The organism is Variovorax sp. DXTD-1 (assembly GCF_003984625.1).
Taxonomy (GTDB): domain Bacteria; phylum Pseudomonadota; class Gammaproteobacteria; order Burkholderiales; family Burkholderiaceae_C; genus Variovorax.
In genome coordinates this window covers 1-113,977 of sequence record NZ_RWKH01000018.1, presented here as the reverse complement: position 1 = coordinate 113,977, position 113,977 = coordinate 1, and the positions used below count along the sequence as shown (strand labels likewise).

Below are 113,977 nucleotides of genomic sequence, written 5' to 3'. Positions count from 1 at the left end.
TGGCGCGCCACCACAAGGCCATGGAAAACAGCCGCGACGGGGACTGACCGGCTAACGCTTGCTTACGCAGTCGGCGCAGAGGCCGTACAGCGACATGGCGTGGTCCTGCAGGATCCAGCCCTTGTCCTTGGCAATCATCTGCTGGCGGCGCTCGATCTCGGCGTCGTAGAACTCCTCCACCTTGCCGCATGACGTGCAGATCAGGTGGTCGTGGTGCGTGCCCTCGTTGAGCTCGTACACCGCCTTGCCGCTCTCGAAGTGGCTGCGCTCGAGGATGCCGGCCTGTTCGAACTGCGTCAGCACGCGGTAGACGGTGGCCAGGCCGATGTCGGAGTGCTCGTTCAAAAGCACGCGAAACACGTCTTCGGCCGTCATGTGGCGCTGGCTGCCGGTCTGGAAGATCTCCAGGATCTTCAGGCGTGGCAATGTGGCCTTGAGGCCGGTATTCTTGAGTTCGTCGATATTGGCCATGATGGTTCCTGCGCCCGGTCTGCGAACAGGCCCCCAAGGGGCCAGCCGCTACAATGGCCGATCATATCGCTACCCCCCTTTTCTCCCATGCCTGCCATTCTCCAACGCCGTCCCTGGCTGCTGGCCGCGGCCGTCGCAGCGACGTTCTGCCTCAGCGCCTGCAGCGGTTTCAGCGATCGCACGCGGGGTGCGCTTGCGGCCATCACGCCCTACAAGGTCGAAGTGGTCCAGGGCAATTTCGTGTCCAAGGAACAGGTCGAGGCGCTCAAGCCCGGCATGTCGCGCCAGCAAGTGCGTGAAATCCTCGGCACTTCCCTCCTGACCGACGTGTTTCACAAGGACCGCTGGGACTACGTCTTCACCATCAAGCGGCAGGGCGTCGATCCGCAGGAACGCCGCCTGACCGTCTTCTTCAAGGGTGAGTTGCTCGATCGCTTCGAAGGCGACCAGATGCCCAGCGAAGAAGAATTCGTCGCCACGCTCGACACCCGCAAGAAGAGCGGCAAGGTTCCGCCGCTCGAGGCGTCGGAAGAAGAGCTGAAGAAATTCGCCCCCAAGGAAGACAGCAGCAAGAAGGCCGAGGCCACCGCTGCTGCCCCCAACCTGCCGCCGCTGCCGGCGGCGTATCCCCCGCTCGAAGCGGCGCGCTGAGCACGCGTCAACCAGCGAGGGCGGGCGCACCCGCCGAGTCAGGCGGGCGCGTGCCGGTCTCCATGCCCTATTTCGAAGGCTGAACCTGCGTGTCTGAATCCATTTCTTCTCCCATTTCCGAGTCTTCCACGCCCGCCCTGCGGCGCGTTGCGATTGCCGGAGCTTCGGGCCGCATGGGCCGCATGCTGGTCGAGGCGGTGCGCGAGGCGCAGGATTGCCGGCTTGCCGGCGCGCTCGACATGGCGGGCAGCGACGCCATCGGCGCCGACGCGGCGGCTTTCCTCGGTTTCACAAGCGGCGTGCCGATCGTCTCCGACCTGCGCACCGGCCTGCAGGACGCGCAGGTGCTCATCGACTTCACGCGCCCTGAAGGCACGCTCGCCCACCTCGCCATCTGCCGTGAACTCGGCGTGCAGGCCGTCATCGGCACCACCGGCTTCAGCGACGCGCAAAAGGCCGAAATCGCCGAGATCTCGAAAGACATCGCGATCATGGTTTCGCCCAACATGAGCGTGGGCGTCAACGTCACCTTCAAGCTGCTCGAAATGGCGGCCAAGGCCATGTCGACCGGCTACGACATCGAGATCATCGAGGCCCATCACCGCCACAAGGTCGATGCGCCCTCGGGCACCGCGCTCAAGATGGGCGAAGTCATTGCCGATGCTCTGGGCCGCGACCTGAAGGAATGCGCCGTCTACGCGCGCGAAGGCATTACCGGCGAGCGCGACCCCTCCACCATCGGCTTCTCCGCCATCCGCGGCGGCGACATCGTGGGTGACCACACCGTACTGTTCGCCGGCACCGGCGAGCGCATCGAAATCACCCACAAGTCCGCCAGCCGCGTGACCTACGCACAGGGCGCGCTGCGCGCCGTGCGCTTCCTGGCGGGCCAGAAGGCGGGCCTGTTCGACATGTTCGACGTACTCGGTCTGCGCTGAAAAACACGATGAGCGTGCTCGAACTGCTGACCCAGGGCGACGGCGTCAGCCGCTCGGTGGCCGCGCTGCTGCTCGCGATGTCGATCTCGAGCTGGGTCGTCATTCTCTGGAAGGCCTGGCTGCTGCGCGGCGGCACGCGCGACGTGTTGCGCAGCATTGCGGCGTTCTGGCAATCGACCACGCTGGCCGATGCGGAGCAGCGGCTCAAGGCCTTCGACCGCGCCACGCTGGTGCTGCCGGCGGTGAGCGCCATCAAGAACGCAGCCGCCGATGTGAACAGCGCAACCCTCGGCGCCACCGGCGACCGCAATCAGCGCCTCACGCGGGCCCTGCGCGAGGCGCTGCATGGTGCGCTGCGGCGCCTGCAGTCCGGCCAGATCCTGCTGGCCACGGTGGGTGCCACCGCCCCGTTCGTCGGGCTGCTCGGCACGGTGTGGGGCATCTACGGCGCGCTCTCGGGCATTGCCGGCCAGTCGGGCGGCTTCACCATCGACAAGGTGGCAGGCCCCGTGGGCGAGGCGCTGGTGATGACGGCTTTCGGCTTGGCCGTTGCCATTCCGGCCGTGCTGGCCTACAACGTGTTCGGCCGCGTCATCGGCCGTGTCGAGGCCGAGCTCGAAGGCTTTGCGCACGACCTGCTCGGCAGCTTCGGCAGCGCGCCGGCGCCGGCCGCACCGCCGCCCGCGAGGCCGATGCCGGTTTCGGCCTGATCGAACGGGGCTCGGTACATCATGGCCTTCGGTCGCACCTCGCTCGGCAGCAGTGCCGCTGGCGGCGGTCGCGCGACAGGCGCCGGCGGACAGCGCCCGCTGTCCGACATCAATGTCACGCCGCTGGTCGACGTGATGCTGGTGCTGCTGGTGATCTTCATCATTACCGCGCCTTTGATGGCGAGCTCGATCAAGCTCGACCTGCCGCAGACCGATGCCGGCCAGCCCAACGACACTCCCAAGTTCGTGAGCGTCTCGGTCGATGCATCGGGCAAGGTCTTCTTCAACGACCAGGCGGTCACCGATGAAGAGCTGGCCGCCCGTCTGCAGAAGGCCGCCGCCGACAGCAAGGACACCGAGGTGCAGCTGCGTGCCGACCAGACCGTGCCCTACGGCAAGGTCGTGGCGCTCATGGGCATTGCGAACAAGGCGGGCCTGAGCCGTATCGGCTTCGTGACGGACGCGCCCGCAGCGAACGCGGCACCGCCGAGTTCGCGTTGACGCAAGAAGTCCGGCTGATTCAGTCGGGCGCCGGTGCTGCGCGCTTCTTGAGGCCCGGCAGCGTCCAGCCCAGCGTCATGCCAGCGGCGGCCAGCAGAATCGCGGCCGCGCCAAGAAGCTGCCCCGGATGCAGCCGCTGGCCGAAGGCGACGTAGTCCACGCCGATCGCCACCACCGGATAGAAGAACGACAGCGCGCCGGCCATGTGCGTCGGCAGCTTCTGGATCGCGCCGTAGAGCAGCGTGAACACCAGCCCCGTGTAGACAACCCCCATGGCCAGGTGCGTGCCCCACACGCCGGCGTCCTTCGGGAGTTCCGCCAGGCTGGCGAACGGCGCCAAGAGCACGATGCCCACGCAGACCTGGACCAGCGCGATCAGGCGCGGCGGCGTGCCGTTGAGCTGCTTCGCAACAATGGCCGCAATGGCATAGAAAAATGCGGCGCCCAGCGCCATGACGATGCCGAGGAAGTACGAGGCACCGCCCGCGCCGCCGCCCGGCTTGGCCTCGGCAATCAGCAATACGCCCGCGAACGCAATGCCGAGCCACGCGAGCTTGGCCGCCGTGAGCCGCTCCGAAAAGAACAAGGCGCCAAGGCCCACCAGCATGAACGGCTGGGTGTTGTAGACCGCCGTGGCAATGGAGATCGACGCGTGCGAGAACGAAGCGAAGATCAACAGCCAGTTGAGCACCAGTGCCGCGCCGCCCAACGCCGCCAGCGCCACCACGCGCAGCGTCAGCAAGCGCTTGCGGAGCAACCCGAGCGCTGCACACACCGCGAGCAGCGTGGCGGCACCGAAGGCGCAGCGCCAGAACAGCAAGTCGACCAGCGGCTGGCCGGAACGCACGACGAACCACCCGATGGTTCCGGAGATCACCATGGCCGCGCTCATTTCGAGCGCGCCCTGCAGTTGTCTTTGCATGACCGAAGTTTGTGTGAATCAAGCCTCAGGTTGCCACCGAACGCACGCAAGGCCTATGATTTTCCGAAGGGAAAAATTCATTCGAGGCTAAGAAAGCAAGGTGAAGTTGCCGTGCCTCCAAAGGATCTGAAATGCTGGACGACGTCGAACAAAAGATTCTGGAGGTGATGCAGCAGGACGCGCGCATCTCCCTGAAAGACCTGGCGGCCCGCGTCGGCATGTCTTCGCCGAGCGTGTCCGAGCGCCTCCGGCGGCTCGAAGAGCGCCGCGTGATCCGCGGCTACACGGTCGACATCGACCCCAAGGCGCTGGGCTATCAGCTGCAGGCCATCGTTCGCATCCGCCCGTTGCCCGGCCATCTGCACGCCGTCCAGGCACTGATCGAAGGCACGCCCGAATTCAGCGAGTGCGACAAGGTCACCGGCGAAGACTGCTACATCGCGCGCCTGTTCGTGCGTTCCATCGAACAGCTCGACCAGGTGCTGGATCGCATCGTCGACAAGGCCGAGACGCACACGGCCATCGTCAAGACGCAGCCGATACGCCGGCGCATGCCGCCCCTGCGTATTGGCTAGCCTGGCCTAGGCCCGGCCAAGCCGGGTCAGCCCAGCACCACCGGCTTGGTACGCCATATTTCATGCGCGTACTGCGCAATGGTGCGGTCCGACGAGAACGCGCCCATGCCCGCCACGTTCAGGATGGCCATGCGCGTCCATGCATCCGAGTCGCGGTAGAGCGCATCGACTTCGGCCTGCTTCGCGACGTAGCTCGCGTAGTCGGCCAGCAGCAGATAGTGGTCGCCCCAGTTCACCAGCGCATCGAAGATGCCCTGGTAGCGCGCCGTCTCTCCGTGCGAGAAGGCGCCGTCGCGAATCGCATCGAGTACGCGCTTGAGCTCGGGGTTGGCTTCGTAGATGTCGCGCGGCTGATAGCCATGCGCGCGGATGTCGGCCACTTCGGGCGTGGTGTTGCCGAAGATGAAGATGTTCTCCGCACCCACGTTGTCGCGCATCTCCACGTTGGCGCCGTCGAGCGTGCCGATGGTGAGCGCGCCGTTGAGCGCGAACTTCATGTTGCCGGTGCCCGAGGCCTCGGTGCCTGCCGTCGAAATTTGCTCCGACAGATCGGCCGCGGGCATGATCACCTCGGCCAGGCTCACGCTGTAGTTGGGCAGGAACACCACCTTCAGCAGCTTGCCGACGCGGGCGTCGTTGTTGATGGTGCTCGCCACGTCGTTGATCAGCCGGATCACGAGCTTGGCCATCTGGTACGCCGATGCCGCCTTGCCCGCGAACACCACCACGCGCGGCACGATGTCGACGGTTCCGCCCGCGGCCTGCGCATCGAGGATGCGGTGGTAGCGCGTGATCACATGCAGCACATTGAGCAGCTGCCGCTTGTATTCGTGGATGCGCTTCACCTGCACGTCGAACATCGCGTCGGTGTCGAGCACCAGGCCCATGTGCTGCTCGACCCAGTTGGCCAGGCGCAGCTTGTTCTCGCGCTTGGCATGCCGGAATGCGCGCGCAAAGGCGGGCTGCCCCGCCATCGGCCGCAGCGCCTCCAGCTGCGAGAGGTCGCGCCGCCAGCCCTTGCCCAGGCGCTGGTCGAGCAGGCTCGCGAGCGGCGGGTTGGCCTGCGCGAGCCAGCGCCGCGGCGTCACGCCGTTGGTCTTGTTGTTGAAGCGCTCCGGAAAGATCTTCGCGAAGTCCGCAAAGATCGACTGCTTCATGAGCTCCGAATGCAGGCCCGACACGCCGTTGATCGAATGGCTCGCGAGCACCGCCACATAGGCCATGCGCACACGGCGCTCGCCGGCCTCGTCGACCAGCGAGAGCCGCCGCAGCAACTCCACGTCGTTGCCGGCCTTCTGCGTCACGGCCGCAAGGAACTTCGCGTTCATGTCGTAGATGATCTGCAGGTGCCGCGGCAGGATGCGGCCCAGCATCTCGACCGGCCATGTCTCGAGCGCCTCGTGCATGAGCGTGTGGTTTGTGTAGCTGAACACCTTCTGCGTGTGGGCCCAGGCCACGTCCCACGCCAGGCCGTGCTCGTCGAGCAACAGGCGCATGAGCTCGGGCACCGCGAGCACCGGGTGCGTGTCGTTTAGGTGAATGCTCACCTTGTCGGCCAGCTGGTCGAAGGTCTTGTGGTTGCGCAGGTACCGCCGCAGCAGGTCCTGCACGCTGGCGCTGCAGAAAAAATACTCCTGGTGCAGCCGCAGCTCACGGCCCGAGGGCGTGGAGTCGTCGGGGTAGAGCACGCGCGAGACGTTCTCGGAGTGGTTCTTGCTTTCCACCGCCGCCATGTAGTTGCCTCGGTTGAAGGCCGAGAGATCGATCTCCTCGGTGGCACGCGCCGACCACAGCCGCAGCGTGTTGGTGGCCTGCGTGCCGTAGCCCGGAATGATGGTGTCGTAGGCCACGGCCAGCACGTCGTGCGTGTCGACCCAGTCGGCCGCGCCATAGGGCGCATTCGCGCCTTCGCGCCTTTGCACGCGGCCTCCGAAGCGCACGCGGTAGTTCACCTCGGGCCGCTGAAATTCCCACGGGTTGCCGCGCGTGAGCCAGTAGTCGGGCGTTTCCACCTGCTGGCCGTCGACGATGCGCTGGCGGAACATGCCGTATTCATAGCGGATGCCGTAGCCCATGCCGGGCACGCCGAGCGTGGCCATCGAATCGAGAAAACAGGCCGCGAGCCGGCCGAGGCCGCCATTGCCCAGCGCCGCGTCGGGCTCGCGCTCGGACAACGCCGCCATGTCGACGCCGAAGTCGGCCAGCGCATCGCGCACCGTGTCGTACAGGTCGACCGCCAGCAGCGCGTTGGTGAAGGTGCGCCCGATCAGGAACTCCATCGAAAGGTAGTACACGCGCTTCAGGTCTTGCGCATAGTTGGCGCGGGTGGTCGCCATCCAGCGTTCGACCAGCTGGTCGCGCACGGCCAGCGCGGTGGCGTTCAGCCAGTCGTCCTGGCTGGCGGCCACGGGGTCTTTGCCGACGGCGTAGATCAGCTTGTTGGCGACTGCGCGCTTGAAGGCGGCCACGTCGCGGTCGGGATGGTCGTAAGCGAAGTCTTTGATGGTCATGGGCTTCGATCAATGGTTGTGGGTTGTGCGCCGTGGCGCAATCAGGCGGCCGCGGGCTCGAGCGCCTGCCGGTACACCTCGATGTATTGGGCGGCCGCCGTGGCCCAGTCTGCCGGGCGCCGCATGGCATTGCCGCGCACCCGCCGCCAGTCGGGCGCGCGTTGGTAAAGAGCGAAGGCGCGCCGCAGCGCGCGGTTGTAGTCGGCGTCGTCGAAGCGGTCGAACACGAAACCGGTGGCGTCGCCGCTGGCCAGGTCTTCGAGCGTGCAGTCGACCACTGTATCGGCCAGGCCGCCGACGCGCCGCACCAGCGGCAGGCTACCGTATTTCAGGCCGTACATCTGCGTGAGCCCGCAGGGCTCGAACAGCGAAGGCACCAGCGTCACGTCGCCGCCGCCGAAGAGCTGATGCGCCAGCGATTCGTTGTAGCCGATGGTGACGCTGACCGACTGCGGCGCCGCCGCCGCGCGCTGGCGAAAGGCTTCTTCGAGCCAGGGTTCGCCGCTGCCCAGCAGCGCGAGCTGGCCGCCTTCGGCCAGCAGGGCGTCGAGCCCGCCGAGCACCAGGTGCAGGCCTTTCTGTTCGGTGAGCCGGCTCACCAGAATGAAGAGCGGCACATCGGCGCGCACGGCCAGCCCCAGCTGATGCTGCAGCACCGCCTTGCAGCGCGCCTTGCCCGCCATGTGGCGGCCTTCGGGCGTGTGGTAGCCCTGCACCAGCGCCGTGTCGATGGCCGGGTTCCAGACCTTGTCGTCCACCGCGTTGAGGATGCCCCTGAGCACGTTGCCGCGCAGGCGCAGCAGGCCGTCGAGCCCGAAGCCCTGCTCGGGCGTCTGGATCTCGCGCGCGTAGGTCGGGCTCACGGTGGTCAGGCGGTCCGCAAAGTAGAGACCGCCTTTCATGAACGACACCTGCCCGTGGTATTCGAGCCCGTTCATGTGGAATGCCGGCCCGGGCAAGCCCAGGTCGGCAAAGTTCCATGGCGCCGAGATGCCCTGGTAGGCCAGGTTGTGCACCGTGAACACGCTGCCCACGCGGGGCGCACCGGTTTGCCGCGCAAAGTGCAGGTAGGCCGGCGCCAGGCCCGCATGCCAGTCGTGCGCATGCACGACCTCCGGCTGCCACGTGGGGTCGATCCCCTGTGCCAGCTGCGCCGCCGCCCAGCCCAGCAACGCGAAGCGCCGGTGGTTGTCGCCGTAGGGCTGGCGCGTGGCGTCTTCGTACGGGTTGCCGGGCCGGTCGTACAGCGCGGGCGCATCGATCACGTAGGCGGGAATCGGCGGGTTGCCGTCGATGGCAATGCGGCCCGCGCGCAGGGCGAAGCGTTCGCCCCACGGCGCGGCAAGCTCCCCCACCAGAGCCAGGTCGCGCACGCCGGCCACAATGGCCGGGAACCCGGGCAGCAGCACCCGCGCGTCTTGCCCCGCGGCCATGAGTGCGATCGGCAATGCGCCCGCCACGTCGGCAAGGCCGCCGGTCTTGAGCAGGGGAAAGAGTTCGGCACTGACCTGGAGTATTCGCATCGTGGGGCGGCGCGGCCTCAGGCAGCCAGTCGCTTGAGCATTTCGCGCGTCACCAGCACCACGCCGGTCTCGGTGCGCTCGAAGCGGGCGGCATCGGCGGCGGCATCCTCGCCGATCACCATGTCGTCGGGAATCACGCAGCCGCGGTCGATCACAACCTTGCTGAGCCGGGCGCCGCGGCCCACCTCGACATCGGGCAGCAGCACGGCTTCGTTGATTTCGCAGAACGAATGGATGCGCACGCCCGAGAACAGCACCGAGCTGCTCACCTTCGAGCCCGAGACGATGCAGCCGCCCGAGACGATGGTGTTGACGGTCATGCCGTGCTTGCCGTCCCGGTCGAGCACGAACTTGGCCGGCGGCAGTTGCCGCTGGTAGGTCCAGATGGGCCAGTCTGTGTCATAGATGTCGAGCTCGGGGGTGATCGAGGCCAGATCGAGGTTGGCTGCCCAGAATGCATCAATCGTGCCCACGTCGCGCCAGTAGGCCTTGGCGTCGGGCCCGCGCGAGGCGCGCGTGACGCACGACATGCCGAACGGATGCGCCAGCGCGCGGCCCTGCGCCACGGCGCGCGGGATGATGTCCTTGCCGAAGTCGTGGCTCGAGTCGGGGTTGGCGGCATCTTCCTCGAGCAGCTGGTAGAGGTACTCGGAGTCGAACACGTAGATGCCCATGCTGGCCAGCGCCACGTCCGGATGGCCCGGCATGGCGGGCGGATCGGCCGGCTTTTCAAGGAAGGCGGTGATCCGGCGCTCGCCGTCGATGGCCATCACGCCAAAGGCCGTGGCCTCCATGCGCGGCACCTCGATGCATCCGACCGTGCAGCCCAGACCGCGCTCGGCATGGTCCTTGACCATGATCGAGTAGTCCATCTTGTAGATGTGGTCGCCGGCCAGCACCACCACATAGTCGTGCTTGGTCGAGCGGGTCTGGATGATGTCCAGGTTCTGGAACACGGCATCGGCCGTGCCTCGGTACCAGTGCTCGTCGCCCGTGCGCTGCTGCGCGGGCAGCACGTCGACCATTTCGTTGAGCTCCGCGCGCAGGAAGCTCCAGCCGCGCTGCAGGTGGCGCATGAGCGAGTGCGACTTGTACTGCGTGACCACCGCCATGCGCCGGATGCCGGAGTTGAGGCAATTCGACAGCGCGAAGTCGATGATGCGGAACTTGCCGCCGAAGTAGACCGCCGGCTTGGCCCGTCGGTCGGTCAGCTGCTTCAGGCGCGAACCGCGCCCGCCGGCCAGCACCAGCGCAATGGTGCGGCGAACCAGTTGGTGCGCCTGCAGGGGCGCTTGCGGCGTGCTGTTGTTGTCCATTTCGGTCTCCGTTCGTTGTCGGGTTCGTCTCGTCGTCGTCAGGGTTTCCGCAATCAGCCTAGCACCGTGCCGCACGGCTTGCTCCTACGTTCTTGCAATCCACAGGCTCGAATGAGGCACTTCCACCGTGCCCGAACAGTTCCGGTCGGGGTTGCTGCCGGCGTCCGCCTCCGGGCCGGTCGCGAGCCGGCAGCACCACGCACCGGAAGGCAGTGCGAATGAAACGGCTTGCGCCCCCGCATTCACCAGTACCAGCCAGGCCGTCCCATCCGCTGCCGCGGCTTCGAAAAGGATTGCAAGCGCCGTGCCGTGGTTCCAGTCGGCTTCCTGCATGGGCGATCCGTCGGGCCGCAGCCACCGGATGCCCGGTGTTCCCGGTGCCGGTTTGGCCGGCCACCACCGCGTGCTGCGCAGCGCGGGCGCTTCGCAGCGCAGCGCGATAAGCCGCGCAACGAAGGCGCTCAGGCGGGCGGCATCGCTCGCGGGTTCGTGCGTGCCGATCCACGCGAGCCAGGTGGTTTCGTTGTCCTGGCAATAGGCATTGTTGTTGCCTTGCTGGCTGTGGCCGAGCTCGTCGCCGGCCAGCAGCATGGGCGTGCCTTGCGAGAGCAGCAGCGTGGCGAGCAGCGCGCGCTGCAGCCGACTGCGTCCGGCCAGCACCGCGGGGTCGTCGCTCGGCCCTTCGACCCCGAAGTTGTTGCCGAGGTTGTGGGCATGGCCGTCGCGGTTGTTCTCGCCGTTGGCCAGGTTGTGCCGTTCTTCGTAGCTCAGCAGGTCGCGCAATGTGAAGCCGTCATGCGCCGTGATGAAGTTGACGCTGGCGGTCGGCGCACGGCCGTGGTGGGCAAACTGCGCGCTCGACGCGGTGAAGCGATGCGCAAAATCGCCCAGGCCTGCCGCGCCCCCGCGCCCCTGCCGCAGCCAGAAGCCGCGCTGCGTATCGCGATAGCGGTCGTTCCACTCGAGCCAGCCCGGCGGAAATTCGCCCAGCCGGTAGCCGCCCGCGCCGATGTCCCAGGGCTCGGCGATCAGCAAGGTGCGCGAGAGCACCGGGTCTTGCGCAACGGCTGCAAAGAAGGGCGCGCGCGGGTCGAAGCTGCCATCGGCACCACGCCCCAGCACCGGTGCCAGGTCGAAGCGGAAGCCGTCCACGCCGAGTTCGCAAACCCAATGGCGCAGGCTGTCCATTACCAGCTGCAGCACGCGGGGCTCGGCCAGGTTCAGGCAATTGCCGCAGCCGGTCCAGTTGGCATACAGCGCGCGATCGTCCGAACGCAGGTGGTAGTACAGCGCGTTGTCGATGCCGCGCAGCGAGAGCGTGGGGCCGAACTCGTCGGTCTCGGCGCTGTGGTTGTAGACCACGTCGATCACCAGCTCCATGCCGCGCGCATGCACCGCATCGGCCATGGCGCGGAACTCGCTGGCCGGCGTGGTGCCCGGGCGGCCGCTCCAGTAGCGAGCCTCGGGCGCAAACCAGCCGATGGTGTTGTAGCCCCAGTAGTTGCTCAGGCCCATGGCGAGCAGCCGCTGCTCGTCGGCGCGGTGCTGCACCGGCATCAGGCTCAGCGTGGTCACGCCCAGGGATTGCAGATGGTCGAGCACCGCGGGCTCAGCCAGGCCGGCGTAGGTGCCGCGCAGTGCGGCGGGCACGGCGGGGTGCAGCCGGGTCTGTCCACGCACATGCAATTCGTAGAGCACGCGCTCGCCCGCCGGAATGCGGGCATGGCCTGGGGCTGTCGCCGTGCTGCCGGCCGCCGCCACGCGCGCCTTGAGCGCCACGGCCGCGTTGTCGCGCATGTTGCGCTGGTCCGGGCTTGCGGGGTCGTGTCCCAGGAACAGGTCGCTGCCGTCGTATGCGCCGGCGATCTCGCGCGCATAAGGATCGAGCAGCACCTTGGCAGGGTTGAATCGTTGCCCCTCATGCGGCGCCCAGCGGCCGTGCACCCGATAGCCGTAGACCAGCCCGGCGCGACCGCTCGGCAGCAGTCCGTGCCAGACGCCATCGGTGAAGGCGGGCAGCCGGATGCGTTGCTGCTCGTTGCGGCCCGTCGCGTCGAAAAGGCAAAGCTCGACAGCCTCGGCATTCGGCGCCACGAGCGCGAAGTTCACGCCGTTCGGCGAAAGCGTTGCGCCAAGGGGAAAAGGGAAGCCCGTATTCAGCATCGTTTCAAGCCAATACCCACATCACCGTGGCCAAAGGCGGCACGCTGATTTCGATCGCGTGGTCCTTGCCGTGCCAGCGGGTCGATGAACTCTCGACCACGCCATTGCCCACGCCGCTGCCGCCGTACACCGCGGCATCGGTGTTGATGGCCTCGCGGTACGCGCCCGCCGCGGGCACCCCCAGCCGATAGCCGTGCCGGGGCAACGGCGTGAAATTGCACACCGCCACCACGAACGAGCCGTCGCGCGCCCGGCGCACGAAGGCGAACACCGACTGGTCCGAATCGTCGTGCACGATCCACTCGAAGCCGGGTCTCTCGGTGTCCAGCTCGTACAGGGCGGGAAAGTGCCGGTACGCGTTGTTCAGGTCGCGCACCAGACGGCGCACCCCCTGGTGCATCGGGTGCTCCAGCAGGTGCCAGTCCAGGCTGCGGTCGGCGTTCCATTCGGCCACCTGGGCGAATTCGCTCCCCATGAAGAGCAGCTTCTTTCCCGGGTAGGCCCACAGGTAGCCGTAGAGGTTGCGCAGCCCCGCGAACTTCTGCCACTCGTCGCCGGGCATGCGCCCGAACATCGAGCCCTTGCCGTGCACCACCTCGTCGTGCGACAGCGGCAGCACGAAGTTCTCGCTGTGCGCGTACATCAGCCCGAAGGTGATCTGCTGGTGATGGTGCTTGCGGTGGACGGGGTCGGTGCCCGCATAGGCGAGCGTGTCGTTCATCCAGCCCATGTTCCATTTGTAGTGAAAGCCCAGGCCGCCGTCCTCGGGCGGCCGCGTCACGCCCGGAAAACTCGTCGACTCCTCGGCCAGCGTGATGGCGCCCGGCCGCTCCACGCCCACCACGTGGTTCATGCGCCGAAGGAAGCCGATGGCCTCGAGGTTCTCGCGTCCGCCGTAGGCGTTGGGCACCCACTCGCCGGCCTTGCGGCTGTAGTCGCGGTAGAGCATGGACGCCACCGCATCGACGCGCAGGCCGTCCACGCCGTAGCGTTCGAGCCAGTACAGCGCATTGCCGACCAGGTAGTTACGCACCTCCGTGCGCGCGTAGTTGAAGATGAGCGTCTTCCAGTCGTTGTGGAAGCCTTCGCGCGGGTCGGCATATTCATAGAGCGCCGTGCCGTCGAAGCGGCCGAGGCCGTGCGCATCGGTGGGAAAGTGCGCGGGCACCCAGTCGAGGATGACGCCCAGCCCCGCCGCATGCGCCGCTTCGACGAAATGCCGAAAGTCGCCCGGCGTGCCGAAGCGCGAGGTGGGCGCATACAGCCCGATGGGCTGGTAGCCCCACGAGCCGTCGAACGGATGCTCGCTCACCGGCAGCAGCTCGATGTGCGTGAAGCCCATGTCGCGCGCATACGGCACCAGCGTGTCGGCCAGCTCGCGGTAGTCCAGCCATTCGTGCCCGTTCTTGCGCCGCCACGAGCCCAGGTGCACTTCGTAGATGCTGATTGGCGCGTGGCGGCTGTTGGCCGCTGCTCGTTCGGGCGGCATGGCCACCGGCGCGGGCAGCGGTGCAACCACGCAGGCGGTCTCAGGCCGCAGGCGCGAAGAAAAGGCGAACGGGTCGGCCTTGCGCAGCACCTCGCCTTCGGACGAAAGAATCTCGAACTCGTAGCTGTCGCCCGTGGCCACGTGCGGCGCAAAGATTTCCCACACGCCGCACTCGCGGCGCAGCCGCATCATGTGGCGCCGGCCGTCCCAGTTGTTGAAGTCGCCCACCACCGACACGCGCCGCGCGTTGGGCGCCCACACCGCAAAGGCCACGCCCTTGACGCCATTCATCTCGCGCAGGTGCGCGCCCAGCCGCTCCCAGGGCCGCAGGTGCGTGCCCTCGGCCAGCAGCCACACATCGGTTTCGCCGAGCACGAAAGGAAAGCGGTAGGGGTCTTCGAGCCGCGAGGTGTGCGTGCCCCAGTCGACCTGGAACGAATAGCCCAGCAGCGCCTCCGCCGCCGGCACCAGGCCCGAAAAAATGTCGGAGCCTTCCTGCCGGGCGAGCATGGCCAGCGGCCAGCCCGTGCGCGTGTGCATCACCGCCACGCTGTGCGCGCCGGGCAGGAGCGCTCGCACCTGCAGGCCGTCGCGCGTCTCGTGTGGCCCGAGCACCGCGAACGGATCGCCGTGCTCCGCGCGCATCAGCGCGCGCGCTTCGCGTTCGGGCAGCAGCATCGGTGGCATGTTCTTCACATTTGCTCTTTACTGGCGGGGCGGCCGAAAAAGACGCCGTAGGGGGGCAGCGTCAGCATGCAGCTGTCGCCGCTTGCCTGCACGCGGGCCCCGGCCTGCGGCGAATGCGGATGCCCCGGCAATGGCGCGAGCGCCTCGCGCAGCACGACCGAGACGGACTCGTCTCCCAGGTTGAAGAGCGCCTGCAGCGATTGGCTGCCCTCGCGCCGCTCGAACCACAGCACAGGCTCGGGCGCATCGAAGAAAGCGATGCTGCCCGTGCGCAGCAGCGGCTGCGTGCGGCGCCAGTGCAGCAGCGCGCGGCTGAAGGCGAGCATCGAGTCGGGATCGGTCGATTGGCGATCGACCGCCAGCGGCAGGTGGCGCCCATGGACCGGCAGCCACGGCCCGCCGGTGGTGAACCCGGCATGAAGTTCGTCGGCCTTCCATGGCATGGGCGTGCGGCAGCCGTCGCGGCCCTTGAACTCGGGCCAGAACGCACGGCCGTACGGGTCTTGCAGCAGTTCGAACGGCACCTCGGCCTCGGGCAGGCCGAGTTCCTCGCCCTGGTAGATGCTGGCGCTGCCGCGCAGGGTGAGCAGCAGCGTGAGCCAGAGCCGGTCGCGCCGGGTGTCTTCAGGCTTGCCGTTGCTCCAGCGCGTGGCGACGCGGGGCACGTCGTGGTTGGAGACGGCCCAGCAGCCCCAGCCACCCGTGGGTGCGAGCGCCTGGTCGAGCGTTTCGACCTGGTGGCGCAGGTGCTGCACACTGTGCTCGGCGGTCAGCAGGCTGAAGCTGTAGGCCAGGTGCAGGCGCCGGCCGAGTTCGGTGTACTGCGCCATCACGGGCGGCGCGTTCTCGTCGCCCACTTCGCCGAGCGCGACGGCGCCGTAGTCATCGAGCAGCTTGCGCAGGTTTTCGAGAAAGAGCAGGTTCTCCATCTGGCTCTTGTCGTAGAGGTGCTGCTGCATCGCATAGGGGTTGTCGGCCCGCACGGTGCTCACCTCGTCCAGCGCGGCCGTGCTGGCCGGGGGGTTGTCGCGCAGCTGTGCGTCATGAAACTGGTGGTTGCAGGCATCGAAGCGGAAGCCGTCCACGCCGCGCTCGCACCAGAAGCGCACTTCGCCGAGCAAGGCCTCCTGCACTTCGGCGCAATGAAAGTTCAGGTCGGGCTGCTCCTTCAGGAAGCTGTGCAGGTAGTACTGCCGGCGGCGCGAGTCCCACTGCCATGCCGAGCCGCCGAACACCGAGAGCCAGTTGGTCGGCGGCGTGCCGTCGGGCCGTGGGTCGGCCCACACGTACCAGTCGGCCTTGGGGTTGTCTCGGCTTGAGCGGCTTTCGGCAAACCAGGCGTGCTGGTCGGAGGTATGCGAAAGCACCTGATCGATGATGATCTTCAGGCCCAGCGAATGCGCGCGGGCCAGCATCTCGTCGAAATCGGCCAGGGTGCCGAAGATCGGGTCGACGTCGCGGTAGTCGGACACGTCGTAGCCGAAGTCCTTCATCGGCGAGCGGAAGAAGGGCGACACCCAGATCGCATCGACCCCCAAGCCGGCCACGTGCTCGAGCCTGGAGGTGATGCCAGGCAGGTCGCCAATGCCATCGCCGTTGCTGTCCATGAAGCTGCGCGGATAGATCTGGTAGATCACCGCGCCGCGCCACCATTCGCTGTTGCTGCTTTGATTGCTGCGCATGCTGCCCCTGTGGTCTGAAAATCATTGTGGCATGCGAGTTCCGGGCCCGGTCCGTGCATGGGTCTCTCCGGTCGCGCCTGAAAAGCTTTCTACACTGGGCAGGGGTTTCATGTGAACCCCGCTCCCGTTCCCGCTCGCAAGATGACAACCGACTCCGTTCCCCTCGTACCTTCTTCTTCGCCGGAAGGCCTGGCCGCGCTCGAGCGGCGGCTCGCCAAGGACCTTGAATGCCTGGGCTGGCCCGCACGCTCATGGATGCCCGTTCGCGAGCACGCGGGCGAGCCGGTGCTCGACGTGGCGATCATCGGCGGCGGGCAGGCCGGCCTGGCGGCCGCCGCGGCCCTTGCGCAGCAGGGCATCCGGGCCGTGGTGTTCGATCGAGCGCCCGCAGGCAACGAAGGCCCGTGGGCCACCACCGCGCGCATGGAAACCCTGCGCTCGCCCAAGGAACTGACCGGCCCCGCGCTCGGCTTGCCCGCGCTGACCTTCCGTGCGTGGTTCGAGGCGCAGTTCGGCGCCGAAGCCTGGGCTGCGATGGACAAGATCCCGCGCCTGCAGTGGATGGACTACCTGGTCTGGTATCGCCGCGCGATGAACGTCGATGTGCGCAACGAGACCGCGATCACCGCGATCAAGCCGCTGCCCGATGCGCCGCTGGTGCGGCTGGAATTGCGCACGCCCGCCGGAGCGCAACGCGTGCTGGCGCGCCGCGTGGTGCTTGCCACCGGCCGCGATGGGCTCGGCGGCCCGGCCGTTCCCGCTTTCGTCAACGCACTGCCGCGCTCGCAATGGGCACATTCGTCCGATGCCATGGACTACGGCAAGCTGGCCGGCTTGCGCGTGGGCGTGATCGGTGCGGGCTCCTCCGCCATGGACAGCGCGGCCACTGCGCTGGAATGCGGCGCGCACAGCGTGGAGCTGCTGATCCGACGGCCCGACCTGCCGCGCGTCAACAAGGGCAAGGGCGCCGGCGTGCCGGGCCTGACGCAGGGGCACTACGACCTGCCCGATGAGCTCAAGTGGCGCATCCGCCACTACATCAACGTGGCGAACGTGCCGCCGCCGCACGGCAGCACGCTGCGCGTGTCGCGGTTTCCGAACGCGTTCTTCAACTTCGGCTGCCCGGTTCTTTCGATCGAGCCGCAGGGCGCGTCGATGCGGGTGGCAACGCCGAAGGGCGATTTCGTGTTCGACTTTCTCATTGTCTCGACCGGCTTCAAGGTCGACTGGGGCAGCCGGCCGGAGTTCGACGCCATCGCGCCGCATGTGCGCACATGGGGTGACCGCTTCGTGCCCACGCCCGGCAACGAAGACCAGGAACTGGCCGATTCGCCCGATCTCGGCCCGGTGTTCGAATTTCAGGAGCGCGCGTCGGGTGGATGCCCGGGGCTCGACCGCATCCATTGCTTTTGCTACCCGGCGGCCTTGTCGCACGGCACGGTGTCGGGCGATATTCCCGCAATCAGCGACGGCGCCAGGCGGCTTGCGAGCGGCATGGCCAGCCTGTTCTACCGCGAAGATTTCGACTACCACTTTGCCAACATCGAGGCCTACAGCGAGCCCGAGCTGTTCGGCGACGAGTGGGTGCCCGCGCCGCCACCGGCCGAACGCGGCTGAACCTGCAGACCCATTCAACCGGATTGATTGAACTGAAACGCATGACAACAACCTCCTACGACGCATCCATACCGCTCGACGTGGTCGACGCCTCGGTGCCGCTGGCACCAACCCAGCCCACCCGCATGCTGCGGCTGCAGCGCGACAAGGTCGTGGCGGCCACGCAGGGCAGCTACGACGCCATGTTCTCGTCCACGGTGGAGGGCCTTTCGGTGGCCGAGCGCCTGCTGGTGGCGCTGCACGCCTGCGGTGTCTCGAAAGCCGCGACGCTTGCCGCGCACTACCGCGAGCGCTTGCTGGCCGAAGGCGTGGACCGGGAACTGGTTGCCGCCGTGGGAAGCGGCGCACCGGTGGCGGATGCACGCCTGCGCACGGTGCTGGCGTTCACCGCCAGTTTGATCGAGCGGCCCATCGAGGGCGACAAGGCCTCGGTCGACGCGCTGGCCCAGGCAGGCCTTTCGACCCCTGCGATCGTCGCGCTGGGCCAGCTGATTGCCTTCTTGTCCTACCAGATACGCATGGTCGCGGGCCTGCAGGCCTTGGCGGCTGCGGAGGTGTCGCAATGACCACGCCGATTCGCATCAAAGGCTTTACCAACGAGGTGCTGAGCTGGAAGCCCTGGCTCGATCCGGTCGACGTTGCCGCCGCCACGCCGGCCCAGCTGGCCGCGCTCGACGAGATGAGCCCGCAGGCGCGCACCTCGCCTTACTTCCTCGTGCTGGCGCATCAGCCCGAGATGCTGCTGCAGCGCTCCATCGCCTTCAACGCGATCATGTTTGCGCCGGGCGGCATGCCGCGGGCCGAGCGCGAGCTGGGTGCCACGGTGGAATCGCGCGTCAACGGCTGCGTGTATTGCGCCTCGGTGCATGCGCAGCGCTTCGAGCAGCTTGCCAAGCGCAACGACGTGATTTCGCAGGTGTTCGAAGAGCCGGCCTCGGCGGGCACCACGGCGCGCGAAAAGGCCATCGTCGAATTTTCGATACGCCTGGGCGCCGAGCCCGACAAGGTATCGGCCGAGGACGTGCGAGCGCTGAAGGAGGTGGGCCTGACCGAACTCGAGATCCTCGACCTGATCCACGCGGTGGCGCTTTTTGCCTGGGCCAACCGGCTGATGCTCAACCTGGGCGAGCCGGTCTTTCCCGAGGCAACGGCAACTTCATAGGCGGGCGAGCAGCCCGGCCACGGTTTCGCCGGCCAGGTTGAGCGGCGCCAGCAGGTCGTTCTCTTGCCTGAAGTCGGTGCCGCTGACCAGCGAGGCGGCGTCCACGATGGTGCGCGTCGCGGGCGTGGGCACGCCGGCGATCCGCCCCAGCGCCTCTACGAAAGCCAGGCCGTAGGGCATGTCTTCGGTCACGTAGCGCGTGTCGGTGCGCACCGGCCCCGGCGGACCGCCACGTTTGGCGTGCAGTTCGGCAGCAATGTCTTCGAGCCGTGCTGATGCCGTGCCGAAGGAGCGCGCGAAGTGTTCCTCGATGGGCCCGAGTTCGATGCCGAAGGCCTTGGCCACGGCCCGCCGTTCCAGGTCCAGCGCCTCGATCGCGCGGGCCACGCCGGGCGTCATGCAGTGGTACTGCGGCCAGTTTTCCGCGCGCTCGATGCGGGTCCAGTTGAAGACGGCGAGCGGCCCATGGGATTGCGGATTGACGTTTGCGAGCGCGCTGGCGAGCGTGTTTTCCTGCGGGAAGAAGCCGTCGCCGAACAGCGCGGAGCACAGGGCGAGGGCCTCCGCGAGGTCCGCGCCCGGCAGGGCGGACACTCCGACCGCCTTGCGCCGCGTCATCACCTTGACCTGCGTGCCCGACTCCCGGCGCGCGGTCAGCACCGTGGTGCCGAAGCTCGCGACGGTGATCCGCTTGCCTGCGCGCCGCGCTCTTTCATGGAGATAGAGCGCAGACAGCGAGGCCATCGAGCTGACGATCACCGTCTGCCCGTCGCGCAGAAAGGGCAGCAATGCATCCATCACGCGCCGGTGGCCGTTGACCGGCAGTGCGAGCAGCAGCACCTCCGACGCAAGGCAAAGCCGCTCCGCATCGTCGGCGACTTCGACCGTGACGGCGCACGGCTGCACACCACTGGCTTCCAACGGCTGCGTGCGCAAGGCCTCGGCGCCCTGGCCGCCCGGCGACCAGAGCATGACACCGTGGCCCGCCTGTCGCAGCCATGCGGCGCTGGCGAGCGCAATCGCTCCGGTGCCCGCGATGCCGACGCGCAAGCGCTTGCCAGCTGTCTCAGTCAACCTTGATTCCGCCCTGCTTGATCACCTTCGCCCAGCGCTGGCTGTCTTCCGAAATGACCTTGGCCAGCGCCGCGCCGCCGCCGCAGGTATTCACCGCGCCCAATTGCGCGAAACGCTGTTTCGTTTCCGGCAGATTGCATACCTCGACCAGCGCCGCGGAGAGCTTCTCCACGCTGGCGGCCGGCATGCGCGCGGGCGCCATCACGCCGACCCAGACCGGCACGTCCATGCCGGCGAGGCTCGTCGCTTCGGCCACCGTCGGCGGCGTGCCGAGGCTGGGCAGGGCCGCGCGCGAGAAGGTGCCGAGCACGCGGGCCTTGCCGCTCGCAACCATCGGCTCGATGGAGGCGGCGCTGGTGACGATCAGCGCCACCTGTCCGCCCAGCAGGTCGGTCAGCGCCGGCGCCGCGCCGCGATACGGCACATGCAGCAGGTTTACGCCGCCCGCCTGCGCCAGCAGCGCGCCCGTGAGATGCGACACCGTGCCGTTGCCGGTGGAGGCATAGGTCACCTGGCCCGGCTTGGCCTTGGCGTCGCGCAGCACGTCGGCCACGGTCTTGTAGGGGCTTTCGGTGCGCACGGCCAAGGTCATCGGCGTATCGCCGACCAGGGCCACGGGCGCGAGGTCGTGCACCGGGTCGTAGGGCAGCTTGGCCTGCAGGTGGGGCGCGACGGTGATGGCGCCGCCGGTCGCCAGCAGCACCGTGGCGCCGTCCGTCGCCTTGGCCACCGCATCGGCGGCCAGGATGCCGCCCGCGCCCGCCTTGTTGTCGACGATGACGCTGCCGCCGAGCTTCTCGGTGAGCTTGGCGCCCAGGTAGCGGGCGATCACGTCCTGCGCCCCGCCGGGGGCGAAGGGCACCACGATGCGCAGCGGCTTGTCGTTGTTCTGCTGCGCATGGAGCGGCAGCACGGCAAGGCTGGCGGCGGCCGCGAGGCCCAGAGCGAGGTGTTTCAGCAGCAGTTTCATGGCGTTCCAGGCGGTGCGAAAAACATGCCCGGGGCCGGGCACCAGGGGCGGGCCAGGGCGGGCATGACCCGCGCAACATGCAGGTTGCGTGCCTCAAGTCTAGAGTCTGGCGGGCAGGGGGCCGCCCGGGCGCGATAATCCGCCTTCCCCGGCCGCTCCGAGCCGGGCTCCTGCCGAACCGTCATGAACCCCAGCTACAAACCCAGCGACGTCGAGTCCGCTGCCCAGGCGCAATGGAGCGCCGCCGATGCCTACCGCGTCACCGAGGACGCGAGCCGCAAAAAGTATTACGCCTGCTCGATGCTGCCGTACCCCAGCGGCAAGCTGCACATGGGCCATGTGCGCAACTACACCATCAACGACATGCTCACGCGCTACCTGCGCATGAGCGGCTACAACGTGCTCATGCCCATGGGCTGGGACGCCTTCGGCCTGCCGGCCGAAAACGCGGCGCTGAAGAACGGCGTGCCGCCGGCCAAGTGGACCTACGAGAACATCGACTACATGCGCGGCCAGCTCCAGGCCATGGGCCTGGCCATCGACTGGAGCCGCGAGATCGCCACCTGCGACCCGAGCTACTACAAGTGGAACCAGTGGCTGTTCCTGAAGATGCTCGAAAAGGGCATTGCCTACCGCAAGACCCAGGTCGTCAACTGGGACCCGGTCGACCAGACCGTGCTGGCCAACGAGCAGGTGATCGACGGCAAGGGCTGGCGCACCGGCGCCACGGTCGAACGCCGCGAAATCCCGGGCTACTACCTGAAGATCAGCGACTACGCCGAAGAGCTGCTCGAGCACACGCAGCACAAGCTGCCGGGCTGGCCCGAACGGGTCAAGCTGATGCAGGAGAACTGGATCGGCAAGAGCGAGGGCGTGCGCTTCGCCTTCACGCACGACATCAAGGACGCGGGCGGCCAGCTGATCCAGGACGGCCACATGTACGTGTTCACCACGCGCGCCGACACCATCATGGGCGTGACCTTCTGCGCCGTGGCGCCCGAGCATCCGCTGGCCGCGCACGCCGCCACGCTCGATCCCAAGGTCGCGGCCTTCATCGAGGAATGCAAGGCCGGCGGCACCACCGAGGCCGAGCTCGCCACGCAGGAAAAGAAGGGCGTGCCCACGGGCCTCACGGTGACGCACCCGATCACCGATGAGCAGGTGCCGGTGTGGGTGGGCAACTACGTGCTCATCAACTACGGCGACGGCGCCGTGATGGGCGTGCCCGCGCACGACGAGCGCGACTTCGCCTTTGCCAACAAGTACGGCATCGAGATCATCCAGGTGGTGCTGGTCGACGACGAGCCGCACTTCGACTATCACAAGTGGCAGGACTGGTACGGCGACAAACAGCGTGGCGTGACCATCAACTCCGACAACTTCAGCGGCATGACCCACAAGGAGGCCGTGGCCGCCGTGGCGCACGCGCTCGCCCAGAAGGGCCTGGGCGAAATGCAGACCACCTGGCGCCTGCGCGACTGGGGCGTGAGCCGCCAGCGCTACTGGGGCACGCCGATCCCGATCATCCATTGCGAAGAACACGGCGCGGTGCCGGTCCCCGAGAAGGACCTGCCCGTGGTGCTGCCGACCGACTGCGTGCCCGACGGCTCGGGCAACCCGCTGGCCAAGCACGAAGGCTTTCACGCCGGCGTGGTCTGCCCCGTGTGCGGCAAGGCCGCGCGGCGCGAGACCGACACGATGGACACCTTCGTCGACAGCTCGTGGTACTTCATGCGCTACTGCGACCCGAAGAACGACCAGGCGATGGTGGCCGGGGGCGCGGACTACTGGATGCCGATGGACCAGTACATCGGCGGCATCGAGCATGCGATTCTTCACCTGCTGTATGCGCGCTTCTGGACCAAGGTGATGCGCGACCTGGGCCTGGTGAAGGTCGACGAGCCCTTCAGCAAGCTGCTCACGCAGGGCATGGTGCTGAATCACATCTACTACCACCGCGACGAAAAAGGCGGCAAGAACTACCACCCCCCGCTGGAGGTGACGCCCGTGCTCGACGCGCAGGGCCGCATCGTCGGCGGCACCACCGCCGACGGCACCAAGGTCGAGTACGGCGGTGTCGGCAAGATGGGCAAGAGCGAGCGCAACGGCGTCGACCCGCAGGACCTGATCGAGAAGTACGGCGCCGACACCGCGCGCCTGTACACCATGTTCACCGCGCCGCCCGAAGCCACGCTCGAGTGGAACGACGCGGCCGTCGAAGGCAGCTACCGGTTCCTGCGCCGGGTGTGGAACTTCGGCGTAGCGCAGGCTGACGTGCAACCGGCAGCCATCGGCGGCCAGTCTTTCGGCAAGAACGCCCAGGCGCTGCGCCGCGAGGTGCACACGGTGCTGCGCCAGGTCGACTACGACTACCAGCGCATGCAATACAACACGGTGGTGTCAGGTGCGATGAAGCTGCTCAACGCGCTCGAAGGCTTCAAGCCCGATGGCAGCCCTGCCGATGCGGCCGCGCTGCGCGAAGGCTTCGGCATACTGCTGCGCTGCCTCTACCCTGCCACGCCGCACATCGCGTTCCAGCTCTGGCAGCAGCTCGGCTACGACAAGGAACTGGGCAATCTGCTCGACGCACCCTGGCCGGTGGTGGACGTGAGTGCGCTCGAGCAGGACGAGATCGAGCTCATGCTCCAGGTCAACGGCAAGCTGCGCGGCGCGCTGCGCGTGCCGGCCGGCGCTTCCAAGGCCGAGATCGAGCAGCTCGCGCTCTCGTGCGACGACTTCGTCAAGTTCGCGGAAGGCGCACCGGCCAAGCGCGTCATCGTGGTGCCCGGCCGCCTGGTCAACGTGGTCATTTGAGTAACACACAAGCATGAACAATCGAATTGCCTCGCTGCCGCGCCGCGGCTTTCTACTGGGCCTGTCCGCCGCGGGCGCGAGCCTTGCGCTGGCCGGCTGCGGGTTCGAGCTGCGCAAGGCGCCCGTGTTCGCGTTCAAGACGCTGGCCGTGTCGGGCAATTCGGAGCTCATCAACCGGCTGCGCCGCGAAATGCGCGCCGCCGGCACCGTCACGCTGGTGCCGCCCACCGAGGCGCAGACCGCCGATGCGATCCTCGAGATTCTTGGCGAGAACCGCGACCGCATCGTGATCTCGACCAACTCGGCCGGCGCGCTTCGCGAGCTGCAACTGCAGCTGCGCGTGCGCTTCTCGCTGCGCACGCCCGGCGGCAAGACATTGCTGCCGCCGACCGAGGTGTCGCAGACGCGCGACCTGAGCTTCAACGAAACCAATGCGCTCGCGAAGGACGGCGAGGCCGAGCTGCTGTACCGCGACATGCAGGCCGACATCGCGCAGCAGCTGATGCGCCGACTGGCGGCCGTCAAGGAACTCTAGGCGCAAGCCTGCGCCTGCCGCGATCCATGCAACTTGCCAGCGCCCAACTCGGGCCCCATCTGCAAAAGGGACTGAAGTCCCTCTACACGATCCACGGCGACGAGCCGTTGCTCGCGCAAGAGGCCGCGGATGCCATTCGCGCGGCGGCGCGCACCCAGGGCTACACCGAGCGCAGCTCGTACACCGTGGCCGGCGCGCACTTCGACTGGAGCGCGGTGCTTGCGGCGGGCGGATCGCTCTCGCTGTTCGCGGACAAGCAGATCGTCGAGATCCGCATTCCATCGGGCAAGCCCGGCAAGGACGGCAGCACGGCGCTGCAGCAGCTGGCCGAAGCCGCGCAGGGCAACGACAGCACGCTGACGCTGGTGATGCTGCCGCGGCTGGACAAGGCCACGCGCACGGGCGCCTGGTTTTCGGCGCTCGAGAACAACGGCGTCAGCATCCAGGTCGACCCCATCGAGCGCGCCGCGCTGCCGCAGTGGATCGCACAGCGCCTGGGCGTGCAGGGCCAGCGCGTGATGCCGGGCGACGAAGGCCAGCGCACGCTGCAGTTCTTTGCCGACCGCGTCGAGGGCAACCTGCTCGCGGCGCATCAGGAAATCCAGAAGCTCGCCCTGCTGCATCCGGCGGGCGAACTGAGTTGGGAGCAGGTCGAGGCCGCGGTCAACAACGTGGCGCGCTACGACGTGTTCAAGCTGTCGGAAGCCGTGCTGGCCGGAAATCCGCAGCGCGTGGCACGCATGCTCGACGGACTGCAGGCCGAAGGCGAGGCCGAGGTGCTGGTGCACTACACCATTGCCGAGGACATCCGCGCGCTCAAGCGCGTGAAAGACGCCATGGCCTCGGGCCGGCCGCTACCCATGGCGCTGCGCGAAAACCGCATCTGGGGCCCGCGCGAGCGCGCCTTCGAACGCGTGCTGCCGAGGCTCGACGACCGCATGCTGGCCCGGCTGCTGCGCGCCGCGCATGTGGTGGACGGCATCTGCAAGGGGCTCAAGCAGCCCGATTGGCCGGCCAGCGGCTGGCAGGCGCTGCAGCGCCTGGCCCTGATGCTGTGCCGCGCCTGCAGCAGCGGCCCCGCTCCCGCTCGCTGAGGGCGAGGGGACAACACCAAGGGGTGCAAAGCCCGGGGTTGATCCAAATGCAGGAAAATGCCGACATGAACGCGTTCAACGTCAGCGAGCACATGCAGGCCCTCGGCCTGCAAGCCAAATCCGCCGCATTCCTCATGGCCCGTGCGGATGCAGCTACCAAAAACAGAGCATTGAAGGCCCTGGCCAAGCGCCTGCGCGAAGCCGGCCCCGGCCTTTCCGAAGCCAACCAGAAGGACCTGGAGCGCGCCACGGCCGCGGGCCTGCCGGCGCCGATGGTCGATCGCCTCAAGCTCACGCCCAAGGTCATCGAGACCGTGGCCGAAGGCTGCGAGCAGCTCGCGGGCATGGCCGACGTGATCGGCGAGATCATCGGCATGAAACAGCAGCCCAGCGGCATCCGCGTGGGCCAGATGCGCGTGCCGATCGGCGTGTTCGGCATGATCTACGAGAGCCGCCCCAACGTGACCATCGAGGCCGCGAGCCTCGCGATCAAGAGCGGCAACGCGGCCATCCTGCGCGGCGGCTCGGAAGCCATCGAGTCGAACAAGGCGCTGGCGCTGCTGGTGTCCGAGGCGCTGGCCGAGGCCGGCCTGCCGGTCGAAGCGGTGCAGCTGGTGCAGACCACCGACCGCGAGGCCGTGGGCCAGCTCATCGCCATGCCCGAGTTCGTGGATGTGATCATTCCGCGCGGCGGCAAGGGCCTGATCGAGCGCATCAGCCGCGACGCCAAGGTGCCGGTCATCAAGCACCTGGACGGCAATTGCCACGTCTATGTGGACGACACGGCCGAGTTCGAAATGGCGCTGCGCATCGTCGACAACGCCAAGACCCAGAAATACAGCCCCTGCAACGCGGCCGAGGGCCTTTTGGTATCGGCGGCGGTGGCCGAAGATTTTCTGCCCCGCATCGGTGCCATCTTCGCGGCCAAGGGCGTGGAAATGCGCTGCGACCCGGTCGCGGCCCGCATCCTGCGCGCGGACGATGCCGTCAACTCAAGCGGAAAAATCGTCGATGCGGTCGAGTCCGACTGGTCCGAGGAATACCTTGCCGCGGTGATCAGCATCAAGGTGGTCGAGGGCGTGGACGAAGCCATTGCGCACATCAACCGCTACTCGAGCCACCACACCGACGCCATCGTCACGCGCGACCATGTGCATGCACAGCGCTTTTTGCGAGAGGTCGATTCGGCGAGCGTCATGGTCAATGCGAGTACACGCTTCGCGGACGGTTTCGAGTTTGGCCTGGGGGCCGAAATCGGCATCAGCACCGACAAGTTCCATGCACGCGGGCCGGTCGGCATCGAAGGGCTGACCTCGCTCAAGTATGTGGTGCTTGGGCAGGGCGAAGTCCGGAGTTGATGCACCGAAGGCGGGCGGATTGAACCAAGACTGCCGTACGTAGTCTTGTCATTGGGGCGGCCACCCCCAAATCCTACAATTCCGCTCTACCTTCAAGTACAAAACCAACAAGGCCGCCGCATGGTTCCGCATCTCGTCACCGCCCTGACCGGCCCGATCAACGAACTGGAGCAGCGGGTGCTCGACTCGACGCCCGCCATCGAGCGCTGGTTCCGGCTCGAATGGATGGAGCACACGCCGCCGTTCTACAGCGCCGTCGACATCCGCAACGCCGGCTTCAAGCTTGCGCCGGTCGACACCAATCTTTTCCCGGGCGGCTGGAACAATCTCACCAAGGAGATGCTGCCGCTGGCGGTGCAGGCCGCGCAGGCCGCCATCGAGAAGATCTGTCCGGAGGCGCGCAACCTGCTCGTCATTCCCGAGAACCACTCGAAGAACACCTTCTACCTGGCCAACATTGCGCAACTGGTGCGCATCTTCCACATGGCGGGCCTCAACGTGCGCGTGGGGTCGATTGATCCGGCGATCAAGTCGCCCAAGAAGATCGAACTGCCCAACGGCGAAACCGTGTGCCTGGAGCCTGTGGTGCGCAGCAAGCGGCGCCTGGGGCTCAAGAATTTCGACCCCTGCACCATCTTGCTCAACAACGAGCTTTCGGCCGGCACGCCGGGCATCCTGGAAGACCTGCACGAGCAGTACCTGCTGCCGCCGCTGCACGCCGGCTGGTCGGTGCGGCGCAAGAGCAACCACCTGCACAGCTACGAAGAGCTTTCCAAGCGCTTCGGCAAGCTGCTGGGCATCGACCCGTGGCTCATCAACCCCATCTATGCGCGCGCCGAAGGCGTCGACTTTGCCGAAGGCCGCGGCATCGACGTGCTGACCAGCCATGTGGACGCTGTGCTGACCAAGGTGCGCCGCAAGTACAAGGAATATGGCATCAACGAGAAGCCCTTCGTGATCGTCAAGGGCCATACCGGCAGCGACGGCCCGGGCGTGATCACGGTGCACGACGCCAAAGAGGTCGAAGGCCTGGTCGGAAAGCCCCGCGCCGCAGCAAGCACCAAGGCCGCCGCGGCCAGGGCGCTGCGCGGGCCTGGCGAGGTGATCGTGCAGGAAGGCGTGCTGACCAACGAGCGGGTGCACAACGGCGTGGCCGAACCGGTGGTCTACATGATGGACCGCTATGTGGTGGGCGGCTTCTACCGCGTGCACGCCGAGCGCGCCCCGGACGAGAACCTCAAGTCGCCGGGCGCGAGCTTCGTGCCGCTGGCGTTCTCCGAAAGCGCGCATCTGCCGCAGCCCGGCGCCAAGCCCGGCGCAAGCGCGCCGAACCGCTTCTACATGTATGGCGTGGTGGGCCGCCTGGCCATGGTGGCGGCCAGCTACGAGATGGAAGCCACCGATCCGGACGCCGAAATCTACGAATGATTTTGCCGAGCGGGTTGCGGCGGGTGCGGTCGGCGGCAAAATAGCGGCCCCACAGCAAAGGAAAGAAAAGGGCGGAGGGTGCGCGCAGCGGCTGGAAATTCCATCGCGGCAGCACTCCGGTGCGCGTAACGCCTGGTTACGCGCTTGCAATTCGCTCTTTTTCCCATCGACTTCGTGTCACCTCCCAAATCCTCTTCCGCCGCCGCCTTGATCATCGGCACCATCGGTGTCGTCTATGGCGACATCGGCACCAGCGTGCTGTATGCAGTCAAGGAAGTGTTCGGCCACGGCCACCTTCCTTTCACTGTCGAGAACGTCTACGGCATCCTGTCGATGTTCTTCTGGACGCTCACCGTCATCGTGTCGATCAAGTACGTGGTGCTGGTGCTGCGGGCCGACAACGAAGGCGAGGGCGGCCTGGTTGCCATGCTGGCGCTGGCCTCGCGCGCGGTGGCCGACAAGCCCAGGCTGCGCAACGTGCTGCTGCTGGTGGGCATCTTCGGCACCTCGCTCTTCTATGGCGACGGCGTCATCACGCCCGCCATCTCGGTGCTTTCCGCGGTGGAGGGCCTCGAAGTGGTGTCGCCCCACTTCAAGCACTATGTGCTGCCGATCACGCTGGTGGTGCTGTTCTGCCTCTTCGTGGTGCAAAAGCGCGGCACCGCGGGCATCGGCAAGTTCTTCGGCCCGATCACGCTGGCGTGGTTCCTGGCCATTGCGGTGCTCGGCGTGTCGCAGATCATTCACCACCCCGAAATTCTCAAGTCGCTGAACCCCTGGTTCGCGCTGAAGTTCATGTGGGACAACCCGGGCACCAGTTTCATTCTGCTGGGCGCCACCGTGCTGTGCGTGACCGGCGCCGAGGCGCTCTATGCCGACCTGGGCCACTTCGGCAAGCGGCCGATCCGCGTGGCGTGGTTCACGGTCGTGATGCCGGCGCTCACGCTCAACTACTTCGGGCAGGGCGCATTGCTGCTCGAGAACCCCGAAGCGGTGAAGAACCCTTTCTTCATGATGGCGCCTGAATGGGCGCTCATTCCGCTGGTGCTGCTGGCCACGGCGGCCACCGTCATCGCGTCGCAGGCGCTCATTACCGGCGCCTTCAGCGTCACGCGCCAGGTCATCCAGCTGGGCTACCTGCCGCGCCTGAACATCGAGCACACGAGCGTGCGCACGGCGGGGCAGATCTACATTCCGCTGGTCAACTGGGGCCTGTTCGTGGCCATCGTGCTGGCGGTTGTCATGTTCCGCTCGTCGAGCAGCCTGGCCGCCGCCTACGGCATTGCGGTCACCACCGACATGCTCATCACCACGGTGCTGACCTTCTTCGTGATCCGCTATGCATGGAAGCTGCCGCTGGCGCTGTGCATCGCGTCCACGGCGGTCTTCTTCGTGGTCGACTTCCTGTTCTTCGCGTCCAACCTGCTCAAGCTGTTCGAAGGCGGCTGGTTCCCGCTGGTGATCGGCGGCTTCGTGTTCACCTTGATGATCACCTGGAAGGAAGGCCGCCGCCTCATGGGCGAGGTGCAGCGCGCCGATGCGATCGAACTCAAGGCCTTTCTCGACTCGGTGTTCGAAAGCCCGCCCGCGCGCGTGGAAGGCACGGCGGTGTTTCTTACCGCCGAGCCCGGCGTCGTGCCCAATGCGCTGCTGCACAACCTGAAGCACAACAAGGTGCTGCACGAGCAGAACATGTTCGTCACCGTGCGCAACCACGAGGTGCCCTGGATACCGATGGACAAGCGCATCGAGATCGAGGCGCTCGGCCACCATTGCTGGCAGATCATCGTGCACTACGGCTTCAAGAACGACGTCGACCTGCCGCGCGCTCTGGACCATGCGCGCCTGCGCGGCTGCCAGCTCGAGCCCATGGCCACGAGCTACTTCCTCTCGCGCGACGTCGTCATTCCCACGCTCGGCAGCGGCATGGCGCCGTGGCGCGAGAAGCTGTTCGCGCAGATGCACCACAACGCGAGCGGCGCGGCCGCATTTCTGGGGCTGCCGAACAACGCGGTGGTGGAGCTCGGGTCGAAGATCGAGATTTGACGAACGGGGTGCGCGGCGCCGGGCTCGAGCGGCCTCGTCCCGGCACAATTGCCCGATGCGTTTCTTCAAGGATCTGAGCCTTTCCGCCTTCACCGCGGGCTTCGTCGCCGTGCTCGTGGGTTTCACGAGCTCGGTGGCCATCGTGTTCCAGGCCGCGCAGGCTTTCGGTGCCACGCCCGAGATCGCGGCCTCGTGGATGTGGGCGCTGGGCATCGGCATGGGCCTGCCCTCGGTCGTGCTGTCGCTGTGGTGGCGCAAGCCGGTGATGATTGCCTGGAGCACGCCGGGCGCGGCCGTGCTTGCCGTGGCTGCGGGCAGCTACGGCATGGGCGAGGCGGTCGGCGCCTTCATTGCCTGCGCCGCGCTGATCGTGCTGGCGGGCGCCACGGGTTGGTTCGAGCGGGTCATGAACAAGATTCCGATGGCGATTGCCTCGGCGCTGCTTGCCGGCGTGCTCGCGCGCTTCGGGCTCGATGCGTTCATTGCCGCCAAGACCGCGCTGCCGCTGGTGCTGCTGATGCTCGGCACCTACCTGGTCGCCAAGCGCCTGCTGCCGCGCTATGCGGTGCCGCTCACGCTGCTGGCCGCCATTGCCTTCGTGGCCGCGCGCGGCGAGCTGAGCTGGTCGACGGTGCACTTCTCGCTCACATGGCCGGTGTTCACCATGCCGGTGTTCAGCTGGCAGGCCATCGTCAGCCTGGCTCTGCCGCTTTTCATCGTCACCATGGCTTCGCAGAACCTGCCGGGCGTGGCAACGATACGTGCGGCGGGCTACGGCGATCTGCCGGTGAGCAAGCTCATCACCATCACCGGCGTTGCAACACTCGTGCTGGCGCCCTTCGGCGCGTTTGCATTGAACCTGGGCGCCATCAGCGCCGCCATCTGCATGGGCCGCGAGGCGCATGAAGACCCGGCGCGGCGCTACACGGCGGCCGCGAGCTGCGGCGCCATCTACGTGGTGATCGCGTTCTTTGGCGCGGCGGTCACCGGGCTGCTCACGGCGTTTCCGAAAGAGCTGGTCGCCGCCATTGCCGGCCTGGCACTGCTGGGCACCATCGGCAGCGGGCTGGCTGGCGCGGTGCGCGACGAGCCGCACCGCGAGGCCGCGATCATCACCTTCTTGGTCACGCTCTCGGGCGTGGCCATCCTTGGCATCGGCTCGGCGTTCTGGGGCGTGGTGGCCGGTGCGCTGGCGCTGGCGGTGCAGCAGGCCGGGCGCACGAAGACAAAGGCCTCCGCCGGCAAGGACATCGAAGCTTCCGGCAACATCGCGCCAGACAGCAGCAACATGGCGGCCACACCCGGCGCCGGAAAGACTCCCTGATGAAAAACATCCTCTTCGTCGCCGACCCGCTCGACCATTTCAAGATCTACAAGGACACCACCTTCTCGATGATGCGCGAGGCCCAGCGCCGCGGCTATCGCATCGCGGCCTGCCTGCCGCAGGACATCCAGTGGAAGTCGGGCGGACAGGTCACCGCCACGGTGCAGCAGATCACGCTCACCGGAGACGCAAGGGACTGGTACCGCGTCGATATCAGCGAGGCCAAGGCGCTGAAGGACTTCGATGCCGTGCTGATGCGCAAGGACCCGCCCTTCGACGCCGAATACATCTACGCCACGCACCTGCTCGAGCAGGCCGAGCGCGAAGGCGCGCGCGTGGTGAACAAGCCGAGCGCGTTGCGCGACCATCCCGAGAAGCTCGCGATCATGGAGTTTCCGCAGTTCGTCACGCCCACGCTGGTCACGCGCAGCGCGCAGGCCGTGCGCGACTTTCATGCCGAGCATGGCGACATCATCCTGAAGCCGCTCGACGGCATGGGCGGCATGGGCATCTTCCGCGTGAAGCAGGACGCGCTGAACCTCGGCTCCATCGTCGAGACGCTCAACAAGGCCGGCGCCGAAACCATCATGGTGCAGCGCTTCGTGCCCGAGGTCGTCCAGGGCGACAAGCGCATCCTGATCATCGCGGGCGAGCCGGCGCCTTTCGTGCTGGCGCGCATTCCGCAAGGCACCGAGGTGCGCGGCAACCTGGCAGCCGGCGGCAAGGGCGTGGCGCAGCCGCTCACGGCGCGCAACCGCGAAATCGCCGAGGCCATTGGCCGCGTGCTCGCGCCGCGCGGGCTGCTCTTGATCGGGCTCGACGTGATCGGCGACTCGGTCACCGAGATCAACGTGACGAGCCCGACCTGCTTTCAGGAGATCACCGAGCAGACCGGGTTCGACGTGCCGAAGATGTTCATCGATGCGCTCGAGGCGCATCTGGCCGCGGCACGCTGAGTTTCTCCGGTCGTTCTTTCAGCGCGGCGCCGGGGTGCCGAGGTGGTGCGGCTGTGCCGCCACTTCGCGCTGCCGCCGAGTCTGCAGCAGCCGTGCGCGCCGCTTGCGCCACCAGATCACGATGCCCGTGACGGACAGGCCCGCCACCACCAGCCCCATGAGCGACATCAGGATGCGTCCCGGCAGTCCCAGGATGCGCCCGCCGTGCAGCGGCGATTGCAGCTGCGCGAATACGTCGGCCGCGGTGCCGTGCCATGGCCGGTTGCTGGTGATGACGCGGCCGCTGCGGCCGTCCAGGTAGAGGTTCGACAGGTCCATGCCGTTGCTGCTGTCGTGCGTGGCGTGGTCGAAGAAAGAAACGTTGTAGAAGCCCGCGCGCTGGTTGTAGAACACACCGCCCAGCGGCGTGGTCCAGCCGCGCCGGCGTGCCTCGGCTTCGGCGTCGGCAACGATCTGGCGGAAGCCGATGGCGGGTTCGATGCGCGTGCCCAGCGGCGCGAGCGGCACCAGCGACGACGGCCCGGGCGTGGTCTTCGACACCAGCGACAGCATCGGGTGGAAGATCTCCTTGTAGAGATTCAGCGAGAACGAGGTGAAGGCGACGACGATGATCAGCGACCACAACCACAGGCCGCCCGCACGGTGCAGGTCGAAGTTGAGCTTGTAGCCGCCGGCCGCCCAGCGCACGGCCCAGGCCGGCTTCCAGCGCCGCCACCATTCGCGCGCGGCGCGGTGCTCGGGATGCGCGGTCCGCCGCTGGCGCCGCGGTGTCGTGAGGTACAGCGCAAAGAAGCTGTCGAGCAGCCACACCAGGGCCACGCCGCCCATGATCCAGTAGCCCAGCCGGTCGGTGCCCCACACGGCCGGCACGTGCAGCATGTAGTGCAGCTTGCGCAGGAAGGGCATCAGCGTCTCGGGCTTGAGCGAGATCGCGGCCGAGTCGCGGCGGCCGCGGATCTCGGCCGTGACCGGATCGACGTACACGCGGTTGTAGCCGAGCTGGTAGGGCTTGCCGGTGGCGGGGTCGGTGCGCGGCTGCACGAAGTAGCCGGCCGCATGGCCTTCCTCGAAGCCGAGCGGCATGTACGCGACCCGCGCGCGCGGGTCGTGCGCCTCCACGGCGGCCGCGAGCTCGAAGGGATCGCGGAACGGCCCCCGCGATTCGGTGTCGTAGAGCTCGCTGTTGAGCCAGCCGTCGATCTCGTGGTCCCACGAAATCACGGCGCCGGTCAGGCCCGAGACAATGAGGAACAGTGCAACCGCGAGGCCCGCCCAACGGTGCACTGTCGTCGCGAAGGCGCGCATCTCAGAAGTCGATGGTGCCGCTCACCGCGAAGGTGCGCGGTGCGCCCAGGACCAGGTAGTTGGAGCCTTGCGTGCCGCCCACCGACGCCCAGTAAGACTTGTTGAACAAGTTGTCGATGCGTGCGCGCAGCGTGAGCGCGCGGCCGTTGCCCAGGTCGACCAGGTAGCGCGCGCCGATGTCGAAGCGCGTCCAGCCCGGAATCTGCTGCGTGTTGGCGGCATTGGCGTACTGCTTGGAGGTGTACAGCAGGCGCGCATTCAGCGACAGGTTGCGCACGCCCGGCACGTCCCACTCCGCGCCCAGGTTGGCCTGCTGCTTGGCCACGCCGATGGCCGTGCGGCCATCGGTGGCGCCGCCTTGCGTGTCCTTCTGCTTGGCGTCGATCAGCGTCAGGCCGCCCAGCAGGCGCAGGCCCTTGGCAGGCTGGCCGAACACCGAGAACTCGAGGCCCTGGTTGCGCTGCTTGCCGTAGAGGCCGTAGGTCTGGCCCTCGTACTGGTAGGTCGGCTGGTCGGTGGTGAAGAAGGCAGCGCTCGCACCGATGGTGCCTCCGTCGTACTTGACGCCGACTTCCTTCTGCTTGGCCTGGTACGGCGCAAACACCTCGCCGGCGTTGGTGACCGGACGGCTGTTGACCGTGCCGGGCGCCACGTTGCCCTTGACGAGGCCTTCGATGTAGTTCGCGTAGACCGAGGTGGTCGGCGTGACCTTGAACACGATGCCGGCCACCGGCGTGGTCTTGCTCTTGTCGTAGGCGCTCGTTTCCTTGATCGTGTCGTAGGCGAAGCTGGTTTGCTTGATGGTCTGCCGACGCACGCCGAGCGTGACCAGCAGGCGGTCGTCCATGAAGGCCATGGTGTCGGCCACCGCAACGCTCGAGGTCTCGATCTTGTCGGTCAGGCGCGGGTCTTCCAGCGTGTTGCCGGTGAAGCCGTTGGCCACCGGGAACGGCGACGCGTACGGCGCGTAGATGTTGTTGCGGATTCGGTCGCGCGAGATCGTGTAGGCGTTGTCGCGGTCGTTGCTGTATGTGGCGGCCGAAGCCACCACGGTGTGCTTCACCGGTCCGGTCACGAAATTGCCGCGCACGCCGATCTCGGCGGTGCCGATGCGGTCCTTGCGCGTGTTGCTGAAACGCGTGCCGCTGGTGTTGCCGAACGCGTCGGCGAGCGTCGGGTTCGCCAGCACGTTGTCTTCGGCGCTGCGGCGCACGCCGCCCGCGGCCCAGGCGGTGATGTTGTCGGTGATGTCGACTTCACCGCGGAAGGTGGCGAACTTGTCCTTTTCCTTCGAGTAGGTCCAGGGCTGCGCAAAGTTGGTGCTGGCGTCGGGCGCACGCAGAATCGGCAGCGCCGACGATGGCGTGAGGCTCGGGCGGCCGTCCTTCAGGTCGTAGTCCTGGTAGCCGAAGTCGGCTGAAAGGCGCACGTTGCGGTTGCGCCAGTCCAGGCCGACGGCAAAGGCGCTGAGCTGCTGGCTCTCTTTGTGGACGCCGGTTCCGCCTTCCCGGCGCACGGCATTCACGCGAATGCCCAGGCTGTCGTCGGGGCCGAAGCGGCGCGCCAGGTCGAGGTTCACGTAGCCCTGGCCGCCGGTCAGCACGCCAAAGCCGACGCGGGTGATCGGCTCGTTGGACGCGCGCTTGGGCAGCAGGTTGATCGCACCGCCAATGCCGCTGCCGCCGGGCGCCGCGCCGTTCAGGAAGGTGTTGGCGCCGCGGAACACTTCCACGCGCTCGAAGAATTCAGAGGCGATGTACTGGCGCGGCAGCATGCCGTACAGGCCGTTGTAAGCCACGTCGTCCGAGTACACGGGGAAGCCGCGCACCACGTAGAGCTCCTGGAAGTTGCCGAAGCCGCGCGCCTGGCGCACCGACGGGTCGTTGAGCAGCACGTCGGCAACGCTCTTGGCCTGCTGGTCCTGAATGAGCTCGTTGGTGTAGTTGGTGCTCGAGAACGGCGTGCTCATCATGTCCTGGGTGCCCAGGATGCCGACGCGCCCGCCGCGCGCCACCTGGCCGCCGGCGTAAGGCCTGGTCAGGCCTTCGGCCGAGGCGTCGGCGCTGGCTTCGACGGTAACAGTGCCGAGGGTGCCGGCGGCTTCAGCCGGCGCGGCAGTCTGGGCCGTAGCGGCCAAGGCGTGAAGTGCGAGCAGCGTGGCGGCAACGGTCGGGCGCAGGCTGGCGCGCAGGAAGGGAGATGAAGAGGACATTGAAAGGTTCGAATGGGATGCAAATGAGAACCATTATTGTTGCCCCGCCGAACCGGTTTGCCGATACTTTCTCTCAATGTTGCGAAAAAGTGTCAGTAGAAACGCCTCAGTGCCCCAAGCGCTGCCCGTCCACGAACACGTGCAGCTCGCCCGGCACGAAGGGCGTCCAGCTTTCGTTGCTGGTGAGCGGCGCGGTCACCACCACCGCCACGCGGTCGTTGGGCGTGGTGTGCCGCGCAAAGTCGATCTCGAGGTCTTCGTCCGCGAGCTGCGCTGTCACGAACGGGTGGCGGCGTTCCACATACCAGAGGTTGGTGGAGGCATGGGCCCAGAGTGCCTGGCCGTTCGAGAGCATGAAATTGAAGGTGCCGTGGCGCGCAAGCTGCGGCGCCAGTTCGCGCAGCGTGAGCGTGAGCTCCTCGATGCTCGGCACGCCCGCATGCGACTTGGCCAGCTCCTGCATGAGCCAGCAGAAGGCGTGCTCGCTGTCGGTGTTGCCCACCGGGTGAAAGTTGCCGTGCAGGCGCGGGCGAAAGTCCTTCAGGTCGCCGTTGTGGGCAAACACCCAGTAGCGGCCCCACAGTTCGCGCACGAAAGGGTGGCAGTTCTGCAGGTTGATAGCGCCCTGCGTGGCCTTGCGGATGTGCGCAATGACGTTGCGGCTTTGAATGGGGTAGCGCCGGATCAGCTCGGCCACCGGCGATTCGCTCGCGGGCATGTGATCGACGAAGTGCCGCAGCCCCCGGTCCTCGAAGAAGGCGATGCCCCAGCCGTCGGCGTGGTGGTCGGTGCGGCCGCCGCGCTGGGCAAAGCCCGTAAAGCTGAAGGTCACGTCCGTGGGCGTGTTGCAGTTCATTCCGAGCAGTTGGCACATGGCGCTATTAAAGCGCGGGCGCAGCCGCCGCGGGCGAACCCGCCCAGCGCTCAGCGAACGAAGCGGCCTTCGGGCGTGGCGCGCACCATTTCGATGAAGCGCGAGCAGGTCGTCGCACCGGTCGAAAAGTCGATGTCCATGCCGGCCAGGCGCAGCTTGAGCGCGCGCAGCGTGGCATGCAGGCGGGCGCGCATCAGGTCGCGGCCGGTGCGCTTGATTGCCTTGATCATCACCAGCCCGTTCAGGTAGCCCTCGAAGCTGCCGTAGCCCACCGGCACCTGGGCGCGCTCGGCCAGGCGGCGGTAGTCGCGCGTGACGGCTTCCACCTCGCCCCAGGGGTAGGGCGTGCCGTAGCCGCCCACGCTCGGTGCACCGCTTTGCTGCAGCAGCTTGGCCGGGGTGGACGTGGTGCCCGGTCCCACGCAGCCGAAGAAGGCGAACACGCGGTGGTCGTTCAGCAGCTTGCCGTAGTTTTCGAGTGCCTTCTCGGGCTTCAGCTCGTCGTCGAGCGCCGCCAGCTCGATCTTGCGTCCGCCCACGCCGCCTTGTTCATTGGCGGCATCGAAGGCCAGCGCGGCGCCGTTGAGCACGACCTTGATCTGCGAACCGAGCGGGCCGCTCAGCACGGCCGAGCTGCCGAGCAGGATCTCGGTGTCGGTCACGCCCGATTCGACGGTACTTAACAATTGGAAGCGAGGATGAATGTCTACTGAGTGATTACCCTTCCTGTTGCGCCGGTTGACGCAACTGCCAAGCGGCACAAATGGCGATGGCGCACAGCGCCGCCAGCATCAGAAACACCTCGTCGAAGGCCGCCAGCCGCGCCGCGCTGCTCGTCGGGTTGGCCAGCGAATCGCCATGCACCGCCAGACGCCACTCGAGCACGATGGCGCACAGGCTCACGCCGGCCGCGCCGCCCAGCATGCGCAGGAAGTTGATGGCGCTGGCACCTTGCGGAATCAGCGGCTTGGCCAGGGGCCGCATCGAACCCAGGTTGAGCGAAGGCAGGATGAAGCCGAGCCCGATTCGCCCGATGATGGCAAACGCCACCAGGAGCCACAGGGCGCTGTCGAGTCTCAGCACCACCATCAGCGCGAAAGAGGCCGCCAGCAGCGCCAGCCCGATGCTCACCAGCAGCCACGTCGGCTGCCGGTCGGCCAGCCGGCCCACGCCGGCAATGGCCACCGCCAGCACGATGCCCGCGGGCAGCAGGATGGTGCCGACGTGCGATGCGGACAGCTGCAGCCCCACCTGCATGTACACCGGCAGCAGGTAGGTCGAGCCGAACAGCGCCGTGCCGTAGATGAACGCGACCACGCTGCCCATGGCGAACTGGCGGTACTGGAAGAGGCCCAGGTTCATCAGCGGCGTGCCGCCCGAGGCCGCGAACCGGCGCTGCCACCAGATGAAGCCAGCAAAGGCCGCCAGCGCGCCGGCCAGCAGCAGGGCGGCTTCGACGGGCGAGTCGCCGCGCAACTCGACCAGCCCGTTCAGCAGGCAGAGCGTGCCCGCCGTGCCCAGCGCCAGGCCCCGCCAGTCGAGCCCGCTGCCGCGCGTGGCCGCCACGCCGCCCGGCGCCGTGGTGGGCACGAACTTGTACGCCAGCCAGAGCGAGGCCAGGCAGAACGGCACCACCATGAAGAAGATCGAGCGCCAGCCGAACAGGTCGACCAGCACCCCGCCGATGCTCGGCCCGATGGCCGGTGCCAGCACCACGCCCATGCCGAAGATGCCGCTGGCGCGCCCCTGCTCGTGCGGCTCGAAGGCGCGCAGGATGATGATGGCCGGAATGGGCTGCACCACGCCGGCCGCAAGCCCTTCGGCCACGCGCGCCAGCAGCACCAGCGTGAAGTTGTTGGCCAGCCCGCCCGCCACGCCGCCCGCGAGCAGCAGCACCATGGTGCCGACGTAGGTGCGCCTGTAGCCATAGCGCGACAGCAGCCACGGCGTGGTCAGCATCGAGACGGTCATGGCCACCATGAAGCCCGAACTCACCCATTGCGCCCGCTCCTGGCCGAGCGAGAAGTGGTGGCTCATGCCCGGGATCGCCACGTTGACGATGGTCGACGACATGATCGACGCCATCACGCCGACCATGACCGAGACCAGCAGGTACCAGCGGTAGCGCGGGCCGTAGCGTTCGCGCATGGTGCCGAGGGTCGGCGGGGCCGGCGGTGCGGCTTCGGGCGGGGGAGTGGGCATCGTGGGGCGGCGGCCCGGATTGGGTGCGGGTCCGTCGTCCTACAAGCATATCGGTCTTTGCGCGAATGGACGCCGATGCAACGGCCGCACAATGCACGTGCTGTCCCGCACTGCTTTCGAGAAAACAAAAACGACATGGCTCCCCAATCCGATCAACCTGTCGAGCAATCTGGCGACCAAACCGGCGGTCCAACCGGCGATCAAGCCGCTGTTCAAAGCGGCGACCAGGCCGCAGCCGACCCGCAGGCCGCGCACGCGCCGCCCAACCTCGCGGCCGAACTGGCCGCGCCCACCGTCAGCCGCGCCTATCGCTGCCAGTGCGGCCGGCCGGTGTTCCTGCGCAACAGCCAGTGCCTGGCCTGCGGCACGCCGCTCGGATACGTGATCGACCGGCTCGGCGTGGTGCCGCTCGCGCCCGTCGCCGCCGAAGAAGGAAGCCAGGACGAAGCGGAGGGCGAGCGCCCCGCGCCCGACACCTTCACCGTGTTCGGCAATCCGGACGGCAAGAGATACCGCCGCTGCGCCAACCTCATGACCGCCGCCAGCTGCAACTGGATGGTGCCTGCCCCGCGCGAAGGCGACGACCCTTCGTTCAACACCGACGGCCTGGCGCCCGGCTACTGCCTGGCGTGCAGCGTCAACCGCACCATTCCAGACCTTTCGGTGGAAAGCAACGGCGAGCTATGGCGCAAGCTGGAGCATGCGAAGCGCCGGCTCATTTCGCAGCTGCTGGCGCTCGGGCTGCCGGTGGTGAGCCGCCACTCTGATCCGGCGCACGGCCTGGCCTTCGACTTCCTGAGCAACATGCCCGGCAGCCCGCATGTGATGACCGGCCACGAGCACGGCGTGATCACCCTCAACGCGGAAGAAGCGGAAGATGCCGTGCGCGAACGCATCCGCGCCGAGATGCGCGAGCCGTACCGAACGCTGCTCGGGCACTTTCGCCACGAGATCGGCCACTACTACTGGGACCTGCTGGTGCAGCCCACGCCGTGGCTCGACGAGTTTCGCGCGCTCTTCGGCGACGAGCGCGCCGACTACACCGCGGCACTCCAGCGGCACTACGAGCAGGGGCCGCCGCCCGACTGGTCCATTCACTTCGTGAGCAGCTACGCGAGCATGCATCCGTGGGAAGACTGGGCCGAAACCTGGGCCCACTACCTGCACATGGCCGACACCACCGACACGGCGATGAGCTTCGGCGTGGATGCCACCAACGTCGAACTTGCGAGCGACCTGTTCACGCCCGAAGACCTGTGGCGGCCGGAGCATCCCGGCGCCGCCAAGTTCCTGGATTTTCTGAACGGCTGGGTGCTGCTCACCAATGTGCTGAACGAACTGTCGCGCAGCATGGGCCAGCCTGATTACTACCCCTTCGTGCTGCCGCGCGCGGCCGTGGGCAAGCTGCAGTTCATCCACTGCGTGGTGACCGAGCAGCGCGACCGCGCGTCGTCCACGGCGGCTGCGCCGACTGTGCAGTTGCCGCCGGAGTCGCAGCCTCTTGCGTCCGCGCCGGATGTCGGGCCGAGCGATAGGCCCGCGCAGTCGCAAACGCAAAGCCAGCAGCAGAACGCAGGGCAGTTCCAGTAACAGCCGGCAAGGCCTAGGACTCGGCAGGCGCACCCGCAGCGCAACGCGCGCAGATGCAGGCCTTGCCGCGCATTTCCGGCGGCACCGCCGCCAGCGGCGCGTTGCGAAAATCCGCCGCCATGCACCAGCAGGGCGATTGCGGCTCGCCGGTTTCGCGCGCGACCTCCATCGCACAGCGGTTCTGCTCTCCGCACAGCGGGCAGCGCGTGGCGTCGATCGTGTCCAGTACGGCAGCCATGGCCGTCAAGCGAGCTCGAAGGCCGGCAGCTTCTTCGCCACCGCCACATTCCGGAGCGTTGCGTACACCGGCAGGCCGTTGCGGTAGGCGGGGTAGTCCTCGCCCTCGATCAACGGGAGCAGGTAGAGCCTGCACTTGTCGGTAATGCCGTAGCCATCGTCCGAAATGAAGTCGCGCGGCATCGGCTTTTCGACATTCGCCACCGCGTCGAGCGGTGCACTGCCGATGCGGTAGGTGTAGGGCGCATCGGAGGTGCGCTCGATGGTCGGCATCACCGCGTTGTGGCCTTCCAGCGCCAGCTCGACCGCGCGCTGCCCCAGTTCGTAGGCCTGTCGCACGTCGGTGGCCGAGGCAATGTGCCGTGCCGCGCGCTGCAGGTAGTCGGCCACTGCCCAGTGGAACTTGTGGCCCAGCGCGTCCTTGACCATTTGCGCCACCACCGGCGCGGCGCCGCCGAGCTGCGCGTGGCCGAAAGCATCGCGCGTGCCCTGCTCGGCCAGGAAGGTGCAGTCGGGGTAGTGGCAGCCTTCGGACACCACCACCGAGCAGTAGCCGTGCTGCTTCACCAGCTCGTCCACGCGCGCGAGAAAGCGCGCCTTGTCGAATTCGATTTCGGGGAACAGCACCACCACCGGAATGCCGTGGTCCGCGGCCAGCCCGCCCGCCGCCGCGATCCAGCCCGCATGGCGCCCCATCACCTCGAGCACGAACACCTTGGTGGAGGTGGCCGCCATCGAGCGCACGTCGAACGAGGCTTCGAGCGTCGACACCGCCACGTACTTGGCCACCGAGCCGAAGCCCGGGCAGCAGTCGGTCAGCGGCAGGTCGTTGTCGATGGTCTTCGGCACATGGATGGCCTGCAGCGGGTAGCCGAGCGACTGCGACAGCTGGCTCACCTTGAAGCAGGTGTCGGCCGAATCGCCGCCGCCGTTGTAGAAGAAATAGCCGATGCCGTGCGCCTTGAACACCTCGATGAGCCGCTCGTACTCGCGCCGGTTCTTCTCGAGCGACTTGAGCTTGTAGCGGCACGAACCGAAAGCGCCCGAAGGCGTGGTGCGCAGCGCCGCAATCGACTCGGCCGGTTCGGCGCCGGTGTCGATGAGTTCTTCGGTCAGCGCGCCGATGATGCCGTTGCGCCCGGCGTAGAGCTTGCCGATGCGGTCCGGGTGTTTTCGTGCCGTCTCGATCACGCCGCAGGCCGACGCATTGATGACCGAGGTGACGCCGCCCGACTGGGCGTAGAAGGCGTTGAGGATGGGCATGCGCCATTCTCCCGCAGGCTCAAGCCAGGCGCCAGTGGCCCGGTTTCAGCGCCCGCCAAGCCCCATCGATCGCGTGATCACTTCCTTCATGATCTCGTTGGTGCCGCCGTAGATGCGCTGAACCCGCGCATCGGCGTACGCCCGGGTGATCGGGTACTCCCACATGAAGCCGTAGCCGCCGTGCAGCTGCACGCACTCGTCCATCACCTTGCACTGCAGGTCGGTGGTCCAGTACTTGGCCATGCTGGCGGTGGCGGTATCGAGCTTTTCGGCCATCAGCAGCTCGATGCATTTGTCGACGAACACCTGCGCCACCTGCACCTCGGTCTGCAGCTCGGCAAGGGTGTAGCGCGTGTTCTGGTAGTTGCCTACAGGCTGGCCGAACACCTTGCGCTCCTTCACATAAGCCACCGTCTGGTCAATGGCGGCCTGCGACGCGGCCACCGCTCCGATGGCAATCTGCAGCCGCTCCCACGGCAGTTGCTCCATCAGGCAGACGAAGCCGCGGTTCAGCTGCGCGGCATCGCCGAGCAGTGCATCGGCCGGCAGCCGCACGTCGTTGAAGAACAGCTCGGACGTGTCCTGCGCCTTGAGCCCCAGCTTCTTGAGCCGCTTGCCTTTTTCGAAACCCGGCATGCCGCGCTCGACCAGGAACAGGCTGGTGCCCTTCGCGCCCGCGGCCGGGTCGGTCTTGGCCACCACGATCACCAGGTCGGCATGCCAGCCGTTGGTGATGAAGGTCTTGCTGCCGTTGAGCAGGTAGCTGCCGTCAGGTTGCCGGATGGCGCTGGTCTTGACTGCCTGCAGGTCGCTGCCCGCGCCGGGCTCGCTCATGGCAATGGCGCCGACCATGTCGCCGCTCGCGAGCTTGGGCAGGTAGTGCTGCTTCTGCGCCTCGGTGCCGTAGCGCAGGACGTAGGGCGCCACGATCTCGCTGTGCAGCCCGAAGCCGATGCCCGTGAAGCCGCGCGCCCAGAGCTCTTCGAACTGGATCACCGAATAGAGCAAGTCGGCGCCGGCGCCGCCGTATTCCTCGGGCAGCGCCATGCAGAGAAAGCCGTTTTCGCCGGCCCTGGACCACACGGCGCGGTCGACGTAGCCCTGTTCTTCCCACGCCTCGTGGAAGGGCGCGATCTCCTTGTCCATGAAGCGGCGGAAGCTGTCGCGAAAGGCCTCGTGGTCGGCGCTGAAAAGCGTGCGTTCGATCATGGCTGCCTCAGCGCCCCGGGAACGTTGGCGGGCGCTTCTGCAGGAAGGCGCTCACGCCTTCGCGGAAGGTGGGGCGGTCGATCAGCTCGCGCTGGCGCTCGCTTTCGTAGTGCAGCTGTTCGGCCAGCGTGTGGCGCTCCGAGGCTTCGAAGGCTTCGCGTGCTTCGAGCACCGCATGCGCCGGCAGGCGGGCGAGCCGCTGCGCAATGGCGCGCGCTTCCTCGAGCAGCTGTTCGTCGTCGGCGCAAGCCCAGATCAGGCCCCACTGCACCGCGCGCCCCGCGCTCAGGCGTTCGTCGAGCAGCGCCATGCCCATGGCGCGCGCCCTGCCGGCGCGCCGCGGAATCGCCCAGGTGCAGCCCAGGTCGGGCACGATGCCGAGCTTGGGCAAGAAGGGCAGGTAGAAGTAGGCGCTGCGCGCGGCAATCGTCACATCGACCGCCAGCGCCAAGCCGACACCCGCGCCCGCCGCGGCGCCGTTGACCGCGGCCACCACCGGAACGGGCAGCGTGCGCAGCGTTTCGATCAGTGGATTGCTGAGCGATTGCATCCATTCGGCCGTCTGGTCGCCGAGCGACTTGCCCTCTTCGCCGGGCGTCATGGCGCTCAGGTCCGCGCCCACGCAAAAAGCCTTGCCGGCGCCCGTCAGGATCACCGCGCGCACTTCGCGGTCGTCGCGAATGCGCTCCAGCGTGTCGCGCAGTTGGATCTGCAGTTCGCGCGCAATCGGGTTCAGCTTGGCCGGCAGGTTCAGCGTGAGCGTGGCGATGCCGTCGGCCAGCTCATAGAGCACGTAGGGTTGCTGCGCGGTCATCAGAGCCTTTCCACGATGGTGACGTTGGCCATGCCGCCGCCTTCGCACATCGTCTGCAAGCCGTAGCGCTTCCCGCGCCGGCCGAGCGCGTGGATCAGCGTGGTCATGAGCTTGGTGCCCGAGGCGCCCAGCGGATGGCCGAGCGCAATGGCTCCGCCGTTCACGTTGAGCCGAGCGGGGTCGGCGTCGAGCGCCTGAAGCCAGGCGATGGGCACGGGTGCGAAGGCTTCGTTCACTTCGTACAGGTCGATGTCCTGGATGCGCATGCCGGCCTTCTTCAGTGCGCGCTGCGTCGCGGGCAGCGGAGCCTCCAGCATGATCACCGGGTCGTGCCCCATCACGCTCATGTGGTGGATGCGCGCGAGCGGCTTCACGCCCAGCGCCTTCAGGCCGCGTTCGTTCACCACCAGCACGCCGCTCGCGCCATCGCAGATCTGGCTCGCCGTGGCGGCGGTGCAGCGGCCGCCTTCGGCAATCAGCTTCACGCCCGCGATGCCCTCCAGCGTGGCGTCGAAGCGGATGCCTTCGTCTACCAAGTGGCTCTCCCCGCTGCGGGTGCCGTCGGCCAGCAGGATCTCGACGGGCACGATCTCTTCGCTGAAGGCGCCTTCGCGGCTGGCGGCAATCGCGCGCCGATGGCTTTCGAGCGCGTAGCGGTCGAGCTCTTCCTTCTCGATGCCGTAGTTCTTCGCAATCATCTCGGCGCCGGTGAACTGGCTGAACTCCACGCCCGGGTAGCGCCGCTTCATTGCCGGACTCATGTAGGTGCCGAGGCCTGCCTTGGCGGGCAGCGCGTTGGGCGTGAACATCGGCACGCGCGTCATGCTTTCAACTCCGCCCGCAATCACCGCATCCATGCTGCCGGACATCACGGCCTGCGCCGCAAAATGCAGCGCCTGCTGCGACGAGCCGCACTGCCGGTCGACCGAGGTGCCCGGCACCGATTCAGGCAGCTTCGACGCCAGCACCGCGTTGCGCGCCACGTTGGTCGCCTGCTCGCCCACCTGGCTCACGCAACCAAGAATCACGTCTTCCACCGCCGCCGGGTCGATGCCGCTCCTGGCCACCAGCGCGTCGATCACCTGCGCCGCCAGATCGGCCGGATGCCAGCCCGCGAGCTTGCCGCCGCGCCGGCCGCCGGCCGTGCGCGCCGCGGCCACGATGTATGCCTCTGCCATGGTCATGTCCTTCCTCGAAAGAAAACAGCGTGAGTCGGGCGCCCAACGCAAAAAAGCCGCCCGTCACAACGGCGGCGTTCAGCGCTGGGAAAGTCCATGGCATCGAGGTTCGATGCCGGGCGCGCTCAGGTCAAGCCGGGGACAACCCGAGAGAAGGCAGTCGCCAAGGCGACCGGCGGCTCGCCCGCGTTGGCAGCAGCGGCATGGCGGCCGGCTGTGCGTCGGAGATGGTGATGCACGAAGACTCCAGCGCCGAAACCAGCACGCGGCGGTGGTCGGTGCCTTCGAACCGCTCGCCCGGCACAAGCACGATGTCGCGCGGATCGTGGTCGAGCGTCACCCAGACCGAGCCGCTGCGGCATTCGATGCCCACCCCGGCGCCATCGGGAACGGCAAAGATGGAACGGACGGGCAGGCTGACATGAAAGCGGGAAGAGGGCTGTTGGGTGCTCATGGCAAGCTCCATTGCATTCGTGATGCGAATGAATATAGTGAGTTGATCCTCCTCTTACACGCGGTGATTTGGAACTCGTTGCATGCATCCAGAGAATGCGAAGACCCATGGAGCCTTGAGCGGCGAGCTCCCGCCGCTGGAGTTGCTGCGCAGTTTCGAGGCCGCGGCGCGCCGGCTGAGCTTCACGCTCGCGGCCGGCGAGCTGCATCTCACGCAGTCGGCCGTCAGCCGCCAGATCCAGCAGCTCGAAGCCAGCCTGGGCGTGCTGCTGTTCGAGCGCCGGCACCGCTCGCTGGTGCTCACCGAGGCGGGCGGCGTCATGCAGCGGGCCGTCATCGACAGCCTGGAACGCCTGCGAGACGCCACGGCGCGGCTGCGCGCGACCTCCGCGCCGCGGCAGGTGGCCATCACCAGCACGCCCGGTTTTGCGTCGTTCTGGCTTATCCCAAGGCTGGCACGCTTCACCGGGAGCCACCCGCAGGTCGACGTTCGCGTGTCGGCCACGCTCGAGGTGCTCGACCTGGAGAGCAGCCGCATCGACCTGGCGGTGCGCTTCGTGCCGATCGGCCGCGGCATCGGCACGGCGCTGTTCGAGGAATCGGTGATTCCGCTGTGTTCGCCGCAACTCGCCGCGTCGCTGCGCGAGCCGTCTGATTTTTCGAAGCTCACCTTGCTGACCGTGGATTACCCCGACCACGGCGAGGCCCCCACCGTCGATTGGGAGCCCTGGCTTCGCGTGATGGGGCTCGATCAGCTGCGCATGAAGAGCACGCTGCGCTTTACCCTGTACACCGATGCCGTGGCCGCCGCGGTGGCAGGCCAGGGCGTGGTGATCGGCCGGCTGCCGCTGCTGCGCGATCTGGTGCAGACGGGCCGGCTGGTCGCGCCGCTCGGCGAAGGCGCGGCCTCGCACCGCGGCTACTTCATCGAAACGTCGAGGCGCGCCGCGGGCAACCTCGACGCGCTGGAGTTCGCGCAGTGGCTGCGCGCGGAAGCCGAGGCGGCGCAGCGGGGCTGAAAAAATTGTCAGGTGGTGCGTCGGCTTTGCGCCACATCGGCGCGCGCGGCACTTGCGCGCCGCGCGAGGGCTCGCCAGAATCCGCCCTTCCTTTTTTCAGCAACAGTTTTTTATTCGCGTCCGGCGACGACCAACCTCCCGGGCGGCAACTCACTCAATGAACCGTTTTCTGAACACCTGATCCGCACACCGACCGCCCCGGCCGGACGTGCATCCATGCATCCGCCGAGGCCCATCGACAAAGGCCCCGCGCAGCCATTCGCCGGGGCCTTCTTGTTTTTGGAATGTGCGCACATGAGTGCTCAACGAAAGGCCCGCGACGACGAGAAGCGTCTGGGCCGGTTTTATTTTTCGGTGCCGAGCGCGGCACCTCGCAACCCCGTTCTCGCTGCCATAGCGCGCGGCGAGGCGAACCAGAAGGCAGGCCGCCACTTGCGCACGCATCGCGCGGAGCGGCATGCGCAGAAGGTCGCATTGCAGAAGGCCGCGCGCGGCCTTGGTCGCGAGGAGTGACGCGCCTGAAGGATCAGCGCGCCGGGGGCGCCTCGGACCGGGCGGTCGAAGTCTCGAACAGCGTGCTTGCAGGCCTCGTTTCCGGCAGCACGTAGATCACGGCCTTCGCAGTGCCGAACGACGGCTTCACATGCGCGTCGTAAAAAGCGGCGGGCACGTTGATGCAGCCATAGGAGATGCGGTTGTCCGCCGCAGTTGGCGTGGCCAGGCGTTCGAGCCGACGCTCGGCCTTGTTGGTTGCGCGCACGCGGTGCATCGACACGGCCGCGTCATAGTCGACCCAGACGATGTCCTCGCCTGAAAGATTGCGGCCCGGCTCGCTGACGAAGCGGCCCGCGGGCGTGGTGCGCTCGGCGTCGCGGATGTCGGCCATCTGGCGCTCGCCGATGCCGGGCACCGAGTGGTCGCCCTTCGCAAGGCCGAGCAGGATGGGCGAGGACGCCCGCCGCTTGCCGTCCGCATCGAAGATGTGAACCGCGGCGGCTTTCTTGTCGACGATCGCGAACGGCGTGCCCTGGTTGTCGCCGGTCGTGCGCACCCAGCCGGCCACGGTTTCGGTGTCGCCGGAAACCGCCGGCGACGAGTGCGCCGGCGGTGCCGCGATCAGCAGTGCAACGAGTGCTGCGGAAGCGAGGCCGCAACGGCAGCCCTGCGAGCCGATCGGCATCGCGCGATCAGTTGCGGTCGGCACGTGCCACGCGCATCGAACCGCCCTGGTTCGTCATGTCCGGGGTGGTGCTGGGCGACGTCGTCGCCTGGTTCGTCGTGGTGCTCCCGGTCGAGCCCGACATCGTGCCTTGGTTGGTGGCCGGCGTGCCGGTGGTGCCCATCGGGGTGTTCTGTTGCGACTGCTGGCCGGCGGCTGTGGCCGGGTTCGGCGAGGTGGTGTTCGGCGGGGTGCCTTGGGCAATCGCGAAACCTGCGGCGCTGGTGAGGGCAATGGCGGCCATGGCCATCTTGATCGAATGGGTCATGAATATCTCCTTGGAATGAGTGAATCGATCGCTCGACGAGCAACCGATGCTCAAACTAGCCTTGGCACAGGCCCGCGCGGTCGGTGGGCCGCGCGGTCAGGTGTAGGACGACGGGGCGTCTGAGGCGCCCGCCTTCACCTTCAGGCGCCACGCATGCAGCAGCGGTTCGGTGTAGCCGCTTGGCTGCTCGATGCCCTTGAACACCAGGTCTTGCGCAGCCTTGTACGCGGCGGAGGTCGCGAAGTTGCCGGCCATCGGCTGGTAGACCGGGTCGCCCGCGTTCTGCTCGTCGACCACCTTGGCCATGCGCTGGAAGGCCTCGTCGACCTGCGCCTTGGTCACCACGCCGTGCAGCAGCCAGTTGGCGATGTGCTGGCTCGAAATGCGCAGCGTGGCACGGTCTTCCATCAGGCCCACGTTGTGGATGTCGGGCACCTTGGAGCAGCCCACGCCCTGGTCGATCCAGCGCACCACGTAGCCGAGGATGCCCTGCACGTTGTTGTCGATTTCCTGCTGCTTCTCGGCATCGGTCCACTTGGCTTCGGGCGCAATGGGCACTTGCAGCAGCGCGTTGAGGATGTTGTCGCGTTCCGCGTCGGCGTCGATCTTCTCGAGCTCCTGCTGAACGGCGGTGACGCTCACCTGGTGGTAGTGCAGCGCGTGCAGCGTGGCGGCGGTGGGCGAGGGCACCCAGGCGGTGTTGGCGCCGGCCTTCGGATGGGCAATTTTCTGCTCGAGCATGGCGGCCATCAGGTCGGGCATGGCCCACATGCCCTTGCCGATCTGCGCCTTGCCGCGCAGGCCGCACGACAGGCCGACCAGCACGTTGTTCTTTTCGTAGGCGCCGATCCACGCGCTGGACTTCATGTCGCCCTTGCGGATCATCGGGCCGCCCTGCATGGCGGTGTGCATCTCGTCGCCGGTGCGGTCGAGGAAACCGGTGTTGATGAAGGCCACGCGCGCGGCGGCTTCGGCGATGCAGGCCTTGAGGTTGACGCTGGTGCGGCGCTCTTCGTCCATGATGCCGAGCTTCACGGTGTTGGCGGGCAGCCCGAGCAGCTGCTCGACACGGCCGAACAGCTCGCTCGCAAAGGCCACTTCGGCCGGGCCGTGCATCTTGGGCTTGACGATGTAGATGCTGCCGGTGCGCGAGTTGCCCTTGCGCTTCAGGTCGATCATCGCGATGGTGGTGGTGACCACGGCATCGAGGATGCCTTCCGGGATTTCCTTGCCGTCCGCATACAGCACGGCGGGGTTGGTCATCAGGTGGCCCACGTTGCGCAGGAACATGAGCGAGCGGCCGTGCAGCTTCACGGGCTTGCCGTCGGCGCCGGTGTATTCGCGGTCGGGATTGAGGCCACGCGTGAAGGTCTTGCCGCCCTTGGCCACTTCTTCGGTGAGCGTGCCCTGCACGATGCCGAGCCAGTTCGCATACGCGAGCACCTTGTCGGCCGCATCGACCACGGCCACCGAGTCTTCGAGGTCGAGAATGGTCGAGAGCGCGGCTTCGAGCACGAGGTCGCTCACGCCGGCCGAGTCGCTCTTGCCGATGGGCGTGCTGCGGTCGATGCGGATGTCCAGGTGAATGCCGTTGTGCTTGAGCAGCACCGACGACGGCGAGGCCGCATCACCCTGGTAGCCCACGAAGGCGGCGGGGTCGCGCAGCGTGGTGCTGCTGCTTTGCAGCGCGATGTGCAACTGGCCGTCTTTCACGCTGTAGCCGGTCGCCATCTTGTGCGAACCGTTCTCGAGCGGCGCGGCCTGGTCGAGCACTTCGCGTGCGAACGCGATGACCTTGGCGCCGCGCACGGGGTTGTAGCCCTTGCCCTTTTCGGCGCCGTCGGTTTCAGGAATGGCATCGGTGCCGTAGAGGGCGTCGTACAGCGAGCCCCAGCGCGCATTGGCGGCGTTGAGTGCGTAGCGTGCGTTCAGGATGGGCACCACCAGCTGCGGGCCGGCCTGCAGCGCGAGTTCGGAGTCGACGTTGGCCGTGGTGGCCTTCGCGCCCTTGGGCTGCGGCAGCAGGTAGCCGATCTTTTCGAGGAATGCGCGGTACGCCGGCATGTCGGCAATCGGGCCGGGGTTCTTCTTGTGCCAGGCGTCGAGCTCGGCCTGCAGGCGGTCGCGCTCGGCCAAGAGCGCAATGTTCTTCGGAGCGAGGTCGCTCACGATGGCGTCGAAGCCCTTCCAGAAAACATCGCTGGCCACACCGCTGGCGGGCAAGACCTTGTCTTCGATGAAGCGGTGCAACTCGGTCGCGACCTGGAGTCCGTGGGCGGTGGTGCGGGCGGTCATGTTTTTCTCCTGGAGAACGATTCAATGTGGGCGGAACAGGAGGCGATGTCTGTCAGAACAGCGCTGCGCCGTGGTTCCATGCAAGGACTTTATTCGATACTTTGCTGGCCTGTAAGAGCCGAAAGCGTGATTTATCAGTGACAAAAATGGCGGTAATCAGCGGCCCTCAGAGTCCGCTCCGTCGCGTTTTCAGCTCATTCCGCTGAGCTGGCGCGCCGCGGCGCACACCGGCTCTATATGGCGCGGGTCGTAGCGGTGGGCGGGCATGGTCAGCGTGACCGCCGCGGCCAGGCGGCCATCGGCATGGAATACCGGCGCCGAAATGCCCGCGAGTTCAGCCGTGCGGTCGCCCACCAGCGCGCAGTAGCCCTGCGCGCGAATGGCGTCGTACAGCTTCCGTTCCCTGGGGCTGCGCGGCTGTTCGGCTTCGGGGCCGAAGGCGATCAGCACGCGCGCACCGGCGCCGCGGTCGTTGGGCAGCAGGTCGCCCGCGCGCACGTGGTCGCGCACCACATGCGACGAATCGACGCGGAACTGGCACAGCCGCACCCAGCCGTCGCCCTGGCCCTGCCGCACGTGGTACGCCGCGCTTTCTCCAGTGGCCGCGGCCAGCGCGCGCAGCACCGGCAGCACGATGCGGTCGAGCGAGAGCGACGCCGAATAGAGGCCGTGCAGGCGTGCGATCTCGGCGCCGAGCGCATAGCGCCCGTCGTCCTGCCGGCGGATCAGCCGCGCATGTTCCAGCGAAGCCAGGAGGCGCAGCACCGTGCTCTTGTAGAGCTGCGTGCGCTCTGCAAACTGCGCGAGCGACAGCGCCTCGTCGCCAGGCTGAAAGGCTGAGAGCAGGCTCAGCGCGCGGTCGACCGCAGCGGCGCCACCGGGGGCGGCATTGAGGTCTGAGACCGATTCGGTCTGGGCTTTGCGGGGCATGGCGTTGGCTTGACAGGGAAAGTCGTTCGGCGGTCTAATTCTATTTAACGGAACTTAGTTCTGCAAGATAGAATTGTCAAGCGATCGCGAACCGATCGCTCCAAGGAGACAAGAGTCGATGACACCCCCCGATGTTGTGATCAGCGAGGTCGGCCCGCGCGACGGCCTGCAATCGGTCAAGGCGACCATGCCCACGGCCGACAAGCTGCGCTGGATCGACGCGCTCTACGCCGCCGGCGTGCGCGAGATCGAGGTGGCCTCCTTCGTACCCGCCAGGCTGCTGCCGCAGATGGCCGATGCGGCGGAAGTGGTGCGCCACGCCGCTACGCTGCCGGGCCTCGTGGTGATGGCGCTGGTGCCCAATCGCAAGGGCGCGCAGGCCGCGCTCGAAGCCGGCGCGCACAAGCTCACGATGCCCGTATCGGCCAGCGTGGCGCATTCGCTGGCCAACGTGCGAAAGACGCCGGCCGAAATGGTCGATGAAGTGCGCGCCATTTCCGAGTTGCGCCGCGACACGGCGCCCGGGGTGCTGCTCGAAGTCGGCATCTCCACTGCTTTCGGCTGCACGCTGCAAGGGCTGGTGCCTGAAGACGACGTGATCCGCCTCGCGGCGCAGTGCGTCGAGGCAGGCGCGGAAGAAGCCGGTCTTTCGGACACCGTGGGCTATGCCAACCCGGCGCAGGTGCGCCGGCTCTTCAAGCGCCTGCGCGCCGAACTGGGCCAACACGCCGGCGCGGCCCACATGCACAACACGCGCGGCCTCGGTATCGCAAACTGCCTTGCGGCGTGGGACGAGGGCGTGCGCACTTTCGACGCCTCGCTCGGTGGCCTCGGCGGCTGCCCTTATGCGCCCGGCGCCTCGGGCAATGCGGTCACCGAAGACCTCGTCTTCATGTTCGAGGCCATGGGCGTTCGCACCGGCATCGACATCGAAAAACTCATTGCGGCGCGCGCGCCGCTCATGGCCGGCTTGCCGGGCGAACCGGTCTACGGCATGACGCCCGAAGCCGGCCTGCCCAAGGGCTTTGTCCAAGGCCCTGTCCAGGAAACCAACGCAAATGCCTGAATCCAATCCGCTTCCGTACGCCGGCGTCCGCGTCGTCGAGTTCACCCACATGGTCATGGGCCCGACCTGCGGCCTGCTGCTGGCCGACCTCGGCGCCGAGGTCATCAAGGTCGAGCCCATCGAGGGCGACAGCACGCGCCGCCTGCTCGGTTCGGGCTCGGGCTTCTTCCCCACGTTCAACCGCAACAAGAAGAGCATCGCGCTCGACCTCAAGACGCCCGAAGGCGTGGGGGCCGCGCTGCGCCTCGTTGCCACTGCCGACATCGTGAGCGAGAACTTCAAGCCCGGCACCATGAAGAAGCTGGGGCTGGACTACGACAGCCTGAAGCAGCTCAACCCGCGCCTCATCTACGTGAGCCACAAGGGCTTTCTGCCGGGCCCGTACGACCATCGCACCGCGCTTGACGAGGTGGTGCAGATGATGGGCGGCCTGGCCTACATGACGGGCCGCGCCGGCGATCCGCTGCGCGCGGGCACCAGCGTGAACGACATCATGGGCGGCATGTTCGGCGCCATTGGCGCCATGGCCGCGCTGCGCCAGCGCGAGCTCACCGGCAAGGGCTGCGAGGTGCAGTCCGCGCTGTTCGAGAACAACGTGTTCCTGGTCGCACAGCACATGATGCAGTTCGCCGCCACCGGCAAGGCCGCCGACCCGATGCCCAGCCGCATTTCGGCGTGGGCCGTGTACGACGTGTTCACCGTGAAGGACGGCGAACAGATCTTTCTCGCGGCCGTGAGCGACAAGCAGTGGGCGATCTTCTGCAAGGCCTTCGGGCTGGAAGAAATGCTTGCCGACCCGCGCCTGAAGACCAACAACGACCGCGTGCTGGCCCGCGGCTGGATGATGCCGATTCTGCGCTCGCACCTGGCCGGCTACAGCGCGGCCGAACTCAGCGCGGTATTCGAGCAGAACGAGCTGCCCTTTGCGCCCATCACCAAGCCGCAGCAGCTGTTCGACGACCCGCACCTGAATGCCACCGGCGGCCTCGCGCCCGTGCGCATGAACGACGGCCACATGGCCAAGGTGCCGCTCATGCCCTTCACGCTCGATGGCGAACGGCCCGGCATTCGCCTGCAGCCGCCGCACATCGGCGAGCACACCAGTGAGCTGCTGAAGGAGGTGGGCTACAGCGACGAAGAAATCGCCGCCTTCGAGGCGCGCCGGGCCGGCGCTGCCGGTTGAACCCGGGATATATAGTTCGGGCGCCATGGACCGCCTGAAGCAACTCGAATCCTTCGTCTCGGTGGCGACCCGCGGCGGCCTCACCGCCGCGGCCAAGGCCGAGGGCGTGGCGCCCGCCATCATGGGGCGGCGCCTCGACGCGCTGGAGGCGAGGCTGGGCGTGAAGCTCCTGGTGCGCACCACGCGGCGCATCACGCTCACGCACGAAGGCAGCGCCTTTCTCGAGGACTGCCAGCGCCTGCTGACGGAGTTCGCCAATGCCGAGGCCAGCGTGAGCGCCGGCGGCATCAAGGCCAGCGGGCACTTGCGCGTCACGGCGCCGGCGGGCTTTGGCCGCCGCCACGTGGCGCCGCTGGTGCCGCGCTTCCATGCCATGCACCCGGAAGTCACGATCTCGCTCAACCTCAGCGACCGCGTGGTCGACGTGCGCGGCGAGAGCTTCGACTGCGCGGTGCGCGTGGGCGACATGCCCGATTCGTCGCTGGTGAGCGTGCGGCTGGCCGACAACCGGCGCCGCTGCGTCGCCACGCCCGAATTCGTGCGCCGCCACGGCATGCCCAAGCACCCGAGCGAGCTGTCGCGCTTTGCCTGCCTCACGTTGTCGAGCGATGCCTCTCAAACACGCGGCTGGGCATTCCGCCTTCCCGCCGAAGAGGGCGAGGGCGGAGAAGAACTGATCTACCTGCGGCCCGAAGGCCCGCTCGATTGCTCCGACGGCCAGGTGCTGCACGACTGGTGCCTGGCCGGCCACGGCATTGCCTGGCGCAGCACCTGGGAGGTCGAGGCCGAGATCGACGCGGGTTTGCTGGTGCCGCTGCTCGATGATTTCGCCGCGCCGCCCAACGGCATCTACGCGGTGTTCACGGGCACCAAGCACCTGCCGCTGCGGGTGCGGCTGTGGCTCGATTTCCTCAAGGAGCAATACGGACGCCCCGAATTCTGGGGCGGAAGAGGGTAAAGCGCCCGAGCGGCGGCACAATCCGCAAGCATTTGCAACCCATTGAAAAAGAAAGCCACCGATGACCCTCGAAGCGATCCTCGCCTACCTGCACTTGCTGGCCATCCTCACGATGGTGGTGTTCATCTCCAGCGAGGCCGCGCTGTGCCGCGTGCAGTGGCTCAATGCCGCCGTGGTGGAGCGGCTCGCCAAGGTCGACCTGGTCTATGGCATGGCCGCCATTGCCGTGCTCGCCACCGGCATCGCCCGCACGGTGTGGGGCGTGAAGGGCACAGCGTGGTATTGGACCAACCCGCTGTTGCATGTGAAGCTCGGGTTGTTCATCATCGTCGGCGTGCTTTCGATCTTTCCGACACTGACCTACTTTCGCTGGCGCAAGGCGCTGCGCGCCAACGGCACGCTGCCGGCCGAAGACGACATCCGCAAAACGCGCAAGCTGGTGATGGTGCAGGCCCACCTGATCGCGCTGATTCCGCTGGTGGCGGTGTTCCTCGCACGCGGCTTCGGCAAGTAGACCCGCATGGAACGCGCCGGCATCCAGCTCCTGTTTGCCGGCACCATCTTCAGCAGCGCGTTCCTGCTGTTTCTCGTCCAGCCGCTCATCGCCAAGCAGATCCTGCCGTGGTTCGGCGGCTCGGCCGCCGTGTGGTCGATCTGCATGGTGTTCTTCCAGGCCGTGCTGCTCGCGGGCTATGCCTATTCGGACTGCCTGACGCGGCACCTCCGTGTGCGACGCAGGCCGCGTTGCACGTGGGCCTTCTGCTCGCAGCCATCGGCCTGCCCTACTTCCTGCTTTCAACCACCGGGCCGCTGGTGCAGTCTTGGGTGGCGCGCACGCCCTGGAGCGCGCGGGTGTACCGGTACTTCTCGCTGTCGAACCTGGCTTCGCTGCTGTCGCTCCTGTGCTATCCGGTGCTGATCGAGCCGCGCAGTTCGCTGCTCCAGCAGGCGCAGGGATGGTCGTAGGGCTATGGCGCGTTCGTGGTGCTTTGCGCAGGGACCACCTTGCTCGCGGCGTACCGCTGGTCGGAAACCGTGCCGGCATCAACGTCAACGTCGACGGCGGCGACGGGCGAGGAGACGCCTCCGCGCTGGTCCGACGCGCTGCTCTGGCTTGCCTTGCCGGCGCTCGCGTCGTGGCTGCCGCTGGCGGCGGGCGTGCTGGTGCTGTGCGCCTTCGGCCTGCAGCACCACATCGGCTCGAATGTGCGCACGGGGCTGCCGATCTACGTCGGCGGCCTGTTCGTGCTGTGCATGTTCCTGCATGGAGAAACCGCCAGGCTGCGGCCGGCACCGCGCTATCTCACGCGCTTCTACCTGATGCTCTCGCTGGGTGGCGCCATCGGCGGCGCCCTGGTGGGGCTGGTCGCGCCGCACGTGCTGCCCGCGTACTACGAGCTGGGCATCGGTCTCACGCTCACTGCGCTGGCGGCGGTGGCCGTGCTGCGCCATCGCCTGTGGCTGCGGCTCGCCGGCGTGGCCCTGGCGGCCTGCTGCGTCTTTTTCCTGGTGGCGCAGATCCGCAGCGACAGGTTGGGCGCGCGCCACCTGGTGCGCAGCTTCTACGGCGCGCTGATCACCTTCGACGTGCGCCGCGCCAATCCTCCGAGCTACGTGCGGCTGCTGTCGCATGGCTCCATCAAGCATGGCGAACAGTTTCTCGACCCGCTCAGGCGGCGCGAGCCCACCACTTACTACGGCGCCACCTCGGGCATTGGCCGGGCCATGGCCGCCGCGCCAGAAGCGCCGCGCCGCGTCGGGCTGATCGGCCTTGGCGCGGGCACGCTTGCGACCTACGGCCGAAGCGGCGACGTGTACCGCATCTACGAGATCAATCCGCAGGTGTTCGAACTGGCGGACAGCGAGTTCACCTTTTTGCGCGACAGTCCCGCGCAGACAGAACGCGTGCTCGGCGATGCGCGGCTGGCGCTGGAGCGCGAAGCGCCGCAGGGTTTCGACCTGCTGGCGGTCGACGCGTTTTCGGGCGACGCGGTGCCGGTCCATCTGCTCACGGCCGAGGCGATGGACGTCTACCTGCGCCACATGAAGCCCGACGGCATCGTGGCCTTTCACGTGTCCAACCGCTACCTCGAGCTCGCACCCGTGGTCGCGCGAATCGCAGCGTTGAAAGGGGTGCATGCGGTGCTGGTGAGCGACGACGCCAAGGAGTCGAAGTGGCTCAACTCGACCGACTGGGTGCTGGTTGCGCGCGACCCCGCCGTGCTGGCGCGCGAGCCGCTGCGCGGCGCGGCTTTGCCCATCGCGGTTCCGGCTGGCACCCGCCCCTGGACCGACGACTTCAACAATCTGCTGGGCGTGCTCAAGTAGCGCGCATGTTGCGCCCATGAAAAAGCCCCGCCGGCGCGGGGCCGTGCGGGGCTTGCTTCAGAAAAGCGCGGCTGGTGTCAGGCCTTGGCGCTCAGGCATTCCTTCATGAAGGCCTTGCGCGCGTCGCCCTTGAGGGTCTTGGCCTTTTCGTCGGCGTTGCAGGTCTTCATCTTTTCCTGCTGGGTCTGCTTGGCGGTCATGGCGGGCTTGGCGCTGAGGCAGTTCTTCATGAAGGCCTTGCGTTCGTCGCCTTTCTTGTCGCCCGCTTCCTGGTTGCAGGTCGTCATCTTGCTTTGCTGGGCGGTGGGAGCCTTGGCTGCCGGGGTGGCCGGTGTAGCGGGGGTGGCGGGCGTTGCGGCCGGAGCAACGACGACAGGCGCGGGCGCCTTGTCTTGCGCCTGTGCGGCGCCAAAGGAAAGGCAGGCGCCCAGGGCGACCAGGGAAAGGAGCTTCTTCATGGTGATATGTCCTTGCAAGGTTGGGTTGTGACAGGTGCCCCGCGCCCGGGGCCGCTCATCCTAACGGGCGGGGGCATGCATTCGATGACCGAAGGCGCCGCCGCCCGGGTTTGCCCCCGGTAAAATCCGCAGATGCTATTGGTCAAACAGGAGCTGCTCGCGGCGCTCGCGAACACGCTCGAATCCCTCTCGCCCGGCGCCGGCTCCAAAGCCGCGTTCGAGTCGCCCAAGGTGGCCGCCCATGGCGATTTCGCCAGCACGGCCGCCATGCAACTCGCCAAACCGCTCGGCCGCAAGCCGCGCGAACTGGCCGAGGAGCTCAGCGCCGCGCTGCTCGCCACCCCCGTTTTCGGCCAGTGGGTCGAAGCCATCGAAATCGCCGGCCCCGGTTTTCTCAACATCCGCCTCAAGACCTCCGCCAAGCAGCAGATCGTGCGCGAAGTGCTGAATGCGGCCGACGCCTTCGGCCGGCAGCCCGCCACCGGCGAAAAGGTGTTGGTCGAGTTCGTCTCGGCCAACCCGACCGGTCCGCTGCATGTCGGCCACGGCCGCCAGGCCGCGCTCGGCGACGCCATCTGCAACCTGCGCGCGTCGCAGGGCGACACGGTCTGGCGCGAGTACTACTACAACGACGCCGGCGTGCAGATCCAGACGCTGGCCAACAGCACGCAGCTGCGCGCCCGCGGCTTCAAGCCCGGCGATCCCGAATGGCCGAGCGGCGAAAAGGCACCGGCCTACAACGGCGACTACATCGCCGACATCGCCGAAGACTTCAAGGCGAAAAAAACGGTCAAGTCCGAAGACCGCGAATACACCGCCAGCGGCGACATCGACGACCTCGACTCCATCCGCGAATTTGCCGTGGCCTACCTGCGCCGCGAGCAAGACCTCGATCTGCAGGCCTTCCGCGTGCACTTCGACCAGTACTACCTCGAGTCCAGCCTCTACACCAGCGGCCGCGTCGAGGCCGCGGTGCAAAAGCTCGTGGCCGCCGGCAAGACCTACGAGCAGGACGGCGCGCTGTGGCTCAAGTCGACCGACTACGGGGACGACAAGGACCGCGTGATGAAGAAGCAGGACGGTACATACACGTACTTCGTGCCCGACGTCGCCTATCACATTGCCAAGTGGGAGCGCGGCTTCCACAAGGTGGTCAACATCCAGGGCACCGACCACCACGGCACCATCGCGCGCGTGCGCGCCGGCCTGCAGGCCGCGGGCGTCGGCATTCCCGAGGGCTACCCCGACTACGTGCTGCACACCATGGTGCGCGTGATGAAGGGCGGCGAAGAGGTCAAGATCAGCAAGCGCGCAGGCAGCTACGTCACGCTGCGCGACCTCATCGAATGGACCAGCACCGACGCCGTGCGCTTCTTCCTCCTGAGCCGCAAGCCCGACACCGAATACACCTTCGACGTCGACCTGGCCGTGACGAAGAACAACGACAACCCGGTGTACTACGTGCAGTACGCCCATGCGCGCATCTGCTCGGTGCTGGCCGGCTGGGGCGGCGACGCCGCCACGCTCAAGAATGTCGACCTGTCGCCGCTCGAAAGCCCGGCCGCGCAGGCGCTGATGCTGCTGCTCGCCAAGTACCCCGCCATGCTCACGGCGGCCGCGAAGGATTTCGCGCCGCACGACGTGACTTTCTATTTGCGCGAACTGGCCGCCAGCTACCACAGCTACTACGACGCCGAGCGCATCCTGGTCGACGAAGAGCCGGTAAAGCTGGCGCGGCTCGCGCTCGTCGCCGCCACTGCGCAGGTGCTGCACAATGGCCTCGCGATTCTCGGCGTCAGTGCGCCGAGCAAGATGTGAAACCACCATGAAGAAGACAACCAGACAACGCGGCAACATCGTCATCGGCCTCATCATCGGCCTGGTGCTGGGGTTGGGTGTTGCGCTGGGCATTGCGGTCTATGTGACCAAGGTGCCCATTCCGTTCGTGACCAAGACCCAGCGCGGCGGTGCCGAGCAGGACGAAGCCGAGGCTCGCAAGAACCGCGACTGGGATCCGAATGCGCCGCTGGCCGGCAAGCCCGGCACGCCCGCCAAGCCGCCCGCGGCGGCAGGCGGCCCGGTGGCTCCGGCCGGCGGCGACACCACGGCCGTGGCGCCCGGGACCGCACCGCCGCCCGCGCCGCCGGTGCCGGTGGTCGTGGCGCCCAAGCCTGCGCGCCCGGCGCCTGTGCCGGCCGAAGCCAATCCGCTGCCGCCATCGAACGATCCGCTGGGCGATCTGGCCCGCGCACGAGCCGGCGGCAACAGCGGCAGCAGCACCACAACAGCCTCCGCCGCGCCCAGCAGCAACAGCAGCGCGTCGCCGTCGTCCGGCCCCGATCCGTTCATGTACTTTGTGCAGGCCGGCGCGTTCCGCACCACCGACGACGCCGAGGCCCAGCGTGCCAAGCTGTCGCTGATGGGCGTCGAAGCCCGGGTGACAGAGCGCGAGCAGGCGGGCCGCACGGTCTACCGCGTACGCGCCGGTCCGTTCAACAAGAAGGACGACGCCGATCGCCTGAAAGAGCGGCTCGACAGCGGCGGCCTCGAATCGGCGCTCGTGCGCGTGCAGCGCTGAGGTGTATTCCCGGGGCGGCTGCGGCCTTGCGGCAGCCGTCATGAATAATCCCTAAGCTTGCGGCATGGGCCGCCGCCAAGATCGTATTGGGCATGCCGCATGCGGGAACTCCGCGCGGCGCCCCGGCTCTGTCTGCCGTACCCAACAGGAGAACTTTTCAATGAAACGTCGTGACTTTTCGCTGGCCGCCACTTCGCTCGGTCTGATTTCGCTGGCTGGCAACACGGCGCACGCCCAGGCGCGCGCACCCAAGGCCGGCACCGAGTACCTGGTGCTCGACAAGCGCGTGCCCGTCGACGCACCCGCCGGCAAGGTCGAAGTGATCGAGTTCTTCTCGTACAACTGCCCGCATTGCAACGATTTCGAGCCCCAGCTCGACGCCTGGCTCAAGACGGCCCCCAAGGAAGTGGCTTTCCGCCGCGTACCGGTGCCCTTCGTGGGCAACGACGTCGAAGCCAAGCAGCGCCTGTACTACGCGCTCGAAGCCATGGGCAAGGTCGAGGAATTCCAGCCGAAGATCTTCAATGCGATTCACAAGCAGCGCCAGAACGTCAACGGCGATGCCAACATCATCGCGTGGGCGACGGCCAACGGCCTCGACGGCGCCAAGTTCAAGGAAGTGTTTACCTCGTTCAGCGTGGCCAGCAAGGCGAAGCGCGCCACGCAGCTGACCGAAGCCTACAAAGTGGCCGGCGTTCCGGCGCTGGCCGTGGCCGGCCGCTGGTATGTGGACGGCGAGCTTGCCGGCAACATGACCAAGGCGCTTCAGGTCACCAGCTACCTGATCGGCGAAGCCAAGAAGGGCTGACCCGCAAGGGCAACGCGGCACTTTGTGCCGCTGCGCCAACCCCCTTGCGGGGGTAAAAACGCGGTCCGGCGACGCCGGTTCCGCGATGTTCCCGGATGGGATGTCAAGCCCGCTTTGGCGGGCTTTTTCATCTCTGCGCGCTGGGCTGGCGCGATCCGCCGCATACAATGCAGAGCAAGTTTCGTGCCTCTATGACATTGCACTCCTACCCCAACACCACCCCTCTTCTTCGTCGCATCGGCCGGTTCGCCATCGGCGCGCTGTTGCTGGCCGGTCTCGCCTCGGGCGCCCTGGCCGAGACCGCCGACCGCACCAAGCCGATGAACATCGAGTCGGACGCCATGCGTTACGACGACCTCAAGCAGACCAGCGTATTCACCGGGAACGTGCTGGTCACCAAGGGCACCATCATCATCCGCGGCGCGCGGATCGACGTGCGCCAGGACGCCGAGGGCTACCAATATGGCGTGGTCACGGCGGCGCCGGGCAAGCGGGCCTATTACAAGCAGAAGCGTAACGCGCCCGACGAGTGGATCGAGGGCGAGTCGGAAGTCATCGAGTACGACAGCCGCGCCGACAACGTCAAGTTCATCCGCAACGCCGTCATGCGCCGCCTGCTCGGCGCCACGCCCAACGACGAAAGCAGCGGCGCGCTCATCGTCTACGACCAGAGCAACGACACCTACACGGTCAACGGTTCCACCGTGCCGCCGAATGCCGGCGTCAATGCGCCGTCGGGCGGACGCGTCAGGACCATCCTCACGCCCAAATCGGCCACCGCGCCTGGTGCTGCCACGCCCGCCGCCGGTGCACAGCGCGCGCCCGCGGCGACCCAGCCGGCACCCGGGGCGGGCCTGCGCTCGACCACCACCCTGGGTGGCGAAGGGGAAGGGCGCAAGTGATCGAAGCCGCTGGAAACCAGAACGCCGATGGCACGCCGGGCAGCCGCCTGGTGGTGCGCGGCCTGCAAAAAAGCTACGGCAGTCGCAAGGTCGTCAAGGATGTCTCGCTCGACGTGCAAAAGGGCGAGGTCGTGGGATTGCTCGGCCCCAACGGCGCGGGCAAGACCACTTCGTTCTACATGATCGTGGGCCTGGTGCGGGCCGACGCCGGCGAGATCACCATCGACGGCGAGCCTATTGCGCACATGCCGATCCACCGCCGCGCCCGCATGGGCCTGAGCTACCTGCCGCAGGAAGCGTCGATCTTCCGCAAGCTCAGCGTCGAGGAAAACGTGCGCGCCGTGCTCGAGCTCCAGCGCGAGCCCGACGGCAACGGCAAGCCCGCGCCGCTGACCAAGCAGCGCATCGAAGAGCGCCTTTCCGCGCTGCTGGCCGACCTGCGGGTGGACCACCTCCGCGATTCCCCGGCGCTCGCGCTTTCGGGCGGCGAAAGGCGCCGGGTCGAGATTGCCCGCGCGCTGGCCACGCAGCCGCGCTTCATCCTGCTGGACGAGCCCTTTGCCGGCATCGACCCTATCGCGGTGATCGAAATCCAGCGGATCATCAGCTTTCTCAAGGAGCGCGGCATCGGCGTGCTCATTACCGACCACAACGTGCGTGAAACGCTGGGCATCTGCGATCACGCGTTCATCATCAGCGACGGGCATGTGCTGGCACAAGGCACACCCTCGGAGATCGTCGACAACGCCGAAGTACGCAGGGTGTACCTGGGCGAGCACTTCCGGATGTAAGGGAGGAGTCGGTCTCCATGAAGCAAGGGCTGTCCCTTCGCGTCTCGCAGCACCTGGCGCTCACGCCCCAGCTGCAGCAGTCGATCCGGCTGCTGCAGCTCTCCACGCTCGAACTGAGCCAGGAAGTGGAGCAGATGCTCGACGAAAACCCGTTCCTCGAACGCACCGCGGAAGAAGCGGCGCGCGAGGAATTCGGGCTCGATGCCGTCGACACCCCCGCGCCGCGCGATGAAGCGGCGGAGGCCGGCGAAGGCGACTTCGTTTCGCTGCCGGCCAGCAGCGCGACCACTTCCGCGGCCGAGACCGGCACCACTGCCACCACCGACGCCGACACCCCCACCGCCGACATTGCCGAACGCGAGCCCGACTGGGAAGGCGATGGCACCGTCGACATGTCGCCGGACGACAGCGAGTGGGGCAGCGACGCCCCCGCGCGTCAGAACAACCTCGGCGACGACGAGCGCGCCGACGCCACCGAACTCGCGCGCAGCCAGGAGTCGCTGCAATCCTTTCTGCATCGGCAGGCGCTCAGCCTGCGCCTGAACGAGAACGACAGCGCCGCGCTGCGCTTCCTGATCGAGTCGCTCAACGATGACGGCTATCTTGAAGATTCGCTGCCTGCCCTGGCCTCGGGCCTTGCGGGCGACGACAACGACCAGTTCGACGAACTGGTCCACCACTTCCAGGTGGCGCTCGGCCTGCTGCAAAGCCTGGAGCCCGCCGGTGTCGGCGCGCGCGACCTGGGCGAATGCCTGAGCATCCAGCTGCGCGCGCTGGCCGGCAAAGACGAAACCGAAGAACAGGCGCTGGTCCGCAAGACCGCCATCGCCATCTGCAAGCAGCCGATGGAGCTGCTCGCGCGGCGCGACTTCAAGCGCCTGGCCACGCTCACCCGCACCAACGAAGACCTCGTGCGCTCGGCGCTGCAGATCATTTCGCGCCTGGAGCCCAAGCCGGGCCGCCGTTTTGTCGACGTCGAGCGCAACATCGTGATTCCCGATGTCATCGTCACCAAGATCGGCCGCGGCACCAACGTCAAGTTCCGCGTCATGCTCAACCCCGAGGTGATGCCGCGCCTGCGCGTGCACGACATCTACGCCGGCGCGCTCAAGTCGCACAAGGGCGAAGGCAGCCAGGCGCTGTCGCAGCGGCTGCAGGAGGCGCGCTGGTTCATCAAGAACATCCAGCAGCGCTTCGACACCATCCTGCGCGTGAGCAATGCCATCGTCGAGCGGCAGAAGAGCTACTTCGTGCACGGCGAGCTTGCCATGCGGCCGCTGGTGCTGCGCGAGATTGCCGACGAGCTCGGCCTGCACGAATCGACCATCTCGCGCGTGACCACGGCCAAGTACATGGCCACGCCGTTCGGCACGGTCGAGCTCAAGTATTTCTTCGGTTCGGCGCTCGGCACCGAAACCGGCGGCAACGCCTCGAGCACCGCCGTGCGCGCGCTGATCAAGCAGTTCGTGAGCTCCGAGAGCATCAAGAAGCCGCTATCGGACAGCCAGATTTCCGAAATGCTGAAAGAGCAGGGCATCGAGTGCGCACGCCGCACCGTGGCCAAGTACCGCGAAGCCTTGCGCATCGCGCCCGCCAATCTGCGCAAGGCCTTGTAGCGCAGGCAGGCCCCGCCGAGCAGCTTCACCCCGCGGTAGAGCGCATGGACCGCGAGGGCGGTGACAATGGCATTCCCCCTGCAGCCGATGACGATGGCGAACCCCTTGTGAACGATCTTTCCCTTTTCCTGCCTTGCGCCGCCGGCGTCGAGGAACTCCTGGCGCAGGAAGTCCATGCGCTCACCGGCCGCGTGGGGCAAGACCTGCTCACGCTGCGCGGCGGGGTGCGGGTGCGCGCCGAGTGGCGCGACATGCTCAAGCTCAACCTGCACAGCCGGCTCGCCCAGCGGGTGCTGGTGGAGCTGGCCCACGTGCCCTACCGCAGCGAAAACGACCTGTATGCCATTGCGAGCGGCGTGGCCTGGGAGATCTGGTTCACGCCCAAGCAGACCTTCAAGATCGAGACCACGGCCCAGCACAGCCCGCTGCAGAGCCTGAACTTTGCAACGCTGCGCATCAAGGACGCCATTGCCGACCGCTTTCGCGCCAAGGCCAACGGCGTGCGCCCGAGCATCGAAACGCAGTGGCCCGACTGCCGCGTGTTCGCGCACCTGACCACCGACCATTGCACGCTCTACATCGACACCTCGGGCGAGCCGCTCTTCAAGCGCGGCTGGCGGCAGGACAAGGGCGATGCGCCGCTGAAGGAAACCCTGGCCGCCGCCATGCTGGCCGCCAGCGGCTGGTGGAACCCCGAGAGCGGTGCGGTGGCCGGCGAGCCGCTGTACGACCCCTGCTGCGGCAGCGGCACCATCGCCATCGAGGCAGCGCAGATTGCGCGCGGCATTCCGGCCGGGTGGCTGCGGCGCTTCGGCTTCGAGAAGCTGCTGCCGTTCCAGCCGCACGTGTGGGACGCAATCAGGAAAGAAGCCGAATCGGCGGTCACACCCAAGGAAGTCGCCATCTTCGGTTCCGACGTTTCGCACCGCATGGTCGACTTTGCCGAGCGCAACGCGGAGCGCGCCGGCGTTGCCGATGCCATCGAGTTCCGCGGCGGCGACGCACTGCAGCGCATGCCGCCGGCCGAGGGCGGCGTGATCATGCTCAACCCGCCATACGGCGAGCGGATCGAGGTGGGCGGCGTCGCGCGCTTCGGCGCCCGCGAGGCCGCGCAAACCTCCGGCCAGCGCGAAGGAGACGATGGCGGCCAAGGCGGCGATGGCGGCGAGTTCTTTCCGCAGCTCGCCACGCACTGGAAGAAAAATTACGCCGGCTGGACCGCCTGGGTGCTCACGCCCGACCTGAAGCTGCCCAGGCAGATGCGGCTCAAGGAGTCGCGCCGCGTGCCGATGTGGAACGGGCCCATCGAGTGCCGGCTGTTCCGCTTCGACATGGTGGCCGGCTCGGCCCGCAAGTAGCCTGGGGCCAGGCGGCGGCAGGCTACTTCGTCGCGCCCACGCCGCACGCGGCGTTCACCGTCCGCACGGCCAGGTCGCCCGGCAGGCCGGAAAAATTCATCGGACGGACGTCGGTTTCATCGAACTCGCGCACCGACAGCGGCGGCCCGACGAAGTTCGGCTGCCCGAAATAGGTGGCGCTCACATAGCGCGCCTTGCGCGCGTCGCAATCCACGCTCGCCTTCGCCGCGACGGACCGGAACTTCAGGCCGTCGTCGCCGGTGCGGGGCTCGGCCAGGCTGATCCGCACCGCCACCAGCCGCTTGCTGCCTTCCACCACCACGCTGGTCGGATCGACCTGCACGTAGGTGTTGGCCGCTTCGCCGGCCGAACCGGTCAGCGTGAGCCATTCCGCATGGGCAAGCGGTACGGTGAAAAGGGCGAGCAGCAGCAGGGAGAGTCGTTTCATTGTCGGAGGGTGAAAGGCGCCGCGCACGGCCCGGGCAGCAGCATTGTGGATGGACGGCACGGTTTGCGCTTGCAGCGGCGCATGGTGCAACATCGGGGTTATTCCAAACGCACACATTTCCATTTCTCCAGAAGCAGCAAACGCCGCGCCCGGCGCCTTCGTGGTGATCGACACCAACATCGCGCTCGACCTGCTGGTGTTCGACAACCCCGACTGCCTGCCGCTGGCCGCCGCCCTTGCCGCGAGCGAGCTGCGCTGGCTGGCCACCACCTCCATGCGCGAGGAGCTCGAGCGGGTGCTCGGCTATCCCCTCATTGCAGCCCGCCTGGCGCGCGGCAACCTGGCACCGCAAAGCGTTCTGGCGGCGTTCGACGCCCGCGTGCAGCTGGTTGCAGAAACACCACCGCGCGCGCCCTGCGTCTGCAAGGACCCGGACGACCAGGTCTTCATCGACCTGGCGGTCGCCCGGCGCGCACGGCTGCTCAGCAAGGATCAGGCCGTGCTGACGATGCGCAAGCGGCTCGCCGCGCAAGGCGTGGTGGTGCAGGCGGTGCTGGCGCTTTAGCCGGCTACGGCCGGCGGCCGGTGGAAGCTGCCCCGGCGCAGTGCCAGCGGCCCAGCAGCCGTGCCACCGCGCGCACACGCTGCGTGTCGCGGCCCCAGCGGCGGCTGGCGGGCAGGCGCTGCGCCCATTTCATGCGCCGGGCCGCCTCGGCAATGCGCGCGCGGACTTCATCGCTCACCTCGGCCAGCGCCGCATGCCAGTGCACGCCGGCGGCTTCGGGCGCTGCGGCCTCGAGCATCATGGCCGTGGAGTGCAGGTAGCTCAGCCAGTCGCGCGCCTGGCACTCGGCCAGCGTCATGATTTCGGAGGGGTCGTCCTCGAAGTCGATGTAGCCGATGACGCCGTCGGGGCACTGCACCAGGTTGCGGTCGAAAGCCTGGCTCAGGTGTTGGCCGTGCACATGCACCCTGGCAATGGCGGCCAGCCCCTCGCGCCACACGGCCAGCAGCGCCGCCGGCCCCGCCGCGGCGGCCTGGTCGAGCTTTTCCTGCAGCACCACGGTGTTGCGGCCGCTTTCGCCCAGGTCGGAAATCAGCAGGCCGTCGGGTTGCTGCGCCAGCACCGCGGGCACGCGCAGGCCCGCCGCCGCCAACTGCCGCAGGCGCCGGGCCTCGGTGGCGATGGCCGCCTCGCCACCCGGGTTGGGCACCGGCTTGATGATGTCCAGCCGCGCCATGCGCGCGACCGCCGCCATCACGCGGTAGCCCCACTTGCCGTGGCGCGGGCCGGCCTTCTTGAGCCACACGCGTTCGCTGCCCAGCCGGTGGCTGGCCACGTTCTTCTGCTGCTTGGGCAGGGCGGCGCGCAGGAACTCGGCGTAGTCGCCCGGCCCCGGCACAAATGGCTGGGCATCCAGCGGCGCCGGCGCCGAGGCCGCACCCTTGGCGCTTTGCAACCGCGCCGACCCACCGCGTCGCAAGGGGTTCATGCGGCAAGCGCGAGACTGGACACCAGGCCCTGCGGTCCCTGTGTCGCGGGCTGGAAGCTCTCGGCACTGGCCAGCGGCCAGTAAGTTCGGAACACGTTGTGCTGCTTGTCGAGCGGGCCGAGCAGGGCGCCCGGCTGCACCTGCATCACCAGGTTGCTCAAGAGGCGCACCTCGGTGTCGGAAATGCGCCGCACGATGTGGTGCGCGGTGATTTGCTGCGGATGGTCCAGGCCCGCGGCCTGCACCAGCTCCTGCAGCGCATGCAGGGTGCTGCGGTGGAAGTTGCGCACGCGCTCGGCCTTGGTCGGCACCACCAGCGCCTGCTGGCGCACCGGGTCCTGCGTGGTCACGCCGGTAGGGCAGTGGCCGGTGTGGCAGCTTTGCGCCTGAATGCAGCCCAGCGCCATCATGAAGCCGCGCGCCGCGTTGCACCAGTCGGCACCCAGCGCCATCATGCGCGCCACGTCGAAGGCCGTGATCACCTTGCCGGCGCAGCCCAGCTTGATGAGGTGGCGCAGGTTCACGCCGATGAGCGTGTTGTGCACCAGCAGCAGGCCCTCCTGCAGCGGTGCGCCCACGTGGTCGCTGAACTCCACCGGCGCGGCGCCCGTGCCGCCCTCGGCACCGTCCACCACGATGAAGTCGGGCGTGATGCCGGTCGCCTGCATGGCCTTGACGATCGCGAACCACTCCCACGGGTGGCCCAGGCAGAACTTGAAGCCCGTGGGCTTGCCGCCCGAAAGCTCGCGCAGCCTGGCGATGAAATGCATCATCTCGATGGGCGTGGCGAATGCGCTGTGCGACGAGGGCGAGATGCAGTCCACGCCCACCCGCACGCCGCGCGCGGCCGCGATCTCGGGCGTGACCTTGGGGGCAGGAAGCACGCCGCCGTGGCCGGGCTTGGCGCCCTGGCTCAGCTTGATCTCGATCATCTTCACCTGCGGATCGCGCGCATTGGCGCTGAAGCGCTCGGCGTTGAAGGTGCCGTCGTCGTTGCGGCAGCCAAAGTAGCCCGAGCCGATTTCCCAGATCAGGTCGCCGCCGTGCACGCGGTGGTGCTGCGAAATGGAGCCCTCGCCCGTGTCATGCGCAAAGCCGCCCATCTTGGCGCCCTGGTTGAGCGCAAGAATCGCATTGGCCGACAGCGCGCCGAAGCTCATGGCCGAAATGTTGAACACGCTGGCGCTGTAGGGCTGTGTGCAGACTTGGGCGGGGTTTGCCTCGGCCGGCTGCGGCGTGCCGCCGATCACGATGCGGAAATCGTGGTTGTCGAGCCGGGTCGGCTGCATCGAGTGGTTGATCCACTCGTAACCCGCAATGGTCACGTTCAGCTGCGTGCCGAAGGGCCGGTTGTCGGGATCGCCCTTGGCGCGCTGGTACACCAGCGAGCGCTGCGCGCGCGAGAACGGCGCGGCCTCGGAGTCGCTCTCGATGAAGTACTGCCGCATTTCCGGCCGGATGAATTCGAGCAGAAAACGCAAATGGCCGATGACCGGGTAGTTGCGCAGGATGGCGTGGCGCGTTTGCCGCAAGTCGTGCACGCCGGTGGCGCTGAGCGCCCCGAAAACCATCAGCGCCACCCAGGCGAACCACAGGTGCGGGGACACCAGCACGGCGGCCAGGCTGGCGGCAAGGCCCGCCACGCACAGGGCAAAGGCGCTGTAACGCGTCGGAAACGGAATAATCGTGGACATGGGGTGAAATGACTGCCGGAGCCTGCTGCATCATAGAGGGCTGCCCCGAACTTGCCATGACCACCACCAACGACACCCCCCAGGCCGCAGCGCCCGCTTCCGCTCCCCTCGGCCCCGACGATTTCGACGCCCTCGACCAGGCGCTGGACGCCATGCGCGAGCATGACGAGGAAATTCCCCAGTGGGAGTTCTGCGAAGGTTTCATGGCCGCGCTGATCTGCACCCGCCGGCCCATCGAACCCTCCGAATACTGGCCCGTGCTGCTGGGCGACGGCTTCGTGCCCGCGCAGCACATGGAATTCGTCTGGAACTGGAAGCGCCGCTGGCTCGAAATCGAGCAGGGCCTGGACGCCGACGTGGAGTCGCTCGAGGACGAGCGCAGCTGGCAGCCCGAGGTGCTCGACACCCGCGGCGCCATTGCCTCGCTGCCCGAGGAAGAGCGCGCCGAGATCGAGGGCGAGGAAATCCCCTCGTTCGCCCAGGTGTGGGCGCTGGGCTTCATGTACGCCGTCGAGAACTGGCCTGAAGACTGGGCCGCGCCGCGCGACAAGGAAGCCGCGCAGATGCTGAACGACGCGCTCGACAACATCGTTGCGCTCACCGAGGACGACAAGGCCAAGCCCACGCTCTCGATGTACAGCGACGACGCCCCGCCCAGCGTGAGCCAGCAGCGGCTGGACGACTTCGGCGCCGCCATCTGGGCCGTGTACGACCTGCGCCAGCTCTGGAAGAGCCTGGGGCCGAAGGTCGAGACCATCCGCAAGGAAGCGGAGCCTGGCCGCAACGACCCGTGCCCCTGCGGCAGCGGCAAGAAGTACAAGAAGTGCCACGGCGCCTGACCCAGGCGCCGCCGCACGCCGCCTTCAGATCTTGAAAGCGCGCTGGACGTCCGCCCGCACCAGGTCCGCGTATTCGCGGTGCTTGCGGATGTAGCCGGCAATGAACTGGCACACCGGAATCACATGCAGACCCTTGGCGCGCGCCTCGTCGAGCACATGTCGCGCAATGCCCGAACCCACGCCCTTGCCCTCGTGCTCGGGCAATACCTCGGTGTGGGTGAACATGATGGCGTCGGTCAGCAGGTTGTATTCGGCGTAGGCCGCAAGCTGGCCTTCGAGCGCGGCTTCGTAGCGGTGCTGGGCTTCGTTGTTGGTGATGGCGAGGTTGTTGCTGTTGCTCATGGTTGGCGTGCGAGATAGGTAGCGAGATTGGTGGCTGCGGTGGCGCGCACTTTCTTGCGCAGCATCGGTGTCCAGCCGAGAAGGAGACCGGGCGCGCCCAGCGCCTGGCGCGACCAGGCCCAGAAGTCGAAGCTGTCGCGGTGCGTGGCAATCAGCCCGTCGGCCGTGAAGCCGAAGCGCGCGTCGATGCTGTTGTCGACCAGCCGGCCGGTGGCGCTGAAGCGGTAGTGCGCATCCCAGTGCGCCTGGCCGCTGGTGTCGTCTGCATGCACGTCGCGCCACGTCAGCTTCCAGACGTCAGCGCCGCCGGCCTTGGTTGCGCTGCAGAGCATGCGCCACATGCCGCCCACCTGCTGGCGGCCGCGCAATGAAAAGGCTTCGTCGTCGAATTGCGCATCGCTTGCATAGCAGGCGGCCATGGTGGCGGCGTCCAGCCTTGCAAACGCCTCGTAGAAGCGCTCGATGGTCTGGGCATTGGCTGCTGCTGTCATTTGAGGTGTCTTTCTTATGGATGACGGGCGGAGGCGCATGGCCGGAATGCGGCGCAGCGCGAAATCATAGACGGCGCGGCATTCGCGGGGCGCGTTCTACGGACCGAGCAGGCTGGCCAGCGTTTGCAGCGCGTAGTGCACCGTGGCCGCGCGCACCGCGGCGCGGTCGCCCTCGAAGCGGCGTCGCTCGGTGCGCACCTGCCCGCCGACCGACCAGCCGAACCACACGGTGCCCACCGGCTTGTCGGGGCTGCCGCCGGTCGGGCCGGCCACGCCGGTCACGGCCACCGCCACGCGTGCGGCCGAATGTGCGATGGCGCCCGCGGCCATGGCGCGCGCCACGGGTTCGCTGACTGCGCCGTGGGCTTCGATCAGCGCCGCATCGACGCCCAGCAACTCGGTCTTGGCCGCGTTCGAATAGGTGACGAAGCCGCGCTCGAACCAAGTGCTGGAGCCCGCCAGTTCGGTGCAGGCGCCGGCAATGAGGCCGCCGGTGCAGCTTTCGGCCGTGGCGAGCATCCAGCCTTTTTTCAGCAGCAGGCCGGCCGTGGCCGCGACGAGGTCCGGCGTGTCCAGGTCTGCAAGAAAGTTGGAGGGGGCCGAGGGTTCCATGAAGCTCACCATGCGCGCCAGAGCGCAATGACCAGCAGCGTGCAGAACGCCGCCACCAGGTCGTCGAGGATGATGCCGAAGCCCGCCCGCCACCAGCGCACCTCGGCGGCATCGCGCTGCTTGAACAGCCCATCCGCCCAGGCCACCGGCCCCGGCTTGGCGGCATCGAAGAAGCGGAACAGCCCGAATGCCACGGCCTGCGCGACGAGGCCGGCCGGCGTGACGAGCCAGAGCACGATCCAGAACGCGACCACTTCGTCCCACACGATGCTGCCCGGGTCCGCCACGCCCATGTGGCGCGCGGTCACGCTGCAGGCCCACCAGCCGATGGGCAGCGAAGCCAGGATCACCCAGCCGATGGTGGCGGGCGTGAGCCACAGCTGCATGACCACGAAGGCCGCCCACGCCCAGAGCGTGCCGACCGTACCGGGCGCCACGCGCGGCAGCCCGGAGCCGAAACCCAGGGCAATGAAGTGCGCAGGGTGCGAGAGCAGGAAGGCCTTGGTCGGCCGGCCCGGCGCGCCCACCGGAATGGGGCCGGACGATGAAGGGGACGAAGAAGAAGGAGGCGGGGGAACGGCTTGCATCACGGCGAAGTGTCGCGCATCCGCGGGTCGGCTGAAGCCCTCTATTTATCAAAGCTTTATCTTGTTTAATTGTTCGACACGGCCTAGCATCGGGTCCTCTTTCGATATTCGCCTCCTTTGCCGGGGCGCCGACCCCATGCCTGCCGCACCCAGCTCCGCCGCCGATCCCGCTTCGACGGTTTCCAACTCCTCCACCGCCGCATGGGGCGACCTGTTCCGGGGCCGCAACGGCTGGCGCGCCGTTGCGCTGACGGGCGGCGTGGCGCTGCATGCGGTCAACGTGCACATCGTGACCACGGTGCTGCCCTCGGTGGTCGCCGAAATCGGCGGGCTCGACTGGTATGCCTGGAGCACCACGCTCTTCGTGGTCGGGTCGATCATCGGCGCCACGCTCTCGGTGCGCCTGCTCGCCGCGCTGGGGCCGCGCGGTGCATGTCTTGCAGCGCTGGCGGCATTCACCGCCGGGTCGATCGGCTGCGCGCTGGCGCCGGCCATGCCCTGGCTGCTCGCGGGCCGCACGGTGCAGGGGGTGGGCGGCGGCTTGCTGGCGGCGCTCAGCTATGGGTTGATCCAACTGGTGTTCGCGCCGCGGCTGTGGCCTCGCGCAGTGGCGCTGGTGTCCGGCATGTGGGGCGTGGCCACGCTCTGCGGCCCGGCGGTTGGCGGCCTGTTCGCACAAGCGGGGCACTGGCGCTGGGCCTTCTGGTCGCTGTTGCCGCTGGCGGCGTTGCAAGCGCTTTTGGTCGCGGTGCAACTGCGGCCCGCTGCGGGCGTGAGGCATGTGCGCCCCGCCGGCATGCCGCGCATTCCAGCGTTGCAGATCGGCTTGCTGGCGGTGTCGGTGCTGCTGATCGCGGCAAGCGAATTCGCACCAGCGTTGGCTTGGCAGGCGGTCGGCCTAGCAGCGGGGCTCGGGCTCGGCGTTGCCGCCACCCGGGTGGACGGGCGCGCCGCGGTGCGGTTGCTGCCGACCGGCGCCTATGCGGTGCGCACACCGATGGGCGCCATCTACGCAGGCGTGGTGCTGCTGATGATCGGCACGACCACTGAAATCTTCGTGCCGTACTTCCTGCAGTTGTTGCACGGGCATTCGCCGTTGCTGGCGGGCTACCTCACCGCGGCAATGGCCGGCGGCTGGAGCGCGGGTTCGCTGCTGTCGTCGGGGCGCAGCGGCACGGGCGCCGATCGCATGCTGCGCGTGGGGCCGGTGGCTTGCGCGCTGGGCCTGGCGGCGCTGGCCGTGCTGATGCCGGCGCATGGCCGCCTTGCCGCGGGTGCCGAAACGCTGCTGGTCGCCATCGCCTTGGGCGCTGTCGGGCTGGGCGTGGGCATCGGCTGGCCGCACCTGGTCACGCGCGTGATGTCGCTCGCGCCGCCGGGGCAGGAAGGCCTGGCCTCCGCTTCCATCACGACCGTGCAGCTCTACGGCATGGCCGTGGGCGCGGCGGTGGCGGGGTTGGTGGCAAACGCGGCCGGCCTCACTGCTCCGGGCGGCGTGGTGGGCGCCCGCTCGGCCGCCTTCTGGCTGTTCGCGAGCTTCGCGCTCGCACCGGCGCTCGCGGCATGGCTCGTCGCGCGCTTCGCGACTGCCGCACGCAGTCGATGAGAGCGCGCGCGGCGCGGCTCAGGCGATCACGCCTTCCCACCTCAGCAGCCGCCTGCGGCCCTGAAGATGCCGCCGCTCACCGCGCAGCTGCGCCACCAGTTCATAAGCGTCGGGCGGCACATAGGCGCCGCGCCAGGCCACGTGCTGGTCGGCGCGGCACAGCACCAGACGGTGCATGTACGCGGCCGGTACCTCGGCCGCCTCGATGTCGACCACGGTGAGCGGCATGTCGTAGGCGCGCGCCGCGCGCTCGAGCGCCGATACGTCCGCGCTGCGATCGAAGCGCAGCAGCGTGTAGCCCGGCCCGAAGGCGTCATAAAGCGAACGTCCGTCGCCCAGCCAGAAATGCGGCGCGCGGCAGCCCGGCACGGTGGAGGGCGTGAAGGCGCCCATCGAATAGGCCGGCGCCGTGTGCTCGCCATCGGCCACGATGATCGGCGAGCCGGTGTAGAAGTAGCCGAAGTTCAGGCCCGCGCAGCAGAACTGCTGCACGTTGAGTTCGTACGCCTCGCGGCCGATCTCGGCGCGCAGCGCATCGCCCTCGGGGCCCGGCGCCTCGATGTCGTGCGGCACGGCGCGGCGTGCGCGAATCATCTTCTGCGCATGCTCCATCGCAAAGTTCGACACCTGCTCGGTGATCGGCAGGCGCTCGGCTTCGTACGCATCGAGAATGCCTTCGTCGCCCCAGCCCCGCACGCAGGCCGCGAGCAGCCACGAGAGATTGAGCGCATCGGCAATGCCCGCGTTCATGCCGTATCCCGCATAGGGCACCCACAGATGCGCCGCGTCGCCCGCGAGGAACACGCGGCCTTCGCGAAAGCGGTTGGCCACAAGCCGGCGCCCCACCCAGTCTTCCTTGCTGATGATCTCGTAGGAAAAATCAGGCCCGACACCCAGGATCTCGCGCAGCGACTTGTCGCGGTCGACCGAATCGAACTCGGGCTCGTCGGCGTTCAGATGGTTGTGCACCAGCCAGGTTTCCTGCCCGTCGATGGCAAACATCGTGCCGCAGCGGCGCGGGTTCATTGCGTAGTAAGACCAAGCGGGCTTGCCCGGCATGAGCGCGCGCAACTGCGGCGCGCGAATGAGTGTGGACTGCACGCGCTGGATCACGGCCGTGCCCTCCAGCTTCGCGCCGATCTGCTTGCGCACCGCAGAGCCGCCGCCGTCGCAGCCCACCATGTAGCGGCAGCGAATGGTGTGCGTCGCGTGGCTGTCCAGATTGAGGGCAGTGGCGCTCACGCCGCAGCTGTCCTGCGTGAGCGAGGTGAACTGCGTGCGGTTCAGCAGCCGAACGCCGGGCAGCGCCGCCGTGTGCCTGAGCAGGATCGGCTCCAGGTAGATCTGGTTGATGCGGTGCGGCGGCTCGGGCGTGGGCCAGCGCGCATCGGGCCCTTCGGTTGCGGTGTAGCGGTCGCGCCGGCAGGGAATGGGAATGCGCGCGAGCTCCATGCCCGTGGCGCTGGTGCGAAACACCACATCATTGGGATAGTCGGCCGGCAGCCCCGCGTCGCGCAGCTTGTGCGCCACGCCCAGGCGGCGAAACTGCTCCATGGTGCGCGACGACACGTGGTTGCACTTCACGCTCGGCGGCTCGGCGAACCGGCGGGTTTCGCAAATGATGACCGAGAGGCCGTGCGAGGCCAGGTCCATGGCCAGCGTAAGGCCCACCGGGCCCGCACCGACGATCAGCACGTCGGCTTCCAGATTCTTGTCTGTCATGGTTTGCTGAACCCCCTCAGTCAAGCTTGATGCGGGCGTCCTGGATGACCTTGGCCCACTTCTTCGTTTCGGTGCGGATGTAGGCGGCAAAGGCCTCCGGCGTGCCCGGCGAGGGCTCCACGCCAAGGTTGCGCATCGCGGCCTTGTTCTGCTCGTTGGCCAGTGCGGCATTGATTTCGGCATTGAGCCTTGCCACTACATGTGGAGGCGTACCGGCTGGCGCCACCACGCCGAACCAGCCGGTCGAGTCGTAGCCGGGCAGTCCGCCCTCGGCCACGGTCGGCACGTCGGGCAGCATGGGGAGCCGCTCGGGGCTCGTGACTGCGAAGGCAACCAGCTTGCCGGCCTTGATCTGCTGCAGCGACGAAGGCAGGTCGACCACCGCGAGCGGTATCTGGCCCGCCAGCGCATCGAGTGCGGCCGGTCCCGAGCCGCGGTAGGGCACCTCCACCAGCTTGATGCCCGCCATCTGCGAGAACAGCGCGGCCGAGAGATGCATGGCCGTGCCGTTGCCCCCATGCCCGATGGAGAGCGCGCCCGGTTTTTCTTTTGCAAGTGCAATCAATTCGCGCTGCGTCTTTGCAGCCACGGAAGGGTGTCCGACGATCACGAACGGAATGGCCGCGAGCATGCCCACCGGCTTGAAGTCCTTCAGCGGATCGAAGGGCATCTGCGGATACAGGCTCGTGTTGGCCGACAGCGCGCCGGCTGCGCCCACGCCCAGCGTGTAGCCGTCGGCGGGCGCCTTGGCCACCAGCGAAAGGCCCACGTTGCCTCCGGCACCGGGCCGGTTGTCCACCACCACCTGCTGGCCGAGCTTCTCGTTCATGCGCGGCACCAGCATGCGCACCACGCCGTCGGCGCTTCCGCCGGGCGGAAAGGTCACCACCATGCGAATGGGCTTGTCGGGAAAGTCGCCGGGGGCGGGCGCCTGTGCCTGCGCGTGGGCGGTAACGGTCAGCAGTGCGCAGGCCGTGCCCAGCAGCAGTAGCTGCCGGCGAAACGCACGCGCCTGACAGGCCATGGTTGCAGTCATCTCATCACTCCTTGAATATTGGTCTTGTTTGATGCCGATTGGACGATGCCAGCATTCATCCGTAAATCAAGGAATTCCGCATCAAATATCATCTTTTCTAATGAACGCGAACTTCAGTCCTACGCTGCGCCAGTTGCGTGCATTCCTTGCCGTGTACCAGATGCGACAGCTCAGCGCGGCGGCGCAAAAGCTCTTTGTCACGCAATCGGCGGTGAGCATGCTGATCCGCCAGCTGGAGGAAGGGCTGGGCACGCGGCTGTTCGACCGCACCACGCGTTCGCTCAAACCCACCGCCGCCGCGGAAGAGATGCTCTCCACGGTGGAGCGCGTGCTGCGCGACGTCGATTCGCTCTCGGCCGATTTCCGCGACATCAGCACGCTCGAGCGCGGGCGTGTGACGCTGGCCATCACGCCCACGCTTGCGGCGCTGCTCCTGCCCGATGCGATGCGCGTGTTCGCCGAGCAGCATCCCAAGGTGCGCGTGCTGGTGAACGACTGCGCGCCCGACCAGTTCATTTCGCGCATCCTCGGCGAGCATGTGGATTTCGGAATCGGCACGCCCGAGCGGCCCGGCGCCGAGGTCGAGACGCAGCGGCTGATGCGCGACCATCTCGCGCTGGTGTGCCGCAGCGACCATCCGCTGGCCAATGCACGCGTGGTCCGCTGGAGCGATCTCGGGCGCCACCCCGTCATTACCGTGCGGCCGGGCTACGGCGTGCGGCCGCTCATTGACGGCACCGCAGCCGATGCCGGCGTGGCGCTCGACGTGGTGAACGAAGTTTCGTTTCTTTCGACGGCACTGTGGATGACCGCCAGCGGCATGGGCCCGTCGATCATGCCTTCGGCCTTTGCCCGCGCCGCGAACGATCCGTCGCTGGTGATCAAGGTGCTCAGCGCGCCGCGCGTGGCGCGCGACGTCTCGGTGGTCACCAAGCGCGGGCACTCTCTGTCGGCGGCGGCGCGAAGTTTCATCGACGTGCTGAAGCAGTCGCTGTAGTTCTTTTCTCTTCCTTCCGCGGCAGGCGCGGGCCCGTATGCTTGGCGCCTCATTCAAGCGCGAAAGCCACTCATCATGAAGACAACCCTGGTCCGTTTCAACGCGTTGTGCCTGTGCCTCGCATTCAGTCTGTTGCTTGCCGGCTGCGGCAACAAGGAGGCCGAGCAGCGCGCCGCATTCATCGGTTTCCTGCAGACCCGCGTGCTCGACAAGCCGGGCCTTCGCGTGCCCGCGCCCAACGCCGATGAGAAAGCCTCCTTCGGCGACTATGCGCAGCACTACGCGGTGATTGCCGACTTCAACGAAGGCATGAACAAGTCCGTCAGCCAGCCCATGACCCAGGTCATGGCCAAGGGCGCGCTGCGCTCCGTTGCCGACCTGGCATCGCGGCGCGACGACCTCAAGGCCGCGAAAGACGGTTTGGGCGGTTTGCGCACCGCGCTCGACCAGGAACTTGCCAAGGCCGACGCCGCGCGGGCCAAGCTCAAGCAGCCCGACGACCTGAAGCAGGTGTACGACAAGGCCTATGAAAAGACGGTGACGGCGCCGGCGGCCACCTTCAAGGAAGTGTTCCCCGCACTCGACGCGGTGTTCGACGGCGCGCTGGCCGTGGGCGACTACATCGAGCAGAACAAGTCGAAGATCCAGGTCTCCGGCTCGACCATGGCCGTGACCGACCCGGCGGTGCAGGCGCAGCTCAACAAGATGCTGCAGGACCTCAACGGCCACTCGAAGGCCATCAATGCCGCGCAAACCAAGATGCAGGCAATGGTCCGCGGAAGCTGATCAGACGAAGTGGTCGAACGAGCCGAATCGCTGCGCGACGGGTGAGCCGCTCGCGTCCACGATGCGCAGGCCCGCTTCGGCATCGATGCGGCCGATGCGCGTCACGCGCGTCAGGCTCTCCTTGCCGGCTTGCTCCACGGCGGCGCGCGCGGAGGGCGCCGCGGTAAAAACCAGTTCGTAGTCGTCCCCGCCCGAAAGCGCGCAGGTGCGCAGTGCTTCGATGCCGAGGCCGGGCGCCGATGCGGCGGCCACCGTGCTCGTGGCCGCATCGGCATCGAGCGTTGCGCCCACTCGGCTCGACGCGAGGATGTGGCCCAGGTCGCCGACGAGCCCGTCGCTCACGTCCACCGCCGCCGAGGCGATGCCGCGCAAGGCCTGCCCCAATGCGACACGCGGCGTGGGCTGTTCCATTCGCATGCGTGCGTGCGCGAAGACGTCGGCCGGCAATGCGAGCGTGCCGCGAAACACTTCAAGCGCCAGCCGCGCGTCGCCCAGCGTGCCGCTGACCCAGATGTCGTCGCCCGCGCGCGCGCCAAAGCGCAGCAGCGCCGCGCCGGCCGGCACTTCGCCGAAGACGGTGATGCAGATGTTGAGCGGCCCGCGCGTGGTGTCGCCGCCCACAAGCTCGCAGCCGTGCGCATCGGCCAGCGCGAAGAGACCGCGCGAAAAGCCTTCGAGCCAGGGCTCGTCGATGCCGGGCAGCGCGAGGGCGAGCGTGAAGGCCAGGGGCTTTGCGCCGCAGGCCGCAAGGTCGCTGAGGTTCACCGCCAGCGCCTTGTGGCCGAGTCGCGCCGAATCGACCGTCGAAAGAAAGTGCCGGCCTTCGACCAGCATGTCGGAAGACACGGCCAGCTGCATGCCCGGCGCAGGCGCGAGCAATGCGCAGTCGTCGCCCACGCCGAGCGGAGAGCGCTTGGCGGGGCGCTTGAAGTAGCGTGTGATCAGGTCGAATTCACCCATGGAGCGAGCATAAGCGCTGCGGCGTCCGCAGACGCCGGCTGGCGCTCACCCCCGCGCGCGGCGGTTCGACATCACCACGTTGTCCTTCTCGATCGCCTGGCCGGCTTGCAGGGCGGCCATCCAGGCCTCGGTGCTCGCCACGGCCGCAAAGTTGCTGTGGAACACGACGCTGAACACGCGGTGGATTTCCTCGGCGCTGACCTTGCCGGCCGCGTTCTCGTACGGCAGCGCGCCGGTCGCGTCCGAAAGAAACTCCACGTTCAGCCCGCGGTGCATGGCCTCGAACACGGTGGACGCATCGCAGTTCTGCGTCATGTAGCCGGCCACGCTGAGCGTGTCGATCTCATGGCGCGCGAGCCAGTCGGCAAAGTCGGTGCCGGTGAACACGCTGGGGAACGTCTTGGTGATCAGGTGGTCGCGCGGGCGCTTTGCAATTTCAGGGTGCAGTTCGCCGTTGTGGGTATCGGCCTGGAACACCGGGGCTCCCTTGGGTGCGTGATGGCGAACCACCACCACGGGCGTGCCGGCCGCGCGGGCGGCGTCCATGGCCTTGGCGATGTTCGGCAGCGATTGTTCGACGGGCGGATATTCGATCGGCAGGCCGCCGCCTTCGAAATACTCGTTCTGCACGTCGATCACGACGAGGGCGCGACGCGGTGTGGGGTTGCTCATGGTGTGTGGCTCCGTGGCTATGGTTGTGTTGGGATGCCGTGATTCTTCCCGTCTTGGCGTATCAGAGAAAGTGGCCCGAAAGCCATTTATCGATAAAATCGGGCCATGGCCAAAAAACCCGTGGAAACCATCGCCGTCGTCGCCTTCGACGGCATCAGCCCCTTTCACCTGTCGGTGCCTTGCATGGTCTTCGGCGAAGACCGCACCGAAGCGGGCGACGCGCGCTTTCGCCTGCTGGTATGCGGCGTCGAGCCCGGGCCGCTGCGCACCAATGCCGGCTTCACGCTGACGGTGCCGCACGGCCTGGAGGCGATCCGCAAGGCACAGATCGTGGTGGTTCCTTCATGGCGCGACGACATGCGGGCCGCGCCGCCTGCGCTGATCCGCGCGCTGCAGGCGGCGCATCGGCGCGGTGCCGTCGTGGTGGGGCTGTGCCTGGGCGCGTTCGTGCTGGCCGAAGCGGGCCTGCTCGACGGCCGTCCGGCCACCACGCACTGGAACCTGGCCGAAGCCTTTGCCAGGCAATATCCCAAGGTCACGCTGCAGCCCGAAGTGCTGTATGTCGACGACGGCGATGTGCTCACTTCCGCCGGCACGGCCGCGGGCATCGACTGCTGTCTTCATCTGCTGCGGGTGCGCTACGGCGCCGAGGCGGCGAACCGCGCCGCGCGGCGCATGGTGGTTGCGCCGCACCGCGAGGGCGGGCAGGCGCAGTACATCGAGCGGCCGGTGCCCGCCGCAGCAGAAAGCGACCGCCTTGCGCCGCTGCTCGAATGGCTGGGCCGCCATTTGCACAGCCCGCATGAGCTGGACGAGCTTGCCAGTCGCGCGCTGATGAGCCGGCGCACCTTCACGCGGCGCTTTCGCGAAGCCACTGGCACCACCGTCGGCCAGTGGCTGCAGAACCAGCGCCTGGCGCTTGCGCAGCGGCTGCTGGAGACCACCGGCAAGCCGGTCGAGCGCGTGGCGACGGATGCGGGTTTCGGCTCGGCGGTGTCGCTGCGCAAGCACTTCGTCGCTGCGTTCAAGACCTCGCCCACGGCCTACCGCAGGCAGTTCTCGCAGGAGACTGCGGCTGCCTGAGCCGGCTCAGGCCGCGCCGCGGAAGCGCAGCGCCGCCTGCCGCACCACCTCGGCCAGCAGGCGCTCCTTGCCCTGCTTCTCTCGCAGCCAGCGCGCATCGTTGCGGTTGGCTTCCACGCTGGTGCGCAGTTCGCCGAGCGCCTGCGTGGCGTTGAGCGCCTCGCTGTGCCATTCGAGCTGCGTCATGGTCATGAGGATGTGGTCGCGCAGCGGCATGTGCTGGCCGCTGGCAGGGTCGACGTACACCGCGTCGAGCCCGAAGCGGCAGGCCTGGAAGCGGTTGTAGGTGTAGACGAGGTAGTCGTCTTCCGTCGGCTCGAAGGGCTGCTCCTGCAGGAACCACGCGGCCAGCGACTGCACATAGCCCGCCAGCGCAGCCGCGCGCTCCACGGTGAGCGGCGTGTCGAACACGCGGATCTCGATGGTGCCGAACTCCGGCTTGGGCCGGATGTCCCAGTAGAAGTCTTTCATGCTGCGCACGACGCCGGTGCGGGTCATGCGCTCGAAGTACGCTTCGAATTCTTTCCAGCTCAGCGTGAAAGGCGCGCGTCCCGAGAGCGGAAACGCGAACACCGAGTTGAGCCGTGCCGAATCGAACTGCGTGTCCTGCCCCTGCACGAACGGCGACGACGCCGACAGCGCGATGAAGTGCGGGATGTAGCGCGACATGCGGTGCAGCATCAGCAGCGCCGCGTCGGCATCGGGGCAGCCGATGTGCACGTGCTGGCCGAAGATGGTGAACTGCTTGCTCAGGTAGCCGTAGAGCTCCGAGAGTTCGCGAAAGCGCGGCTTGTCGTAGATGCGCCGCTCGTGCCATTGCTGGAACGCATGCGTGCCGCCGCCCACCACCGCGATGTTGAGCTTGTCGGCATTCTTGATCAGCGCCTCGCGAATGGGCGAGAGCTGCTTGATCACGTCCTGCGCCGAGTGGCAGATGTCGGTCGAGATCTCGATCATGCTCGAGGTCATCTCGGGCACCACGCTGCCGGGCAGCGGGGTCTGCGCCATCAGCCGCAGCATGTCCTCGGCATAGGGCGCCAGGTCGTAGTCGTGCGTGTTGACGAGCTGAAGCTCCAGCTCCACGCCGAGCGACAGCGCCTCCGAGCGGTTGAACGGCTCGAGCTTGACCACGCGGCTCGCGGGGTCCGCGGGAAGCGCCGCGGAGCGGAAGTCGTCGCTGTCCGCCGTGTTCGAAACAAGGGGAGTGTTGGAGCTGTCGGGAAAACCCATGGCCGCGGTCATCGCTGCGTGTCCTCCGTGGTGCTGAAAGCCTGGGGCGCCCAAGGCACCGAACTTTCGCCCACCGCGTGAATGGCCACGGTGGCGAGCACGGCGCCCATCACCTCCATCAGGAGAATCGAGGGCAGGGCCACCTGCGTGATCATGGTGCCGAGCAGCGGCGACGCGGTGGTGAAGTTCGACGCGATCAGGAGCGCGATCGCAGACAGCGGCGACATCGCGCAGCCGACCCAGAAGGCCTGCTTCCAGCTGGCGCCGCTGCCCGGGTTGGCAATGGCCACGCCGGCGATCTTGGCGAACAGGCGAACGACGATCACGGCCAGCACCACGCTGGCGACGGGCAGCGTCCAGTCGGCCTGCGCCGCCACGATGGACACCAGCACGAACATCAGCATGGTGAGCAGCGACGCGGCGGTGCCGAGCTGCCGCTGCCAGGCCCAGGGTTTGGGGTTGAGCGTCTTGAGCAGCACGCCTCCGATCAGCGCGGCCAGCGGCGCGGAGCCGCCGACGTGGGCCGTGAGGGCGGCGCCGGCCGCGATGAGCGCGAGCAGCAGGATGGAGGTGCTCTCGCTCGTCGGGCTCATGAAGCGCAGGGCGGTGCGAAGCGCCAGCGCGAGGATGCCGCCGATCACGAACGAGAGGCCGAGCACCACCGCCACTGGATAGAGCTTTTGCAGCAGGGTTTGCGGCGCCCGCTCGATCAGGCCGGCCTGCGCATAGCCGAGCGCGAGCGCGTAGAAGGCGTTGAGCGTGGCCAGCGTCATGGCGCGTTCGGTGACCGGGCCCGAGGCGCGCGTGTCCATGATCACGCGGCTCAGCACCGCCGGCGAGGCGACGATGGCCATCAGCGCGATGGGGTTGGCCACCGGATCGGGCAGGCCCAGCAGCTGCAGCACCCACAGCACGCCGAAATAAGTCAGCGTGGCTTCGAGCAGGCTTTGCACCAGCACCATCGGGTTGTGGCGGAACCAGCGCAGCGGCAGCCGGCCCCCGGCTTCGAACAGCACCACGGCGGCACCCAGCTCCAGCAGGAACAGGCTGATGCCGCGCAGCGGCCAGATCGCGCCCTCGAAGCCGGCGAAGCCGACCACCGCGCCGACAATCGAATAGCCGACCACCTTGGGCAAGCCCAGGTAGCGTTGCACCAGGTGTCCGGAAGCCGCCGCCGCGGCCAGCAGGAGCGACCACATCACCGTGGGCAGGCCCGCCGACGGGCGCAGCCACTCGGACCAGAAGCCCAGCAGATCGTTGATGAGACTCGTCAAATTCATGCAGGTAGAAAAAAGCTGATGGGCCGGCTGCGCCAGCGCGCCCAGATGGCGCTGCGGATGCGTGCGCGGTCACCGAGGCTGACGCTGTGCGCGCGCAGCGCCAGACGGAATGCGAAATAGAAACTCACGCTCACATTGAGCGCGCCGATCACCGGGATGGCTGCCGCCGCCCACCACAGAGCGGGCTGCTGGAGCACCGGCATGCCCGTGGAGGCCGCGGCCGCCGCGATCTGCCCCGCCGACAGTGTCACGTGGCGCACGTCCAGGCCGAGCCCGAAGAAACCCGCGAATGCGGGCAACAGGCCAAGCATGAGCCCGAGCGAAATATTGGAAGCGAAGCCCGAGATGTGTGTGCGCATGAAGGTGGCCCAGCGGCGGGCACGGGCGGCGCCCAGAAAAGCGCCGATGCGGGGGTTGTAACGCATGGCGGAGTCCAGCCTGTGCAGGACAAAGGCGTTTTCTGTCCAGCCCGCGACGATGCTGGCGGCGAACAGCAGCACGCCGGTCAGCGCGGCATACACCGCGGTAGGGCCCAGCAGCGAGAGCGATTGCAGCGTGGCCGCGGCGTGCGCCGCGTCGAGCAGCGGGCGGCCCAGCGCGAGCTGCACCAGCAGCGCGAGTCCCAGCATCGCCGGCACCACGACCCCTACGTTGCCCAGCACGGCCGCCACCTGCGAACGCACCAGATTGGCCACTTCGTCGACGAAATCGGCCACCGCGGCATCGGTCTTGATGTCGGCGAGGCGCGCCGCCAGGGCGGGCGCCGTCATCGCGGGCTGCTTGGTCGCCAGCGTCAGGTGCAGCAGCTGGATCGCGACAAAGCTGGCGGCATACATCAGGCCCGACCAGAACCCGCTCCAGAAAGCCGACAGGCCGAGCGCAAGAATGCCGAACTTGAGCAGCACGGTCAGCGATGTGAGCGCGCCGCCGCCCGCGGCCTTGCGCACCATCTGCAGGTAGCTCGCCCGGTCGCGCGTGATGTAGTGCTCGCCGGTTTCGGCGCTGCGCTCCGTCACCTTGGCCGCGAGCATCGACGAGTTCGACGCGATCAGCGCGCGGATGCTGTTGCGCTCGCCGCCGGCCAGCACCAGCCGGCCCACCAGCCGTGCCACGCTGGGTGCCGGCGTAGCCGGCATCAGGCAGTCGAGCAGTTCCCGAATGCGCAGCACCCGCTCGCGCAATTGCCGCAGCCGGAAGACCAGGCCGACCGAGATGCCGTTGTCTTCCAGGTGCGTGTAGACCGACGAAGCGCTAGCGCGGCAGGCATCGAGCCGGTCGCGGAATGCCACGAACGCGGCCTGCAGCGCCTCTTCGCCGTGATCGCCGCTGCCGTCGCTGCCTTCACGCGGCGCGCGGAACATCTCTTCGCGCAGCGCATCGAGGTCGGACATCAGCGCATGAAAGGCGCGGCTTTCGCTGGCTGAGCTCATGCGCAGCCGCAATTCGGGCGAAAAGCCGGCCGCCACCACCTGGCTGCTGCAATAGGTGACCGCGTCCATCACGGTGTGGCGCCAGCGCGGGGCGCCGTCGTCGTCCAGGGCCGCGTCGGCCAGCAGATCGCCGATGCGCGCGAGCTGCGCTTCGTCCAGCAGCGCGATCCAGCCCGCGTCGAAAACGCCGGGCAGCACCATGCGGAACAGCTCCGACGCATCGGTGGTCTCGGGCGTGCCGGGCAGGATCTTCCGGCGCAGGCGTTCGGAGAATTCGCTCAGGAACGCGGTGCGCGGCGCAAAGCCGTAGTCCGCCAGCAGCGTGGTCAGGTCGACCGTCTGCGTGAAAGCGCGCCACCACGCGCGCAGGCGCTCGCGCAGATCGGGCCGCGCCTCGATGGCGTCGAGCAGCAGCGACACCCGCCCCACCGCAGCCTGCGGCGACGCACGGTCGCCGCGCAGCCAGTCGAAGACGTCGATCAGCCAGATGTGGCGCTGCGCCACGTCGGCGGTCGGGTCGAGCCGGGCCAGCAGACCCTGCAGGTCATGCGATACAGCAGCCATAAAGAAAGTTAAGAGGTGGAACCAAATGCCAGAAACACCGAGGAACCGGCTTTGCCGGCCTCTGGTGTTGCCCCCGGCGAGGGGGAGGGAGACGCGATACGAAGTGCGCGAAGCCTGGGGAGTGCCTAGCTTACCGGGGGCGAGCTAATGAAGTACGCGCGAGACAGGTGCCCCGCCGATGTCGGCCTCGAGTGCGAACATCGGAATCGGCACGTCGAAGCGCTCGCCGTCCTCGGTCACCACGAAATAGCTGCCGTGCATGGTGCCGCTCGGCGCCTGCAGGCGGCAGCCGCTGGTGTAGCGGAACGATTCGCCCGGCGCCAGCAGCGGCTGCTGGCCGATCACGCCCAGGCCCTTGACCTCCTGGGCATGGCCCGAGGCGTCGTTGATGAGCCAGTGGCGCGCAATGAGCTGGGCGCTGATCTCGCCCACATTGGTCAAGGTAACGGTATAGGCGAAGGTATAGATCTTGTCCTTCGGCGAGGACTGGTCCGCCAGGTAGCGCGGCTCGACCTGGACACTGATGAGGCTGTGTGACATGCGCGAGATGGTAACTGGAGCCTTCTCTTGCACTGCTTTCCGGGTTTTCCGCCGGCTGCGACAATCGGCGCATGAGCACGCCGTTCCGCATCGCCCCCTCCATTCTTTCCGCCGATTTCGCGCATCTCGGCGACGAACTCACCAAAGTCATCGCCGCCGGCGCCGACTGGATCCATTTCGACGTGATGGACAACCATTACGTGCCGAACCTGACCTTCGGTCCGATGGTCTGCAAGGCCCTGAAGCCCTACGCCAAGACGGCGGACGGCGAGCCGGTGCCCGTCGACGTGCACCTGATGATCCAGCCGGTCGACGCGCTGGCCGCCTCTTTCGCGGAAGCGGGCGCCGACTACATCAGCTTTCACCCGGACGCCTCGCCGCACATGAACCGCAGCATCCAGGCCATCAAGGGCGCGGGCTGTAAGGCGGGGCTGGTGTTCAACCCCGGGCTGGGCCTGGAGGCGCTCGACTGGGCCATCGACGACATCGACCTGATCCTGATCATGAGCGTGAACCCCGGCTTCGGTGGGCAGAGCTTCATCGATTCGGCGCTGCGCAAGATCGAACTCGCGCGCAAGCGCATCGACCAGAGCGGCCGCGACATCCGCCTGGAGGTGGACGGCGGCATCAAGGCGGACAACATCGCGCGCGTGGCTTCGGCCGGCGCCGACACTTTCGTGGCCGGCAGCGCGATTTTCAATGCCAAGGATTACGGCGCGGTGATCTCGTCCATGCGCGAGCAACTCGCGGGCGTGGGCAAGCAGTAAGTCCGGCTCAGCGTTTCACCTTGTCGTTGTAGACGCGGTCCGTTACCGGGCCGCGGTCGGTATCGACGGCGCCGCGCTCGATGTCGTCGTGGCCCTTGCGGCCTACCTCGCTCGGCTGCCCGTCCTGGGCCTCCTGGCTGTCGGAAGACTGGTCGCGCTCATGCGGCAGGCGCGGCGCGGAATCTCCCCCTTGCTCGACCTTGGTGTTGCCGCCGCCGGCGTCCCGCACCGGGTCGTCCGGCGTGCCGGGGTCTTTCGAACGGGGCTTGCTGGTGCTCATGGCGTGTTCCTCTCGGTGTCTATCTGATGAATCGAGCCTGCATCGCTCGGCCAGTAGCGGCGGTAGGACAGCCGAGGCGGGCCCTGTAGGCGTGCCGCGCCGCTATGAAACCAGTAGCGTCTTTGCGCACAGGGCAACCCCTCCGCAATAATCGGCCGGATGTCTTCCGATGATTCTTTTGCCGGCGCCGCAACCGACAGCCTGCGCATCCACACCTTCGCATCGCTGAACCCCGGCGCCCGGCTGCTGGTGCTGGGCGGGGTGCATGGCGACGAAACCTGCGGCACGGTGGGCATCGAGCGCGTGCTGGCCGAACTCGACGGCGGCACGCTCCAGCTGCTGCGCGGCCAGCTCACGTTGGTACCGGTCGCCAATCCGCTGGCGCGGCGGCGCCTGCAGCGGGAAGGCGAGCGCAACCTCAACCGCCTGTTCAAGCCGAGCGAGGCGCCCGCGGACTACGAAGGGCGGGTGACCAACGTGCTGTGCCCCGTCATCGAGCGGCACGACGTGCTGCTCGACCTGCATTCCTTCCAGAGTGAGGGCGAGGCCTTCGCGATGATCGGCCCGCGCGACAACACCGGCCCGCTCGAACCCTTCGCCCGCGCCAGCGAGGAGGGGCTGCTTGCCTTGCACCTGGGCACGCCCATCGTGGTGGAAGGCTGGCTCGACATCTATGCCGCCGGGCTCGCGCGGCGCTCCTCATCCGGCGCCGCGGTTGACGAGCGCGCGCTCGACTTCGGCCGCGGCACCAACGAATACATCCGCAATTGCGGCGGCTACGGCGTCACGCTCGAATGCGGCCAGCACCAGGATCCGCAGGCGCCCGAAGTGGCATGGCGCGCCATTCGCCGCGCGCTCGCGCTGCTCGGCATGGCGGTGTTGCCGCAAGGCATGCCCGCCGCGCCGCCCAGCCCGCCCCAACTGCTTCGGCTGGCGAGCGTGACCGACCGGCTGCACGAAGAAGACAGCTTCGTGCGCGACTGGGCCACCTTCGATGCGGTGCGGCGCGGCGAGCCCATCGGCATGCGCCACGACGGCACGCTGGTCAGCGCGCCGGACGACGGATTCATCGTCTTCCCTAATGCGCTGGCGCTGCCCGGCGCCGAGTGGTTCTACTTCGCACGGCCGAGCGAACGGGTGCTAGGGCCAGCGCCCTGAAGCATTGGCTCCTTCCCCCTTTGGGGGAAGGCCGGGATGGGGGCGGGCAGAGCGCCCAAATGGACACGCCGCTTGCCCCCACCCCGGCCCTCCCCCGGAAGGGGAGGGAGAAAAGCCGGGCCGCGCCTTACGGCAGGCGCCGCAGCACTCCTACACCGGCGGGCCGCCCTTGGCGCAAAGTCCCGAGCCTGAAGGAGTGTGTCCATGGCAGTCTCGCAAAAAGCACCCGCGCCGCGCGTCCTGTGGAAAGGCGCGATCAGCTTCGGCCTCGTCCACATCCCGGTGGCGCTGTACTCGGCCACCACCAGCCAGAGCATCGACTTCGACTGGCTCGACAAGCGCACCATGGACCCCGTGGGCTACAAGCGCATCAACAAGAAGACCGGCAAGGAGATTGCTCGCGAGAACATCGTCAAGGGCGTCGAGTACGAAGACGGTGAATACGTGGTGCTGAGCGACAAGGAAATTGCCGACGCATACCCCAAGACCACGCAGACCATCGAGATCGAGACCTTCGTGCCCGCTAACGGCATTCCATTTCTGTACCTGGAACGCCCCTACTACGTGGCGCCCATCAACCGCGGCGCCAAGGTGTATGCGCTGCTGCGCGAAACGCTGCAGCGCAGCGGGCGCATCGGCGTGGCGCGCGTGGTGATCCAGACCAAGCAGCACCTGGCCGCACTGGTGCCCGTGGGCCCGGGGCTGGTGCTGAACCTGCTGCGCTGGGGCTCCGACATCCGTCCCTGGACCGAGCTGCCGCTGCCTTCGGAAGACGCGAAGAAGGCCGGCCTGAACGAACGCGAGATCAAGATGGCCGAACAACTGGTCGAGGACATGAGCGCCGACTGGGACCCTGACGAATACAAGGACGAGTTCAAGGACGAGATCCTGCGGCTCGTCGACCGCAAGGTGGCCGCGGGCCAGACCGAGACGGTGACGCAGATCGAGCCAGAGGAAGGCCAGGCCGTCGAAGGCCGCGGCGCAAAGATCATCGACCTGGCCGAACTGCTGCAGCGCAGCCTGCGCAAGGGCGGCGGCGCCAAGGCGTCCACCAAGACCGCCGACGCGAACGAAGAGGACGACGACGAAGAAGAGCCTGCCAAGCCGTCCGCCAAGAGCAAGACCACCGCCAAGGCCAAGCCGAAGACCAAGGCCCACGGCAAGACCACCGCAAAGAGCACCAGCGGCAGTGCCGCCGGCAAGCGCTCCGCAGCCAAGTCGGCCCCAGCCCGGCGCCGGGCGGCATGACGGATCGAAAGAGCGACCGAATGGAGGCCAAGGCGCCGCGCATCACCCATGCGGAACGCGTGATCGATGCCGCCAGCGGCGTCACCAAGGGCGATCTCGCGGCCTACTACGCCACCGTTGCGCCGCTGATCCTGCCGCACCTCAAGGGGCGCCCGGTGGCGCTGGTGCGCGCGCCGGAGGGCGTGGGCGGCGAGCTGTTCTTCCAGAAGCATGCGCAGCACAGCGACATCGCCGGCATCAAGCTGCTCGACCCCGCGCTGGACCCGGGGCACGACCCGCTGCTGCAGATCGACACCGCCCAAGCGCTCATCGGTGCGGCGCAGTACAACACCATCGAGCTGCACACTTGGAACGCCACCTCGCGTGCCATCGGCAAGCCCGACCGCATGACCTTCGACCTCGATCCCGGCGAGGGCGTCGACTGGCAGCAGATCCAGGAGGCCGCGCTGCTCGTGCATGTGCTGCTCGACGAACTCGGCCTGCCTTCGTTCCTGAAGACCAGCGGCGGCAAGGGTCTGCATGTGGTGGTGCCGCTCAAGCGCGAGCTTGGCTGGGACGAGGTGCGGGGCTTTTCGCGGGCCATCGTGCAGCATCTGGCGCGCATCGTTCCCGACCGCTTCGTGGCCAAGAGCGGGCCGCGCAACCGCGTGGGCAAGATCTTTGCGGACTACCTGCGCAACGGCTTCGGCGCGACCACGGCCTGTGCCTGGTCGGCGCGCGCGCGTCCGGGCATGGGCGTTTCGGTGCCGCTGGCGTGGGAGGAATTGCCCGACCTGGACAGCGCCGCCCACTGGACGGTGGCCACCATTGCCGACCGCATCGGCGTGGGCAACACGCCATGGGACGCCATGGAGAGCAACCGAACGGGTCTGCGGGCCGCCATGGAGATGCTGGGCTACATGCCCTCGTGAAGCCGGCGGACCTTGCCGGACCGCTTTGCTACTGGAGCACTTCGTTGGTCGTCACTTCGAAGCGCTGCAACGAGTTGGCGCCGAACACCATGGTGATCGGCACGTCGGCCGCATCGCGCCCGCGTGCAATCACGATGCGGCCGATGCGGGGCACGTTATGCCGCGCATCGAAGGTGTACCAGCGGTCGCCCAGGTACACCTCGAACCAGGCGCTGAAGTCCATCGGGTACGGCACGGGCGGAATGCCGATGTCGCCCAGGTAGCCCGTGGCGTAGCGCGCCGGAATGTTCATGCAGCGGCACAGCGTGATGGCCAGGTGCGCGAAGTCCCGGCATACGCCCGTGCGCTCGCGAAAGCCTTCCAGCGCCGTACGCGTGGCACGCGCGCTCTGGTAGTCGAAGCGCAAATGCTCGTGCACGAAGTCGCAGATGGCTTGCACCCGGTGCCAGCCCGGCGCCACACGCGAAAAGTTGTTCCATGCGAACTGCAGCAGCTCGCTGTCCACTTCGCAATAGCGGCTCGGCAGCAGGAAGGGCAGCGTCGACACCGGCAGGTCGGCCGCCGCGCGCTCGATCGCGCTGTAGTCCACCGGGTCGGACCAGCCCGGGTCGAACACCACGGCATGGTTGCGCAGCCGCACGCTCTCCACGCCCGCGGGTATCCGCACCCGCGCGCAGTGGTTGTCGAATGCATCCATGTAGTAGTCGGTATGCAGCGGCGGGCTGATGGTGATGTGCTCGCCGTTTTGCAGGTCCGCCGCGCGCGACGGATGGACTTGCAGCATGTAGATCAGTGCGGTGGGTGCCGTGACGGCGAGTTCAATGTCGAAACCGATCTCTATCTGCATGTCGTTCTTCCCTGTGGGCCAAGTATGTGTTCTGTCCGGATGTGCAAGCAGGCTTCGTGCCTCCTTTGTCGATGCTATCGGCGCCCCGATGCCGCGGCACGCGGGCAGATGCGCAAAGCCGCGTAGGTGCCAGCCCGGGTCTGTCGGCGCGCTCCTACCTTGCACGCCTCACCTCTCCCACAAGCGGGGGCGAGGCGTCACTACGGGTAACAGTCTGCGGCAAACATAACCTTTCGATTCGCTCGCAACGCCTTCAAATCGGCTCTCATCGCCCTTACCGGCTGCAGCGCAAGCATCACGACTTGTCCAAACTGATCTGCTGGAGCGAATCATGAATATCTCTGCCCTGTTCGATTCACTCACCGGTACTTGGGGGGATGAAATCCTGTTCTGGGTGGTGGCCGCAGTGGCAGGTTTCATCTGCCTGATCGCGTTGGTGAACGTGCTGGACCTTTTTCTCGACAACGAAGTTGACCCCCCAATGAAAGATCCTCGATGACGCCACAGAACAAGGCCGCCGCCGGACGCCGCTCGAAGGCCACGGACGGCACCAATGCCAAGCAGCAGCAACTCGATGGCTTCACGACCGATCATGCGCCCAATCTGACGACCAACCAGGGTCTTCAGATTCCCGACAACCACAATTCGCTCAAAGCCGGGGTGCGCGGGCCCACGCTGCTCGAAGATTTCATCCTGCGCGAGAAGATCACGCACTTCGACCACGAGCGCATTCCGGAGCGCGCGGTGCATGCACGCGGTTCCGCGGCGCACGGTTTCTTCCAGGTCTACAAGTCGATGTCGCAGTTCACCTCGGCCGACTTCCTGCAGGACCCCGATGCGAAGACGCCCGTTTTCGTGCGCTTTTCCACCGTGGCCGGTTCGCGCGGCTCGGCCGATACGGTGCGCGACGTGCGCGGCTTCGCCGTCAAGTTCTATACCCGCGAGGGCAACTACGACCTCGTGGGCAACAACATTCCGGTGTTCTTCATCCAGGACGCGATGAAGTTCCCCGACCTCATTCATGCCGTGAAGCCCGAGCCGCACCACGAGATGCCGCAGGCCGCGAGCGCGCACGACACTTTCTGGGACTTCGCCTCGCTCATGCCCGAGAGCACCCACATGCTGATGTGGGCGATGTCGGACCGCGCCATTCCACGCAGCTTCCGGATGATGGAAGGCTTCGGCGTTCACACCTTCCGCTTCGTGAACCATCGCGGCGAGAGCCACTTCGTGAAGTTCCACTGGAAACCCAAGCTCGGCATTCATGGCCTCGCGTGGGACGAAGCGCAGAAGATCGCGGGCAAGGACCCGGACTTTCACCGGCGCGACTTGTGGGAAGCCATCGAGAACGGCGACTTTCCCGAATGGGAACTCGGCGTGCAGCTCATCGCGCAAGACAAGGCGCAATCGTTCGGCTTCGACCTGCTCGACCCGACCAAGCTCATTCCCGAAGAAATGGTGCCCGTGCAGCGCATCGGCCGTCTGGTGCTGAACCGCAACCCCGACAACTTCTTTGCGGAAACCGAGCAGGTGGCGTTCCATCCGGGGCACGTGGTGCCCGGCATCGACTTCAGCAACGACCCGCTGCTGCAAGGGCGCTTGTTCTCCTATACCGACACGCAGATCTCGCGGCTCGGCGGTGCGAACTTTCACGAACTGCCCATCAACAAGAGCGTGTGCCCGTTCCACAACTTCCAGCGCGACGGCATGCACCGCCAGGCCATTGCGCGCGGCCAAGTTGCCTATGAGCCCAACTCGCTGGGCGATGGCAAGGAGTTCCGGGTGGACGGCGGCAGCGTCGGTTTCCAGTCATACCCCGACGAGATGGAGTCGCCCAAGGTGCGCCGGCGCAGCCCGACCTTCGACGACCACTTCACGCAAGCACGCCTGTTCTTCAACAGCCAGAGCGCGGCCGAGAAAGAGCACATCGTCGCGGGCTTCCGCTTCGAGCTCTCGAAGGTCGATGTGCCCGCCATCCGCCAGCGCATGGTCGACAACCTGGCGCATGTGGACGAAAAGCTCGCGCGCCGCGTGGCGGAGCCGCTCGGTATTGGTGCGCCCGATGCCAAGGCCGCCGCGGGCCGCGCGGGCTATCGCGAACACCGCATGACGCTGCCGGTCTCGGAGTCGCCCGCGCTCAGCATGGCCGATAGCGGCGACGGCACGATCCGCACGCGCAAGATCGCCATCCTGGTGGCGGACGGTATCGACTCCGCCTCGCTCAAGCCGATCCGCGATGCGCTCGAGCAGGCCGGCGCGCGCTGCAAGGTGGTCGGCCCGCGCCTGGGCACCATCGCCAGCGCGTCGAAGCGGCAGATCGACATCGACATGACCTTTGCCAACGCGCCTTCGGTGATGTTCGACGCCGTGCTGGTGCCCGGTGGCAGCCTGGGCGCCACCGCCCTTGCGGCCACGGGCGATGCCGTGCACTTCGTGCTCGAGGCCTACAAGCACTGCAAGGCCATCTGCACCGTGGGCGAGGGCGTGCAGCTGTTGTCCAGGCTCGGCATTGCCGCCGACGCGCAACCCGGCGATCTGCCTCCGGGCGTCGTGGTGGCGGCCACGCCGGTCACCAACCTGGGCGACAACACTGCTGCCACGCAGATCGCGCAGGACTTCATCGCGGCCATTGCCAAGCACCGCCACTGGGAGCGGGTCGACATCGAATCGGTCCCCGCCTGACGTACTCCTTCAAGTAGTCCGTTTGCGCTAGGCCTTCTTGCGAATAGCCGCCGCGGGAGGGCGCTCCTAGACTTTCCCTCGAGGCCTGAACGGCGCGCACTTCCGCGGCGTCGACCCCCGCAACCGCGGGCACACGGGCCGCACGCGGGGGTCCAATGACGTGGTTTTCGAGAACGGGATGGGAGCGCTCGGCACGTCGTGCAGGAGTCGCGGGTGCTCTCGGGCTGGCTGGCCTCTTGCTGGTGCACGGGCCGTTGGCCTTGGCGCAGCAGCAGGCGCCCAACGCCGAGGCGGCGGCCAGCAAGGCCGAACAGGCCCGGCTTGCCGACACCGACACCTTGCTGGCATTGACCAGCGAGGGCGCAGTGCTCTACGGGCAAGACGCGGTCAAGCTCTCCGGCTACCAATATTGCAGCCAGGCAGTGGCGCTGGCCGAGGCCGGTGAGTTCAGGCAAAGCGTGCGCGCCGCCAGCAAGGCGCTGCACCTGGCCAATGCCACGCGAGACCCGAACCTGATGGCCATGGCCAACCGGGACCTTGCCATCGTCTACAGCTATTCGGGCCAGCTCGAGAAGGCCGAAGAATTTGCACGCGAGGCGCTCAAGCACCAGGCGCGCGACCCCAAGCTGGTGGTCGGCCCGGTGCAAAAGGTCATCGGTGATGTGCGCACCCGCCGCGGCGACTATGCAGGCGCGGTAATCAGCTACGACGAGGCGCTGGCCAACAGCTCCGCGCGCTATGCCCCTCTGGTGCAGGCCTCCCTGGTCAACGCGCTCATCGAATCGGGCGACGCGGCCAGGGCGCGCGAAGTGCTCGGCGGCATGGCGGCGCCCAAGGACGCACCGCTCACGGCCCAGCTCGACCGCACGCGCGCACGCCTGCTGCTGGCCGAGAACAAGCCGGCCGAAGCACGCGACCTGTACCGCGCGCTCACGGCCCGCCAGGTGGGCACCGACACCGAGTACTACCGCCTCTGGGCCTGGGACGGCGTGGCGCGCAGCGAGCTTGCGCTGGGCCAGAAAGAGGCCGCGGCCGAAGCCGTGGCGCGCGCGCTCGGCAGCGTCGACCAGGTGCGCGCCAAGTTCCGCAGCGAAGAATTCAAGATGGGCCTGTTCTCGGACCTGCAGTCGGTGTTCGAGCGCGGCGTGTCCATCTACAGCGATGCGGGCGATGCGCGCCAGGCCTTCGAAGTGAGCGAGCGCAGCCGTTCGCGCGCGCTGCTCGACGCGGTGCGCGGCCGCGCAAAAATCAACGAACGCGCCTCGCACACCGTCGACCTGGCCACGCTGCAAGGCACGCTGGCGCCCGACGAACGCGTGGTGCAGTTCCACGCGCTGCCCGACCGCCTGCTGGTGTGGGTCGTGAGCCCCGCCGGCATCGAAGCGAAGACCGTGCCGGTGCGCCGCGAAGAGCTCACCGAACTGGTGGAGGTGTTCCGCAACTCCATCGTGCGCGGCCGCCGCGCGGCCATCACCAATGCCGACAAGCTGGGCACGGCGCTGCTCGGCCCGCTGGGCCTGGCGCCCGGGCAGCGCGTGATCGTGGTGCCCCACGGGCCGCTGCACTACCTGCCCTTCCAGGCGCTGCGCCTGGGCGGGCGCTACCTGATCGAGACGAATCCGGTGGCGGTCGCGCCTTCCATCAGCATTGCGGTGCAGTTGGCGCAACGCACGCCGCGCGTGAGCGCATCGCTCACCGCGTTTGGCAATCCGCGCATCGAAGACAAGTACGACCTGCCCGGCGCCGAAGTCGAAGTGAAGCAGCTCGCGCAACTGTTCCCGCGCAACACCGTGTACATGGGCGCGGCAGCCACCAAGACGCAGTTCCGCGAGGTGGCCGCGCGCTCGCCGCTGATGCACGTGGCGGCCCATGCAGAGGCCGACGCGGTCGACCCGCTGTACTCGCGCATCCTGCTGGCCAACGAAGGCGGCAAGCAGAATTTTCTGGAGGCGCACGAGATCCTCGGACTGCCGATGGACGGCACGGCGCTTGTCACGCTCTCGGCCTGCGAGTCGGGGCTCGGCCGCATTGCGCAGGGCGACGAGGTGCTGGGCTTCACGCGGTCGTTTCTCTCGGCAGGAAGCTCGAGCCTCATCGCATCGCTGTGGCCCGTGTCCGACGACGCGACGGCCGTGCTCATGGGCACGCTCTACGGCGAGCTCGCCAAGGGGCGCGATTTGCAGAAGGCCATGCAGGCTGGGCAACTGGCCGTGCTGAAGGACCCGAAGATGTCGCATCCCTTTTTCTGGGCGCCGTTCAACCTGATCGGCAACTGGCGTCTTACGGTGGGGAGCTGACATGAAGAGAAGAACCACTGCCATGTCTGGTCGTTGTGTTGCGCGCGGTTGTTCAGGGCGCTGGTTGATCAGCCGCACACCAGCAGCGTGCCCCGGTGCCCTTTGCACCTGCCCTGAACAACAGCGCCAAAAGCAGCGCAAAGAACACAACCAACCCACGGTGGAGCACTGAGATGCGCGCTCGTCAACGCTCTACGCCTATTGCTCTCGCTGTCTTCGCATTGATGGGAGCCACGCTGCTGGTAGCAGCCCAACGCACCCACGCAGCAGAAACAGACACCAACACGCTGCTCCCCACCCAAGACCCTTGCGGCACCTGCGACCGGCCGCTCGCCCAGGCTACCGGTACCGCTGCCCCGCAAAGCCTGCCCGCCGCACCCCTGCCGCCCGCCGCCTCGTTCAAGCTCAACGACCTGCGACTGAACGGCGTCAAGGCGCTGACCAATGAAGAGATGCAAAGCATCACGGCACCCTACATCGGCCGCAACGTCACGCTCGGCGATCTCGAAAGCCTGGCGCAGGCCATTACCGCGCGCTACAAGGAGCGCGGCTACTTTCTCGCGCAGGCCGTGGTGCCGGTTCAGACAGTGCGCGACGGCATCGTGGAAATCAGCGTCATCGAAGGCCGGGTCGGCAAGGTCGATGTCACCGTCGCACCCGATGCGCCCATCAGCGAAGCCCGCGTGCGCGGCTTTCTCGCGCCCCTGCAGCCCGGTGAAGCCGTGAGCGCGCCCGCCTACGAGCGCGCGATGCTGCTGCTGTCGGACCAGCCCGGCATCCGCGTCACGTCGGGGCTGCAGGAAGGCACGCAAAGCGGCACCACCGATCTTTCGGTCGAGGTCGTCGCGGGCCCGCGCTGGGCCTTCACGGCCGAGGGCGACAACCACGGCACCAAGGAATCGGGGCGCTTTCGCGTCGGTGGCACGGCGCGTTATCTCAGCCCCTTCGGCATCGGCGACAACCTCGACATGCGGCTGATGGTTTCGAACAGCAACGCGCTGCAGTTCGGGCGCGTGGCCTACGAGGCGCCCATCGGCACCAGCGGCCTGCGCGCCGGCATCGGCCTTGCGCGCGTCAACTACGAGCTGGGCGGCGAGTTTGCCGAACTCGGGGCGCAGGGCAGGGCCGACGTGCTCGATTTTTCGCTCAACTATCCGTTGATCCGCCAGCGCCAGCAGAACCTCTTCCTGCGCCTGGGCGCCGACGTGAAGAACCTCACCGACGAGATGAACGCGGTCGACTTCGCCTCGAAGAAGCGCGTGCACGGCCTGGGCCTTGGCTGGGCGTGGGAGCGGCGCGACGAGGTGCTCGGCGGCGGCTACTGGGCCAGCTCGGGCACGCTTTACCGTGGTGACCTTTCCATTCGCGACGAGCAGAGCCGCGCGTTCGACCAGAGCGTGGCGGGCCACCGCACCGAGGGCGGCTACACCAAGCTGAGCTTCCAGGTTTCGCGGCTGCAGGCCATCGTGCCGAACCATTCGCTCTATGTGGCGCTCGGCGGCCAGTGGGCCAGCAAGAACCTCGACGCTTCCGAGAAGCTCTCGCTCGGCGGTGCGCGCGCAGTGCGTGCGTACCCGTCGGGCGAACTGCTGGTGGACGAAGGCGCCATCGGCACCGTCGAATGGCGCTGGTCGCTCAACTCGGAGCTCACGCCTTTCGTGTTCTACGACGCCGCGCGCGGAAAGATCGTGCGCAACCCTTCGCCGTTCGACACCGGCCCCAACCGCCACAGCCTGCGCGGTTTCGGCATCGGCATTTCGTGGGCGCGGCCCGGCAACTTTGCGATCAACGCGACGCTCGCCTGGCGCGACGGCACCCGGCCGGCGCAGACCGATGGCGGCGGCCGCAACCCGCGCTTGTACGTGCAGGCGCAAAAGGTGTTCTGACATGGCAATGCACAACCGTTCCCCACGATTCCATCCGCGCCCGCGGCTGCGCCCGGTCGCGCTCGCACTGGTGTGCCTGGGCCTGGCGCCCGCGCTGGCCCAGACCCTGCCCACCGGGTTCTCGCCCATTGCCGGAGGCGTGTCTGTCGCGACGCCTAATGCCGCGACGATGAACATCAACCAGACGACGGCGCGCGCCATCGCGCAATGGAACACCTTCTCCATTTCGACGGGCGCGACGGTCAACGTTGCGCAGCCGAGCGCCAGCAGCGTGCTGCTGAGCCGCGTGATCGGCGGGGAGCCCTCGGCCATTGCCGGATCGCTCAATGCAAATGGCCGCGTCTTCCTGGTCAACCCGGCCGGCGTGACGTTCTCCAAGGGTTCCTCGATCAGCGTCGGCGGACTGGTCGCATCGACACTCGACATGTCCACCAGCAACGCCGACTTCATGGCCGGTGCGTCCAAGCTCGAGTTCAGGCGGCCGGACGGGAGTTTCGGCACCGTGGACAACCAGGGCAACATCACGCTGGTGGGCAGTGGCGGCACCGCGGCGCTCATCGGATCCCAGGTGTTCAACAGCGGCAGCATCGTGGCCGACGGCGGCACGGCGGCCATGGCGTCGGGCGAAACGGTCACGCTCGACCTCGCCGGCGACGGGCTCACTACGCTGCGGGTCACGCCCGGCCTGTACAGCGGCGTGGCGAACAGCGGCACCATGCAGGCCAACGGCGGTCGCGTGGCGCTTGTGGCGACGAGCGGCTCGGAAGTCTCGAACGGCGTGGTCAATTTCCGCGGCGTGCTGCGGGCCGACTCCATGGTTTCGCGCAACGGCGAGATCATTCTGGACAGCGGGCTGTCGTCCGAAGGCGTGCGCATGACAGGCGGCCTGGTCTCTGCAGTGGGCAACGACGCCGGCCTCACGGGTGGCACCATCGACATCAAGGGCCGCGCGATCGGGCTTGTGCCTTACACGCCTCCGCTCATCATCGACGTTTCTGCGCCGCTGGAGCCACCGCCACCGCCGCCCGGAAACGACGACCGCGGCATTCTCGACGCGAGCGGCAGCGCCGGCGGCGGGCGCATCCGCCTTCATGCAAACGCGGTGGCCGAACTCGGCGACACCGGCGCCATCGCGCTCGGCGCTGGCTCGATCGCGCGCGCGGACGCCGTCGCATCGGGCAACGGCGGCGATGTTCGCCTGCTGGCCGAACGTACGCTGCGTGCCCACGGCAGCATTTCGGCGCGTGGCGGCGCGGGCGGCGGCAACGGCGGCTTCATCGAGACTTCCGGCGGTTTTGCCGCGCCCGACGACGGACAGGGCGGCGGCTTCAGCATCAACGGGCTGCGCGTGGACGCCGCCGCGCCCGCGGGCACCGCCGGCACCTGGCTCGTCGATCCCTTCAATGTCGACATCGTTCCCGGCGCCGCGGCCGGCACGCTGCCGACCAATCCCTTCGAGCCGCTCGCGGCCAGCACGATCCAGGACGGCGACATCAACGCCGCCCTCAACGGCGGCACCAGCGTGCGCATCACCACCGGTGATCCCGGCGCGGGGTCGCCGACCGATGGCGACATCCGCATGTTCAACGGCGTGCGCATCAACTACAGCACAGCCAACGGGCCGTTGACTTTTCAGCTCGACGCCCACCGCAGCGTGCGCGGCGACAACAACGTGGTGATCGAGTCCTCGGGCGCCGGCGGGCCGCTCAACGTGGTGTTCAACACCGACGTCAACGGCGGCGGTGCCGCGACCGGCGGCGGGCAGGTGAGTTACAGCGGCGACATCTACACCAACGGCGGCAATGTGGTGATGAACGGCGCCTGGTCGGCCTCGGGGTCGGGGCCGAGCGTGAGCCTGAACGGCAACGTCATCGACACGCGCGTCGGCCGCACCGATGCCGGCGCGGGCGGCTCGGTAACGATCAACGGCAACACCAGCGGGCCCTCGAGCGGCGGCTTCACGGATGCGGCGGTCTACATCAACGGCGTGCAGATCGCCACGTCGACCGGCAACGTCGACATCACAGGCATCGGCGCCGAAACCAGCGGCGTGCGGCTCAACTCGCGCTTCACGGGCACCGGTTTGCCGAACCGGCGCACCGACATCTCGACCACCAGCGGCAACATCACGGTGCGCGGCGTCGGCAACTTCACCGGCAACAGCAGCGAGATTCCGGGCCATGGGGTGGTCATCAACGATTCGGCGCTTCGCTCGGTCAGCGGCAACATCGCAGTGCGCGGCTTGCGTCAGGCCGACACGGATCCGGGCACGGGGGGCGACGGCGTGCTGCTGCGCACCGGCACGCAGATTGCCACCACCGGCAGCGGCAGCATCGAGATCACCGGCCAGGCCGAGGGCGACGGCGCCGGCGTGCGGATCGGGCCGCCAGCACCCGTGCCGGGCGTGTTCCCTCCGGTGCTTGCGGGCGTTTCCGTGTCGTCGGCCGGTGGCAACGTCGTGCTGCGCGCCAGCAACGACGGCAGCACCGACGCGCTGGTGATCGATGGCACCGTGAGCGCGGGCAATGTCGTCAACCTTCGCCCCGGCGGCGTGGCGGCGGACGGCACGGCCTTCGACCAGGTCGCAACGCCGATCACGCTCGGTGGCACGGCGAGCACCGGCTTCGCGGTGTCGGCCGACGAGTTCTCCCGCATCTCGGCCGGCAACGCGATCGTGGCCGGCAGCAATGCGCATGCGGCCGACATCAACGTGGTGGGGCCGCTCGCGCTGGCCTCGGGCCTCACGCTGCAGAACGAAGGCGGCGGCAACATCTCGCTGCAGGCGCCCATCACGGCGCCGCGCGTCGGCCTGGTGTCGGCAGGCAACATCACTCAGACCGCGGCCGCACCCATCACGGCCGGCACGCTCTTGGCCCGTTCCAGCGGCGGCAGCGTGCTGCTCGACCAGGCGGCCAACAACGTGAGCGCGAACACGCTGGGCGGCGGCGCCGCCGGCGCGTTCCGCTACCAGGACGTGGACGAACTGCGCATCGGCCCCGTCTCGGTCGTCGGCTACGACGCGGCCGGCAATGCGCCGCAGGTGGTGTCGGCCGGCTCCATGGCGGCGGACACGGTGTTCGTGCGCACGCTGAGCGGCGACCTGCAGCTCGGCACGGCGGTAAGCAGTACGTCGGGCGCCGACCTGGTGGCCGCGGCGCGCTTCCAGAACGTGGGCGGTGCCAGCCTGGGCGGCGCGCCCTGGCGCGTGTGGGCTGACACCTGGATCGGCGAAACGCGCGGTGGCGTTACCGGCTCGGGCCTGCTGCCGAACCTCTACAACTGCGCCTACCTGGGCCTGTGCGGCGTGAGCGTGTCGCCGGGCGAAAACCACTTCATCTATGCGCAGCGGCCGACCGCGACGGTGGTGATCGGCAATGCCGCACGGGCCTCGGGCTCGGACAATCCGGTCTTCACCTGGAGCATCACGGGCCTGATCCTCGGCGACAACGGTGCCGGCTTCAGCGGTGCGGTGGGCACCGCCGCCAACCAGTCGAGCCCGCCCGGCGCCTATGCGATCAACGGCAGCTTCACCTCGGCCGAGGGCTATCTGGTCAACGTGGTGCCGGGGACGCTCACGGTCAGCAGCCCTCCGGAAGTTCCGCCAGTCACGGTCGTCGTCTTTCCGCAGATTCCGAAGCCCGACGTGATCCGCGACCTGCCGACCACCTGGCTTTACGACCGCAACATCGGCCCGCCGCCGATCTGCTTTGCGACCGGCCCGCTCGAAGGCGACCGCGCCTCGCAGGGCAACGACGTGCTGGCGCGCGAATGGTCGCGCGTGCGCTCGCGGCCCAACCTCACAAGCTGCGTCGACACCGAGAAGCGCAACGGCTGCGCCGACTTCTAGCGGCTTGCTCGCTGCTAGCCCGCGGCGCCGAAGCGGCCCGTGTAGGTGCGCAGGCCCTGGTGCGACAAGTCGGACTGCGCGTCGATGTGGACCTTGCCGCCGAGCGCCTGCCAGCGCCGGCAGAACGCATAGTCCTCGCTCAGATAGCGGCCGTTGCCCGGCTCGGCCAGCACGTCGAAGAAGCGGTAGTGCGGCCATGCCTGGGCGGCGGTGTCGCGGGACGGCTCGGGCGTGTAGCGCAGGTCGGGCCGCGCCTCGGCCAGGCGCTCGAACACCGAACGGCCAATCAGCATGAAGCCCGTGGGCGCGTCGAGCACCTCGATGAAACCGTCGGCGTCGACCTTGCCCTCGCCGGTCCATGCGTTGGCCGGAAAGCGCGCATGCCGCGCCTCGAAGTCGGCGCGCGTGCTGCCCGCGGGCAAGGCCTCGCGCAAGCCGTCGGCGGGCCAGCCGTCCTCCTTGAGCGGATAAACGCCGGCCACCACGTCGCGGCCGGCCAGCAGCAGCCTGAGCGCCGCGGAAGGCTCGAAGCCGATGTCGGCGTCTATCCAGAACAGGTGCGTCCAGCGCGTGTCGGCCATGAACTCGGCCACCAGCCGGTTGCGTGCGCGCGGAATCAGGCTGTCGCCATCGAGGAAGCGCGTCTGCATCGAAAAGCCGTGGCTCCACGCGAGGTTCACCAGGCCGAGCAGGCTGCGCACGTAGATCGAGGCGAGCGCACCGCCGTAGCTCGGCGTCGCCACAAAGGGGCGGATGTCTTTCAGTGCGGCAATGTCGAGCATCGGAAGGGTTCCTGTCGGCAGGCGTGGAGGGCTGCAGCCTGTGCGTGCGTCGGCGCTCAGGCCGGCGAGGCGGCATGCCGCCGCGTGGAAAGCAGCGCGCGCAGCTTGGCGGGCGCGACCGGCTTGGTGAGCAGCATCACGCCGCCATGGCGCAGGCGCTGCAGCACTTCGGGCCCGGTGGCGCCGGACACGAGCACGGCGAGCGCATCGGGCTGCAGGCGCTTGGCGGCGGTGATCACGTCCATGCCGTCGTCGGCGCCGGCCAGTTGCAAGTCGCACAGCACCGCATCGAAGCGCTGGTCGCCGGTGCCCAGCCGCGCAATGGCCTCGGCGCCGGTGGCGATGCATTCGACCTCGCACCCCCATTGCTCCAGCAGCGCGCGGCTGCCGTCGAGGATGACGGGGTCGTCGTCGACCACCATGCAGTGCAGGCCGGCCAGCGGGGTGAGCGCGCGCGGCGCGGCTGCGGGCGCGGTGGCTTCAGCCGCCTGGGCGGCGGGCAGGATGAGCGCAAAGGTGCTGCCCGCCTGCAGCGCCGAGCGCACCGTGATGCGAGTGCCGAGCAGCGAGGCAATGCGCGCGCAGATGGCAAGGCCCAGCCCGAAGCCGCGGCGCCTGTCGCGCTCGGTATTGGCCACCTGGTAGAACTCTTCGAAGATCCGGCCCTGGTGAATGGGCGCAATGCCAATGCCGTTGTCGCGCACTTCGATGCGCACGCTGTCTCCGCCGGCCCGGATGCGCCGCGCGGCCACCAGCACCGTGCCGCCGGCGGGCGCATGGCGCAGCGCGTTGGCCACCAGGTTGCCCACGATGCGCTGCAGCAGCGCTGCATCGCTGCGCACCGCAAGCCCGCGGTCGCTCCAGCGCAGGCGCACGCGGGTCTCGGCCGCGGTGGGGGCGTGCTGCGCATCGAGCTGGTCGAACAGCGCGGCCAAGGGCACCTTGGTGATCGCGGGCGTCAGCACCTGGGCGTCGAGCCGCGAGATTTCGAGCAGGTCGTCGAGCAGCACGCCCATGAACTCGGTGCCCTCCTGCAGGCGCAGCACGGCCGGGCGCTGCGCCTCGGTGGCGCTTGGCAGCAGGCCATCGATGAAAAGCCCCATGGCGTGCAGCGGCTGCCGCAGGTCGTGGCTGGCCGCGGCCAGGAACCGTGCGCGCGACAGCGCCGCCTGCTCGGCTTCGGCCATGCGCTGCAGCGCCACCGCCGTGGCTTCGCGCACGCGCTCCTCGCTGACCTGTCGGTTGCGCTGCAGCCGCTCGGCCAGGCGATCGATGTCGTGCGCGAGCACGGCCAGCTCGTGCGCGTGGCCCTTGCCGGACGATGCTGCGGAAACACTCCGCGGCTCGCCTTCGACCACGTCGCAGCGCGCTTCGAAGTGCCCGGCCTCCAATGCCGCAACGGTGCGCGACACGCGCCGCAGCGGCCGTGCCACCGTGCGCGCCATGTGGCGCACCGAGGCCCATGCCGCAAGCAGCGCCACCATTGCAATGCCGATGCCCGCCATGAGCGAGCGACTGCGCTCGCGCGCGTAGGCCGTGGTGTCCCTGAAGGCCTGCACCAGGCCGATGGGCGTTTCGCCCGCCGCGGTGGAGCCCGCGGGCGCGAAGGCACTGGCGCGCGAAGCCTCGCGAAGCGTGACCGGCGAGGTGAACATGCGCAGCTGCGCAAGCGCCGATGCCTTGGGGCCGGCGGTCACGAACACGCCCGCGCTGTTGCTGATTTCCACCCGCATCACCTGCCCGCCGCGCAACGCCGCGTTGGCCACGTTCTGCAGCGCCGGCAGGTCGCCGGCATAGAGGCTCAGGTCCGACATGGCGGCCACTTGGCGCGCCACGGCCTGGCCTTCGGCATCGAAAGCCGCTTCGAGCGCTTGCAGGCGGCTGTGCGTGAACCAGCCGGTGAGCGCCAGCGCCACCGCGGCGCACGGCACCACGCCAAGGCGGAACAGGTCGCGCTGCAGGTTGCCGCGCACCACCAGCGTGGGCGTGGACAGGGGCTGCGGCTGCGCCGGCGAATCGGCGTGCGAGCCTTCGGGCGTCGTCCCCTTGTCGCTCATCGCGTGACGGTGAGCCGCTCGGTCAGTTCCCGCTCCTCCGGCAAGCGCAGTCCGAGACCGCGCGCGACGGTCACGTTGATGCGCACGGTGGCCGGCGTGGCCGACTCCACCAGCGGACCGGCGCCGGCGTTCGCCAGCTTCTGGCCGAGCAGCCGCGCCTGCCGCGCCAGCTGCGCCGGCGTGGAGACCGCGGCCGCAAGCCCGCCGGAACGCACCAGCCCTTCGCTGGCGCCGAACACCGGCAAGCCCGCCCCGGCGCCCGCGCGCAACACCGAGAGCGTGGCGGCCTGGCTGTCGCCGATCAGGTCGGGCAGCACCATCAGCGCGTCGCTGCGCGGCACCACCGAATGCAGCGCCGCAGCCAGCGACCTGGCGTCGGGCGCGTATTCCACCTGCACGTCCCACGGCGGGTTTGCGCCCTGCGCCGCGCGCTGCAGCTCGCGCACCAGCGGTTCCGATTCAGGCGTGGCGACCACGCCGATGCGGTACTTGTGCGGCAGCACCGCACCCACCAGCGCAAGCTGGTCGCCCATGGCGGGGTCGCGCAGCAGCACGCCCACGCGCCGGTCGCCGCGCCGCAGGGCCGGGCTGCTGGCGCGCAGGGTCTCGTAGTCGAGCCGGCTCAGCATCGCAAGCACCAGCGGCTGCTGGCCGGGCCGCCCGAGCGCCGCGCGCGCGGCCGGCACGCCGACTGCCAGCGTCATGCCGGTATCTGCCGGCGCGGTGCGCAGGCCGCGCGTTCGCACGCCGGCGTTGGCGCCGCGGTCGGGCTCGGCGGCGGCTGTTTCCACGGCTTGCGAGGTGTCCGCGCCGCCCTGCGGAAGCCGCACCAGATCGAAGCGGCCGCCGGGCTCCTCGCCCGCGCGAAGATGCTGCACGAACTCCGAGTGCGCCGCGAGGTCGTCGCCCATCAGCACCGTGAGGCCGGTGGCCGATGCGGCGGCGGCCAGCTGCGCCATGCCGAAGGCCAGCGCGGTGCGGGCGCCGCAGCGCAGCCGTTTCCGGAAAAGCGAGATGAAAGAGTTCACGGCAACAAACATGGACTGCTTCTGCAGCAAGAGAGAGTGCAGTACCCAATGTACGGAAGCCCCTTGCTTGGCGCGATAAGGCGGAGGGCTTATGTCGACGCCTGCCACCGCTTGCAGGCGTGATGAAGTGCACAGCGCGGCGGCTGCTTGGCCTATGTCCGATGGACTAGGGCCTGCAAGAACCTAGGCTTCGGCGTTGAGCAGCGCCGCCGCGCGCTGGGCCTGGATGGCCTGGCGCAGCACGCGCGGAGAAACCGGCTTGTAGAGCACCGCAATGCCGGCGCTGGCCACTTCGCGCAGGCGCTCGGGCTTGGTTTCTCCCGTGACCAGCAGGCGCGCCGTGCCGGGTCCGATGCCGTGCGGATGGCGTTCGAGCGCCGCGATCACGTCCAGGCCGTTGTCGCCACCCTGCAGGAGCAGATCGCTCACCACCACGTCCGGCGGCCGTTCCCACGCGTCGGCCAGCGCGAGTGCCTCGGCGCGGGTTTGTGCCGCCTGTACGTCGGCGCCCCAGTTGGTGAGCACCACCGACAGGCCTTCGAGAATGGTGCGCTCGTCGTCGATCACCAGGATGCGCAACTGTTCGAAGCTGGGTTCCTCCTCGATGGCGCTGGGGGCCGGCGCCACGTCCAGCGCGGGCAATGCGGCCGGCGCCGATCGCACCAGCACCCGCACGCAGGTGCCCTTGTTCGGACGCGAGGTCAGCTCGACACGGGTGTTGAGCAGTTCCGTCAGGCGCTGCACCGTGGCAAGCCCCAGGCCCATGCCGCGCTGGCCGCGCGGCGCCTGGCGGCCGGTGGCCTCCACCTGATAGAACTCTTCGAAGACGCGCGCCTGGTGCTGCACGGCAATGCCCACGCCGGTGTCGACCACGTCGATGCGAACGCCCTTGCCGCGCCGCCGGGCGCCGATCAGCACGCCGCCTTCAAGGGTGTGGCGCAGCGAGTTCGACACCAGGTTGTTGAGAATGCGCGAGAGCATCACGTAGTCGCAGCGCACCCAGAGGTCGGTCTTGCGCGCCACCAGCCGCAGGCCCTGCTGCTCGGCCACCGGACGGAAGTTGCGGCTGATTTCGTCGAACAGCTGGTCGAGCGGAAAGTCCGCCCACTGCGGCTGCAGCACGCCGGCGTCCAGCTGCGAGAGATTGAGCAGCTCCGAGAACAGCCGGTCGAGCGAATCGACGCATTCGCGGATGTGGCCGATGCGCTGCAGGCGCACGGGGTCGGTTTCGCCGTTGGCCAGGCCGTCGGAAAACAGCGTAAGCGCATGCAGCGGTTGGCGCAGGTCGTGGCTGGCGGCCGCCAGCAGGCGCGTCTTGGCCTGGCTCGCGACTTCGAGCTGCTGGTTCTTGCGCGCGAGTTCAGCCGTGGCCTCGCTGATGCGGCTTTGCAGCAGCCGGTGGCTTTCGGCCAGTGCACGCGCCGCCTGGTTGAAGCCGTGCTGCAGGTGCCGCACTTCGGAGGTGCCTTCGATGGTCACGCTCGCGGCCTCGCCGGCGCCCAGGCGGTCGACCGCCTTGCCCAGCGCGCGGATCGGCTCGCTGATGCGCCGCGCGGCCCACCAGCCCGCCAGCCCCACGCCCACCAGGCTGGTTGCCAGCACCAGCACCACGTTGAGCCACACCGAGCGCCGCGCGTCCTGCACGGCGTCCAGGCTCATCTCGACCATGACCTTGCCGCTGTGCCGGCCATCCTCGCTCACCACCGGCACCACCACCTGCAGGCCCTCGCCCCGGGCGCGATCGACGGTTTCGGAGTTGGCGACGATCTCGCCGTCGTCCGACCAGATCTGTACTTGCTGCACGTGCGGCTGGAAGGTGCCCGACTGGGCCGTGCGCTGAAGAATGCGACGGTCCATGCGCGCCAGCGGCGCTTGCGCCGCCGTGGCAACCTGCAGCGCCACTGTTTGCGCGTTGGCGCGCATCAGCTCGGTGAGGTTGTCCAGGTGCTGGCGCGTCAGCACGGCAATGGCCGCCAGCGTGGCGGCGGTTGCCGGCACCAGCGCCAGCAGGATCAGCTGCTGGGCGAAGGTGAGGCGCGCAAGCCCCCGGACGACGCGGAAGTTCCAGTTCATGGGGGCATTGGGCGCATGAAGATCGAGCTTACGGGCGCTGGTTACGGTGCGAAAGATGGGAAAAACATCACAAAAACGACTTGTATTTGATATCTAATCGTGTCCGCGTTTGTCCATGTTAGACCCGCTGACCCGCAGCGGCCCATGTTCCGTGCCCAAAAATGCAGGCCTCTCCAAGCCGCGTCCGGAAGGCTTCCGGCGCCATTGACGCGTTTCGTGCCCCGCACCGCTGCCCGCGGTTCAGGCGTGCTGCGGCCGTGGTGGTGCGCCGCGGCGCACTCGCCTTGACGCTGCTCGCCGGCCTACCGATGCCGGCGGCCGCCCAGCCCGCGCTGCAGCCCGATGCAGCGGTGCGCTTCGGCATCCTGCCGCTCGGCGGTGCTTTCGAATCGCGCAGCGACTGGGACCCCTTGCTGGCCGAACTGAGCCGAGCCATCGCTCGTCCCGTGAGCGTGCTCTCGGTCAACTCGTATGAAGCGCTGGAACAGGCCATCCGGCGCGACGAGGTCGACATGGCGTTCCTGTCCGGAAAGATGGCGCTCGACGCCGTGACGCAGCGCCGCATGAAAGTGGTGGCCCAGGTGGTGCGGCACGACGGCCTGGCGGGCTACCGCGCCCTGCTCCTCACCCGCAAGACGCCGCCGTTCAATACCAAGAAGAGCCTGCTGGGCGAGCCGGAACGCTGGCGCCTTGCGCGCGGCGAGCGGCAATCGGTCTCCGGCTTCATCGTGCCGCAGCTGCAGTTCTTCCTGCCCAACCACATCGCCATGGAAACCCGCTTCCTGAGCGAGATCGTCGGCACGCACCAGGCGACCGCCCTGGCCGTGGCCAACAACGAAGCCGATGTGGCCACCAACAACACGGCCGATCTCGAACGCTTCAAGCAGCGCTTTCCGGCCGAGGCGCAGCGGCTGCAGGTGCTGTGGGAGTCGGAGCTCATTCCGCATGCGCAGATCGTGGTGCGGCGTGAATATTCGCCCGAGCTGCGCAGCAGCGTGCAGGCCTTCCTGGTCGGCTACGGCCGCGCCAAGGGGCCCAAGGGCGATGCGGAGCGGGCCGTGCTCAAGTCGCTGCACGACCTGGCCGGTTTCGTGGCGGCCGACAACAGCTCGCTGCAGCCGGCCGCCAAGCTCGCCTACCAGTTGGCCAAGCAGAATGCCATGAGCGCGCAATGGGTCAACGACGAGGCGCGGCAGGCGCGCCTGAAGCGCATCGAGAGCGGCTATGCGGAGCAGGTCAACGTCCTTCGCGACCTGTCGCCCTGACATGCCTGCTCGCGCGCTGCCTCGCGCTGCTCGATGGTTTGCCGCCACGGCACTGCCGCTCATGCTGGTTGCCACCACGCTCTTGCTGGCGCCGGGCAACGCCGGCGCCACCGAAAAGGCGGCCGCTCCCACCAAGCCCGTGCGCTTTGGCGTGCTGCCGCTGGGGGGCGCGGTCGAATCGCGTGCGTTGTGGATGCCGCTGCTGGCCGACATGAGCCAGGCCATCGGCGTGCCGGTGACTGCTTACTCCGTGGCGTCGTACGAAGAGCTCGACCGCGCCATCAAGCGCGATGAAGTCGACATGGCGTTTCTCTCGGCCAAGATCGCGCTGGACGCAGTGATGCAGCGGCGCATGAAGGTGGTGGCGCAAATCGCCCGCCGGCCCGGCATGCCCGCCCACCGCGCAGTGCTGCTCACGCGAAGGACCGGCGCGCCCAACACGCTGGAAGCGGTGCTTGCCGAGCCCGAGCGCTGGCGCCTCGCGCGCGGCGACAGCCGCTCGGTGACCGGATTTCTCATACCGCAGAGCCAACTGTTCCTGCCGCGCAAGATCCAGATGGAGACCCAGTTCCGCGGCGAGATCGTCGGCAACCACCAAGCCACGGCGCTCGCAGTGGCCAACGGCGACGCCGACGTGGCCACCAACAACACCACCGACTTCGAGCGCTTCAGGGAGCAGTTTCCCGTCGAGGCCGCGCGGCTGCACGTAGTGTGGGAGTCCGAGCCGCCACCCGGCGCGCAGATGGTGGTGCGGCGCGACTACCCGCCCGCGTTCCAGGCCCGGCTGCAGGCGTTCCTGATCGGCTACGGCCAAGGCAAGGGCCCTCGCGCCGAGGCTGAGCGCGAAGTGCTGAAGACGCTGCGTGCGGCCTACGGCTATGCCCCGGCCGACGACAGCGCGCTGCTGCCCGAGGCCACGCTGGAATACCAGCTGGGCAAGCAGAACGCGATGGCGGCTGCCTGGGTCAACGATGCCGCGCGCGAGCAGCGGCTGCGGCGCATCGAGCAGGTTTACAAGGAGCAGGTCGAGACTTTGCGTGCGGCGTCTGGCGCCGCGCGCTGAGCACTGCACGCGGGGCATGGCCCCGGCTTGCCCGGATTGAGCCGGACCCCAGATGGCCATCAGCGGGAGCTGGCTGGATAGCTCCAAGAAGGCGCCGGACCTATCGGGATCTGGAACCTACTCGCGCCAATGAACGATTGATCGTGATCGTGAAATCCACCCGCGCAACGCGGCTGGTGGGCAGGCACAGAGGCCGAACAGCGTCCTCTCGGATGTACGCTTAATCGTCACACATCCATCAACAAAACAGCCACGCCAATGAGTGAGCGCGGAAAGGAAATTCATGATCTGGACGCATTCAATTCTCCAGCCTCCTGTGCCGCAGTTCCTGCGCGAGACGCTATGAACAAGCTGTCTATCAGCACCCGTGGGTACTGGGCCCGGATGCTCAAGCTGTTCCAAGGATGCGAGACGACTTCATCATTGGGTAAACACCATGAAGGGAGGGATATGAACTTTGATCGAATTGACCGTCTTGTAGCAAAGGAAGACTTCTGTTTTCAAGCCTGGAGCGACCGCTACAGCAAAGGGGTATGGGCCGCACTCGGTTTGTGGGAGAACCAGATTGACACCGTGCGCGATCTGTCGAGTGGCGGCGACTTGGACATGTTTTTCGCAACGGATTACGTGTTCTCCGCTGAATGGCTTCCGTATGTGACCGGCCGAACTCTTGCTGAGGCGATGCAGAAGTTGGAGGAACGTCTGGCCTCTCTTCCTCAAGACCAACTCAGCCGAGGAAGTCAGTGGGCCGACCTCGTGTCCAAGGCCATTGATGCCTTGTCCGAGGCAACACGCGGGCGGTCATGGTATGACGACAAGAAGCCCGAGTCGCTTGATGATCTGCCCGCGACGTTCGATCTGGCCGTGGAACAGTCTGCGACATCCGATACCGAGGAAAAAGGGCAATAGCGAGAAATAGGTGCCGCAAGCATCTTTCGCGACTACATCAACGAACTGGAAGTCGAGTTCCTTTTCGAGACGCCGAAGTGGATGGGCATCGACGAAATCCACCTCGTCAAGCCGCGCTACCGCGCGGGCGGCACTCCTGAGTGACCGAGCCCCTCCGTTCAAGACGCAAGACACAACAAGCAAAGGGAAACACCATGCCTATCAGCCCCGAACTACAAGCCAAGATTGATTCAGCTTATGACCCCGTGAAAGAAAGAATCATGCGCGTGCTCTCACTCCCCAGAGAGCAGCGCCCCGACGACGAGGAAGTCTTCTTCTACTGCTCGAGAGGCAGCTTTTTCCCTTTGAAAGAAAAAGACGCTCAGTGGGATGCCAACCCGCTCCAATGGCGAGAAAACGTCACCCCGGAACTGCTGGCCAGGATCGATGCGGTGACCGATCTGTATGTGAAGACCAACATCATTCGCTTTCTGCACAACTACGCCGACAGGTTCCCCTGCACGCCGGAGGCGCTTTTTGACTGGCACGCGCTCGGTCGCTTGGAGGCCAGGGCGAGGCGAGTGCTTCGGGAAGAGCGTTCGTACAAATGGCGCGAAGACGAGGTGATCGCTTTCATCGCGCATTTCAAACAAGAAGCGCCGCAGATGTACGCAGACTACCTTCAACAGGAGCGCAACGGGCGTCAGATCGATGCCGATCTTGCGTGGGATATGCGCCGACTGGGAGAGAAATGGCATCCCGGGCTTGATGTTGATGATTACCGGGACTTGTTCAGCATGGTCCGCGACTACGCGGAAGCCCACCTGATCTGACACGAGGCGCACCGTGTCCATCACCCCCACCCGGCCCAACGGTTACTTCCTCGCCGACGCCAACAGCCTCGTCTACGCCTACCGCGCGGGCGGCACCCGGCAGCTCGATACCTATTTCAAGTTTGCAAAAGAGCAAGGTCGTGAATTCGCCATCACAACAACAGTTGCAGACGAAATCGAGAACGGACCGTTGAAGCGGGAACTCGGCCGCTACATCGCCGACAAAGGCATCGAGGTTCTTAAGACCCCAAAACTCGAGCAACAACTGAAGACCGCCCAAGTTCCCCCAAAAAACGCCGGCGAAGCCTCCATGCTCGAAGTGGCCGCCGAAGAGCACGGCAAAGGCCGCAGCACCCGCATCTGGTCCGACGACAAATTCTTCGAGAATCCGCAACAGATGCGCGGCGCACACGGCGCCGAGCCCATCAAGACCTCCCAACTGCTCGACCAGATGCGCGAAGGCCAGTTCATCTCCGACGCCGAATACCGCAGAGCCCGGGCAAGCTACCAGCAGACCAGTCCCGTGTTCCAGCCGGGCAGTGCCAGCCACAGCCCACGCCTGGCCACCTTCGAGGGCCCCGCACCCCGCGTGCTGGACCACCTGGGCGCCGCCGACGCCCGCATCGCCGCCAAGCCCGGCTTCCAAGCCCTCGTCAAAGGCGGCGGCGCTCTGGGCGCTGCGGGGGTGGTCTATGGCGGAATCAGCACCACGCGCGAAGCAATCCACCAGCTCGACCAGGGCAACGTCACTGGCGCCCAGTCGCAAGTCATGCACTTTGGCGCCGGCGTGGCGGGCGGTGCGCTCGCGGGTACGGCCACGGGCGCCGCCTACGGCGCGGCCACCGGCTCCTGGACCGGCCCCGGCGCCGTGGTGACCGGCCTGGTCGGCGGCTTCGTGGGCGCCGTGGCCGGCGACAAGATCATGGACGCCGCAGACCGCGCCCGCATCTACAACCAGCGCGGCAGCGACGGCAACCTTTGGCACTACGACGAGAAACACCCCGAGCACGGCTGGAGCCGTACCGAGCAAGTGCGCGCACTCGATGCCCAGGGTCATCCCAAGGTCGCGTTGGGCATGCCCGTGGTCCAGACCCTGACGACCACCGCCGACGCCCGTCTGAGCGACGAACTCAACTACAAGGCCAGCAGCGTGGCCGTCGAACTGGCGCTGGCCCACCCGCGCGCACCCCAAGACCCCTACAGGCAGGCGCCCGAGAGCATCGAAGCGGTACGCCCCGGCATCGGCGCCAACGAGCCGTGGACCCGCGATCCGCAAAGCCATGCCTGGACGCGTCAGATCATCGAGCCGGCCACCCCCATGACGCACGGCATGCCGGTTCAACGCACGGTCACGGCCAGCCCGGAGCAGAGCCGGCAACTGGACGCAGCGGCGCAGCGCGTTATTGCGGACAACATCGCCCACAGCCCGCAAGCCATCGCGCAGCGCTATCTGGAGGCCTACGCTCAGCATGGATGGAAACAGCACGGCCCGGTGCCGGAGGCCGTCACCCACGCCGCCCGAGGCCCTGTGCGCGAGGAACCCCATGCCGCGCCTCGGCACACGCCTGCACAGCCGCAGCCCGCGAGCGGCCACTTGACACCTCAGCAGATCGAACGCATCACCACGCATGAATCGCGCATCGTGCCCACGCCGGGCGGCATGAGCTTTGCCGAGGCGCACCGGCGCCGCGACGAACCCGAGCAGATTTCGCCGGGCTCGTTGCGGCCCGTGGGCAAGCTGGATACATCCCAGATGGCCAAGGGCAGCCCGTTGTACCGGATGCACCTGGCGCAGGAGCAGGCCCATATGCGCGACCTGGAAATTGCGCTGGCGCAGGACAGGGAGCGGTTCAAGAACGAGCCGAGCCCTCAAAGGACGCCGCAGACTTCGGTGGAGCGCACGCAGGAACGCATGCAGGCGCAGGCGCCCAAGCGCGTGCTGGAGGAAGCGCCCGCGCAGACGCAGGCCGAGGCTCGGCAAGCTGCGCCGTCGGCTCCCGCGATGCAGGCGCCGGCGCCAAGC

At 67.7% G+C, this 113,977-nt stretch carries 99 protein-coding genes and 1 pseudogene (1 of these 100 cut by a window edge); 53 read left to right on the top strand and 47 right to left on the bottom strand.

Features of this window, described 5'->3' with window-relative positions:
* Nucleotides 1-47 carry the end of an HPr(Ser) kinase/phosphatase gene (gene hprK / locus EJI00_RS17745; protein WP_126748815.1) on the top strand. Its footprint begins 913 nt before the window's first position, so only the last 47 of its 960 coding nucleotides appear in the window; the start codon falls outside the window, past its left edge; the stop codon is at nt 45-47.
* Between the two features lie 4 nt (nt 48-51).
* Here the strand turns inward: hprK and fur are convergent, their stop codons facing one another.
* A complete protein-coding gene (fur, locus tag EJI00_RS17740) occupies nt 52-471 on the bottom strand; it encodes a ferric iron uptake transcriptional regulator (protein ID WP_126748814.1) in 420 nt (139 codons plus the stop codon).
* An 87-nt stretch (nt 472-558) separates the two neighbouring features.
* On the opposite strand from fur, the gene EJI00_RS17735 reads away from it, so the two are divergent.
* The 4 genes from EJI00_RS17735 (at nt 559) to EJI00_RS17720 (ending at nt 3,271) form a co-directional block, all read left to right on the top strand.
* Nucleotides 559-1,122 (top strand): outer membrane protein assembly factor BamE, encoded by a 564-nt coding sequence (locus tag EJI00_RS17735; protein ID WP_126748813.1) that lies wholly within the window; start codon nt 559-561, stop codon nt 1,120-1,122.
* A gap of 89 nt (nt 1,123-1,211) precedes the next feature.
* Entirely contained in the window at nt 1,212-2,060 is an 849-nt protein-coding gene (gene dapB / locus EJI00_RS17730) for a 4-hydroxy-tetrahydrodipicolinate reductase (RefSeq protein WP_126748812.1), read from the top strand.
* Between the two features lie 8 nt (nt 2,061-2,068).
* The gene (locus tag EJI00_RS17725; protein WP_126748811.1) at nt 2,069-2,770 is read left to right on the top strand and encodes a MotA/TolQ/ExbB proton channel family protein; all 702 of its coding nucleotides are present in this window, start codon (nt 2,069-2,071) and stop codon (nt 2,768-2,770) included.
* 21 nt (nt 2,771-2,791) lie between these two features.
* On the top strand, nt 2,792-3,271 hold the full coding sequence (locus tag EJI00_RS17720) for an ExbD/TolR family protein (protein WP_126748810.1): 480 nt from the start codon (nt 2,792-2,794) through the stop codon (nt 3,269-3,271).
* A gap of 19 nt (nt 3,272-3,290) precedes the next feature.
* Here EJI00_RS17720 and EJI00_RS17715 read toward each other — a convergent pair whose 3' ends face one another.
* Entirely contained in the window at nt 3,291-4,193 is a 903-nt protein-coding gene (locus tag EJI00_RS17715; RefSeq protein ID WP_126748809.1) for a DMT family transporter, read from the bottom strand.
* A gap of 131 nt (nt 4,194-4,324) precedes the next feature.
* On the opposite strand from EJI00_RS17715, the gene EJI00_RS17710 reads away from it, so the two are divergent.
* Nucleotides 4,325-4,768 carry an Lrp/AsnC family transcriptional regulator gene (locus EJI00_RS17710; protein ID WP_126748808.1) on the top strand — a complete coding sequence of 148 codons (444 nt, stop codon included), beginning with the start codon at nt 4,325-4,327 and terminating at the stop codon, nt 4,766-4,768.
* A gap of 26 nt (nt 4,769-4,794) precedes the next feature.
* Here the strand turns inward: EJI00_RS17710 and EJI00_RS17705 are convergent, their stop codons facing one another.
* The 6 genes from EJI00_RS17705 to EJI00_RS17680 form a co-directional block, all read right to left on the bottom strand.
* Entirely contained in the window at nt 4,795-7,278 is a 2,484-nt protein-coding gene (locus EJI00_RS17705) for a glycogen/starch/alpha-glucan phosphorylase (protein ID WP_126748807.1), read from the bottom strand.
* Nucleotides 7,279-7,319: 41 nt separating this feature from the next.
* On the bottom strand, nt 7,320-8,801 hold the full coding sequence (gene glgA / locus EJI00_RS17700) for a glycogen synthase GlgA (RefSeq protein WP_126748806.1): 1,482 nt from the start codon (nt 8,799-8,801) through the stop codon (nt 7,320-7,322).
* Between the two features lie 17 nt (nt 8,802-8,818).
* A complete protein-coding gene (gene glgC / locus EJI00_RS17695) occupies nt 8,819-10,117 on the bottom strand; it encodes a glucose-1-phosphate adenylyltransferase (protein ID WP_126748805.1) in 1,299 nt (432 codons plus the stop codon).
* A gap of 84 nt (nt 10,118-10,201) precedes the next feature.
* Nucleotides 10,202-12,280, bottom strand: a complete 2,079-nt coding sequence (gene glgX, locus EJI00_RS17690; protein ID WP_126748804.1) for a glycogen debranching protein GlgX — start codon at nt 12,278-12,280, stop codon at nt 10,202-10,204.
* 4 nt (nt 12,281-12,284) lie between these two features.
* Entirely contained in the window at nt 12,285-14,456 is a 2,172-nt protein-coding gene (gene glgB, locus EJI00_RS17685) for a 1,4-alpha-glucan branching protein GlgB (RefSeq protein ID WP_126748842.1), read from the bottom strand.
* Nucleotides 14,457-14,461: 5 nt separating this feature from the next.
* A complete protein-coding gene (locus EJI00_RS17680; protein ID WP_126748803.1) occupies nt 14,462-16,138 on the bottom strand; it encodes an alpha-glucosidase in 1,677 nt (558 codons plus the stop codon).
* Nucleotides 16,139-16,279: 141 nt separating this feature from the next.
* Here EJI00_RS17680 and EJI00_RS17675 point away from each other — a divergent pair, with 141 nt between their 5' ends.
* From EJI00_RS17675 to EJI00_RS17665, 3 genes are read left to right on the top strand one after another with little or no spacing between them, the layout of a single operon-like run.
* Nucleotides 16,280-17,755, top strand: a complete 1,476-nt coding sequence (locus EJI00_RS17675; protein WP_126748802.1) for a flavin-containing monooxygenase — start codon at nt 16,280-16,282, stop codon at nt 17,753-17,755.
* Nucleotides 17,756-17,796: 41 nt separating this feature from the next.
* Nucleotides 17,797-18,321, top strand: a complete 525-nt coding sequence (locus tag EJI00_RS17670) for a CMD domain-containing protein (protein ID WP_126748801.1) — start codon at nt 17,797-17,799, stop codon at nt 18,319-18,321.
* Complete coding sequence (locus EJI00_RS17665; RefSeq protein ID WP_126748800.1) at nt 18,318-18,917, top strand: peroxidase-related enzyme; 600 nt, start codon at nt 18,318-18,320, stop codon at nt 18,915-18,917. Before EJI00_RS17670 ends, EJI00_RS17665 begins: the two co-directional genes overlap by 4 nt.
* Here EJI00_RS17665 and EJI00_RS17660 read toward each other — a convergent pair.
* Together EJI00_RS17660 and EJI00_RS17655 are read right to left on the bottom strand one after the other, a co-directional pair.
* Entirely contained in the window at nt 18,912-19,991 is a 1,080-nt protein-coding gene (locus EJI00_RS17660; RefSeq protein WP_126748799.1) for an NAD/NADP octopine/nopaline dehydrogenase family protein, read from the bottom strand. The genes EJI00_RS17665 and EJI00_RS17660 overlap by 6 nt on opposite strands.
* Nucleotides 19,984-20,961 (bottom strand): Bug family tripartite tricarboxylate transporter substrate binding protein, encoded by a 978-nt coding sequence (locus EJI00_RS17655; protein ID WP_126748798.1) that lies wholly within the window; start codon nt 20,959-20,961, stop codon nt 19,984-19,986. Before EJI00_RS17655 ends, EJI00_RS17660 begins: the two co-directional genes overlap by 8 nt.
* A gap of 183 nt (nt 20,962-21,144) precedes the next feature.
* On the opposite strand from EJI00_RS17655, the gene leuS reads away from it, so the two are divergent.
* From leuS to gshB, 8 genes are all read left to right on the top strand, one after another.
* Entirely contained in the window at nt 21,145-23,775 is a 2,631-nt protein-coding gene (gene leuS / locus EJI00_RS17650; protein WP_126748797.1) for a leucine--tRNA ligase, read from the top strand.
* Nucleotides 23,776-23,788: 13 nt separating this feature from the next.
* Entirely contained in the window at nt 23,789-24,310 is a 522-nt protein-coding gene (lptE, locus tag EJI00_RS17645) for an LPS assembly lipoprotein LptE (RefSeq protein ID WP_126748796.1), read from the top strand.
* 26 nt (nt 24,311-24,336) lie between these two features.
* The gene (gene holA / locus EJI00_RS17640) at nt 24,337-25,404 is read left to right on the top strand and encodes a DNA polymerase III subunit delta (RefSeq protein ID WP_126748795.1); all 1,068 of its coding nucleotides are present in this window, start codon (nt 24,337-24,339) and stop codon (nt 25,402-25,404) included.
* Nucleotides 25,405-25,469: 65 nt separating this feature from the next.
* Complete coding sequence (locus EJI00_RS17635) at nt 25,470-26,762, top strand: glutamate-5-semialdehyde dehydrogenase (protein ID WP_185868156.1); 1,293 nt, start codon at nt 25,470-25,472, stop codon at nt 26,760-26,762.
* A 120-nt stretch (nt 26,763-26,882) separates the two neighbouring features.
* Nucleotides 26,883-28,190: a glutamate--cysteine ligase gene (gene gshA / locus EJI00_RS17630; RefSeq protein ID WP_126748793.1), complete on the top strand. Its 1,308-nt coding sequence runs from the start codon at nt 26,883-26,885 to the stop codon at nt 28,188-28,190.
* A gap of 174 nt (nt 28,191-28,364) precedes the next feature.
* Nucleotides 28,365-30,236 carry a potassium transporter Kup gene (locus tag EJI00_RS17625; RefSeq protein WP_126748792.1) on the top strand — a complete coding sequence of 624 codons (1,872 nt, stop codon included), beginning with the start codon at nt 28,365-28,367 and terminating at the stop codon, nt 30,234-30,236.
* Between the two features lie 55 nt (nt 30,237-30,291).
* The gene (locus EJI00_RS17620) at nt 30,292-31,560 is read left to right on the top strand and encodes a benzoate/H(+) symporter BenE family transporter (protein WP_126748791.1); all 1,269 of its coding nucleotides are present in this window, start codon (nt 30,292-30,294) and stop codon (nt 31,558-31,560) included.
* The gene (gene gshB, locus EJI00_RS17615; RefSeq protein WP_126748790.1) at nt 31,560-32,516 is read left to right on the top strand and encodes a glutathione synthase; all 957 of its coding nucleotides are present in this window, start codon (nt 31,560-31,562) and stop codon (nt 32,514-32,516) included. The genes EJI00_RS17620 and gshB overlap by 1 nt, the downstream gene beginning before the upstream one ends.
* 18 nt (nt 32,517-32,534) lie before the next feature.
* Here gshB and EJI00_RS17610 read toward each other — a convergent pair whose 3' ends face one another.
* The 5 genes from EJI00_RS17610 to EJI00_RS17590 form a co-directional block, all read right to left on the bottom strand.
* Nucleotides 32,535-33,821 carry a PepSY-associated TM helix domain-containing protein gene (locus EJI00_RS17610; RefSeq protein ID WP_126748789.1) on the bottom strand — a complete coding sequence of 429 codons (1,287 nt, stop codon included), beginning with the start codon at nt 33,819-33,821 and terminating at the stop codon, nt 32,535-32,537.
* Between the two features lies 1 nt (nt 33,822).
* Complete coding sequence (locus tag EJI00_RS17605) at nt 33,823-36,033, bottom strand: TonB-dependent receptor (RefSeq protein WP_126748788.1); 2,211 nt, start codon at nt 36,031-36,033, stop codon at nt 33,823-33,825.
* 106 nt (nt 36,034-36,139) lie between these two features.
* On the bottom strand, nt 36,140-36,907 hold the full coding sequence (locus EJI00_RS17600; RefSeq protein ID WP_126748787.1) for a class II glutamine amidotransferase: 768 nt from the start codon (nt 36,905-36,907) through the stop codon (nt 36,140-36,142).
* Between the two features lie 50 nt (nt 36,908-36,957).
* Entirely contained in the window at nt 36,958-37,593 is a 636-nt protein-coding gene (locus EJI00_RS17595; RefSeq protein ID WP_260590762.1) for an ABC transporter substrate-binding protein, read from the bottom strand.
* Nucleotides 37,594-37,624: 31 nt separating this feature from the next.
* On the bottom strand, nt 37,625-39,109 hold the full coding sequence (locus tag EJI00_RS17590; protein ID WP_126748786.1) for an MFS transporter: 1,485 nt from the start codon (nt 39,107-39,109) through the stop codon (nt 37,625-37,627).
* Between the two features lie 135 nt (nt 39,110-39,244).
* Here EJI00_RS17590 and EJI00_RS17585 point away from each other — a divergent pair, with 135 nt between their 5' ends.
* The gene (locus EJI00_RS17585) at nt 39,245-40,699 is read left to right on the top strand and encodes a putative zinc-binding metallopeptidase (protein ID WP_126748785.1); all 1,455 of its coding nucleotides are present in this window, start codon (nt 39,245-39,247) and stop codon (nt 40,697-40,699) included.
* A 13-nt stretch (nt 40,700-40,712) separates the two neighbouring features.
* Here EJI00_RS17585 and EJI00_RS17580 read toward each other — a convergent pair whose 3' ends face one another.
* The 6 genes from EJI00_RS17580 to EJI00_RS17555 form a co-directional block, all read right to left on the bottom strand.
* The gene (locus tag EJI00_RS17580) at nt 40,713-40,937 is read right to left on the bottom strand and encodes a cysteine-rich CWC family protein (protein ID WP_126748784.1); all 225 of its coding nucleotides are present in this window, start codon (nt 40,935-40,937) and stop codon (nt 40,713-40,715) included.
* Nucleotides 40,938-40,942: 5 nt separating this feature from the next.
* Nucleotides 40,943-42,199: a 6-phosphofructokinase gene (locus tag EJI00_RS17575; RefSeq protein WP_126748783.1), complete on the bottom strand. Its 1,257-nt coding sequence runs from the start codon at nt 42,197-42,199 to the stop codon at nt 40,943-40,945.
* Nucleotides 42,200-42,244: 45 nt separating this feature from the next.
* The gene (locus tag EJI00_RS17570; RefSeq protein ID WP_126748782.1) at nt 42,245-43,408 is read right to left on the bottom strand and encodes an acyl-CoA dehydrogenase family protein; all 1,164 of its coding nucleotides are present in this window, start codon (nt 43,406-43,408) and stop codon (nt 42,245-42,247) included.
* Nucleotides 43,409-43,415: 7 nt separating this feature from the next.
* Nucleotides 43,416-44,222 (bottom strand): enoyl-CoA hydratase-related protein, encoded by an 807-nt coding sequence (locus EJI00_RS17565; protein WP_126748781.1) that lies wholly within the window; start codon nt 44,220-44,222, stop codon nt 43,416-43,418.
* Nucleotides 44,222-45,400: an acetyl-CoA C-acetyltransferase gene (locus EJI00_RS17560; RefSeq protein WP_126748780.1), complete on the bottom strand. Its 1,179-nt coding sequence runs from the start codon at nt 45,398-45,400 to the stop codon at nt 44,222-44,224. Before EJI00_RS17560 ends, EJI00_RS17565 begins: the two co-directional genes overlap by 1 nt.
* Before the next feature lie 130 nt (nt 45,401-45,530).
* Complete coding sequence (locus tag EJI00_RS17555) at nt 45,531-45,854, bottom strand: DUF2917 domain-containing protein (protein ID WP_126748779.1); 324 nt, start codon at nt 45,852-45,854, stop codon at nt 45,531-45,533.
* A 115-nt stretch (nt 45,855-45,969) separates the two neighbouring features.
* On the opposite strand from EJI00_RS17555, the gene EJI00_RS17550 reads away from it, so the two are divergent.
* A complete protein-coding gene (locus tag EJI00_RS17550; RefSeq protein ID WP_260590761.1) occupies nt 45,970-46,872 on the top strand; it encodes a LysR substrate-binding domain-containing protein in 903 nt (300 codons plus the stop codon).
* 12 nt (nt 46,873-46,884) lie between these two features.
* Nucleotides 46,885-47,385: a hypothetical protein gene (locus tag EJI00_RS25440; protein WP_260590760.1), complete on the top strand. Its 501-nt coding sequence runs from the start codon at nt 46,885-46,887 to the stop codon at nt 47,383-47,385.
* A gap of 13 nt (nt 47,386-47,398) precedes the next feature.
* Here EJI00_RS25440 and EJI00_RS17540 read toward each other — a convergent pair whose 3' ends face one another.
* From EJI00_RS17540 to EJI00_RS17525, 4 genes are all read right to left on the bottom strand, one after another.
* Nucleotides 47,399-48,052 (bottom strand): L,D-transpeptidase, encoded by a 654-nt coding sequence (locus tag EJI00_RS17540; RefSeq protein ID WP_126748777.1) that lies wholly within the window; start codon nt 48,050-48,052, stop codon nt 47,399-47,401.
* 7 nt (nt 48,053-48,059) lie between these two features.
* Nucleotides 48,060-48,359 (bottom strand): proteophosphoglycan ppg4, encoded by a 300-nt coding sequence (locus tag EJI00_RS17535; RefSeq protein ID WP_126748776.1) that lies wholly within the window; start codon nt 48,357-48,359, stop codon nt 48,060-48,062.
* 96 nt (nt 48,360-48,455) lie between these two features.
* Complete coding sequence (locus EJI00_RS17530) at nt 48,456-50,654, bottom strand: malate synthase G (protein ID WP_126748775.1); 2,199 nt, start codon at nt 50,652-50,654, stop codon at nt 48,456-48,458.
* A 189-nt stretch (nt 50,655-50,843) separates the two neighbouring features.
* Nucleotides 50,844-51,584, bottom strand: coding sequence for an IclR family transcriptional regulator (locus EJI00_RS17525; RefSeq protein ID WP_126748774.1), 741 nt, complete (start codon nt 51,582-51,584; stop codon nt 50,844-50,846).
* Between the two features lie 118 nt (nt 51,585-51,702).
* Here EJI00_RS17525 and EJI00_RS17520 point away from each other — a divergent pair, with 118 nt between their 5' ends.
* The 6 genes from EJI00_RS17520 to EJI00_RS17500 all read left to right on the top strand — a co-directional run bounded on the left by EJI00_RS17520 (nt 51,703) and on the right by EJI00_RS17500 (nt 57,119).
* On the top strand, nt 51,703-52,650 hold the full coding sequence (locus EJI00_RS17520; RefSeq protein ID WP_126748773.1) for a hydroxymethylglutaryl-CoA lyase: 948 nt from the start codon (nt 51,703-51,705) through the stop codon (nt 52,648-52,650).
* A complete protein-coding gene (locus EJI00_RS17515; protein WP_126748772.1) occupies nt 52,643-53,833 on the top strand; it encodes a CaiB/BaiF CoA transferase family protein in 1,191 nt (396 codons plus the stop codon). Before EJI00_RS17520 ends, EJI00_RS17515 begins: the two co-directional genes overlap by 8 nt.
* 25 nt (nt 53,834-53,858) lie before the next feature.
* Complete coding sequence (locus tag EJI00_RS17510) at nt 53,859-54,791, top strand: LysR family transcriptional regulator (protein WP_126748771.1); 933 nt, start codon at nt 53,859-53,861, stop codon at nt 54,789-54,791.
* A gap of 61 nt (nt 54,792-54,852) precedes the next feature.
* Nucleotides 54,853-55,305 carry a DUF2214 family protein gene (locus EJI00_RS17505; RefSeq protein ID WP_126748770.1) on the top strand — a complete coding sequence of 151 codons (453 nt, stop codon included), beginning with the start codon at nt 54,853-54,855 and terminating at the stop codon, nt 55,303-55,305.
* 236 nt (nt 55,306-55,541) lie between these two features.
* Nucleotides 55,542-55,757, top strand: a complete 216-nt coding sequence (locus tag EJI00_RS25435; RefSeq protein WP_260590759.1) for a hypothetical protein — start codon at nt 55,542-55,544, stop codon at nt 55,755-55,757.
* A gap of 39 nt (nt 55,758-55,796) precedes the next feature.
* On the top strand, nt 55,797-57,119 hold the full coding sequence (locus tag EJI00_RS17500) for a fused MFS/spermidine synthase (protein ID WP_260590758.1): 1,323 nt from the start codon (nt 55,797-55,799) through the stop codon (nt 57,117-57,119).
* 77 nt (nt 57,120-57,196) lie between these two features.
* Here EJI00_RS17500 and EJI00_RS17495 read toward each other — a convergent pair whose 3' ends face one another.
* The gene (locus tag EJI00_RS17495) at nt 57,197-57,577 is read right to left on the bottom strand and encodes a PsiF family protein (protein ID WP_126748769.1); all 381 of its coding nucleotides are present in this window, start codon (nt 57,575-57,577) and stop codon (nt 57,197-57,199) included.
* 132 nt (nt 57,578-57,709) lie between these two features.
* On the opposite strand from EJI00_RS17495, the gene argS reads away from it, so the two are divergent.
* The 7 genes from argS to EJI00_RS17460 all read left to right on the top strand — a co-directional run bounded on the left by argS (nt 57,710) and on the right by EJI00_RS17460 (nt 65,630).
* Complete coding sequence (gene argS, locus EJI00_RS17490) at nt 57,710-59,395, top strand: arginine--tRNA ligase (RefSeq protein ID WP_126748768.1); 1,686 nt, start codon at nt 57,710-57,712, stop codon at nt 59,393-59,395.
* A gap of 7 nt (nt 59,396-59,402) precedes the next feature.
* Nucleotides 59,403-60,155 carry an SPOR domain-containing protein gene (locus EJI00_RS17485; RefSeq protein ID WP_126748767.1) on the top strand — a complete coding sequence of 251 codons (753 nt, stop codon included), beginning with the start codon at nt 59,403-59,405 and terminating at the stop codon, nt 60,153-60,155.
* 160 nt (nt 60,156-60,315) lie between these two features.
* Nucleotides 60,316-60,963: a thiol:disulfide interchange protein DsbA/DsbL gene (locus tag EJI00_RS17480; RefSeq protein ID WP_126748766.1), complete on the top strand. Its 648-nt coding sequence runs from the start codon at nt 60,316-60,318 to the stop codon at nt 60,961-60,963.
* 191 nt (nt 60,964-61,154) lie between these two features.
* A complete protein-coding gene (lptA, locus tag EJI00_RS17475; RefSeq protein ID WP_126748765.1) occupies nt 61,155-61,865 on the top strand; it encodes a lipopolysaccharide transport periplasmic protein LptA in 711 nt (236 codons plus the stop codon).
* Entirely contained in the window at nt 61,862-62,656 is a 795-nt protein-coding gene (gene lptB, locus EJI00_RS17470) for an LPS export ABC transporter ATP-binding protein (protein ID WP_126748764.1), read from the top strand. Before lptA ends, lptB begins: the two co-directional genes overlap by 4 nt.
* Nucleotides 62,657-62,673: 17 nt before the next feature.
* Entirely contained in the window at nt 62,674-64,272 is a 1,599-nt protein-coding gene (gene rpoN / locus EJI00_RS17465; protein WP_126748763.1) for an RNA polymerase factor sigma-54, read from the top strand.
* A gap of 107 nt (nt 64,273-64,379) precedes the next feature.
* Nucleotides 64,380-65,630: a class I SAM-dependent RNA methyltransferase gene (locus EJI00_RS17460; RefSeq protein WP_126748762.1), complete on the top strand. Its 1,251-nt coding sequence runs from the start codon at nt 64,380-64,382 to the stop codon at nt 65,628-65,630.
* A 22-nt stretch (nt 65,631-65,652) separates the two neighbouring features.
* Here the strand turns inward: EJI00_RS17460 and EJI00_RS17455 are convergent, their stop codons facing one another.
* Nucleotides 65,653-66,258: a surface-adhesin E family protein gene (locus EJI00_RS17455; protein ID WP_260590757.1), complete on the bottom strand. Its 606-nt coding sequence runs from the start codon at nt 66,256-66,258 to the stop codon at nt 65,653-65,655.
* Here EJI00_RS17455 and EJI00_RS17450 point away from each other — a divergent pair.
* Nucleotides 66,242-66,643, top strand: a complete 402-nt coding sequence (locus EJI00_RS17450; RefSeq protein WP_409514029.1) for a putative toxin-antitoxin system toxin component, PIN family — start codon at nt 66,242-66,244, stop codon at nt 66,641-66,643. The two genes, EJI00_RS17455 and EJI00_RS17450, sit on opposite strands and share 17 nt — an antisense overlap.
* Before the next feature lie 4 nt (nt 66,644-66,647).
* Here the strand turns inward: EJI00_RS17450 and EJI00_RS17445 are convergent, their stop codons facing one another.
* The gene (locus EJI00_RS17445) at nt 66,648-67,571 is read right to left on the bottom strand and encodes a hypothetical protein (RefSeq protein ID WP_126748759.1); all 924 of its coding nucleotides are present in this window, start codon (nt 67,569-67,571) and stop codon (nt 66,648-66,650) included.
* Nucleotides 67,568-69,265, bottom strand: a complete 1,698-nt coding sequence (locus EJI00_RS17440; protein ID WP_126748758.1) for an FMN-binding glutamate synthase family protein — start codon at nt 69,263-69,265, stop codon at nt 67,568-67,570. The genes EJI00_RS17445 and EJI00_RS17440 overlap by 4 nt, the downstream gene beginning before the upstream one ends.
* Nucleotides 69,266-69,321: 56 nt before the next feature.
* Between EJI00_RS17440 and EJI00_RS17435 the strand changes: the two genes are divergently transcribed.
* Nucleotides 69,322-70,104: a YecA family protein gene (locus EJI00_RS17435; RefSeq protein ID WP_126748757.1), complete on the top strand. Its 783-nt coding sequence runs from the start codon at nt 69,322-69,324 to the stop codon at nt 70,102-70,104.
* A 24-nt stretch (nt 70,105-70,128) separates the two neighbouring features.
* Here the strand turns inward: EJI00_RS17435 and EJI00_RS17430 are convergent, their stop codons facing one another.
* The 4 genes from EJI00_RS17430 to EJI00_RS17415 form a co-directional block, all read right to left on the bottom strand.
* Nucleotides 70,129-70,446, bottom strand: a complete 318-nt coding sequence (locus tag EJI00_RS17430) for a GNAT family N-acetyltransferase (protein WP_126748756.1) — start codon at nt 70,444-70,446, stop codon at nt 70,129-70,131.
* On the bottom strand, nt 70,443-70,937 hold the full coding sequence (locus tag EJI00_RS17425) for a nuclear transport factor 2 family protein (protein WP_126748755.1): 495 nt from the start codon (nt 70,935-70,937) through the stop codon (nt 70,443-70,445). The genes EJI00_RS17430 and EJI00_RS17425 overlap by 4 nt, the downstream gene beginning before the upstream one ends.
* A 96-nt stretch (nt 70,938-71,033) precedes the next feature.
* On the bottom strand, nt 71,034-71,549 hold the full coding sequence (locus EJI00_RS17420; RefSeq protein WP_409514028.1) for a CinA family protein: 516 nt from the start codon (nt 71,547-71,549) through the stop codon (nt 71,034-71,036).
* Between the two features lie 5 nt (nt 71,550-71,554).
* Complete coding sequence (locus EJI00_RS17415; RefSeq protein WP_260590755.1) at nt 71,555-72,136, bottom strand: phosphatidylglycerophosphatase A; 582 nt, start codon at nt 72,134-72,136, stop codon at nt 71,555-71,557.
* A 136-nt stretch (nt 72,137-72,272) separates the two neighbouring features.
* On the opposite strand from EJI00_RS17415, the gene EJI00_RS17410 reads away from it, so the two are divergent.
* Nucleotides 72,273-73,742, top strand: a complete 1,470-nt coding sequence (locus tag EJI00_RS17410) for an MFS transporter (RefSeq protein WP_126748753.1) — start codon at nt 72,273-72,275, stop codon at nt 73,740-73,742.
* A gap of 18 nt (nt 73,743-73,760) precedes the next feature.
* On the opposite strand, the gene EJI00_RS17405 is transcribed toward EJI00_RS17410, so the two are convergent.
* The gene (locus tag EJI00_RS17405) at nt 73,761-75,464 is read right to left on the bottom strand and encodes an FAD-dependent oxidoreductase (RefSeq protein ID WP_126748752.1); all 1,704 of its coding nucleotides are present in this window, start codon (nt 75,462-75,464) and stop codon (nt 73,761-73,763) included.
* A 16-nt stretch (nt 75,465-75,480) separates the two neighbouring features.
* Nucleotides 75,481-76,500 carry a Bug family tripartite tricarboxylate transporter substrate binding protein gene (locus EJI00_RS17400; protein ID WP_126748751.1) on the bottom strand — a complete coding sequence of 340 codons (1,020 nt, stop codon included), beginning with the start codon at nt 76,498-76,500 and terminating at the stop codon, nt 75,481-75,483.
* A 100-nt stretch (nt 76,501-76,600) separates the two neighbouring features.
* Between EJI00_RS17400 and EJI00_RS17395 the strand changes: the two genes are divergently transcribed.
* Both EJI00_RS17395 and EJI00_RS17390 read left to right on the top strand, forming a co-directional pair.
* Entirely contained in the window at nt 76,601-77,497 is an 897-nt protein-coding gene (locus EJI00_RS17395; protein ID WP_126748750.1) for a LysR family transcriptional regulator, read from the top strand.
* 75 nt (nt 77,498-77,572) lie between these two features.
* Nucleotides 77,573-78,283, top strand: coding sequence for a DUF3053 domain-containing protein (locus tag EJI00_RS17390; protein WP_126748749.1), 711 nt, complete (start codon nt 77,573-77,575; stop codon nt 78,281-78,283).
* On the opposite strand, the gene thiL is transcribed toward EJI00_RS17390, so the two are convergent.
* Together thiL and EJI00_RS17380 are read right to left on the bottom strand one after the other, a co-directional pair.
* Nucleotides 78,284-79,243: a thiamine-phosphate kinase gene (gene thiL / locus EJI00_RS17385; protein WP_126748748.1), complete on the bottom strand. Its 960-nt coding sequence runs from the start codon at nt 79,241-79,243 to the stop codon at nt 78,284-78,286.
* A 45-nt stretch (nt 79,244-79,288) separates the two neighbouring features.
* Entirely contained in the window at nt 79,289-79,915 is a 627-nt protein-coding gene (locus tag EJI00_RS17380; RefSeq protein ID WP_126748747.1) for an isochorismatase family protein, read from the bottom strand.
* Between the two features lie 105 nt (nt 79,916-80,020).
* Between EJI00_RS17380 and EJI00_RS17375 the strand changes: the two genes are divergently transcribed.
* Entirely contained in the window at nt 80,021-80,998 is a 978-nt protein-coding gene (locus EJI00_RS17375; protein ID WP_126748746.1) for a GlxA family transcriptional regulator, read from the top strand.
* Between the two features lie 6 nt (nt 80,999-81,004).
* Here the strand turns inward: EJI00_RS17375 and EJI00_RS17370 are convergent, their stop codons facing one another.
* The 4 genes from EJI00_RS17370 to apaG all read right to left on the bottom strand — a co-directional run bounded on the left by EJI00_RS17370 (nt 81,005) and on the right by apaG (nt 86,042).
* Nucleotides 81,005-82,240 carry a YbdK family carboxylate-amine ligase gene (locus EJI00_RS17370; RefSeq protein WP_126748745.1) on the bottom strand — a complete coding sequence of 412 codons (1,236 nt, stop codon included), beginning with the start codon at nt 82,238-82,240 and terminating at the stop codon, nt 81,005-81,007.
* Nucleotides 82,237-83,508, bottom strand: coding sequence for a cation:proton antiporter (locus tag EJI00_RS17365; protein ID WP_126748744.1), 1,272 nt, complete (start codon nt 83,506-83,508; stop codon nt 82,237-82,239). The genes EJI00_RS17370 and EJI00_RS17365 overlap by 4 nt, the downstream gene beginning before the upstream one ends.
* A complete protein-coding gene (locus EJI00_RS17360; protein WP_126748743.1) occupies nt 83,505-85,502 on the bottom strand; it encodes a site-specific recombinase in 1,998 nt (665 codons plus the stop codon). Before EJI00_RS17360 ends, EJI00_RS17365 begins: the two co-directional genes overlap by 4 nt.
* A gap of 144 nt (nt 85,503-85,646) precedes the next feature.
* Nucleotides 85,647-86,042 carry a Co2+/Mg2+ efflux protein ApaG gene (gene apaG / locus EJI00_RS17355; RefSeq protein ID WP_126748742.1) on the bottom strand — a complete coding sequence of 132 codons (396 nt, stop codon included), beginning with the start codon at nt 86,040-86,042 and terminating at the stop codon, nt 85,647-85,649.
* A gap of 71 nt (nt 86,043-86,113) precedes the next feature.
* Between apaG and rpe the strand changes: the two genes are divergently transcribed.
* Nucleotides 86,114-86,809, top strand: a complete 696-nt coding sequence (gene rpe, locus EJI00_RS17350; protein WP_126748741.1) for a ribulose-phosphate 3-epimerase — start codon at nt 86,114-86,116, stop codon at nt 86,807-86,809.
* Between the two features lie 7 nt (nt 86,810-86,816).
* On the opposite strand, the gene EJI00_RS17345 is transcribed toward rpe, so the two are convergent.
* A complete protein-coding gene (locus EJI00_RS17345) occupies nt 86,817-87,089 on the bottom strand; it encodes a hypothetical protein (protein ID WP_126748740.1) in 273 nt (90 codons plus the stop codon).
* 159 nt (nt 87,090-87,248) lie between these two features.
* Between EJI00_RS17345 and EJI00_RS17340 the strand changes: the two genes are divergently transcribed.
* The 3 genes from EJI00_RS17340 (at nt 87,249) to ligD (ending at nt 90,406) form a co-directional block, all read left to right on the top strand.
* The gene (locus EJI00_RS17340; protein ID WP_126748739.1) at nt 87,249-88,247 is read left to right on the top strand and encodes a succinylglutamate desuccinylase/aspartoacylase family protein; all 999 of its coding nucleotides are present in this window, start codon (nt 87,249-87,251) and stop codon (nt 88,245-88,247) included.
* A 204-nt stretch (nt 88,248-88,451) separates the two neighbouring features.
* On the top strand, nt 88,452-89,495 hold the full coding sequence (locus EJI00_RS17335) for a Ku protein (RefSeq protein ID WP_126748738.1): 1,044 nt from the start codon (nt 88,452-88,454) through the stop codon (nt 89,493-89,495).
* Complete coding sequence (ligD, locus tag EJI00_RS17330) at nt 89,492-90,406, top strand: non-homologous end-joining DNA ligase (protein WP_409514027.1); 915 nt, start codon at nt 89,492-89,494, stop codon at nt 90,404-90,406. The genes EJI00_RS17335 and ligD overlap by 4 nt, the downstream gene beginning before the upstream one ends.
* 28 nt (nt 90,407-90,434) lie before the next feature.
* On the opposite strand, the gene EJI00_RS17325 is transcribed toward ligD, so the two are convergent.
* Nucleotides 90,435-91,253: a transglutaminase-like domain-containing protein gene (locus EJI00_RS17325; protein ID WP_126748737.1), complete on the bottom strand. Its 819-nt coding sequence runs from the start codon at nt 91,251-91,253 to the stop codon at nt 90,435-90,437.
* Between the two features lie 331 nt (nt 91,254-91,584).
* On the opposite strand from EJI00_RS17325, the gene EJI00_RS25105 reads away from it, so the two are divergent.
* From EJI00_RS25105 to EJI00_RS17305, 5 genes are all read left to right on the top strand, one after another.
* The gene (locus tag EJI00_RS25105) at nt 91,585-91,752 is read left to right on the top strand and encodes a hypothetical protein (protein WP_185868155.1); all 168 of its coding nucleotides are present in this window, start codon (nt 91,585-91,587) and stop codon (nt 91,750-91,752) included.
* Entirely contained in the window at nt 91,749-93,935 is a 2,187-nt protein-coding gene (gene katE / locus EJI00_RS17320) for a catalase HPII (RefSeq protein ID WP_126748736.1), read from the top strand. Before EJI00_RS25105 ends, katE begins: the two co-directional genes overlap by 4 nt.
* A 242-nt stretch (nt 93,936-94,177) precedes the next feature.
* Nucleotides 94,178-96,232 (top strand): CHAT domain-containing protein, encoded by a 2,055-nt coding sequence (locus EJI00_RS17315; RefSeq protein ID WP_260590763.1) that lies wholly within the window; start codon nt 94,178-94,180, stop codon nt 96,230-96,232.
* Nucleotides 96,233-96,405: 173 nt separating this feature from the next.
* Nucleotides 96,406-98,118 (top strand): ShlB/FhaC/HecB family hemolysin secretion/activation protein, encoded by a 1,713-nt coding sequence (locus EJI00_RS17310; RefSeq protein ID WP_126748734.1) that lies wholly within the window; start codon nt 96,406-96,408, stop codon nt 98,116-98,118.
* A gap of 1 nt (nt 98,119) precedes the next feature.
* Nucleotides 98,120-101,965 carry a filamentous hemagglutinin N-terminal domain-containing protein gene (locus EJI00_RS17305; RefSeq protein ID WP_126748733.1) on the top strand — a complete coding sequence of 1,282 codons (3,846 nt, stop codon included), beginning with the start codon at nt 98,120-98,122 and terminating at the stop codon, nt 101,963-101,965.
* 14 nt (nt 101,966-101,979) lie between these two features.
* On the opposite strand, the gene EJI00_RS17300 is transcribed toward EJI00_RS17305, so the two are convergent.
* From EJI00_RS17300 to EJI00_RS17285, 4 genes are all read right to left on the bottom strand, one after another.
* The gene (locus EJI00_RS17300; RefSeq protein WP_126748732.1) at nt 101,980-102,747 is read right to left on the bottom strand and encodes a hypothetical protein; all 768 of its coding nucleotides are present in this window, start codon (nt 102,745-102,747) and stop codon (nt 101,980-101,982) included.
* A 56-nt stretch (nt 102,748-102,803) separates the two neighbouring features.
* On the bottom strand, nt 102,804-104,804 hold the full coding sequence (locus EJI00_RS17295) for a hybrid sensor histidine kinase/response regulator (RefSeq protein ID WP_126748731.1): 2,001 nt from the start codon (nt 104,802-104,804) through the stop codon (nt 102,804-102,806).
* Nucleotides 104,801-105,844: an ABC transporter substrate-binding protein gene (locus EJI00_RS17290; protein WP_260590754.1), complete on the bottom strand. Its 1,044-nt coding sequence runs from the start codon at nt 105,842-105,844 to the stop codon at nt 104,801-104,803. Before EJI00_RS17290 ends, EJI00_RS17295 begins: the two co-directional genes overlap by 4 nt.
* A 171-nt stretch (nt 105,845-106,015) precedes the next feature.
* Entirely contained in the window at nt 106,016-107,905 is a 1,890-nt protein-coding gene (locus EJI00_RS17285; RefSeq protein WP_126748730.1) for a hybrid sensor histidine kinase/response regulator, read from the bottom strand.
* A 260-nt stretch (nt 107,906-108,165) separates the two neighbouring features.
* On the opposite strand from EJI00_RS17285, the gene phnD reads away from it, so the two are divergent.
* The 5 genes and pseudogenes from phnD to EJI00_RS17260 form a co-directional block, all read left to right on the top strand.
* Entirely contained in the window at nt 108,166-109,170 is a 1,005-nt protein-coding gene (phnD, locus tag EJI00_RS17280; RefSeq protein ID WP_126748836.1) for a phosphate/phosphite/phosphonate ABC transporter substrate-binding protein, read from the top strand.
* Nucleotide 109,171: 1 nt separating this feature from the next.
* The gene (locus EJI00_RS17275) at nt 109,172-110,233 is read left to right on the top strand and encodes a phosphate/phosphite/phosphonate ABC transporter substrate-binding protein (protein ID WP_126748729.1); all 1,062 of its coding nucleotides are present in this window, start codon (nt 109,172-109,174) and stop codon (nt 110,231-110,233) included.
* Between the two features lie 342 nt (nt 110,234-110,575).
* A complete protein-coding gene (locus EJI00_RS17270; protein WP_126748728.1) occupies nt 110,576-111,142 on the top strand; it encodes a hypothetical protein in 567 nt (188 codons plus the stop codon).
* A 194-nt stretch (nt 111,143-111,336) separates the two neighbouring features.
* A complete protein-coding gene (locus EJI00_RS17265) occupies nt 111,337-111,954 on the top strand; it encodes a hypothetical protein (protein WP_126748727.1) in 618 nt (205 codons plus the stop codon).
* Nucleotides 111,955-111,967: 13 nt separating this feature from the next.
* Nucleotides 111,968-113,977 (top strand): annotated as a pseudogene (locus EJI00_RS17260) (hypothetical protein); the annotation flags it as partial.

Bases quoted from the DNA above. Each gene is read 5' to 3' on its own strand.
- fur (WP_126748814.1), bottom strand. From the start codon at position 471: ATGGCCAATATCGACGAACTCAAGAATACCGGCCTCAAGGCCACATTG.
- EJI00_RS17735 (WP_126748813.1), top strand. From the start codon at position 559: ATGCCTGCCATTCTCCAACGCCGTCCCTGGCTGCTGGCCGCGGCCGTC.
- EJI00_RS17725 (WP_126748811.1), top strand. From the start codon at position 2,069: ATGAGCGTGCTCGAACTGCTGACCCAGGGCGACGGCGTCAGCCGCTCG.
- EJI00_RS17720 (WP_126748810.1), top strand. From the start codon at position 2,792: ATGGCCTTCGGTCGCACCTCGCTCGGCAGCAGTGCCGCTGGCGGCGGT.
- EJI00_RS17715 (WP_126748809.1), bottom strand. From the start codon at position 4,193: ATGCAAAGACAACTGCAGGGCGCGCTCGAAATGAGCGCGGCCATGGTG.
- EJI00_RS17710 (WP_126748808.1), top strand. From the start codon at position 4,325: ATGCTGGACGACGTCGAACAAAAGATTCTGGAGGTGATGCAGCAGGAC.
- EJI00_RS17705 (WP_126748807.1), bottom strand. From the start codon at position 7,278: ATGACCATCAAAGACTTCGCTTACGACCATCCCGACCGCGACGTGGCC.
- glgA (WP_126748806.1), bottom strand. From the start codon at position 8,801: ATGCGAATACTCCAGGTCAGTGCCGAACTCTTTCCCCTGCTCAAGACC.
- glgC (WP_126748805.1), bottom strand. From the start codon at position 10,117: ATGGACAACAACAGCACGCCGCAAGCGCCCCTGCAGGCGCACCAACTG.
- glgX (WP_126748804.1), bottom strand. From the start codon at position 12,280: ATGCTGAATACGGGCTTCCCTTTTCCCCTTGGCGCAACGCTTTCGCCG.
- glgB (WP_126748842.1), bottom strand. From the start codon at position 14,456: ATGCCACCGATGCTGCTGCCCGAACGCGAAGCGCGCGCGCTGATGCGC.
- EJI00_RS17680 (WP_126748803.1), bottom strand. From the start codon at position 16,138: ATGCGCAGCAATCAAAGCAGCAACAGCGAATGGTGGCGCGGCGCGGTG.
- EJI00_RS17675 (WP_126748802.1), top strand. From the start codon at position 16,280: ATGACAACCGACTCCGTTCCCCTCGTACCTTCTTCTTCGCCGGAAGGC.
- EJI00_RS17670 (WP_126748801.1), top strand. From the start codon at position 17,797: ATGACAACAACCTCCTACGACGCATCCATACCGCTCGACGTGGTCGAC.
- EJI00_RS17665 (WP_126748800.1), top strand. From the start codon at position 18,318: ATGACCACGCCGATTCGCATCAAAGGCTTTACCAACGAGGTGCTGAGC.
- EJI00_RS17655 (WP_126748798.1), bottom strand. From the start codon at position 20,961: ATGAAACTGCTGCTGAAACACCTCGCTCTGGGCCTCGCGGCCGCCGCC.
- leuS (WP_126748797.1), top strand. From the start codon at position 21,145: ATGAACCCCAGCTACAAACCCAGCGACGTCGAGTCCGCTGCCCAGGCG.
- lptE (WP_126748796.1), top strand. From the start codon at position 23,789: ATGAACAATCGAATTGCCTCGCTGCCGCGCCGCGGCTTTCTACTGGGC.
- holA (WP_126748795.1), top strand. From the start codon at position 24,337: ATGCAACTTGCCAGCGCCCAACTCGGGCCCCATCTGCAAAAGGGACTG.
- EJI00_RS17635 (WP_185868156.1), top strand. From the start codon at position 25,470: ATGAACGCGTTCAACGTCAGCGAGCACATGCAGGCCCTCGGCCTGCAA.
- gshA (WP_126748793.1), top strand. From the start codon at position 26,883: ATGGTTCCGCATCTCGTCACCGCCCTGACCGGCCCGATCAACGAACTG.
- EJI00_RS17620 (WP_126748791.1), top strand. From the start codon at position 30,292: ATGCGTTTCTTCAAGGATCTGAGCCTTTCCGCCTTCACCGCGGGCTTC.
- gshB (WP_126748790.1), top strand. From the start codon at position 31,560: ATGAAAAACATCCTCTTCGTCGCCGACCCGCTCGACCATTTCAAGATC.
- EJI00_RS17610 (WP_126748789.1), bottom strand. From the start codon at position 33,821: ATGCGCGCCTTCGCGACGACAGTGCACCGTTGGGCGGGCCTCGCGGTT.
- EJI00_RS17605 (WP_126748788.1), bottom strand. From the start codon at position 36,033: ATGTCCTCTTCATCTCCCTTCCTGCGCGCCAGCCTGCGCCCGACCGTT.
- EJI00_RS17600 (WP_126748787.1), bottom strand. From the start codon at position 36,907: ATGTGCCAACTGCTCGGAATGAACTGCAACACGCCCACGGACGTGACC.
- EJI00_RS17590 (WP_126748786.1), bottom strand. From the start codon at position 39,109: ATGCCCACTCCCCCGCCCGAAGCCGCACCGCCGGCCCCGCCGACCCTC.
- EJI00_RS17585 (WP_126748785.1), top strand. From the start codon at position 39,245: ATGGCTCCCCAATCCGATCAACCTGTCGAGCAATCTGGCGACCAAACC.
- EJI00_RS17580 (WP_126748784.1), bottom strand. From the start codon at position 40,937: ATGGCTGCCGTACTGGACACGATCGACGCCACGCGCTGCCCGCTGTGC.
- EJI00_RS17575 (WP_126748783.1), bottom strand. From the start codon at position 42,199: ATGCCCATCCTCAACGCCTTCTACGCCCAGTCGGGCGGCGTCACCTCG.
- EJI00_RS17570 (WP_126748782.1), bottom strand. From the start codon at position 43,408: ATGATCGAACGCACGCTTTTCAGCGCCGACCACGAGGCCTTTCGCGAC.
- EJI00_RS17565 (WP_126748781.1), bottom strand. From the start codon at position 44,222: ATGACCGCGCAGCAACCCTACGTGCTCTATGAGCTGGCCGACGGCATC.
- EJI00_RS17560 (WP_126748780.1), bottom strand. From the start codon at position 45,400: ATGGCAGAGGCATACATCGTGGCCGCGGCGCGCACGGCCGGCGGCCGG.
- EJI00_RS17555 (WP_126748779.1), bottom strand. From the start codon at position 45,854: ATGAGCACCCAACAGCCCTCTTCCCGCTTTCATGTCAGCCTGCCCGTC.
- EJI00_RS17540 (WP_126748777.1), bottom strand. From the start codon at position 48,052: ATGCCGATCGGCTCGCAGGGCTGCCGTTGCGGCCTCGCTTCCGCAGCA.
- EJI00_RS17535 (WP_126748776.1), bottom strand. From the start codon at position 48,359: ATGACCCATTCGATCAAGATGGCCATGGCCGCCATTGCCCTCACCAGC.
- EJI00_RS17530 (WP_126748775.1), bottom strand. From the start codon at position 50,654: ATGACCGCCCGCACCACCGCCCACGGACTCCAGGTCGCGACCGAGTTG.
- EJI00_RS17525 (WP_126748774.1), bottom strand. From the start codon at position 51,584: ATGCCCCGCAAAGCCCAGACCGAATCGGTCTCAGACCTCAATGCCGCC.
- EJI00_RS17520 (WP_126748773.1), top strand. From the start codon at position 51,703: ATGACACCCCCCGATGTTGTGATCAGCGAGGTCGGCCCGCGCGACGGC.
- EJI00_RS17515 (WP_126748772.1), top strand. From the start codon at position 52,643: ATGCCTGAATCCAATCCGCTTCCGTACGCCGGCGTCCGCGTCGTCGAG.
- EJI00_RS17510 (WP_126748771.1), top strand. From the start codon at position 53,859: ATGGACCGCCTGAAGCAACTCGAATCCTTCGTCTCGGTGGCGACCCGC.
- EJI00_RS17505 (WP_126748770.1), top strand. From the start codon at position 54,853: ATGACCCTCGAAGCGATCCTCGCCTACCTGCACTTGCTGGCCATCCTC.
- EJI00_RS17495 (WP_126748769.1), bottom strand. From the start codon at position 57,577: ATGAAGAAGCTCCTTTCCCTGGTCGCCCTGGGCGCCTGCCTTTCCTTT.
- argS (WP_126748768.1), top strand. From the start codon at position 57,710: ATGCTATTGGTCAAACAGGAGCTGCTCGCGGCGCTCGCGAACACGCTC.
- EJI00_RS17485 (WP_126748767.1), top strand. From the start codon at position 59,403: ATGAAGAAGACAACCAGACAACGCGGCAACATCGTCATCGGCCTCATC.
- EJI00_RS17480 (WP_126748766.1), top strand. From the start codon at position 60,316: ATGAAACGTCGTGACTTTTCGCTGGCCGCCACTTCGCTCGGTCTGATT.
- lptA (WP_126748765.1), top strand. From the start codon at position 61,155: ATGACATTGCACTCCTACCCCAACACCACCCCTCTTCTTCGTCGCATC.
- rpoN (WP_126748763.1), top strand. From the start codon at position 62,674: ATGAAGCAAGGGCTGTCCCTTCGCGTCTCGCAGCACCTGGCGCTCACG.
- EJI00_RS17455 (WP_260590757.1), bottom strand. From the start codon at position 66,258: ATGTTGGTGTCGATCACCACGAAGGCGCCGGGCGCGGCGTTTGCTGCT.
- EJI00_RS17445 (WP_126748759.1), bottom strand. From the start codon at position 67,571: ATGAACCCCTTGCGACGCGGTGGGTCGGCGCGGTTGCAAAGCGCCAAG.
- EJI00_RS17440 (WP_126748758.1), bottom strand. From the start codon at position 69,265: ATGTCCACGATTATTCCGTTTCCGACGCGTTACAGCGCCTTTGCCCTG.
- EJI00_RS17435 (WP_126748757.1), top strand. From the start codon at position 69,322: ATGACCACCACCAACGACACCCCCCAGGCCGCAGCGCCCGCTTCCGCT.
- EJI00_RS17430 (WP_126748756.1), bottom strand. From the start codon at position 70,446: ATGAGCAACAGCAACAACCTCGCCATCACCAACAACGAAGCCCAGCAC.
- EJI00_RS17425 (WP_126748755.1), bottom strand. From the start codon at position 70,937: ATGACAGCAGCAGCCAATGCCCAGACCATCGAGCGCTTCTACGAGGCG.
- EJI00_RS17420 (WP_409514028.1), bottom strand. From the start codon at position 71,549: ATGGAACCCTCGGCCCCCTCCAACTTTCTTGCAGACCTGGACACGCCG.
- EJI00_RS17415 (WP_260590755.1), bottom strand. From the start codon at position 72,136: ATGCAAGCCGTTCCCCCGCCTCCTTCTTCTTCGTCCCCTTCATCGTCC.
- EJI00_RS17410 (WP_126748753.1), top strand. From the start codon at position 72,273: ATGCCTGCCGCACCCAGCTCCGCCGCCGATCCCGCTTCGACGGTTTCC.
- EJI00_RS17405 (WP_126748752.1), bottom strand. From the start codon at position 75,464: ATGACAGACAAGAATCTGGAAGCCGACGTGCTGATCGTCGGTGCGGGC.
- EJI00_RS17400 (WP_126748751.1), bottom strand. From the start codon at position 76,500: ATGACTGCAACCATGGCCTGTCAGGCGCGTGCGTTTCGCCGGCAGCTA.
- EJI00_RS17395 (WP_126748750.1), top strand. From the start codon at position 76,601: ATGAACGCGAACTTCAGTCCTACGCTGCGCCAGTTGCGTGCATTCCTT.
- EJI00_RS17390 (WP_126748749.1), top strand. From the start codon at position 77,573: ATGAAGACAACCCTGGTCCGTTTCAACGCGTTGTGCCTGTGCCTCGCA.
- thiL (WP_126748748.1), bottom strand. From the start codon at position 79,243: ATGGGTGAATTCGACCTGATCACACGCTACTTCAAGCGCCCCGCCAAG.
- EJI00_RS17380 (WP_126748747.1), bottom strand. From the start codon at position 79,915: ATGAGCAACCCCACACCGCGTCGCGCCCTCGTCGTGATCGACGTGCAG.
- EJI00_RS17375 (WP_126748746.1), top strand. From the start codon at position 80,021: ATGGCCAAAAAACCCGTGGAAACCATCGCCGTCGTCGCCTTCGACGGC.
- EJI00_RS17370 (WP_126748745.1), bottom strand. From the start codon at position 82,240: ATGACCGCGGCCATGGGTTTTCCCGACAGCTCCAACACTCCCCTTGTT.
- EJI00_RS17365 (WP_126748744.1), bottom strand. From the start codon at position 83,508: ATGAATTTGACGAGTCTCATCAACGATCTGCTGGGCTTCTGGTCCGAG.
- EJI00_RS17360 (WP_126748743.1), bottom strand. From the start codon at position 85,502: ATGGCTGCTGTATCGCATGACCTGCAGGGTCTGCTGGCCCGGCTCGAC.
- apaG (WP_126748742.1), bottom strand. From the start codon at position 86,042: ATGTCACACAGCCTCATCAGTGTCCAGGTCGAGCCGCGCTACCTGGCG.
- rpe (WP_126748741.1), top strand. From the start codon at position 86,114: ATGAGCACGCCGTTCCGCATCGCCCCCTCCATTCTTTCCGCCGATTTC.
- EJI00_RS17345 (WP_126748740.1), bottom strand. From the start codon at position 87,089: ATGAGCACCAGCAAGCCCCGTTCGAAAGACCCCGGCACGCCGGACGAC.
- EJI00_RS17340 (WP_126748739.1), top strand. From the start codon at position 87,249: ATGTCTTCCGATGATTCTTTTGCCGGCGCCGCAACCGACAGCCTGCGC.
- EJI00_RS17335 (WP_126748738.1), top strand. From the start codon at position 88,452: ATGGCAGTCTCGCAAAAAGCACCCGCGCCGCGCGTCCTGTGGAAAGGC.
- ligD (WP_409514027.1), top strand. From the start codon at position 89,492: ATGACGGATCGAAAGAGCGACCGAATGGAGGCCAAGGCGCCGCGCATC.
- EJI00_RS17325 (WP_126748737.1), bottom strand. From the start codon at position 91,253: ATGCAGATAGAGATCGGTTTCGACATTGAACTCGCCGTCACGGCACCC.
- EJI00_RS25105 (WP_185868155.1), top strand. From the start codon at position 91,585: ATGAATATCTCTGCCCTGTTCGATTCACTCACCGGTACTTGGGGGGAT.
- katE (WP_126748736.1), top strand. From the start codon at position 91,749: ATGACGCCACAGAACAAGGCCGCCGCCGGACGCCGCTCGAAGGCCACG.
- EJI00_RS17310 (WP_126748734.1), top strand. From the start codon at position 96,406: ATGCGCGCTCGTCAACGCTCTACGCCTATTGCTCTCGCTGTCTTCGCA.
- EJI00_RS17305 (WP_126748733.1), top strand. From the start codon at position 98,120: ATGGCAATGCACAACCGTTCCCCACGATTCCATCCGCGCCCGCGGCTG.
- EJI00_RS17300 (WP_126748732.1), bottom strand. From the start codon at position 102,747: ATGCTCGACATTGCCGCACTGAAAGACATCCGCCCCTTTGTGGCGACG.
- EJI00_RS17295 (WP_126748731.1), bottom strand. From the start codon at position 104,804: ATGAGCGACAAGGGGACGACGCCCGAAGGCTCGCACGCCGATTCGCCG.
- EJI00_RS17290 (WP_260590754.1), bottom strand. From the start codon at position 105,844: ATGTTTGTTGCCGTGAACTCTTTCATCTCGCTTTTCCGGAAACGGCTG.
- EJI00_RS17285 (WP_126748730.1), bottom strand. From the start codon at position 107,905: ATGAACTGGAACTTCCGCGTCGTCCGGGGGCTTGCGCGCCTCACCTTC.
- EJI00_RS17275 (WP_126748729.1), top strand. From the start codon at position 109,172: ATGCCTGCTCGCGCGCTGCCTCGCGCTGCTCGATGGTTTGCCGCCACG.
- EJI00_RS17270 (WP_126748728.1), top strand. From the start codon at position 110,576: ATGAACAAGCTGTCTATCAGCACCCGTGGGTACTGGGCCCGGATGCTC.
- EJI00_RS17265 (WP_126748727.1), top strand. From the start codon at position 111,337: ATGCCTATCAGCCCCGAACTACAAGCCAAGATTGATTCAGCTTATGAC.